Origin of the sequence: Patulibacter minatonensis DSM 18081, from assembly GCF_000519325.1 — a bacterium.
Taxonomy (GTDB): domain Bacteria; phylum Actinomycetota; class Thermoleophilia; order Solirubrobacterales; family Solirubrobacteraceae; genus Patulibacter; species Patulibacter minatonensis.
On record NZ_KI912613.1, the window covers coordinates 3853122 to 3966044 of the forward strand.

The 112923-nt window shown below is 73.5% G+C and carries 109 protein-coding genes, 3 tRNA genes, 1 pseudogene and 1 riboswitch (2 of these 114 running past the window's edge); of the genes and pseudogenes, 90 read left to right on the top strand and 23 right to left on the bottom strand.

What is annotated here, in order from left to right; translation table 11 throughout:
* The 7 genes from PATMI_RS0117940 to mutM all read left to right on the top strand — a co-directional run.
* Positions 1-496 carry the end of a CTP synthase gene (locus PATMI_RS0117940; protein ID WP_026911873.1) on the top strand. Its footprint begins 1169 nt before the window's first position, so 496 of the gene's 1665 nt are visible here — the last part of the coding sequence; its start codon lies off the left edge, out of view; it ends in the stop codon at positions 494-496.
* Between the two features lie 302 nt (positions 497-798).
* Entirely contained in the window at positions 799-1767 is a 969-nt protein-coding gene (locus PATMI_RS37635; RefSeq protein ID WP_026911874.1) for a M20/M25/M40 family metallo-hydrolase, read from the top strand.
* Between the two features lie 24 nt (positions 1768-1791).
* Complete coding sequence (locus tag PATMI_RS0117950; protein ID WP_026911875.1) at positions 1792-2343, top strand: NUDIX hydrolase; 552 nt, start codon at positions 1792-1794, stop codon at positions 2341-2343.
* A 95-nt stretch (positions 2344-2438) separates the two neighbouring features.
* Positions 2439-3410 carry a site-specific tyrosine recombinase XerD gene (gene xerD / locus PATMI_RS0117955; RefSeq protein ID WP_051471981.1) on the top strand — a complete coding sequence of 324 codons (972 nt, stop codon included), beginning with the start codon at positions 2439-2441 and terminating at the stop codon, positions 3408-3410.
* Positions 3411-3472: 62 nt separating this feature from the next.
* Positions 3473-4207: a hypothetical protein gene (locus tag PATMI_RS0117960; RefSeq protein WP_157260835.1), complete on the top strand. Its 735-nt coding sequence runs from the start codon at positions 3473-3475 to the stop codon at positions 4205-4207.
* Entirely contained in the window at positions 4204-5403 is a 1200-nt protein-coding gene (locus PATMI_RS0117965; protein WP_245604191.1) for a phosphopentomutase, read from the top strand. The genes PATMI_RS0117960 and PATMI_RS0117965 overlap by 4 nt, the downstream gene beginning before the upstream one ends.
* Before the next feature lie 140 nt (positions 5404-5543).
* Positions 5544-6413: a bifunctional DNA-formamidopyrimidine glycosylase/DNA-(apurinic or apyrimidinic site) lyase gene (gene mutM / locus PATMI_RS31315; RefSeq protein WP_051471983.1), complete on the top strand. Its 870-nt coding sequence runs from the start codon at positions 5544-5546 to the stop codon at positions 6411-6413.
* Here mutM and PATMI_RS0117975 read toward each other — a convergent pair.
* The gene (locus PATMI_RS0117975) at positions 6391-6645 is read right to left on the bottom strand and encodes a glutaredoxin family protein (protein ID WP_026913045.1); all 255 of its coding nucleotides are present in this window, start codon (positions 6643-6645) and stop codon (positions 6391-6393) included. The two genes, mutM and PATMI_RS0117975, sit on opposite strands and share 23 nt — an antisense overlap.
* A gap of 24 nt (positions 6646-6669) precedes the next feature.
* Between PATMI_RS0117975 and recO the strand changes: the two genes are divergently transcribed.
* The 9 genes from recO to PATMI_RS0118020 all read left to right on the top strand — a co-directional run bounded on the left by recO (position 6670) and on the right by PATMI_RS0118020 (position 16483).
* Positions 6670-7392: a DNA repair protein RecO gene (recO, locus tag PATMI_RS31320; protein WP_157260836.1), complete on the top strand. Its 723-nt coding sequence runs from the start codon at positions 6670-6672 to the stop codon at positions 7390-7392.
* A gap of 81 nt (positions 7393-7473) precedes the next feature.
* Positions 7474-8595 carry a dGTP triphosphohydrolase gene (dgt, locus tag PATMI_RS31325; protein WP_051471987.1) on the top strand — a complete coding sequence of 374 codons (1122 nt, stop codon included), beginning with the start codon at positions 7474-7476 and terminating at the stop codon, positions 8593-8595.
* 19 nt (positions 8596-8614) lie between these two features.
* Positions 8615-10615, top strand: coding sequence for a DNA primase (dnaG, locus tag PATMI_RS34970; RefSeq protein ID WP_026911879.1), 2001 nt, complete (start codon positions 8615-8617; stop codon positions 10613-10615).
* Positions 10616-10703: 88 nt separating this feature from the next.
* Complete coding sequence (locus PATMI_RS0117995; protein ID WP_026911880.1) at positions 10704-12764, top strand: hypothetical protein; 2061 nt, start codon at positions 10704-10706, stop codon at positions 12762-12764.
* A complete protein-coding gene (locus tag PATMI_RS0118000; RefSeq protein ID WP_026911881.1) occupies positions 12764-13129 on the top strand; it encodes a hypothetical protein in 366 nt (121 codons plus the stop codon). The genes PATMI_RS0117995 and PATMI_RS0118000 overlap by 1 nt, the downstream gene beginning before the upstream one ends.
* A gap of 10 nt (positions 13130-13139) precedes the next feature.
* Entirely contained in the window at positions 13140-13478 is a 339-nt protein-coding gene (locus tag PATMI_RS0118005; protein WP_026911882.1) for a hypothetical protein, read from the top strand.
* Positions 13479-13584: 106 nt separating this feature from the next.
* The gene (locus PATMI_RS31335) at positions 13585-15285 is read left to right on the top strand and encodes a vWA domain-containing protein (RefSeq protein ID WP_051471988.1); all 1701 of its coding nucleotides are present in this window, start codon (positions 13585-13587) and stop codon (positions 15283-15285) included.
* 4 nt (positions 15286-15289) lie between these two features.
* Positions 15290-16069: a hypothetical protein gene (locus tag PATMI_RS0118015; RefSeq protein ID WP_026911883.1), complete on the top strand. Its 780-nt coding sequence runs from the start codon at positions 15290-15292 to the stop codon at positions 16067-16069.
* Positions 16070-16213: 144 nt separating this feature from the next.
* Positions 16214-16483 (top strand): hypothetical protein, encoded by a 270-nt coding sequence (locus PATMI_RS0118020; RefSeq protein ID WP_157260837.1) that lies wholly within the window; start codon positions 16214-16216, stop codon positions 16481-16483.
* Between the two features lie 33 nt (positions 16484-16516).
* On the opposite strand, the gene PATMI_RS31340 is transcribed toward PATMI_RS0118020, so the two are convergent.
* Entirely contained in the window at positions 16517-16828 is a 312-nt protein-coding gene (locus PATMI_RS31340) for a hypothetical protein (protein ID WP_157260838.1), read from the bottom strand.
* A 202-nt stretch (positions 16829-17030) separates the two neighbouring features.
* Between PATMI_RS31340 and PATMI_RS0118030 the strand changes: the two genes are divergently transcribed.
* A complete protein-coding gene (locus PATMI_RS0118030; RefSeq protein ID WP_026911885.1) occupies positions 17031-17369 on the top strand; it encodes a hypothetical protein in 339 nt (112 codons plus the stop codon).
* A gap of 48 nt (positions 17370-17417) precedes the next feature.
* Here PATMI_RS0118030 and PATMI_RS0118035 read toward each other — a convergent pair.
* The 3 genes from PATMI_RS0118035 to PATMI_RS0118045 all read right to left on the bottom strand — a co-directional run bounded on the left by PATMI_RS0118035 (position 17418) and on the right by PATMI_RS0118045 (position 19920).
* Positions 17418-17489: transfer RNA gene (locus tag PATMI_RS0118035), tRNA-Asn, on the bottom strand.
* A 146-nt stretch (positions 17490-17635) separates the two neighbouring features.
* On the bottom strand, positions 17636-18673 hold the full coding sequence (locus tag PATMI_RS0118040) for a glycosyltransferase (RefSeq protein ID WP_245604192.1): 1038 nt from the start codon (positions 18671-18673) through the stop codon (positions 17636-17638).
* A gap of 203 nt (positions 18674-18876) precedes the next feature.
* Complete coding sequence (locus PATMI_RS0118045; RefSeq protein ID WP_026911887.1) at positions 18877-19920, bottom strand: LLM class F420-dependent oxidoreductase; 1044 nt, start codon at positions 19918-19920, stop codon at positions 18877-18879.
* A gap of 136 nt (positions 19921-20056) precedes the next feature.
* Here PATMI_RS0118045 and PATMI_RS0118050 point away from each other — a divergent pair, with 136 nt between their 5' ends.
* Positions 20057-20677 (top strand): hypothetical protein, encoded by a 621-nt coding sequence (locus PATMI_RS0118050; protein WP_026911888.1) that lies wholly within the window; start codon positions 20057-20059, stop codon positions 20675-20677.
* Between the two features lie 137 nt (positions 20678-20814).
* Complete coding sequence (locus PATMI_RS0118055) at positions 20815-21120, top strand: hypothetical protein (RefSeq protein ID WP_026911889.1); 306 nt, start codon at positions 20815-20817, stop codon at positions 21118-21120.
* Between the two features lie 25 nt (positions 21121-21145).
* Here the strand turns inward: PATMI_RS0118055 and PATMI_RS0118060 are convergent, their stop codons facing one another.
* Positions 21146-21415, bottom strand: a complete 270-nt coding sequence (locus tag PATMI_RS0118060; RefSeq protein WP_026911890.1) for a hypothetical protein — start codon at positions 21413-21415, stop codon at positions 21146-21148.
* Between the two features lie 213 nt (positions 21416-21628).
* Positions 21629-21701: transfer RNA gene (locus PATMI_RS0118065), tRNA-Ile, on the bottom strand.
* A gap of 136 nt (positions 21702-21837) precedes the next feature.
* Here PATMI_RS0118065 and PATMI_RS0118070 point away from each other — a divergent pair.
* The 4 genes from PATMI_RS0118070 (at position 21838) to pdxT (ending at position 24713) form a co-directional block, all read left to right on the top strand.
* The gene (locus tag PATMI_RS0118070) at positions 21838-22206 is read left to right on the top strand and encodes a hypothetical protein (RefSeq protein ID WP_026911891.1); all 369 of its coding nucleotides are present in this window, start codon (positions 21838-21840) and stop codon (positions 22204-22206) included.
* Positions 22207-22302: 96 nt separating this feature from the next.
* Positions 22303-23187, top strand: a complete 885-nt coding sequence (locus PATMI_RS0118075) for a MurR/RpiR family transcriptional regulator (RefSeq protein WP_026911892.1) — start codon at positions 22303-22305, stop codon at positions 23185-23187.
* Between the two features lie 84 nt (positions 23188-23271).
* Positions 23272-24156 carry a pyridoxal 5'-phosphate synthase lyase subunit PdxS gene (pdxS, locus tag PATMI_RS0118080; protein WP_036726081.1) on the top strand — a complete coding sequence of 295 codons (885 nt, stop codon included), beginning with the start codon at positions 23272-23274 and terminating at the stop codon, positions 24154-24156.
* Complete coding sequence (gene pdxT, locus PATMI_RS0118085) at positions 24150-24713, top strand: pyridoxal 5'-phosphate synthase glutaminase subunit PdxT (RefSeq protein WP_026911894.1); 564 nt, start codon at positions 24150-24152, stop codon at positions 24711-24713. Before pdxS ends, pdxT begins: the two co-directional genes overlap by 7 nt.
* A gap of 34 nt (positions 24714-24747) precedes the next feature.
* On the opposite strand, the gene PATMI_RS0118090 is transcribed toward pdxT, so the two are convergent.
* The 4 genes from PATMI_RS0118090 to PATMI_RS37990 form a co-directional block, all read right to left on the bottom strand.
* Complete coding sequence (locus PATMI_RS0118090; protein ID WP_026911895.1) at positions 24748-26310, bottom strand: zf-HC2 domain-containing protein; 1563 nt, start codon at positions 26308-26310, stop codon at positions 24748-24750.
* A 120-nt stretch (positions 26311-26430) separates the two neighbouring features.
* Positions 26431-27357, bottom strand: a complete 927-nt coding sequence (locus tag PATMI_RS31345; protein WP_051471992.1) for a glycosyltransferase family 2 protein — start codon at positions 27355-27357, stop codon at positions 26431-26433.
* 7 nt (positions 27358-27364) lie between these two features.
* Positions 27365-28750 (bottom strand): phosphomannomutase/phosphoglucomutase, encoded by a 1386-nt coding sequence (locus tag PATMI_RS0118100; RefSeq protein WP_026911896.1) that lies wholly within the window; start codon positions 28748-28750, stop codon positions 27365-27367.
* A gap of 113 nt (positions 28751-28863) precedes the next feature.
* Complete coding sequence (locus PATMI_RS37990) at positions 28864-30453, bottom strand: oligosaccharide flippase family protein (protein WP_026911897.1); 1590 nt, start codon at positions 30451-30453, stop codon at positions 28864-28866.
* Positions 30454-30604: 151 nt separating this feature from the next.
* Between PATMI_RS37990 and PATMI_RS34975 the strand changes: the two genes are divergently transcribed.
* The 3 genes from PATMI_RS34975 (at position 30605) to PATMI_RS0118120 (ending at position 33761) form a co-directional block, all read left to right on the top strand.
* Positions 30605-31279: a methyltransferase domain-containing protein gene (locus PATMI_RS34975; RefSeq protein WP_051471994.1), complete on the top strand. Its 675-nt coding sequence runs from the start codon at positions 30605-30607 to the stop codon at positions 31277-31279.
* Between the two features lie 147 nt (positions 31280-31426).
* Entirely contained in the window at positions 31427-32665 is a 1239-nt protein-coding gene (locus tag PATMI_RS0118115) for an NADH:flavin oxidoreductase/NADH oxidase family protein (RefSeq protein ID WP_026911898.1), read from the top strand.
* A gap of 370 nt (positions 32666-33035) precedes the next feature.
* The gene (locus PATMI_RS0118120) at positions 33036-33761 is read left to right on the top strand and encodes an SDR family oxidoreductase (RefSeq protein WP_026911899.1); all 726 of its coding nucleotides are present in this window, start codon (positions 33036-33038) and stop codon (positions 33759-33761) included.
* Positions 33762-33844: 83 nt separating this feature from the next.
* Here PATMI_RS0118120 and PATMI_RS0118125 read toward each other — a convergent pair whose 3' ends face one another.
* A complete protein-coding gene (locus PATMI_RS0118125; protein WP_026911900.1) occupies positions 33845-34558 on the bottom strand; it encodes a class I SAM-dependent methyltransferase in 714 nt (237 codons plus the stop codon).
* A 249-nt stretch (positions 34559-34807) separates the two neighbouring features.
* Between PATMI_RS0118125 and PATMI_RS0118130 the strand changes: the two genes are divergently transcribed.
* From PATMI_RS0118130 to PATMI_RS0118195, 14 genes are all read left to right on the top strand, one after another.
* Positions 34808-35569: a class I SAM-dependent methyltransferase gene (locus PATMI_RS0118130; protein WP_026911901.1), complete on the top strand. Its 762-nt coding sequence runs from the start codon at positions 34808-34810 to the stop codon at positions 35567-35569.
* Positions 35566-36336: a class I SAM-dependent methyltransferase gene (locus PATMI_RS34980; RefSeq protein ID WP_026911902.1), complete on the top strand. Its 771-nt coding sequence runs from the start codon at positions 35566-35568 to the stop codon at positions 36334-36336. The genes PATMI_RS0118130 and PATMI_RS34980 overlap by 4 nt, the downstream gene beginning before the upstream one ends.
* The gene (locus PATMI_RS0118140) at positions 36333-37313 is read left to right on the top strand and encodes a glycosyltransferase family 2 protein (protein WP_157260842.1); all 981 of its coding nucleotides are present in this window, start codon (positions 36333-36335) and stop codon (positions 37311-37313) included. Before PATMI_RS34980 ends, PATMI_RS0118140 begins: the two co-directional genes overlap by 4 nt.
* Positions 37310-38476, top strand: a complete 1167-nt coding sequence (locus tag PATMI_RS36860; protein WP_026911904.1) for a glycosyltransferase family 4 protein — start codon at positions 37310-37312, stop codon at positions 38474-38476. Before PATMI_RS0118140 ends, PATMI_RS36860 begins: the two co-directional genes overlap by 4 nt.
* A gap of 46 nt (positions 38477-38522) precedes the next feature.
* The gene (locus tag PATMI_RS0118150; protein ID WP_026911905.1) at positions 38523-39272 is read left to right on the top strand and encodes a YebC/PmpR family DNA-binding transcriptional regulator; all 750 of its coding nucleotides are present in this window, start codon (positions 38523-38525) and stop codon (positions 39270-39272) included.
* Positions 39273-39289: 17 nt separating this feature from the next.
* Positions 39290-40501, top strand: coding sequence for a glycosyltransferase (locus PATMI_RS34985; RefSeq protein ID WP_026911906.1), 1212 nt, complete (start codon positions 39290-39292; stop codon positions 40499-40501).
* 59 nt (positions 40502-40560) lie between these two features.
* A complete protein-coding gene (gene ruvC / locus PATMI_RS0118160) occupies positions 40561-41055 on the top strand; it encodes a crossover junction endodeoxyribonuclease RuvC (RefSeq protein ID WP_245604193.1) in 495 nt (164 codons plus the stop codon).
* A complete protein-coding gene (gene ruvA, locus PATMI_RS0118165; protein WP_026911908.1) occupies positions 41052-41648 on the top strand; it encodes a Holliday junction branch migration protein RuvA in 597 nt (198 codons plus the stop codon). The genes ruvC and ruvA overlap by 4 nt, the downstream gene beginning before the upstream one ends.
* 62 nt (positions 41649-41710) lie before the next feature.
* Entirely contained in the window at positions 41711-42739 is a 1029-nt protein-coding gene (ruvB, locus tag PATMI_RS0118170) for a Holliday junction branch migration DNA helicase RuvB (RefSeq protein WP_051472399.1), read from the top strand.
* Positions 42740-42862: 123 nt separating this feature from the next.
* The gene (locus PATMI_RS0118175; protein ID WP_026911910.1) at positions 42863-45835 is read left to right on the top strand and encodes a protein translocase subunit SecDF; all 2973 of its coding nucleotides are present in this window, start codon (positions 42863-42865) and stop codon (positions 45833-45835) included.
* Positions 45836-45886: 51 nt separating this feature from the next.
* Positions 45887-46159 carry a hypothetical protein gene (locus PATMI_RS0118180; RefSeq protein WP_026911911.1) on the top strand — a complete coding sequence of 91 codons (273 nt, stop codon included), beginning with the start codon at positions 45887-45889 and terminating at the stop codon, positions 46157-46159.
* A 97-nt stretch (positions 46160-46256) separates the two neighbouring features.
* A complete protein-coding gene (gene recJ / locus PATMI_RS34990; RefSeq protein WP_051471996.1) occupies positions 46257-48680 on the top strand; it encodes a single-stranded-DNA-specific exonuclease RecJ in 2424 nt (807 codons plus the stop codon).
* Positions 48638-51169, top strand: a complete 2532-nt coding sequence (locus PATMI_RS0118190) for a RelA/SpoT family protein (protein WP_084270382.1) — start codon at positions 48638-48640, stop codon at positions 51167-51169. Before recJ ends, PATMI_RS0118190 begins: the two co-directional genes overlap by 43 nt.
* Positions 51170-51372: 203 nt before the next feature.
* Positions 51373-52170, top strand: coding sequence for a class I SAM-dependent methyltransferase (locus tag PATMI_RS0118195; RefSeq protein WP_026911913.1), 798 nt, complete (start codon positions 51373-51375; stop codon positions 52168-52170).
* Positions 52171-52189: 19 nt separating this feature from the next.
* Here PATMI_RS0118195 and PATMI_RS34995 read toward each other — a convergent pair whose 3' ends face one another.
* Positions 52190-53176 (bottom strand): diacylglycerol/lipid kinase family protein, encoded by a 987-nt coding sequence (locus tag PATMI_RS34995; protein ID WP_169738392.1) that lies wholly within the window; start codon positions 53174-53176, stop codon positions 52190-52192.
* Between the two features lie 62 nt (positions 53177-53238).
* Between PATMI_RS34995 and PATMI_RS35000 the strand changes: the two genes are divergently transcribed.
* Complete coding sequence (locus PATMI_RS35000) at positions 53239-53937, top strand: class I SAM-dependent methyltransferase (protein WP_051472001.1); 699 nt, start codon at positions 53239-53241, stop codon at positions 53935-53937.
* Between the two features lie 143 nt (positions 53938-54080).
* Positions 54081-55523, top strand: a complete 1443-nt coding sequence (locus PATMI_RS0118210) for an alpha/beta hydrolase family protein (RefSeq protein ID WP_157260844.1) — start codon at positions 54081-54083, stop codon at positions 55521-55523.
* 8 nt (positions 55524-55531) lie between these two features.
* Here the strand turns inward: PATMI_RS0118210 and PATMI_RS0118215 are convergent, their stop codons facing one another.
* Positions 55532-56527, bottom strand: coding sequence for a glycosyltransferase family 2 protein (locus tag PATMI_RS0118215; RefSeq protein ID WP_026911915.1), 996 nt, complete (start codon positions 56525-56527; stop codon positions 55532-55534).
* On the bottom strand, positions 56524-57519 hold the full coding sequence (locus PATMI_RS0118220; RefSeq protein ID WP_026911916.1) for a magnesium transporter CorA family protein: 996 nt from the start codon (positions 57517-57519) through the stop codon (positions 56524-56526). Before PATMI_RS0118220 ends, PATMI_RS0118215 begins: the two co-directional genes overlap by 4 nt.
* Before the next feature lie 137 nt (positions 57520-57656).
* Here PATMI_RS0118220 and PATMI_RS0118225 point away from each other — a divergent pair, with 137 nt between their 5' ends.
* From PATMI_RS0118225 to PATMI_RS0118235, 3 genes are all read left to right on the top strand, one after another.
* A complete protein-coding gene (locus PATMI_RS0118225; RefSeq protein WP_026911917.1) occupies positions 57657-58517 on the top strand; it encodes a methyltransferase domain-containing protein in 861 nt (286 codons plus the stop codon).
* A 62-nt stretch (positions 58518-58579) separates the two neighbouring features.
* Positions 58580-58677: riboswitch (SAM riboswitch) on the top strand.
* A 62-nt stretch (positions 58678-58739) separates the two neighbouring features.
* Positions 58740-60026 (top strand): threonine synthase, encoded by a 1287-nt coding sequence (thrC, locus tag PATMI_RS31380; RefSeq protein ID WP_036726087.1) that lies wholly within the window; start codon positions 58740-58742, stop codon positions 60024-60026.
* Positions 60026-60307, top strand: coding sequence for a ubiquitin-like small modifier protein 1 (locus PATMI_RS0118235; RefSeq protein WP_026911918.1), 282 nt, complete (start codon positions 60026-60028; stop codon positions 60305-60307). Before thrC ends, PATMI_RS0118235 begins: the two co-directional genes overlap by 1 nt.
* Before the next feature lie 94 nt (positions 60308-60401).
* Here the strand turns inward: PATMI_RS0118235 and PATMI_RS0118240 are convergent, their stop codons facing one another.
* Positions 60402-61565 (bottom strand): acyltransferase family protein, encoded by a 1164-nt coding sequence (locus PATMI_RS0118240; protein ID WP_026911919.1) that lies wholly within the window; start codon positions 61563-61565, stop codon positions 60402-60404.
* A gap of 172 nt (positions 61566-61737) precedes the next feature.
* On the opposite strand from PATMI_RS0118240, the gene PATMI_RS38345 reads away from it, so the two are divergent.
* The 11 genes from PATMI_RS38345 to PATMI_RS0118295 all read left to right on the top strand — a co-directional run bounded on the left by PATMI_RS38345 (position 61738) and on the right by PATMI_RS0118295 (position 73016).
* The gene (locus PATMI_RS38345) at positions 61738-61953 is read left to right on the top strand and encodes an RNA-binding S4 domain-containing protein (RefSeq protein ID WP_026911920.1); all 216 of its coding nucleotides are present in this window, start codon (positions 61738-61740) and stop codon (positions 61951-61953) included.
* A gap of 36 nt (positions 61954-61989) precedes the next feature.
* Entirely contained in the window at positions 61990-62406 is a 417-nt protein-coding gene (locus tag PATMI_RS0118250) for a hypothetical protein (RefSeq protein WP_026911921.1), read from the top strand.
* A gap of 169 nt (positions 62407-62575) precedes the next feature.
* Positions 62576-63550 carry a hypothetical protein gene (locus tag PATMI_RS0118255; protein ID WP_026911922.1) on the top strand — a complete coding sequence of 325 codons (975 nt, stop codon included), beginning with the start codon at positions 62576-62578 and terminating at the stop codon, positions 63548-63550.
* 91 nt (positions 63551-63641) lie between these two features.
* Complete coding sequence (locus PATMI_RS37650; protein WP_051472003.1) at positions 63642-64577, top strand: GGDEF domain-containing protein; 936 nt, start codon at positions 63642-63644, stop codon at positions 64575-64577.
* Between the two features lie 182 nt (positions 64578-64759).
* The gene (locus PATMI_RS0118265; protein WP_026911923.1) at positions 64760-65740 is read left to right on the top strand and encodes a peptidoglycan DD-metalloendopeptidase family protein; all 981 of its coding nucleotides are present in this window, start codon (positions 64760-64762) and stop codon (positions 65738-65740) included.
* A 361-nt stretch (positions 65741-66101) separates the two neighbouring features.
* Positions 66102-66287 carry a hypothetical protein gene (locus PATMI_RS0118270; RefSeq protein ID WP_026911924.1) on the top strand — a complete coding sequence of 62 codons (186 nt, stop codon included), beginning with the start codon at positions 66102-66104 and terminating at the stop codon, positions 66285-66287.
* 249 nt (positions 66288-66536) lie between these two features.
* A complete protein-coding gene (locus PATMI_RS0118275; protein ID WP_026911925.1) occupies positions 66537-67511 on the top strand; it encodes a tyrosine-type recombinase/integrase in 975 nt (324 codons plus the stop codon).
* Between the two features lie 116 nt (positions 67512-67627).
* The gene (locus PATMI_RS0118280; RefSeq protein WP_051472005.1) at positions 67628-68554 is read left to right on the top strand and encodes a radical SAM protein; all 927 of its coding nucleotides are present in this window, start codon (positions 67628-67630) and stop codon (positions 68552-68554) included.
* Positions 68551-68967 carry a DUF6375 family protein gene (locus tag PATMI_RS0118285; protein ID WP_026911927.1) on the top strand — a complete coding sequence of 139 codons (417 nt, stop codon included), beginning with the start codon at positions 68551-68553 and terminating at the stop codon, positions 68965-68967. The genes PATMI_RS0118280 and PATMI_RS0118285 overlap by 4 nt, the downstream gene beginning before the upstream one ends.
* Positions 68968-68970: 3 nt before the next feature.
* Complete coding sequence (locus tag PATMI_RS0118290; RefSeq protein ID WP_026911928.1) at positions 68971-69702, top strand: hypothetical protein; 732 nt, start codon at positions 68971-68973, stop codon at positions 69700-69702.
* Positions 69585-73016, top strand: coding sequence for an NACHT domain-containing protein (locus PATMI_RS0118295; protein WP_157260845.1), 3432 nt, complete (start codon positions 69585-69587; stop codon positions 73014-73016). The genes PATMI_RS0118290 and PATMI_RS0118295 overlap by 118 nt, the downstream gene beginning before the upstream one ends.
* A gap of 408 nt (positions 73017-73424) precedes the next feature.
* Here PATMI_RS0118295 and PATMI_RS0118300 read toward each other — a convergent pair whose 3' ends face one another.
* Positions 73425-74549, bottom strand: a complete 1125-nt coding sequence (locus PATMI_RS0118300; protein WP_026911930.1) for an SIR2 family protein — start codon at positions 74547-74549, stop codon at positions 73425-73427.
* A 307-nt stretch (positions 74550-74856) separates the two neighbouring features.
* On the opposite strand from PATMI_RS0118300, the gene PATMI_RS0118305 reads away from it, so the two are divergent.
* Both PATMI_RS0118305 and PATMI_RS0118310 read left to right on the top strand, forming a co-directional pair.
* Positions 74857-75039, top strand: coding sequence for a hypothetical protein (locus PATMI_RS0118305; protein WP_026911931.1), 183 nt, complete (start codon positions 74857-74859; stop codon positions 75037-75039).
* 92 nt (positions 75040-75131) lie between these two features.
* On the top strand, positions 75132-76148 hold the full coding sequence (locus PATMI_RS0118310) for a hypothetical protein (protein ID WP_026911932.1): 1017 nt from the start codon (positions 75132-75134) through the stop codon (positions 76146-76148).
* Positions 76149-76168: 20 nt separating this feature from the next.
* Here PATMI_RS0118310 and PATMI_RS0118315 read toward each other — a convergent pair whose 3' ends face one another.
* Positions 76169-76549: a type II toxin-antitoxin system VapC family toxin gene (locus tag PATMI_RS0118315; protein WP_026911933.1), complete on the bottom strand. Its 381-nt coding sequence runs from the start codon at positions 76547-76549 to the stop codon at positions 76169-76171.
* Positions 76546-76788, bottom strand: a complete 243-nt coding sequence (locus tag PATMI_RS0118320; RefSeq protein WP_026911934.1) for an AbrB/MazE/SpoVT family DNA-binding domain-containing protein — start codon at positions 76786-76788, stop codon at positions 76546-76548. The genes PATMI_RS0118315 and PATMI_RS0118320 overlap by 4 nt, the downstream gene beginning before the upstream one ends.
* Positions 76789-77723: 935 nt before the next feature.
* Between PATMI_RS0118320 and PATMI_RS0118325 the strand changes: the two genes are divergently transcribed.
* On the top strand, positions 77724-77912 hold the full coding sequence (locus tag PATMI_RS0118325) for a helix-turn-helix domain-containing protein (RefSeq protein WP_026911935.1): 189 nt from the start codon (positions 77724-77726) through the stop codon (positions 77910-77912).
* Positions 77913-78078: 166 nt separating this feature from the next.
* Here the strand turns inward: PATMI_RS0118325 and PATMI_RS0118330 are convergent.
* Positions 78079-78151 (bottom strand) — tRNA-Arg (locus PATMI_RS0118330).
* Between the two features lie 80 nt (positions 78152-78231).
* Between PATMI_RS0118330 and PATMI_RS31390 the strand changes: the two genes are divergently transcribed.
* From PATMI_RS31390 to PATMI_RS31410, 13 genes are all read left to right on the top strand, one after another.
* The gene (locus PATMI_RS31390) at positions 78232-79392 is read left to right on the top strand and encodes a ribonuclease Z (RefSeq protein ID WP_211241749.1); all 1161 of its coding nucleotides are present in this window, start codon (positions 78232-78234) and stop codon (positions 79390-79392) included.
* Between the two features lie 33 nt (positions 79393-79425).
* Entirely contained in the window at positions 79426-80052 is a 627-nt protein-coding gene (gene pyrR, locus PATMI_RS31395) for a bifunctional pyr operon transcriptional regulator/uracil phosphoribosyltransferase PyrR (protein ID WP_051472006.1), read from the top strand.
* Complete coding sequence (locus PATMI_RS31400; RefSeq protein ID WP_036726092.1) at positions 80049-81038, top strand: aspartate carbamoyltransferase catalytic subunit; 990 nt, start codon at positions 80049-80051, stop codon at positions 81036-81038. The genes pyrR and PATMI_RS31400 overlap by 4 nt, the downstream gene beginning before the upstream one ends.
* Complete coding sequence (locus PATMI_RS0118350) at positions 81035-82378, top strand: dihydroorotase (RefSeq protein WP_026911936.1); 1344 nt, start codon at positions 81035-81037, stop codon at positions 82376-82378. The genes PATMI_RS31400 and PATMI_RS0118350 overlap by 4 nt, the downstream gene beginning before the upstream one ends.
* A complete protein-coding gene (locus PATMI_RS0118355; RefSeq protein WP_051472007.1) occupies positions 82375-82929 on the top strand; it encodes an isochorismatase family protein in 555 nt (184 codons plus the stop codon). Before PATMI_RS0118350 ends, PATMI_RS0118355 begins: the two co-directional genes overlap by 4 nt.
* The gene (gene carA, locus PATMI_RS31405; protein ID WP_084270060.1) at positions 82926-84251 is read left to right on the top strand and encodes a glutamine-hydrolyzing carbamoyl-phosphate synthase small subunit; all 1326 of its coding nucleotides are present in this window, start codon (positions 82926-82928) and stop codon (positions 84249-84251) included. The genes PATMI_RS0118355 and carA overlap by 4 nt, the downstream gene beginning before the upstream one ends.
* Positions 84251-87454 (top strand): carbamoyl-phosphate synthase large subunit, encoded by a 3204-nt coding sequence (gene carB / locus PATMI_RS0118365; protein ID WP_026911938.1) that lies wholly within the window; start codon positions 84251-84253, stop codon positions 87452-87454. The genes carA and carB overlap by 1 nt, the downstream gene beginning before the upstream one ends.
* Complete coding sequence (locus tag PATMI_RS0118370; protein ID WP_051472008.1) at positions 87451-88350, top strand: beta/alpha barrel domain-containing protein; 900 nt, start codon at positions 87451-87453, stop codon at positions 88348-88350. Before carB ends, PATMI_RS0118370 begins: the two co-directional genes overlap by 4 nt.
* A gap of 153 nt (positions 88351-88503) precedes the next feature.
* Positions 88504-88854 (top strand): integration host factor, actinobacterial type, encoded by a 351-nt coding sequence (gene mihF / locus PATMI_RS0118375; protein WP_026911940.1) that lies wholly within the window; start codon positions 88504-88506, stop codon positions 88852-88854.
* A 14-nt stretch (positions 88855-88868) separates the two neighbouring features.
* The gene (gene gmk, locus PATMI_RS0118380; protein ID WP_026911941.1) at positions 88869-89429 is read left to right on the top strand and encodes a guanylate kinase; all 561 of its coding nucleotides are present in this window, start codon (positions 88869-88871) and stop codon (positions 89427-89429) included.
* Between the two features lie 56 nt (positions 89430-89485).
* Positions 89486-89698, top strand: coding sequence for a DNA-directed RNA polymerase subunit omega (gene rpoZ / locus PATMI_RS0118385; protein ID WP_051472009.1), 213 nt, complete (start codon positions 89486-89488; stop codon positions 89696-89698).
* A 129-nt stretch (positions 89699-89827) separates the two neighbouring features.
* Positions 89828-91084, top strand: coding sequence for a bifunctional phosphopantothenoylcysteine decarboxylase/phosphopantothenate--cysteine ligase CoaBC (gene coaBC, locus PATMI_RS0118390; RefSeq protein WP_026911943.1), 1257 nt, complete (start codon positions 89828-89830; stop codon positions 91082-91084).
* Positions 91085-91157: 73 nt separating this feature from the next.
* The gene (locus tag PATMI_RS31410; protein ID WP_084270061.1) at positions 91158-91661 is read left to right on the top strand and encodes a tetratricopeptide repeat protein; all 504 of its coding nucleotides are present in this window, start codon (positions 91158-91160) and stop codon (positions 91659-91661) included.
* A 42-nt stretch (positions 91662-91703) separates the two neighbouring features.
* On the opposite strand, the gene PATMI_RS0118400 is transcribed toward PATMI_RS31410, so the two are convergent.
* Positions 91704-92108: a hypothetical protein gene (locus tag PATMI_RS0118400; protein WP_026911944.1), complete on the bottom strand. Its 405-nt coding sequence runs from the start codon at positions 92106-92108 to the stop codon at positions 91704-91706.
* Positions 92109-92208: 100 nt separating this feature from the next.
* Between PATMI_RS0118400 and PATMI_RS0118405 the strand changes: the two genes are divergently transcribed.
* The 11 genes and pseudogenes from PATMI_RS0118405 to PATMI_RS0118450 all read left to right on the top strand — a co-directional run bounded on the left by PATMI_RS0118405 (position 92209) and on the right by PATMI_RS0118450 (position 102547).
* Entirely contained in the window at positions 92209-92646 is a 438-nt protein-coding gene (locus tag PATMI_RS0118405) for a ribosome maturation factor RimP (protein WP_245604195.1), read from the top strand.
* 7 nt (positions 92647-92653) lie between these two features.
* On the top strand, positions 92654-94258 hold the full coding sequence (gene nusA, locus PATMI_RS0118410) for a transcription termination factor NusA (protein WP_026911946.1): 1605 nt from the start codon (positions 92654-92656) through the stop codon (positions 94256-94258).
* 29 nt (positions 94259-94287) lie between these two features.
* Positions 94288-94500 (top strand): annotated as a pseudogene (locus PATMI_RS38730) (DUF448 domain-containing protein); the annotation flags it as partial.
* Positions 94500-97814: a translation initiation factor IF-2 gene (infB, locus tag PATMI_RS36115; protein ID WP_036726095.1), complete on the top strand. Its 3315-nt coding sequence runs from the start codon at positions 94500-94502 to the stop codon at positions 97812-97814. The pseudogene PATMI_RS38730 and the gene infB, both read left to right, overlap by 1 nt.
* Positions 97815-98222 (top strand): 30S ribosome-binding factor RbfA, encoded by a 408-nt coding sequence (rbfA, locus tag PATMI_RS0118420; RefSeq protein WP_026911947.1) that lies wholly within the window; start codon positions 97815-97817, stop codon positions 98220-98222. It begins immediately after the preceding gene.
* Positions 98219-99229 (top strand): DHH family phosphoesterase, encoded by a 1011-nt coding sequence (locus tag PATMI_RS0118425; protein WP_026911948.1) that lies wholly within the window; start codon positions 98219-98221, stop codon positions 99227-99229. The genes rbfA and PATMI_RS0118425 overlap by 4 nt, the downstream gene beginning before the upstream one ends.
* The gene (gene truB, locus PATMI_RS31420) at positions 99226-100122 is read left to right on the top strand and encodes a tRNA pseudouridine(55) synthase TruB (RefSeq protein WP_084270062.1); all 897 of its coding nucleotides are present in this window, start codon (positions 99226-99228) and stop codon (positions 100120-100122) included. The genes PATMI_RS0118425 and truB overlap by 4 nt, the downstream gene beginning before the upstream one ends.
* The gene (locus tag PATMI_RS0118435; RefSeq protein ID WP_026911949.1) at positions 100119-101009 is read left to right on the top strand and encodes a bifunctional riboflavin kinase/FAD synthetase; all 891 of its coding nucleotides are present in this window, start codon (positions 100119-100121) and stop codon (positions 101007-101009) included. The genes truB and PATMI_RS0118435 overlap by 4 nt, the downstream gene beginning before the upstream one ends.
* A gap of 109 nt (positions 101010-101118) precedes the next feature.
* Positions 101119-101391 (top strand): 30S ribosomal protein S15, encoded by a 273-nt coding sequence (gene rpsO / locus PATMI_RS0118440; protein WP_026911950.1) that lies wholly within the window; start codon positions 101119-101121, stop codon positions 101389-101391.
* Positions 101392-101565: 174 nt separating this feature from the next.
* Positions 101566-102033, top strand: a complete 468-nt coding sequence (locus tag PATMI_RS0118445) for a redoxin domain-containing protein (RefSeq protein WP_026911951.1) — start codon at positions 101566-101568, stop codon at positions 102031-102033.
* A 16-nt stretch (positions 102034-102049) separates the two neighbouring features.
* Positions 102050-102547, top strand: coding sequence for a DsbA family protein (locus PATMI_RS0118450; RefSeq protein WP_026911952.1), 498 nt, complete (start codon positions 102050-102052; stop codon positions 102545-102547).
* Positions 102548-102846: 299 nt separating this feature from the next.
* Here PATMI_RS0118450 and PATMI_RS0118460 read toward each other — a convergent pair whose 3' ends face one another.
* Positions 102847-103974: a DUF2330 domain-containing protein gene (locus PATMI_RS0118460; RefSeq protein WP_026911953.1), complete on the bottom strand. Its 1128-nt coding sequence runs from the start codon at positions 103972-103974 to the stop codon at positions 102847-102849.
* Between the two features lie 125 nt (positions 103975-104099).
* Between PATMI_RS0118460 and PATMI_RS35010 the strand changes: the two genes are divergently transcribed.
* The 3 genes from PATMI_RS35010 (at position 104100) to PATMI_RS36120 (ending at position 108609) form a co-directional block, all read left to right on the top strand.
* Positions 104100-104855, top strand: a complete 756-nt coding sequence (locus tag PATMI_RS35010; RefSeq protein WP_026911954.1) for a collagen-like domain-containing protein — start codon at positions 104100-104102, stop codon at positions 104853-104855.
* A 126-nt stretch (positions 104856-104981) separates the two neighbouring features.
* The gene (locus tag PATMI_RS31430; RefSeq protein WP_051472010.1) at positions 104982-107276 is read left to right on the top strand and encodes a polyribonucleotide nucleotidyltransferase; all 2295 of its coding nucleotides are present in this window, start codon (positions 104982-104984) and stop codon (positions 107274-107276) included.
* A 13-nt stretch (positions 107277-107289) separates the two neighbouring features.
* Positions 107290-108609, top strand: a complete 1320-nt coding sequence (locus PATMI_RS36120) for a M16 family metallopeptidase (RefSeq protein WP_169738393.1) — start codon at positions 107290-107292, stop codon at positions 108607-108609.
* 82 nt (positions 108610-108691) lie between these two features.
* Here PATMI_RS36120 and PATMI_RS0118480 read toward each other — a convergent pair whose 3' ends face one another.
* Entirely contained in the window at positions 108692-110743 is a 2052-nt protein-coding gene (locus tag PATMI_RS0118480; RefSeq protein ID WP_026911955.1) for a thioesterase domain-containing protein, read from the bottom strand.
* Between the two features lie 207 nt (positions 110744-110950).
* Between PATMI_RS0118480 and PATMI_RS0118485 the strand changes: the two genes are divergently transcribed.
* From PATMI_RS0118485 to PATMI_RS37995, 4 genes are all read left to right on the top strand, one after another.
* Positions 110951-111622, top strand: a complete 672-nt coding sequence (locus tag PATMI_RS0118485) for a 4-hydroxy-tetrahydrodipicolinate reductase (RefSeq protein WP_026911956.1) — start codon at positions 110951-110953, stop codon at positions 111620-111622.
* 2 nt (positions 111623-111624) lie between these two features.
* Complete coding sequence (locus tag PATMI_RS35015) at positions 111625-112137, top strand: GNAT family N-acetyltransferase (protein WP_051472011.1); 513 nt, start codon at positions 111625-111627, stop codon at positions 112135-112137.
* Positions 112134-112724 carry a GNAT family N-acetyltransferase gene (locus PATMI_RS31445; protein WP_084270065.1) on the top strand — a complete coding sequence of 197 codons (591 nt, stop codon included), beginning with the start codon at positions 112134-112136 and terminating at the stop codon, positions 112722-112724. Before PATMI_RS35015 ends, PATMI_RS31445 begins: the two co-directional genes overlap by 4 nt.
* Before the next feature lie 190 nt (positions 112725-112914).
* Positions 112915-112923, top strand: partial view of a hypothetical protein gene (locus tag PATMI_RS37995; protein ID WP_026911957.1) — the beginning only. 1593 nt of this gene lie beyond the right edge of the window; only the first 9 of its 1602 coding nucleotides appear in the window; its start codon is at positions 112915-112917; its stop codon lies off the right edge, out of view.

Sequence of the window (112923 nt, forward strand, 5' to 3'; positions counted from 1 at the left end):
GCAGATCGCCGTCGCCGAGTTCGCACGCCACGTGGCCGGCATGCCGGGCGCCAACTCGACGGAGTTCGACCCCGAGACCGAGTGGCCCGTCATCGACCTCCTGCCCGAGCAGAAGGAGGTCCGCGACCTCGGCGGCACGATGCGCCTCGGCGCGGACCCGATCCGGCTGCAGCCCGGCACGCGGATCCGCGAGATGTACGCGGAGGAGACGATCTACGAGCGTCACCGCCACCGCTACGAGGTCTCGATCACGCTGCGCAAGAAGCTCGAGGGTGCGGGCCTCGTCGTCGGTGGCACCTCGCCGGACGGCCGCCTGGTCGAGGCGGTCGAGCTGCCCGAGCACCCGTTCTTCGTCGCGGCGCAGGCGCACCCGGAGTTCAAGAGCCGCCCGGAGCGCCCGTCCCCGATCTTCCAGGGCTTCGTCGCGACCGCGCACCGTCGCGCGATCGACCGCGCCGCAGAGCGCAAGAACGCCGTCTCCGAGGCCCGGTCGTAGCACCGGGGGGCCACGACGGCCCGGTACCGGGCTCGCTGTTCGACGTCGCCGGCGTCCCGTCGGGCGCCGACCACGAGCGACTTCGGGCGACGTTCGCCGCGCTGTGCGCCGTCCCGAGCCCGTCGGGCGCCGAGCGGGCGATCGTCGACCACGTCGCCGGGCGCCTGCGGGCGCTCGGCCTCCGTCCGACCGAGGACGGCGCCGGGGACGTCCTGGGCGGCAGCGCGGGGAACCTGCTCTGCCGGATCCCGGCCGCGGGCGGCACCGCCGAGGACCCCGACCGCGGCGGTCACGCGCCCTGGGTGCTGCTCTGCGGCCACGTCGACACCGTCCCCGTCGCGGCGACGATCCGTCCCGAGCTCGTGGACGGCACCTGGCGCGACGCGCTGGGCGGGGTGCTCGGGGCCGACAACAAGGCCACGGTCGCCGCGCTGCTCGTCCTGGCGGAGGTCCTCTCCGCCCGCCCGGTCGCGGTCGCGGTGGAGCTGCTCCTGACCGTGCAGGAGGAGCCGCAGCTGCGCGGCGCGACGGTGTTCGACCACACGGTGCTGCGCTCCACGACGGGCGTCGTCGTCGACCACCCGAGCCCGATGGGCGGGATCGTCGTCGGGGCGCCCGGGCACGTCCGCTTCGAGGCCCACCTGACGGGCCGGGCCGCGCACGCCGGGATCGCCCCCGAGCAGGGCCGCAGCGCCGTCCTGGCCGCCGCCCGCGCCGCCCTGGCGCTGCCCGCCGGCCGGCAGGAGGACGGCAGCACGGTGAACGTCGGGCTGCTCGAGGGCGGGGCGGGAACGCCGGCCCCGGGGCAGGACGTCGTCACGAACGTCGTGCCGCCGCGTGCCCGGCTCGTCGGTGAGGTCCGCTCGCCCGACGACGCAACGCTCCAGCGGACGGTCGATGTCGTCGAGGCCGCGCTGCACGACGCCGTCCACGACCCGGCGGGGCCCGTCGACCTCGACCTCACGCTCGAGACGCGCTTCCGGCCGTACGCCCACGCACCGACCGCCCCGGTGGTCCGCGCCGCGGAGGACGCCCTGCGCGCCGTCGGTCTGGCTCCCCGGCCGTTCCGGGACCCCGGCGGCAGCGACGCGAACGTCCTGAACGCCCGTGGCATCGCGACGGTCAACCTCGCCGGCGGCAACGCGGGGGCGCACGAGGCGGGGGAGCGGATCGCGGACGAGGACCTCGGGCGCACGCTGGACCTCCTCGCGGCCGTCGTCCGCGGGGCCGCGCGGCAGGGAGCGGCCGGCCGCACGCCGCCGGCGACCTGACCGGCGCCGCGCTAGGTTCCCCCGATGACCGAAGCCCGCGATCGGCAGTTCGAGCGGACCGGCGGGACGGTGCTCCACGACGGGCGGATCGTCCACCTCGTCGAGGACACCTTCCGCTTCGCGGACGGCAAGGAGGTCAAGCGGGAGATCATCCGCACCTCCGGGTCGGTCGGGATCCTCGTCCACGACGGCACCGACCTGCTGCTGACGCGGCAGCCGCGCGAGGCGATCGGCCAGCCCGACAGCCTGGAGATCCCCGCCGGCCGGCTCGACAAGCCCGGCGAGCCGCCGATCGAGTGCGGGAAGCGCGAGCTGACGGAGGAGATCGGCTTCGCCGCGTCGGGGTGGCAGCCGATCCTCACCTTCCAGCCGTCCGTCGGGATCCTCGACGAGACCTGCCACCTGTTCTGCGCGTGGGACCTGGAGCCCGAGTGGAACGACAGCGGCGAGGACGAGCGCATCGAGATCGTGCGCTGGCCGGTCGACGACCTCGACGGTGCGCTGGAGCGGGTCTCCGACGGCAAGACGGTGATCGCCCTGCTGTGGGCCAAGGCCAACGGGCTGCCCGGCCTCTGACCGCGCGCCCGGGACGCACGCCCGGTTGCACCGGGCGCACGGGCCGTTGCACCGCGCAGGGTCGCGGGCGGGGGAGGCGCATCAAGCCCCCGTCCATGACCCCACCGCCCGCTGCGTCCACCACGCTCCCGACCGTCGAGACCCTCGTCCTCGACTTCCTGGCGTACCTCGAGTTCGAGCGCGGCCTCTCGCGCAACACGCTGGACGCGTACCGCTCCGACCTCGGGCAGTACGTGGCGTTCATGGACGGCCGGGACCACGGGGTGTTGACCGCGACGTCGGAAGACGTGACCGCGTTCCTGGACGAGCTGGCGGCCGGCAGCACGGCCGCGGACGGCACCGAGCGGCGCCCGGCGGCCGCCGCGACCGTCCAGCGCAAGGCCGCGTGCCTGCGGTCGTTCTACCGCCACGTGCGCCGCGAGGGGATCCTCGAGGCCGACCCCACCGCCGACGTCCGCGGCCCGCGCAAGCGCGAGCAGCTGCCCAAGGTGCTGACCCGCGCAGAGGTGGCCAAGCTCCTCGCGATGCCCGGACGCGACGGGAGCGCCGAGCCGATCGTCCTGCGCGACAGTGCGATCCTCGAGCTGATGTACGCCTGCGGGCTGCGGGCCAGCGAGGCGACCGGCCTGGAGGTCGGCGACATCGACCTGGAGGACGCGATGCTCCGCGCCCGCGGCAAGGGCAGCAAGGAGCGGATGGTCCCCGTGGGCCGACGCGCGATCGACGCGCTGGTCCGCTATCTCCGCGACGCCCGGGGCGACCTCGTCGGCGGCGGCAGCGAGCGCGCCCTGTTCGTCAACGCCCGGGGGACGAAGCTCAGTCGGCAGGGGCTCTACAAGATCGTGCAGCGCCACGCCAAGAGCGCCGGGCTCGACGACCGCATGAGTCCGCACACGCTCCGGCACAGCTTCGCGACGCACCTGCTCGCCGGGGGTTGCGACCTCCGGACCCTGCAGGAGATGCTCGGCCACGCCGACATCGCCACCACGCAGATGTACACCCACCTCTCCGCGCAGCGCCTGCAGGACGTCTACCGCGATGCGCACCCACGGGCCCAGCACGCCTGACCGCGGCGGTCGCCCGGGGCGGCACTGCGCGCGCCGGGGGACGGGTGCGCCAGAATCGCCGCGTGGCCCCCGCACCCCGCACGCCTCGTCGTCTGCCACGACGTCCGATCACCGCACCCGGGACCCCGGTGCGTCGGCGGACGTGGTGGCGGGTCGGTCCGGCGGCCGTCGTCGTGTTCTGCGTCGTGATCCTGCTGGTGCCGCTGCTCGGCGGCGGGCGCGAGCGGACCCCCGCGCGGGAGATCGTCCGGCCGGCACCGCCCAGCGGCGGGTTCATCAAGAAGAACGTCGGGCTCGGCACGCTCATGGACCTGCCGCGCGACCCGTGGAGCATCCGCGGCTGCGACGACCGCGGCGTGCCGCCCGACAAGGCGCAGCCGGACCTCGTCTGCGTCGTCACGAGCGGCCCGGGCGTCCTGTCGGTCTGGATCTACCCGCGCGGACGGAAGGGCCCGCGCGGCGAGCAGGCGCTCGACCTCGCGCGGCGTCGGCTGCTCTCCGCGGCGCGACAGCGCGACCGGTCGTTCCGCCGGATCGCCGCCGTGGTCACGCGGTACGACGGTCTGCCCGCGATCCAGATCCGCGGCACCGCCAAGATCGGCGACCGGCCCCGCACGATCCGGTCGACGCACATCTTCGTCGGCGGCCGCGAGATCGTCGTCGACGCGTACGCGACGAACTCGTCGTTCCGCCGCGTCGACCAGACGGTGTTCCGCCCCGTCCTCCGCTCGCTGAGGATCGCCGACGACTGGCGCGTCGTCCGCGCCCAGGACGAGGTCCCGGGCCAGAGCCGGTGACGGCACCGTCCGGGTCGCCCGCCCAGGCGCACCGCCGGGCGTTCGTGGTGGTCCTCGACGCCTGCGGGGTCGGGGCGCTCCCGGACGCCGCGGACTACGGCGACGACGGCACGGACACCCTCGGCCACCTCGCGCGGATCGAGGGCGGGCTCGAGCTCCCGGTGCTCGGCGGGCTCGGCCTCGGGCGGCTCACGGACATCGCGGGGGTCCCGCCGTCCACGACGCCGGCGATCCACGGGCGCCTCGCCGCGATCGGTCCGGGCAAGGACTCGATCGCCGGGCACCGGGGCCTCATGGGCGTCGCGCTCCCCGCGGCGTCGCCGCAGTGGCCCGACGGGGTGCCCGCCGACGAGCTCGCGGCGATGGAGCGGGCCGCCGGCCACCGGCTCCTCGCCGGGGCCGTGACCGACGGGCTCCGGGCGCTCGACCGGTGGGGCACCGAGCACCTCCGGACCGGGCGCCCGATCCTCTACACGTCCGCGGTGGACTCCGTGCTCCAGATCGCCGCGCACGTCGACCGCGTCCCCGTCGACGAGCTCCACGCGCTCTGCCGCCGGCTGCACGCGGGGCTCCCCGCGGAGCTCCGGCCCGCCCGCGTGGTCGCCCGGCCGTTCCGCGGCCCGGAGGGCGCCTTCGTCCGCACCCCCGGCCGGATCGACGTCGCGACCCCGCCGACGACGCCGTCGCACCTCGACGTGCTCCGCGACCGCGGGACGCCGGTCCACGGGGTCGGCAAGGTGGTCGACGTCTTCGCCGGACGCGGCTTCGACACGACGAGGACGGCGACCACGAACGCCGGCGCGATCGACGCCCTCGACGAGCTGCTCGGCACCATGACGCGCGGGTTGGCGTTCGTGAACCTCGTGGAGACCGACGACCGCTTCGGGCACCGGAAGGACACCGCGGGGTTCCATGCGGCACTCCGCGACATCGATGCGGCGACGGGGCGCTGGCTGGAGCGCCTGGGGCCGGAGGACCTCCTCGTCCTCACCGCCGACCACGGGGTCGACCCTGCGGCGCCGCACGCCTTCCACACGCGCGAGCACGCGCCGTTGCTGGCGGTCGCCGCCGGCCCGGACGGCACCGCCGTCCGAGCCCGTCACGACGGCGTGCTCGCGGACGTCGGCGCCACGGTCGTGCGGTGGCTCACCGGCGCGGATGCGCCGGAGCTCCCCGGCCGGTCGTTCGTCGCCTGACGGAGGCCGGTCGACGGGCGCACGACGGGGTGCCGTGCACCGGACCGGCCGGCGCCGATGGTCGGCGGTGCCGCGCGGCCGGATCCGCGCACCGCGCGCCGGGCGCGGGTCGCACGGGCCGAGCCACTACCGTCGACGTCGTGCCCGAGCTGCCCGAGGTGGAGACGATCACGCGCCAGCTCCGTCCGCACCTGGAAGGGCGGGTCGTCGAGGGCGTCGAGATCCTCGACCCGCGCTGGTGCGCCCCGGACGACGCCGCCGGGACCGAGGAGGCGCTCACCGGCCGCCGCCTGCTCCGGCTGGACCGGCGCGGCAAGCACGTGGCCTGGCGGACCGACGGCGGCACGCTCCTGCTCCACCTGCGGATGACCGGGACCCTGCTCGTCGGGGCGGACGCCGACGTGCCGTACCAGCGCGTCGTGCTCGCCCTGGACGACGGCACCGTCGTCCGGTTCTGCGACCCGCGACGGTTCGGGACCGGCCGCTGGTTCGACGACGACGCCGCGGCGACCGCGTATCTCGACGACCGCCTGGGCCCGGAGCCGCTCGGCGACGCGTTCGACGGCGCGGCGCTCCACGAGGCGGTTCGCCGGCGACGGTCGCCGATCAAGGCGCTCCTCCTCGACCAGCTCGTCGTCGCCGGGGTCGGGAACATCTACGCCGACGAGGCGCTGTTCTTCGCGCGGATCCACCCGCAGCGGCCGGGCGACCGGCTCACCCGCGCGCAGTGCACCGCGTTGGCCGAGGGCGTCCGGGTCTCGCTGCAGCACGGCATCGCGTCGGGCGGCGCCACGATCGACGACTTCCGCCACGTCGACGGCGTCGAGGGCTGGTTCCAGAACGACTTCCAGGTCCACCGCCGCGCCGGGCTGCCGTGCCCGGCGTGCGGGGCACCCGTGATCAAACGCGTCGTCGCCGGACGCGGGACCTACAGCTGCGACCGCTGCCAGCCGCGCCCACGGGCACGGCGGACGACGGCGCCGGGGCTCAGGCCCCGACGAGCTCCTTGAGGCGTCCCGACTTGTCGGCGGCGGAGAGCTCGTCGAACCCGCCGACGAGCTGGTCGTCGATGAGGATCTGCGGGAAGGTCATCATCCCCGTCTTCTTCGCGAGGTTCGCGCGGTCCTCGGGGTCGCGCCCGAGGTGGATCTCCTCGTACGGGAGGCCGCGGGCGTCGAGCAGCGCCTTGGCGCGGACGCAGAAGGGGCAGGCGTTCGTGGTGTAGACCGTGATCGAACTCATGACTTCACAAAGTATAGTCACGCTGTGAGCGGCACTCGTGTGAGCACGGAGGCCGTCGTGCTCCGCTCCATGCGGTACGGCGAGGCCGACCGCATCATCCACGCGATCAGCCCCGAGCACGGCCGCGTCGGCGGCGTCGCCCGCGGCGCCCGCCGGCCGAAGAGCAAGCTCGGCGGCCGGCTCGAGCCGCTCGCGGTCGTCCGTCTCGAGCTGATCCGGGGACGCAGCGACCTCCACACCGTCGTCGGGGCGGACACCGTCGCCGTCCATCACCGGATCCTCACGAGCCACGCGGCGCTCACGCACGCCCAGCGGGCGTGCCACGTCGTCGACCGCACGGCCGCGCCGGACGAGCCCGCGGAGCGCGTGCACGGCCTGCTGCGCACCCTCCTGGCGTTGCTCGACGCCCGCCCGGACGCGGCGCACGAGGGGCTCCAGCTCGCGTTCCGGCTGAAGCTCCTCTACGCGCTCGGCGTCCCGCCGGCCCTCGGCGCCTGCGTCCGCTGCGGGCGCACCGAGCACCTCGTCGCGTTCGACGCCGCGGCCGGCGGCGTGGTGTGCGCGAGCTGCCAGGCCGGCGCGCCCGGGGTCGACGCCGACGCGCTGCGCTTCATGGTGCAGGCCCTCGGCGCGCCGCTGTCGGAGGCCCCGTCGATCGACGACCGCCCGGCCCGGCAGGTGGCCCGCGCCTTCGAGGGGGTCGCGGCCCACCACCTCGGCGTCGACCTGCGCCCGCGCGACGACTGACCCGCGCCGGACACCGGCCGCACCGTGCCGGCTTCGTGCCGCACCGGGGCCCGTCCCGTCCGGGTGCGATCATGGGTCCTGATGTCGGCCGTCGCCCCCACCCCGAGCCTCGGCGACCCGCACGCCCGGCGACGGGAGTTCGAGGCGTCGTTCCTCGCCCCGTCCGCCGCGCGCACGTGGCCCACGCGCCGGGCGGTCGAGGAGGCCGACGACCCGCTCCGCACACCGCTGCAGCGCGACCGCGACCGCATCGTCCACAGCAAGGCGTTCCGGCGCCTGAAGCACAAGACGCAGGTCTTCCTCGCGCCGGAGGGCGATCACTACCGGACCCGGCTGACCCACACGCTCGAGGTCACGGGCATCGCGCGCACGGTCGCGCGGGCGCTCGCGCTCAACGAGGACCTCGTCGAGGCGATCGGCCTCGGCCACGACCTCGGGCACGCGCCGTTCGGGCACATCGGCGAGGAGGCCCTCGACGCCTGCCTCCAGGAGCACGGCCGGCACTTCCGGCACTGGGAGCACTCGGTACGGATCGTCACGGCGCTCGAGGACGCCCCCAGCACGGTCCGCGAGGTCGGCGGTCGCGCGCTGAACCTCTGCGGCGACGTCGTCGACGGGATCGCCTGCCACTCCGGTCGCGCGCCGATGCCGCGCACGCTCGAGGGGCGGATCGTGCGGATCGTCGACCGCATCGCGTATCTCAACCACGACATCGACGACGCGATCCGCGCCGGGGTGCTGCGCGAGCGCGACCTCCCCACCGGCCCGATCGGCGAGCTCGGGCCGACGCCGTCACGGCGGATCGACCGCCTGGTGCAGGACCTCGTCGCCACCTCCGCCGAGCGGGGCGACATCGCGCAGGGCGACGCCGCCGGACAGGCGATGGACGAGCTCCGCACCTGGATGTTCAAGAACGTCTACCTCGCGCCGGACGCCCAGGACCAGCACCGCCGGGCCCACGACCTGGTGCGCCGGCTGTTCGACCACCACATCGAGACGCAGGCCCGCGACGACGACCCGGCCGCGGCGCGTCTGCCGCTCGGGATCGACGACGGCGGCTGGGACCAGTACCACGTCCAGCGCGAGGCCGATCCCGACGCCGACGCGCTGCAGCGCGCCACCGACTGGGTCGCGGGGATGACCGACCGCTACGCCCTGCGCGCGTACGCGGACCTCGTGATCCCCCGCGTCCACGCGGGCTGAGGCGGGGCGCACCACCGCCGTGCCCCGCTACGCCCGGGAGGACCTCGACCGGATCCGCGACGCGATCGACTTCGCGTCGCTGATCGAGGCGCGGGTCGAGCTGCGTCGTGCCGGCACGGGCCGCATGACGGGGCTCTGCCCGTTCCACGACGAGCGGACGCCGAGCTTCTCGGTCAACGTCGACGACAAGCTCTTCCACTGCTTCGGCTGCGGCGAGGGCGGCGACCTCTTCAAGTACGTCGAGCTGATCGAGGGCGTCGACTTCAACGGGGCCGTCGAGCTCCTGGCCGACAAGGCCGGGATCCAGCTGAAGACGGAGGAGGAGGATCCGGAGACCGCCGCCCGCCGGGCCCGGGAGCGCCGGCTGCTCGAGCTCCTGGACCGCACCAACCGCTTCTACGAGCGCCAGCTGTGGGACTCCGCCGAGGGCGCCCAGGCGCGGGCCGAGCTCCAGCGCCGCGGGCTCGATCCCGCGCTGCTGAAGGAGTTCCGCGTCGGCTACGCGCCGAGCCAGTGGGACAAGGTCCTGATCGGCTCGCGCCACGCGGGCTACACGGAGGACGAGATGGTCGCCGCTGGCGTCGTGCAGCGCAAGCACGACAACCCGCAGCGGATGTTCGACCGCTTCCGTCGGCGGATCATGTTCCCGCTCGCCGACCGCCGCGGCCGGATCCTCGGCTTCGGCGGCCGCGCACTGGGGCCGGACCAGAAGCCGAAGTACATCAACAGCTCCGACGGCGTCGTCTACCGCAAGGGCCGGCACCTGTTCGCCGCCCACCACGCCCGCAAGCAGGCCGCGCGCACGGGGGAGGTCATCCTCTGCGAGGGCTACACCGACGTCATCGCGCTGCACCAAGCGGGACTGACGAACGCCGTCGGCCTGATGGGCACGGCCCTGACGCCGGAGCAGGTCCAGGCGCTCGGCAAGCTCGCCCCGTCGGTGATCCTCGCCCTCGACGCCGACCGCGCCGGCCGCGAGGCGATGCTCCGCGCCGCGCAGCTCGCCGCCGGGTCGGGCCTGAAGCTGCGGGTCGTCCTGATGCCCGACGGCATGGATCCGGCCGACCTCCTCGTCAAGCGGGGAACCGAGGCCATCAAGCGCGCGTTCGAGGAGCCGATGGCGCTCGGCCGGTTCCACGTCGGCCACGTGCTCGCGCAGGCGGACCTCTCGTCGGCCGAGGGCAAGGACCGCGCGATCGAGGACCTGCGGCCGGTCTTCGCGCAGCAGGCGCCGGGTGTCCTGCGGATGGAGCTCATGCGCGAGGCCGCCGGCCGGCTCCGGCTGGACCCGGCCGCGTTCCAGTCGTTCCTCGAGAACGCGCCGCCCGCGACGGCGGGGCCGCGGACGGCTGCCGGTCCGGTCGGGGGGACGGGCGGCCGGCCGCCGGGCGGCGGCGCGCGTCCCGGGGACGGCAGCGGACCGGGGTCCCGCGGCGTGCACCCGGACGGTCGGGCGGAGCACGGGTCGTGGCAGGGCGACGGCGCGGGTCGGGGACCCCGGCAGGGTGGTCGCCCCGGGGCCGGGGCCGGGGCCGCGCCCCGTCCGCCGGCCCCGCGTCCGCCCGTGCCCTCGGGGCAGGCCGGCGGCGACCCGGTCATGCGCCTCGAGCTGTCGTTCCTCGCCGAGTGCTGGGCCGCCGGGACCGAGGCGGCGGAGCTCCTCGACGACCGGCGGATCCGGACCCAGATGCGCGGCGACGCCCACCGCGCGGCGGCGATCGCGCTCCGCGACGCCCTGCGCGCCGGAGCGGACCGGCCGCAGCCCACCGACGACTCCTCGCGGCTCGTGCTCGACGTCGTGCTGCAGAAGGCCGCGCTCGTCGAGCACCCGTCCTGCGCCGCCGCCGAGCTCTGCGGGCTCGAGCTCGAGCTCGGGATCGTCAACGAGGCCCTCCGCTCCGGTCGCGGGCTGGCGGAGGGCGGCTCCCAGCACGACCTCGTGATGCGCCGCCTCGAGCTCAAGCAGCGCATCGACCGCGGGGCGGGGGAGATCTGGAAGGGCCCGCGCCGCACCGCCTGAGGACGCCGGGGGGACCGGTCACCGGCCGCACCCGCAACGGGTAGGCTGCTCGCGCCCGTATTCCGTCCCGTCGTCCCCTGGGGAGCACGTGGGTCCTTCAGCGAAGCGCCACAGCGCGGCCCGGTCCGGCGGTTCCCCGGGCCCGGCGCAGCCGTTCCGCGACCCGACGCTCGTCGGTGCCCGGTCCGTGCGCGTCGTGGGCCTCGCCCTGGCGCTCGGGGTCGCGCCGCCCCTGGTCGACGGTGCCGTCGCGGCCCGGACCGCCTCGGGGTCCTTCGGCGTGCTGCAGGCCGGGACGGTCCACGCGACCGCGACGACCACCGGCGTCCCCGGCGGCGAGCGCATCGTGCTCGAGGGCCGGGCCGGGGGCGGGACCACGGCGATCCGGGCGCGGTCGGTCGTCCGCGGCGGCGGCGCGCGGCTCCGGTGGCGCTACCCGAGGACGACCCAGGCGCTGCACCTCCGGATCCGGGTGGTACGCGGGACGGGGTCCCGGACCCGCACGCTGGCCGCCTCGCCCTGGCGAGTGCTGTGGCTAGGCGGGCTGCGTCGCGCGCGCCGGCTCGCGCCCGTCGGTCCGGGCGCGGTGATCAGCGCGCCCGTCGCCGGCCGCCACGGGGACCTCGTCCTGCGCGGGACGCCGTCGGTCCGGGTCGGGGACGTCGTCGCGCTTCCCAGCAGATCCGCGACCCCCGACGGCCTGATCGTCCGGGTGGTGGGCGTCCGCACCGACGGCGGGCGCACGGTCGCCCGGGTCGTGCCCGCCCGGCTCCCGGACGTCCTGCCCGTCGCCGACCTCGCCGTCGCGGTCCGCGCCACCGACCCGCCCGCGCTCGGCGGCCGGTCGCGCGTCGGCGCGCTGCGCGCCACGCCGTCCTGCGACAACCCGTTCGCCGCGACGATCGCGGGGCGCGCGTCGATGTCCGCCGGGCTCCGCATGCACGCGGCCTGGCGGGCGAGCACGTCGCTGGAGCGGCCGAACGTGACGGCGGACATCCGCTCCGACGTCCGGACGTCCGTCGACGCCGGGATCTCGGTCTCCGGCGGCGGCAGCTGCGGGTTCAGCGCCCGGGCGCTCTTCCCGGCGCCCGTCGTGCTCAGCAGGACCGCCACGTCGCTCGGTCCCGTGCCGATCGTCGTGACCGTCGACGGTCAGGTGGTGCTCTCGGGGTCCACGTCGACGCTGGGCCGGGTCGCGTCCGCGGCCCGGGGCGGGGTGCGGGCACAGGTCCGCACGGTCTACGACGGGTTGCAGGCGACCCAGCGCGGACGCCTGACCACCCGGCTGCGTCCCCACGACGTGGCCATCGCGGCGTCGGGCGGTGCGCAGGTCGGGGTGACGCCGAACGTCGAGGTGCGCGTCAACGGGCTCGCCGGCCCGTCGATCGACTTCGGCACCGGTGCGCGGACGGTCGCCGACATCGGCCGGGCCCCGGCGCGCCCGTGGTGGACGACCACCGCGCCCGACGAGCTCGGGGCGAGCTTCGCGCTCCTCGCGCTCCGGCCGGACCTCGTCGAGCCGCGGACGACGCTCCAGACCCACGACGCGGAGATCGGGCGCGCTTCCGCCCTCCCGGGCGGGACGTCCGCCGATCCCGGAGCGGCGACGCCGGACCAGCTCCCGGAGGGCGTGGCGGCGCAGGTCACGTGGGACAGCGCGGCGAACGTCGCGCTCCACGCGTGGGACGCCGACGGGCACCACGCCAGCGCCGCCGCGCCCCGGGCGATCCCGGGGGTGACGCTCTCGTCCGGCTTCGTCGACGGCATCCCGACCGCCCGGGTCACGGGCGTCGATCCGGGCCGGCCCGTGACCCTCGGGCTCTGCCTCGACGACGGCACGGAGGCCGCGGCGCGGCTCGACGTGCGCGGTGCCGGCGGGACGACCCGTCACGCGGTGGTCCTGCGCGGCGAGCGGGCGGCGGCGATGGTCGCGGTGGCCCCGGAGGGCGGACCGGCCTCCCAGCCCGTGAGCGGCTGGTGCGGGTTGCCGTCGGGCGACCCGGTGCTGCTCGGTCAGCTGACCGACGGGATCCTGCCCACCGCCCGTCCGCGCTTCGTCCTGCGCTCCGCGGAGCCCGGGGGCGGCGCGCGCGGTGGCGCGGTGCGCAAGACTGGACGCGTGACGACTGGCACACAGGAGGACCGCTGATGCGACGCCGGACCACCACCCAGGTCGTCGTCCTCTGCGGCGGCGGCCCCGCCGACGGCGAGTCCCGCGAGGTCGAGGACGGCACGTCGACGCTCGTCGTGCACGACGGCCCGGTCGAGCCGGTCGACGACGACGCCGTCACGACCGCGCACCTCTACGTGCTCCGGGCGGACGGCCGGTTCCACCACGACGGCGTGTTCGTGGTCGACGACGCACCGGAGCTGCCCGCGGCCACGCACGAGGACCCGCGGGCGATGGGCCTGGCCGCGCTCGGGCACGACACGTACCCGAGCTGGACCGCCATTCTCAGCATGTGCGTCTTCATCGTCGTCGTGATGGCGTTCTACTACGAGTACACCCACTGATCGGCCGCGGATGACCGACTGGGGCGACATCGTGGGGGCCGCGGAGCTGTTCCCGCCGGTCGGGTGGCGGCACCGCCTGACGCTGACGACGGACCTCGTCCGCGCGGTCGACGAGCGCGGGCCGATGGTCCACATCGAGCTGCACAGTGACGACCTGCGGCTGATGCTGAGCGTCTACGTCCCCGTCGTCGACGGGGCGGAGTGGATCGCGGCGCTGACCTCGCTGCTCGACGTGCCCGAGGGACAGGTCCCGCACCCGGACCGCTGGCCGGAGATGACCGAGGAGCTCGTCGGCCATCGTCAGGCCCTCGGCGACCTCCCGACGCTGGACGAGAAGCGCCGCCGCTGATCCGCGCGATCCGGCCCTGTCGCGCCGCCAGTCGTCACCGTAAGCTCCCCGGTCCACGGTGCGTCCCGCACCCCGTCCCGCGCCCCGGCGCCCGACCGAGGACCCCATGAAGCGCAGCTACATCACCATCGGCCTGATCGCCGCCGTCGTCGTCGCGCTCGCGGCCGTCGTGTTCGGTGGTGGGGGCGGGGACGACGGACCATCCGGTTCCGGGACGACCGGCACCCCGGTGTCGCGGGCCCCGGCCGGCGCGCTGGAGGTCTCCTTCGCGTACTCGCCGGAGAAGGAGGCGCTGCTGAAGCCGCTGATCGACCGCTTCAACGCCGACCGGACGAAGGTCGGCGGGCGGCAGGTGTTCGTCAGCGGGCGCGTGATCGCGTCCGGCGACGCCGAGCGGCGCATCGCCGCGGGGTCGTTGAAGCCGACCGTCTGGTCGCCGGCGGGCTCGCTCTGGGGGCGGCTCCTGAACTTCGACGCCGACCGGGCGTACGTCGCGAAGACGAACCGGTCGATCGTCTCGACGCCGCTGGTGATCGCGATGTGGGAGCCGCTGGCCCGCGCGCTGGGCTGGCCGAAGAAGCAGGTCTCGTACGCCGACATCCTGAAGCTCGCGACCGCCAAGGGCGGCTGGGGCGCCGTCGGGCACCCCGAGTTCGGGGACTTCCGGCTCGTCCACACCAACCCGGAGTTCTCGACCGCCGGGCTCGAGGCCGTCGTCGCCGAGTACTACGCGGCGGTCGGCAAGAAGGAGGGCCTGACGACCGCGGACGTCAAGGCCGCGCGCGACAAGGTGCGGGCGATCGAGAACTCGATCGTCCACTACGGCGACACGACGCTCTTCATCGAGCAGCAGCTCCGCAAGGGCGGCCCGGGGTACGCGTCGGCGGTCGCGATGGAGGAGACCACGGTCGCCGGGTTCAACCGGGACCGCGGCGGCCAGCCGAAGCTGATCGCGCTGCACCCGAAGGAGGGAACGTTCTTCAGCGACAGCCCGTACGCGGTCCTCGACGCCCCGTGGGTGACGGCGGAGCAGAAGCAGGGCGCCGCGGCGTTCGACGCGTTCCTGAAGGTGAACGTCGACGCCGACGCGGCAGCACGGCGTGGCTTCCGGATCGGGACGACCCCGGTGGAGGAGCGCGGCACCCTGACCGCGGACAACGGGGTCGACGTCCAGCAGCAGCTCCGCACGCTGTCGCTCCCCGAGCCCCGGGTGATGGACGCCCTGAAGTCGGCGTGGCGGGCGGACCGCAAGCCCGCGAACGTCCTCCTGGTCACCGACGTGTCCGGGTCGATGAACGACGAGGGCCGGCTGCAGAACGCGAAGGACGGCCTGAAGGCGTTCTTCGCCCAGGTGTCGCCGCGCGATCGCGTCGGGCTCGTCGCGTTCTCGGACACGACGCGGCTGCAGCTGCCGCTCCAGGCGTTCTCGGCCGCCAGGCAGCGCCTGCTCGGCGCGGTGCAGACGCTGTCGGCCGACGGCGGGACGTCGGTCTACGACGCGACGATCGATGCACTGCGCACGGTGCGGAACGAGGCCGGGAAGGACGACCGCATCAACGCCGTCGTGCTGCTGACCGACGGCGAGGACACCGATTCGCGCCGCAGCCTGGAGGACGCGGTCCGGGCCGCCGGCGAGCAGCCCGACAGCGCGGGGGAGGTCCGGATCTTCACGATCGCCTACTCCGCCGGTGCGGCCGGGTCCGCGGACGCCCTGAAGCGCATCGCCGAGGCCTCCAACGGCAAGGCCTACACCGGCGACACGGACGACATCGACGGCGTCTACCGCAGCATCAGCTCGTTCTTCTAGGCCGATGAGCTCGCCGTCGAGACTGCGATCGCCGCAGGAGGTCCGGAGGGCGTACGCCCGTGCCCTGGGGGTCCGTGCCGCGACCCACCCGGCCGCCCTGGGCGTCCTGGTCGTCCTGCTGGTCGCGGGGTTCGCGCTCGGTCTGCCGCCCGTGGCGACGATCGCGCTCGCCGCCCTCGTCTACGTGGCCGCCGGCGGCGTCCTCCTCAGCAACGGGGAGTTCCGGGACGCGGTCGCGAAGGAGCTGCGCCCGTCGGAGCCCGCGGGCGCCCCGGCGCTCCCGTCCCGCGCGCTGGCGATGCCGGTGGCGCAGGCGTACGGCGGCGTGCGGGAGCACGCGATGAAGCTCCGCGAGCTCGCCGGGCCCGACCGGCTCGACCAGCCCGAGGTCGCCGCGGAGGTGGACCGCCTCGTCGAGCACCTGACCCGCGGTGCCGAGCGCGCGTCCGTCCTCGCCGACACGCTCGACGGGCTGGACGTCTCCGCGATCCGCCGGCAGATCGGCGAGGCCGAGCGCGGCGGGGACGCCGAGCTCCTGGAGGCCTACCGCCAGCAGCTGCGGAGCGCCGAGCGGTGCGAGGAGCAGCTGGGCCGCTACTACGGCGAGTGCCGCCGCGCGACGGTCGAGGTCGACACGATCCGCATGAACCTCGCCGCGGCGTCGTCGATGGAGTCCGGGGAGGACTCGCGCCAGGCCGCCGAGACGCTCCGCTCCGTCCGCGAGCACGCGGGGGCCCTGGTGGAGGGCATGGAGGAGGCCTACCGGGTGCGCCCGCCGGACTGACGCGCACTCCGACGCCGTCCGCTTTGTCCCGCTGTCCAGGCGGTTCCGCCGCGACGCCGGGCAAGATCCGGTGCGGTCCTGTCGCGGACCCGCGGCGACGTCGCGGGCCGGAGGCGGCCCTCGACGACCACCGGACGGATCTCGATGAGCACGACCATCACGAGCATGACCGACGACCAGTGCCTGGCGCTGTCGATGGTCGCGGAGCGCCCGCGTCGACACGAGCGCCTCGTCGCCGACCTCGCGGACGACCTCGTCGGGATCTCCGGGACCAGCCGGGGGCTCGAGGCGCTGACGTGGATCGCCGACCACGACCTGGCGCAGCCACCCGTCACGGAGCTCGACGTGTGGCGCCTGACGAGCACCGGCTACGCCCTGCTCGGGCAGGTGCAGTCCCGCGTCGGCGGGCAGTAGCGCCGGACCCGACGACGCGGTCCGGGCCGCGTCCTACTTGAGGTGGAGCCCGGTTCCGCGCTTCTCGATCAGGCCCTCGCCCTCGAGCCGGCGCACCACGGGGTAGAGCCCCGACGCCGCGACGCCGACCTGCTCGGCGGCCTTCGCGACGGTGATGCCGGGCTCGTTGGCGACCGCCGCGAACAGCGCCTCGTCGTACTTGCCGCCCCGGCCCTTGCGCTCCTCGGTGACGACGGACTCCGGCTCGCTCGTCGACGGCACCCGCAGCACGCCGAAGATGAGCTTCGCGACGCTGATCGGGAGCGTCACGACCGAACGGAGCAAACCGAGAGGAGACGATGCCATGCGCCGAAGGATGCCACGGTCCGCGTGCGGTGTCCTCTCTCGGTGGCCGCGGACCCGACGACGGTCCGGGAGGGTCTCCACCGGCGTCGGCGGGCCGCCTCACGCTCGCGGCGGACCGGCCGCCGCCGTTGCGCCGCGGACGCCGTGCCGCGCCCGGACGGCTACCGTTCGGGCATGCAGCGCGCCCAGGAGCCCCGGACCCGTGCGTGACGGCGCGTCCTGGACCATCGCCTTCCTGGCGCGCGGGGTCTCCCGTGCGGTGGTCGTGCTCTCCTGGCTCTGCCTCCTGGCGATCGTCTTCGTCTCGGTGCTCGAGGTGGTCGGCTCCTCGGGCAACCTCTACGCGCCCTTCGGGGCGGAGCCCGGCCCCGACCCGTACGGCACGTGGCTGTGGCAGTCCGCCGTCCTGACGGTCCTGATCTTCGTCGTCGGCACCGCGTTGGTGCGCCTCATGCGCTGGGCCGGCTTCGCCCTGCTGACGGAGGCGGGCCGCGAGAAGCTGCGCGCCGACGCGGCGGCGGCCGAGGCCGCGGGCGACTGACCCCGGAACGACGGAAGCCCAGCGGGCGCTGGGCTTCTTCGTCCTAGGCTCCGGGGGCGGGACTCGAACCCGCAACCCTTCGATTAACAGTCGAATGCTCTGCCATTGAGCTACCCCGGAACGCCCGGGGCATGGTACGCGATCGGGGCCGCGCGCGCCGTCCCGGGTCACCGGGTCCGGCGGAGACCCGGCGAGCGGCGGTGCGGGCCGGCCGTCGAACGACGACCGGTGGGTCAGGGACCGCCCGTGTGCAGGGAGAACGCCGGTCAGCCGCGCCCGCGTGCCGCGAGGGCCTCGACGAGGGGTGCGCCGCGATCCGTGCCGTCGCCCGCGGCGACCCAGGCGGCGATCTCTCCCGCGCGGGCGGCGTAGGACGGGTCGGTGATCGCCGTCAGGACCGCCGTCCGCAGCGCACGGGCGCCCGCCAGTCGCCGGGGCAGGCGGATGCCGGCACCGGACCACGCCAGGCGGGCGGCGTTCTCGTGCATGTCGCCGGTCGCCGGGATCGCCACGACGGGCTTGCCGGCGGCCAGGGCGCGGAGCAGCGTGCCGTGCCCGGCGTGGCAGACGACGACGTCGGCGGCGGGCATCGTCTGGCCGTAGGAGACCCAGGGGACCAGCAGAGCGTTGTCCGGGACGTCGATCGGCCCGAGGCGCGCGGCGTCCTCGGCGCTCACGCGGTTCTGGGCCGCGAGGACGCGGACGGGCGCGTCGGCGAGGCCGCGCAGCGCGGCCCGGAGCAGCAGGCCGCCCGGGTCCTGCGACGTCGACGGGGCCACGAGGACGAGGGGGGCGTCGCCGGGCGGCAGCTCCACGCGGTCGGCCGGCGGCTCCCAGACGAACGGTCCCACGGTGTGGGTGCCCGGGAGCGCCGGCCGCGGGTAGGCGAGCTGCGGCACGGATCCGACGAGCACGAGGTCCCGGCTGATGCCGCCGTGGTGGTGCGCCAGCGGGGGCAGCCCGACGGAGGCGCGCACCTCGTTGAGCTCGTCCCGCCCGTGGTCGAGCGCCCGGTCGACGAGCCGGCCGACACCACGCCAGCCGGCCCGGCCGAGCGGCGTGCGCGCGGGACGGGCGCCGGACGAGAACGGCGGCCACCCCGGCTCCGTGCGCGGGTCGACGTGCGGGATCAGCGTCGCGACCGGGACGCCGCGACGCTCGGCGGCCAGGGCCGGACCGAGCGTCAGGACGTCCGCGACGACGACGTCGGGCGCGAAGTCGTCGATCAGGGGCGTCGTGTCCTGCGCGGCGCGGGCCGCCGCCTCGTACGGCTTCAGCGGCTCCTGCCCGAGCTGCGGGAACACCGGGTACTCCGGGGCGGCGGCGAAGCGCAGGCCCGCGGCCTCGACGTCGACCTTCCACCGCAGCCACGTCTCGACGCAGACGTCGTGCCCGCGCTCCGACAGCCGGCGCGCGAGCGCGAGGACCGGGAACGCGTGCCCGGGATCCCCGAAGGCCCCCAGGAGGATGCGGCGCGGGACGTCGGTGCGTCCCGCGCCATCGGTGCTCAGATCGCCTCCATGGCGGAGGCGAGCTCGCGCAACTGGGCGATCCGGCCATCACGGGTGACGGTGGCCGGCGTGACCACGACCGTGTCGACCCCGGCGGAGGCGAAGACCCGCAGGCGCTCGGTGACCTCCTCACGCGTGCCGAAGAGGTTCAGCTCCTTCAGGAGCTCCATCGGGACCGCCTGCATGGCCTCGAGCTTCTTGCCCTCGAGGTAGAGGTCCTGGACCTCCTTGGCGGCCTCCTCGTACCCGTAGCGGCTGACGGCGGCGTTGTAGAAGTTCTTCTCCCGCGAGCCCATCCCGCCGACGTAGAGCGCCGACATCCCGCGCATCATGCCCTCCGCGGCCTGGTCCGGGTCGGGGCCGATGTGGAGCGTCGTCGACGGACAGACCTTGACGGCGGAGCGGTCGCGCCCGGCGGCGTCGAGGCCCTCCCACAGGGGCTGGAGCGCCGTCTCGAAGTGCTCGGGCGAGAACATCATCGGCAGCAGGCCGTCGGCGATCTCGCCGACGAGCTTCGTGTTGTTCGGCCCGATCGCGGCGATGTAGACCGGGATCTCGTCCTGGACCGGCGCGATGGTGAGCTTCAGCGCCTTGCCGGGGCCGTCGGGCAGCGGCAGGTCGATCGTCTTGCCGTGGTACTCGAGCCGCTCGCGGCGCAGGGCCTGGCGGACGACCTCGACGTACTCGCGGGTCCGCAGGAGCTGCTTGCCGAAGCGCTGCCCGTGCCAGCCCTCGGCGACCTGCGGGCCCGACGTGCCGAGCCCGAGGATGAACCGGCCGTCGCTGAGGTTGTCCAGCGTCGCGGCGGCCATCGCCGTCATCGCGGGTGACCGGGCGGGCATCTGCATGATCGCGGAGCCGATCTTGATCGTCGACGTCTGGCCCGCGAGCCAGCCGAGGATCGAGACCGTGTCCGACCCGTACGCCTCGGCGGCGAAGACGGAGTCGTACCCGAGGCGCTCGGCCTCCTGGACGATGTCGAGCTGGTCCTGGCCCGACAGGCCGAGCCCCCAGTAGCCGATCTGGATCCCGAGCTTCATCTGCAATCTCCCGTTCAGCAGGGCGTACGCCGTTGCTTCTTGACGCGGGCCGACCTACCTTGGATCGGCCGCCGCGGTGCCCTCGCACTCTATTCGAGGGCCACCCGCACGACCCGAAGCAAGGACCGCCGCCTCCATGTCCCGCAACACCCTGATCCAGGACCTCCGGAACACCATCGACTGCATGCCGATGCACACCCGCGTCGCGATGCTGCAGGGCGTCCGCGAGGAGAACATCATCGTCGGGGCCTACACCGACGGCACCGGCGGGGTCTGCCCGATGCTCGCCGCCCACCGTCGCGGCGGCCGCACGACCTTCATCCAGTTCGCCCGCACCTGGGACCGCTTCACCAAGGCGCCCCGCACGGGTTCACGGCCCGCCAAGACGCGCGAGCTGCAGATCCTGGCCCGCCACCTGGAGGCCTCGATCGAGGCCGAGTCCGAGGTCATCACGGCCTCCGAGATGGGCGCCGCGATCGCCGAGCACCGCGCGCTCGTCGAGCGTCGCAAGGTCGAGGAGACCGCGGCCGCCAAGCGCGCCCGCCGCCGCGAGCGCACCGCCGTCTCCGCCGCGCCGTCGCGCCTGCCGTCCTGGATGCGTCCCGTCGGCTCCGTCGAGGAGTACGAGCGCGCCCTCGAGGAGGTCGGCCGCCAGAAGGTGCGCCTCGGCCTCGTCGGCGACACCGCCGGCCCCGTCGACGTCGACGCCCCGCTGCCCCACGAGCAGGAGCAGCACGGCACGTACATCGCCGGCTGAGCGACGACGCGCGCCGGTCGGCGCGCGTCACGGCAGGACCCTGCGGCCCCCGGATCCCGGGGGCCGTCGTCGTTCCCGCGAGGCGTCCCGCGGCCGTCGGGCGCATCCCGTGGGGCGCCCGCGACGTAGGTCCTGACATGAGCTCCGCCCGGCGTCAGCTGCTCCGCCGGACGGCGATCGCGATCCTCCTCTTCGGGTCGGGCATCGCGGCGTTCGTCTACGTGATCGCCACGTCGCGCGACCTCGCGGACGGGAACCCGCAGCCCGGCGAGCGCTGCATCTACCGCGCCGCCAGCGGCGAGGAGCTCTGCGGCGAGCGGGCCCGCAGCTTCTGCGTCGCGACGAGGGACCGCCGTGCGTCGGACGACCGGACCGCCCGGGACGCGTGCGACACCGTGCTGCGGGCACCCACCACGACGCGGGAGACCGTCCCGGAGGGGTGAGGGTTCCGCGCGGGCGGTGCGTCCCTCAGCGCCTGACCGCGCCGAGCGCACCCGACGCCGCGTAGGCGTAGAAGTCGCCCGAACGCGTGCGCCGCAGGCGCAGCACGAACGTCATCGGGAGGTCGCCGGTGATCCGGACCCGGCAGGCGCGCGAGGTCTCGCCCCGCGGCCGGCACCGGTCGACGAAGACCTTCCCGTCGCTCGTCTCCGCGGCCTTGTCGTAGACCAGGTGCGCGACGTGCCGGACGTCCGCGACCGTCGGCACCGGGACCCTGATGGGGGCGTCGGCGTTCATGATCCCGTCTCCGTCGTCCGCGTCCGAGGACGTGTCCGGCCGGCCTCCGCCGGCCCCCGCTTCCGTGTGTCGATCATGCGCCGGTGATCGGCAGCGCCCTGCGCTTCATGAGGGTGGCTGGCCCCTTGGCCTGCGACGTGGGGACCGGCACGCCGCGGGTCGCGCCCCGTGATGGTGGCGGGGCAGGCGCCCCGTGCACAGGTTCCGCGCGGATGGGCCGGGCGGGACTCGAACCCGCATCGGACGAATTATGAGTTCGCTGCTCTGACCATTGAGCTACCGGCCCGACGGTCCCGGAGGAGCGCCGGGGACGAAGCCTGCCAGAGCAGGCCGACGGGGGCGGCGGCGCAGTGGTGCGGGAGCGGGACCGCGCCACGGTACGCTCCCGGTCTCGCCGGTCCCGGGACGCGGCGGTGCATCCCATGGCCGGCTACCTCCAACTCGCCCAAGCGGCTCGGGCGGCCCACGCGCGCATCCGCACGGCCCAGGAGCTCGAGGCACGCTGGAAGGCGCTCGACCCCGGCGCGCGGGAAGAGGCCCGGGCGGAGTGGGCGAGCCTCAAGACGGCGCTGGCCGCCGTCCGGAACCGCCTCACCGACGGGCCGAAGGGTTTCGTCCGCGGCTTCGGCGCCGGGTACCGCGGCGAGGAGGTCGACCCGGTCCCCGAGTCGCGACCGCTGATCGAGGTCGTCCGCGACCTCCACGCCGCGACGGACGCGCTGCGCACGAAGCTCGAGGCGCTCCCGGACCCCGGGGACGCTCCGAACGCTCTGGGTGGCGGCGACCCGTAGCCCGGCCGCGGCGGGCCGCTCCCGAGCCCCTCCCGCGGAAAAACCGGCCGGTGCGGGAAGGACTTCCACGGCCCACCGCCAATCAGGTCATCGCCCATGAAGCGCACGGCCTCCTCTTCCACGACCGCACTCGCGCCGATCGTCGATCACCAGACGCTCACCGAGTACATCCAGTCCCGATTCGACGAATTCTCCCGGTCGCAGAAGGACGTCGCGCAGTACATCGTCGACCATCTCGACGAGGTCGCGTTCCAGACCGCGGAGGAGCTCGCCCGGCGCGCGAACACGTCCAGCTCGACGGTCGTCCGCTTCAGCCAGGCGCTGGGCTTCCACGGCTTCCCGGACCTCCAGGACGCGGCCCGCGACGAGTACCGCCGCCGGGTCGAGGCCCGCGGGGTCGGCGGGTCCGGCGCCTCCGAGCCCGAGCCGCTCTTCGGCCTGGACCAGAGCCCGGGCGAGGCGTCGATCGCCGCCGACCACCTCGCCGTCGAGGAGACTGCGCGCCGGGTCTCGCGCAGCGTCCTGGACGCCGCGGTGGAGGAGATCGGCAAGGCCGACCGCGTGATCATCGTCGCGGCCGACCAGGTCGCCTACTTCGGCACGTACTTCCGCCACCTCCTGATGCTGCTGGGCATCCCGACGGACATCGTCGCCAGCCACGCCCAGGAGGGCCGGGCCCGCCTGGCGCGCCTGGACGAGAACGCGGTCCTCATCGGCATCACCGCCGGTCGGGCGCACCCACTGGTCGTCCGCTCGCTGCAGCTCGCCCGTCACCGCCGCGCCACGACGATCGCGATCACCGACGCGACGTTGTCCGAGGCCGCGAAGCTCGCGCAGCACAGCCTCTTCTACTCGAGCAACAGCCCGTCGTTCGTGCGCTCGCACGTCGCCCTGCTGTCGCTGCTGCAGGCGATGGCGCAGGGCGTCTACGCCAACGACGGCGCCCGCGCCGACCGCATCCGCGCCTACCGCCTGAAGTAGCGGGCGGTCCGTCGCGCGGACACCGTCGGCGCGCGACACCACGACGAGGGGCCCGAACGTCCGTTCCTGCCAGAATCCGGCGGGATGCGCGACGAATCCACACCCCGTGTCAAGACCGGCCTCGCGGAGATGCTCCGCGGCGGGGTGATCATGGACGTGATCGACGCCGAGCAGGCGAAGATCGCGGAGGCCGCCGGCGCGACCGCCGTGATGGCGCTGGAGCGCGTGCCTTCAGACATCCGTCGTGACGGCGGCGTCGCCCGCATGAGCGACCCGCAGATGATCAAGGAGATCCAGGAGGCCGTCTCCATCCCCGTGATGGCGAAGGCCCGGATCGGCCACTTCGTCGAGGCGCAGGTCCTCGAGGCCCTCGAGGTCGACTACATCGACGAGTCCGAGGTCCTCACCCCGGCCGACGAGGCCAACCACATCGACAAGTGGGCCTTCGAGGTCCCGTTCGTCTGCGGCGCCACCAACCTGGGCGAGGCCCTGCGCCGCATCGCCGAGGGTGCCTGCATGATCCGCTCCAAGGGCGAGGCCGGCACCGGCGACGTCGTCGAGGCCGTCCGCCACATCCGCGCGATCCGCGGCGACATCAAGCGCCTGTCGGGCATGGACGGCGGCGAGCTCGCCACGGCCGCCAAGAACCACCAGGCGCCGCTCGAGCTCGTCCGCTGGGTCGCGGCCAACGGCAAGCTGCCCGTCCCGCTGTTCTCCGCCGGCGGCATCGCGACCCCGGCCGACGCCGCGCTGATGATGCAGCTCGGCGCCGAGTCGGTGTTCGTCGGCTCGGGCATCTTCAAGTCCGAGGACCCGCAGCGCCGCGCCGAGCGCGTCGTGATGGCGACCACGCACTTCCAGGACCCCGCGAAGGTGATGGAGGCCTCGACGGGCCTCGGTCGCGCGATGGACTCGCTGGAGGCCCGCAAGCTCGGCGAGGACCAGGTCTTCGCCGGTCGCGGGTGGTAGCCCCGACGATCGGGATCCTCGCGCTGCAGGGGGGCGTGCAGGAGCACGCCGCCCACCTGCGCGCGCACGGCGCCGAGGTCCGTGAGGTCCGCACCCCCGAGGGCCTCGAGGGGCTGGACGCGCTCGTCCTGCCGGGTGGCGAGTCGACGACGATGACCCTCGGCATCGCCCGCGAGGGCCTCGGCGATCCGCTGCGGGCGTTCGCGGCATCGGGACGACCGCTCTTGGCCACGTGCGCCGGGCTGATCCTGCTGGACCGCGACCACCTCGGCGTCCTGCCGATCCGGTGCGAGCGCAACGCGTTCGGGCGGCAGATCCGCTCGTTCGAGGGCGACGTCGACGTCGCCGGCCTCGACGGCGGGCCGCACCACGGCGTCTTCATCCGGGCGCCCAAGGTCGTCGAGCACGACGACGACGTCGAGGTCCTCGCGCGCGTCGACGACGCGGTCGTCGGGGTGCGTCGCGGCCCGGTGGAGGGCTACGCGTTCCACCCGGAGCTGACCGACGACGGCCGCATCCACGCGGCGTTCGTCGCGCGGGTCCCCGCCGCCGGCTGAGCTCGGCGCGGCGCCACCGCGCGCCGCGGTCGTCCTACTTGAGCGGCGGGATCTGGTTCGGGTCGGAGGGAACCGTGGGGATCGTCGGGCGCGGCACGGGGGAGACCGATCCCTCGTCGCGCCCCGCGAACGCCCCGGCGGCGATCAGCGCCGCGATCAGGACGGCGAGGAGCAGGACGGCGGGGACGCCGAGCTGCCGGACGATCGGCACCTCGAGGATGCGCCGCCCGGTGGTCGACAGACCGCGTCGCGGGACGGTGGCGGGGACGACCGACGGCTCGACCTCGCGCGACGGTGCGGGCTCGGTGTCCTTCGAGACGGCGGCCGCGACGGGGACCTCGGTCGTCCGGCCGCGGTCTTCCCGGTTCGTGGCGTCCGGCCGATCGCCGACCTCGGCGCGGTGGTGGTCCTGCGCGTCCGTCTCCGTGTCGGCGGGGTCCGGGGCGCGCGCGGGCACGGGCACCGGGGCGACCGGCGCCTCGCTGGTCGCGTCCGGTCCGGGAGCGGACGGCGCGTCGCGACGGTCCGCGGCCGGCTCGGCCGACGCCGGGGCGCTGGTCTGGCCGCGCCGGCGTCGGCGGCGGACGCGGGGCCGGGCCGTCCGCTTCTCGGGGCGCGGGAGGCCACTGCGTGGGACGGCGTAGCCCAGCGCCTCGGGACCGAGCGGGTCCACGGGCTCGTCGGAGGACGGCGCGTCGCTCCCGGAGCGGGCCGGGGCGTCCCGCGGACCCGCCTCGTCGACGGGCGGAGCCGGGATGCTCGTCGGCGGGGCCGGGACGCCGGTCGGTGGGGCCGGAACGGCGGTCGGCGGAGTCGGGACGCTCGTCGGCGGTGCGGGGACGCCGGTCGGCGCCGACCCGGTCGGGCGCGACGTCCCGACGGTCGCCCCACCGCTGAGGTCGGGCAACGAGACGGGCGGCTCGGGGATGGCCGTGCGGCGCCCGATCGGCGGGGCCGGGGACGCCGCGTCCTCGTCGCCGGACGGCGGGGCGGGCAGGCTCGTGCGGCCGGCCCGTGCGGGGGCCGCGTCGTGCTCGCGGGGCTCGACTGTCGTCTCGGTGGTCGGGACCGCGAGCGCCATGGCGCTCGCGACCACGCCGACCTCGGTGCCGTCCAGCTCGACGGTCTCGCCGCCGCGGTAGCCGAGCTCCGCCCGGTCGAACGCGTCGCGGAGCGCGCGGCAGTCCGGGCACTCCTGCAGGTGGTGCACGAGCCGCTCGACGTCGCCGTCGGGCAGCCGGCCCTCGGTCCACGCGACGAGCAGGCGGGGCATCGCCTCGCACGCCTTCGTGCGCCGTGCGGGCCGCTCGCGGCCCTCGGGGCGGTACGGGTTCTCCGCGTGGGTGGTCGCCGCGCGCCGCGTGGCGCGCAGCAGCGCGGTCGCGGGGGCCTCGCCGTCGGGATCGGCGGCGCGGGCCAGCCGGAACGCGGCGAACGCCTCGCCCGTCCCGCGGAGCGCCCGGTCCGGGGTCGCCACGGCGTCGAGGTAGGCCAGGACGCGACCGGCGCGGCGGGAGACGAACGCGGCGAGCGCGATCGGGTCCGCGGTCGCCGAGGGGTCCTGGGCGTCCGGGGTCGTCTGTGCAGGGGCGGCCACCGGCGACAGGCTACCCCGTCCGCGCCGCGCGCACGGGTCGTGGGTGCCGCCTCCCAGACCGCAGGTGAACAGCGTGCGCCACGGACGGCGCCGCCGCGCGGCGATCCCCGGAGTCCCTGCTCAGCGCCGCTCCCCGCCCGACAGCCCGTCCCGGGCGCCGAGCAGGTGGTCGCGGGTCCAGGCCCGGTGCGCGGCCCGGCCCGGTGCCGCACCGAGGAGCGTCCGTCCGGCGGCGCCGGCCACGTTCAGCGCGGCGGTCGCGGCGGCGACCGCGGGAGAGCGCCGGTCGGCCTGCCAGCGGTACGTGGCGGCCATGTAGCGGCGGGCCCGTCCGTCACCGAACGCGGTGCCGGTGGCGGCGGCGATCTCGTGGTCGACGTGCGCGTCCGGGACGTACCGGGTCGCCCAGCCCGCCCGGTCCGCGCGCCAGCAGACGTCGAGGTCCTCCGCGTACATCCACATCAACGGGTCGAAGCCGTCGATGGCGTCCCACGTCGCGCGTCTGACGGCCAGGAACGCGCCGTGCGCCCAGGGCACGCGGCGCCCCTCGTCGGCGTCCCAGCTGCCCTCCAGGACGAACCGGCGCCGCAGGCCCGCGCTGCGCTCGACGAGCCCGGCGTTGAACGCGGCCGTGAACCGCAGGCCCGGGAACGGGTGCACGCTGTGCTGGGTCGAGCCGTCGGGGGCCAGCAGGCGCGGAGCGAGGATCCCGGCACCCGGGTCGGCGGCCCCCGCGCGCTCCAGCGCCTGCAGGGCGCCGGGACGGACGGCGACGTCCGCGTTGGCGGGGCAGATCCACCGGGCCGCGGACCCGCGTGCCCCGAGGTCGACCGCGGCGCCGAAGCCGAGGTTCGTCCCGGGCTCGACGAGCGCCACGCCCGGGTGCCGCTCGCGGACGAGCGCGGCAGAGCCGTCGCCGGGGGCGTTGTCGACGACCGCGACCGTCGCGCGCCCGGCGTCCTGCTCCGGGCGCAGCGAGGTCAGGCAGCGGTCCAGGAGCGCCGGCGTCCGGTACGAGACGACGACGACGTGGAACGGCGCGGTCACGGACGGGTCAGGAGCGGATGACGCCGAGGACGGCGTCGCGCTTCTCCTCCATGTCCTGCGGCGACACGAGCGACTCCAGGCACAGGCGCAGGAGCGGCTCGGTGTTCGACTTGCGGACGTTGAAGTGCCAGTCCTCGTAGTCGACCGACACGCCGTCGACGTGCGTGATCGTGGCGCCGGCCGCGCGGTGCTCCTCCTCGATCAGCGTCATCTTCGCGTCGGCGTCGTCGACGGTCGAGTTGATCTCGCCGGAGATGAAGTACTGCTCGTGGAAGCGGCCGACGAGCTCGGAGAGCTTCTGGCCGCGGACGGAGAGCAGCTCGAGGATCAGGAGCGCCGGGATCGTGCCGGAGTCCGCGTTCGAGAACTTCTCGAAGTAGTAGTGGCCCGAGACCTCGCCGCCGAAGATCGCGCCCTCCTTCGGCATCCGCGTCTTGAAGAACGCGTGGCCGACGCGGTTGATCAGCGCCGTGCCGCCGGCGGACTGCACGACGTCCGCGACGACGCGGGACGCGCGGCAGTCGTAGAGGATCGTCGCGCCGGGCTGCTTCTCGAGCAGCGACTCGGCGAGCAGCGCGGTGAGGAAGTCGCCGTCGATGAACCGGCCGAGGTCGTCGATGAAGAAGCAGCGGTCCGCGTCGCCGTCCCAGGCGATGCCGAGGTCCGCGCCGGTCTCCAGCACCTTGTCGATGATGAACTGGCGGTTCTCCGGCAGCAGCGGGTTGGGCTCGTGATCCGGGAAGTTGCCGTCCGGTGTCCAGTACGTCTCCACGAGGTCCAGCCCGAGGCGGTCCAGCACGGGGCCGACCATCGGCCCGGCCATGCCGTTGCCGCCGTCGACGACGACCTTCAGCGGCTTGATGCTCGACGCGTCGATGAACTCGAGCGACGCCTCCTGGAACGCGGCGTAGACGTCCTCCTCGACGACCGTTCCCGGCGTCACGCCCTGCGGCTCCTCGTCGAGCGCCGTGCCGATCGCGAGCTCCTTGATCTCGTTGATCCCGCGCTCGCCGGAGAGCGCGAGCGCGCCCTTCTCGACGAGCTTCGCGCCGGTGTAGGCCTTCGGGTTGTGCGAGGCGGTGCACATCAGCCCGCCGTCGAGCCCGCGCGTGCCGACGGTCCAGTAGAGCATCTCGGAGCCGACCTGCCCGAGGTCGACGACGCTCGCGCCCTCGAGCACGATGCCGTCGCGGTAGGCGCGCAGCAGCTCGGGGGCGGAGAGGCGCATGTCCCGGCCGACGGCGAGCGTGAGGTCGGTCGTCGGCTTGCCCGAGAGGTCCGAGATCACGCGGGCGAACGCGCGGCCGATCCGGTGCGCGGCGGCGGCGTCGATCTGCTCTCCGGCGATGCCCCGGACGTCGTAGGCCTTGAAGATCTCGGGAGGGACGCTCATCCGCCGCATCCTATGGGCCGTGCCACGACGCCGCGGGCGCCGTGGTGCAAGGTCACCGGACGGTCACGGGCGCCGGGTGCAGGCAGAACGCGGGCCACGGGGCCCGCACCGCCTCACCGGACGGCACCTCGCAGGTACCCGGCGATCTCGCGGACCAGGGCGCGCTCGAAGAGGTAGGTGCCGGCGGCCAGCAGGGCGGCGAACACCACGAGCTCGACGCCGAGGGGGACGTCCTGCGTCGTCAGGAAGACCCCGACCGCGGTGGCGGGCAGGACCGGGACGAGCGACCGGACGGTCAGCCCGAACGGCGACCACGTGCCGAACCGCCTGCGGATGTAGACGGTGCGGATCGCGAGCTGCCCGAGGGCCTGCAGGACGGTGCTGACGGCGAGCCCGTCGAGCCCCCAGATCAGGGTCGGCGGGATCTGCAGCAGGACGAACAGGACGACCGCCCCGAGGCTGTTGACGGCCACGGGCCGCGCGTCCCCGGCGACGATCTCGTACTGCCACCAGTTCGTCCCGAGGTGCGCGACGGCGACGGCGACGGCGAACCACTGGACGACGCCGACCGCCGACCGCCACTCGTCGCCGTAGACGGCCGGGAGCAGCTGCGGGGCGAAGATCACGAGACCGGCGGCGACCGGCACGGCCCACGCGAGTCCGACGCGGTTGGCCTTCCCGAACGTCTCGCGCAGGACGTCGGGGCGGTCCTGCGCGGCGGCGATCGCGGGGTAGATGACCTGCGAGACGGCCTGGTCCAGGCGCGCCGCGAAGAAGGTGATGTTCGAGGCCAGCGTGACGGCGGCCACGGCCCGCGCGTCGATCGACCGCTGCGCCAGCACCATCAGGCCGAGTCCGACGACGGCGCTCGAGACCGCCGCGACCCACAGGGACAGCGAGACCTTGCCGTAGCGGCGCAGGGCCGCCGCATCGAACCGCGGCCGCAGGCGGTACGGGCAGAGCACGACGGCGATCAGGGCCGTCGACCAGGCGCCCGCGAGGATCCCGAGGACGATCGCCCACGCGCCGAGCCCGGCGATCGCCAGGCCGACGGCGACGACCGTCCCGAGCACCGGGTCGACCGCCTGGATCACGCGCAGCCGCCCGAACTCCATCCGCCGGTTCAGGACCCACAGCGGCGCCTGCAGCGTCTGCGCGGGCCACGCCAGGGCGCTGGCGACCCCGAGCAGGAGCAGCTCGGAGTTGCCGTACATCGCGGCGAGCAGCGGCGCGGTCGCGATCGTGATCACGAAGAGGACGCTGTTGACCGTCACCTCGATCGAGAACACGCGCTGGAACGCGAGCTCCTGGTCGTCCTCGTCCTGGCCGACGAAGACCTCGTTCGTGCCGGTCGTCCGCAGCGCCGCCAGCAGGGCGCCGAAGGCCAGCAGGGCGCCCCAGATGCCGTACTCCTCGGGCCCGACGACGCCCGGGAGCACGAAGTTCCGGCCGGCCTGGACGACGCCCATGGCGGCCATCCAGATCCCGCTGATCAGGACACCGCGCGTGGCGTGCTCGCGGAGGGACCGCGACCCGAGGGCGATGCCGCGGCGCTGCACCGCGTCGGCGGAGCCGTCCGAGGCTCCGGGCGGCGGCGTCACGGGCGGGACCACGGGGGTGGCGCCGCCGGGCACGTCGACGGGCGGCTCCGGGGCGGGGCCCGCGGGCGGCTCGGGTGGGAGGTCTGCGGGTGGCTCGGGCAAGCGGGACCGTGGGTTCCGGGCGGTCGTCGAGCGGGCGCGGGCGGGGTGCGCGGGCGCCGGGACGCCGCGGCAGTCTAGTGCCCCGGGGCCGGCGTCCGGGCCGGGGCGGCCGGGGTCGGCGGGCGCCGCATCCTCCGTAGACTGCCCGGCCGTGGCCCAGCCGATCACCCGCGAGTTCCTGTCCGACGTCCTGGCCCTCGTCCCGGCACCCGATCCGGTGGTCGAGTTCGGGTCGCTGCAGGTCGAGGCGGAGCAGGACATCGACCTGCGGCGGTTCTTCCCGGGCCGGCCTTTCACGGGCACCGACTTCCGCGAGGGCCCGGGCGTCGACCGCGTCGAGGACCTCCGGGCGCTGACCTACGCCGACGGCGAGATCGGCACCGCGGTCTGCCTCGACACCCTGGAGCACTGCGCCGACCCCGTCACCGCGGTCCGCGAGATGCACCGCGCGCTCCGCCCCGACGGCGGCCTCTGCCTCATCAGCTCGGTGATGCTCTTCGGCATCCACGGCTACCCGAACGACTACTTCCGCTTCACGCCCGAGGGCTTCCGGCAGCTGCTCGAGCCGTTCGACGACGCGTGGGTCCTCGGGGTCGGCGACCAGGGCATCCCGCGCGAGGTCTTCGGGGTCGGGATCCGCGGCGGCTCGCTCGACGCGCTCGGGATCGAGGCGATGCCGCAGCTCGCCGCCCGGCAGCGCTGGTGGGACGACGCCGACGGGCTCGTCCGCCTCGGCCCGCTCCGCTACCCGCCGCGGCTGCTCGCGAAGGAGCTGGGCTGGGAGGCCCGGCGCCTCGTGAAGGCGAAGCTGCGCCGCGGACGCTGAGCGCATCGGGTCGATCGGCCCCCCGGGGTCCCGCATGCCGCGGACGGCGACGCCGGGAGCCAGAACCTACCGCGGGTAGCGTCGCTGGCTACGGTCCTGTAGCTTCCGCCTCCGGCGCGCCGTCCGGCCGCCCGACCGGAGGTTCCGATGCCCGACACCGCGACCACGCCGAAGGCGCTCGCCGCGCCGCTCACCCTTCCCGGGGGCCAGACGCTCCCCAACCGGCTGGCGAAGTCCGCGCTCTCCGAGCAGCTGGGCGACCGCCGCAACGCGCCGACCGAGGACCTGACCCGGCTCTACCGCCGCTGGTCCGCGGGCGGCTCGGGGCTGCTCGTCACGGGAAACGTGATGATCGACCGGCGGCAGCTCGGCGAGCCGCGGAACGTCGTCGTCGAGGACGACCGCGACCTCGCCGCGCTCACGTCGTGGGCCGACGCCGCGCGCTCGGGCGGAGGCGTCGCGTGGGCGCAGATCAACCACCCGGGCCGGCAGGCGCTGTGGCTCGCCGGGTCCGCCCGCCCGGTCGCGCCGAGCGCCGTCGCCCCGCGGATCCCGGGCTACGTCACGCCCCGCGCGCTGACGGGCGCGGAGGTCGAGGAGCTGATCGCCCGCTACGCGCGCACCGCCGCCGTCCTGGCGACCGCCGGCTTCACGGGGATCCAGCTGCACGGCGCCCACGGGTACCTGATCTCGCAGTTCCTCTCGCCCCTGGCGAACGTCCGCGACGACGCGTGGGGCGGCGACGCCGAGCGCCGGCGCCGGTTCGTCGTCGAGGTCGTCCGTGCCGTCCGCGCCGCGGTCCCGTCGGGCGTGGCGGTCGCGATCAAGCTGAACTCCGCGGACTTCCAGCGCGGCGGGTTCGACGAGGACGAGTCGATGGCGGTGCTCGAGGCGCTCGCCGCCGAGGACCTCGACCTGATCGAGATCAGCGGCGGGACCTACGAGCAGCCGACGATGATGGACGGCGACAAGCGGCCGAGCACGATCGCCCGCGAGGCGTACTTCCTCGAGTACGCGGAGCGGCTGCGCGAGCGCGTCCCGCACGTGCCGCTGATGGTCACGGGCGGCTTCCGCACCGCCGAGGCGATGGAGCGCGCTGTCGCGTCCGGCGCCTGCGACGTCGTCGGGCTCGGCCGGCCGCTCGCCGTCGCCCCCGACGCCCCGGCACGCCTGCTGGACGGGCGGATCACGTCCGTCGACGCGGGGGAGAAGCGCATCGGTGTCGCCAAGCTCGACAGCGCCGTGGACCTCTACTGGCACACCCGCCAGCTCCGGCACATGGGCGCCGGCCGCGACCCGCGGCCGGGCGAGAGCGCCTGGCTCGCCGCCGCCGGCCTGATCGTCGAGAACGGCTGGGGCGCGATGCGCCGCCGGCGCGGCGGCTGACCCGGCGGAGGACCGATCCGACGCGAGGCTCGGCCGGCGCGGCCGGGCGGCCGGCGCGGCACCACGCGGGAGGACGGATGCTGCGTTCGCGTCGCACGGCGACGACGACGCAGAACCGCATCGGCGGGCCCGGGTTGGGCGAGGCGACCTAGCAGTACGGATGCTGCGTTCGCGTCGCATGGCGACGACGACGCAGAACCGGACGGGCTCGCAGCCCGGCCCGGCCGCCCGGCGCCACGTCTCGGGCGCCCCGGCCCGCCCGGTCGGCCCCGTGCCGGGCGCGCCGGCTCGCCCACCGGCATCGCCTGCGATCCTCCCGGGCGCCGGGCCCGTCCGGCAGCCGTCCGACCCGACCCGAGGACCCCCGCCGATGCCGCAGCGCGCCGCGATCGTGACCGGAGCCACCAGCGGCATCGGGCTGGCCGTCTCGCGCGCGCTGGCCGAGGAGGGGCTCGCCGTCACGCTGACGGCCAGGCGCGCCGACCGGCTGGAGGCCGCCACCGCCGAGCTGCTCGAGGAGGGCTTCACGGTCCACGGGGTGCCGGCGGAGCTCCAGGAGGACGGCGCCGTCGCGCGCATCGTCGCCGAGCACCGCGAGCGCTGGGGGCGCCTCGACGTCGTCGTCAACAACGCCGGCGTCGGCCGCGGTGCGGGGGTGGCCGAGACGACCGACGAGGACCTCGACCTGCAGCTCGCGGTCAACCTCCGGACGCCGATCCTGCTCTACCGCGAGGCGATCCCCCTCCTGCGCACCGCCGCGCGGGAACATCGCAACGCGCTGGTGGTCAACGTCGCCTCCGTCACCGGGGTCTACGGCGAGCCGTGGCTCTCGGTCTACGCCGCGACGAAGGCCGGGCTCATCAACTGGACCGAGTCGATGCACCGCGAGCTCTCCGCCGAGGGCATCAAGTCCTCGGCGCTCTGCCCGGGCTTCGTCGATACGCCGACCCGTGATCCGGGCGGCGGCCCGCCGGACCCCACGGCGATGATGACCCCGGAGGACATCGCGCAGACCGTGAGGTTCCTGCTGCGCGTCTCACCCGCGTGCTGCGTGCCCCGGATCGAGCTCGTCCGCCCGGGCGAGCGCATGACCTGACCGGCCCGGGCGACGCGGGCCGGCCCGTCGGTCGCCGCCGACGGACCGGACCGGCGCCGCAGATCGTCCGGACGAGCGCCGGATCAGGTCGGCGTCGTCCCCACCAGCACGTGCTGGTAGGTGAGGAACGCGCGGACGCCGCGGGGCGCGATCCTCGGCAGCCGCCGGTCGATCCGGTGCGGCTTCCACGGGTGGACCTTCATGACGCGCAGGACGTCGCGGTCGACCGGCCCGATCGGGGCGCCGGCGTCCGCGAGGAGGTTCATCGCGTCGCCGAGCGTGAACCAGCGCAGGTGGGTGGCGTCGAAGATCCCGGCCTCGCGACGCGGCCAGGTGCCGTGCCGGGCGAGGGTCCAGAACGTCTCCCAGTACCGGACGTTCGGGAGCGAGACGACGACCGCGCCGCCGGGGCGGAGCAGCGCGACGGCGGAGGCCAGCGCGGTCCACGGCTCGCGCAGGTGCTCGAGGACGTCGGCGGCGATCACGCAGTCGTAGCCGTCGCCCACGAGCTCGCGGGCCGACGCCGGCGTGGCGAGCAGCGCCTCGAGGTCGGCGACCTCCACGCGGTCCAGCCGTGTCCGGGCGCGCTCGGCGTAGACCGGGTCGAGCTCCAGGCCGACGATCTCGCGACCGGGCACCGCGGCCTTCAGCCCGGCGCCGAGCGCGCCGGAGGAGCACCCCAGGTCGAGGATCCGGCGGGCGGACGCCGGGACCATCGACTGGACGTCGCTGCGCGGGTTCTCGTACGCGAACTGGCGCGCGTCGCGCAGCGCGTCGGTGGCTGGGGCCTCGGCCATGGGCGCGGAGTGTAGGCCCCGGTCGCGGCACCGGGACCCGCCGGGACCCGCCGGTTCCCGACGCCCATCAGGGAATCGACGGCTTCCGGTGCATTCCCCGACGGGCCGCGGAGGACGGATGCCCGCCCGTCGCACGGACGCCGCGGGGCGTCGGCCCGCCGTACACTGCGGCGCTGTGGTCGACCGCTCCCTCCTGACGTCCCCCGTCGCCGCGCCCGGGGTCTCCCGCGCCGCCGGGGGGACCCGCCGATGACCCTGCCCGTCGAGGAGCGCATCGCCGCCGCGCGCGCCGCGATCGCGGACAACCCGGTCTGGTACCACGCGATCGAGCTGGCGCCGGGCGTCGTCACGCCGGGGTTCGTCGACCACCGGCCCGTCACGCCGAAGATCCTGCCGCGCGACCTGACGGGCGTCCGCGCGCTCGAGGTCGGCACGTTCGACGGCCACTGGTCGTTCGCGATGGAGGAGCGCGGCGCGCAGGTCACCGCGCTCGACCTCCCCGCGTTCGAGGGTACGAACTTCCCGCCCATCCACCGCGAGCGCCTGCTGAAGGAGATGGCCGAGAAGGACATGGAGCTCGGCCGCGGCTTCAAGCTCGCGCACGAGATCCGCGGGTCGTCCGTCGAGCGGCTCGAGGTGGACGTCCAGAACTTCGCGCCGGAGGAGGTCCCCGGCGAGTACGACCTCGTCTTCGTCGGCGCGATCCTCCTGCACCTGCGAGACCCCGTCGGGGCGCTCGAGCGGCTCCACGGCTGCCTGCGGCCCGGCGGCCGCCTGATCGCGTTCGAGGCGTTCTCCGTCGCCGCGACGCTGCGCTCGCCGCGGAAGGCGATGGCGACGTTCGAGACCGTCGAGACCGCGTTCAACTGGTGGGTCCCGAACCTCGCCGCCCTGCGCGCGTGGTTCGTCACCGCCGGGTTCGTCGACGTGAAGCGCCACGCGATCATGCGCCCGCCGACGAACGCGGAGATGAAGGGCACGAACGTCCTCTTCACGGCCAAGCGCGCGTGAGGCCGGACGCCCGGCAGCGGATCGACGAGCTCGCGGACGACCTGGTCGTCCTCGACGTCGGCGGCTGGGCGGCGCCCCTGTGGCGCGCGGACTGGGTCGTCGACCTGCTCCCGTACGAGACCCGCGGCCTCTACGGCGCGGCGGACCCCGACCGCGAGCGGTTCTCGGCGGACACCTGGGTCCAGGCCGACATCTGCGGCCCCGATCCGTGGCCGTTCGAGGACGACCAGTTCGACGTCGTGATCTGCTCGCACACGCTGGAGGACGTCCGCGACCCGGTCTTCGTCTGCGCCGAGCTCCAGCGCGTCTCGCGCTCGGGGTACGTCGAGCTGCCGACGGCGGTCGAGGAGCTGACCTTCGGCGTCCAGGGGCCGTGGGTCGGCTGGTCGCACCACCGCTGGATCGGCGAGTGGGACGGCGGCGAGCTCGTCCTGACCCACAAGCCGCACCTCCTCGCCGCGCCGGGCCGGCACCTGCCGACGGGCACCCACGAGGCCGTGCCCGCCGACGACCGCACGATCGCGTTCTGGTGGGAGGACGAGGTCCGGGCCCGCGAGCGCGTGCTGGTCGACGCCGACGAGTTCGACGGCTGGCTCGGCGGGCTGCTCGCGGCGTGCGCCGCACAGGCCGGGATCGAGGCCCCGCAGCCGGACGCCCCCGGGACCGCGTCGGGCGGCCGGCTCGCCCTGCGACGCAAGGGCCGGCTGCGGCAGATGCGCGGCGCGCTCGGTCATCGCGCGTCCCGGTGGCGGGACGGGCGGCGGTGAGCGGCACGCCCGACGTCTCGGTCGTGATGGCGACCGCCGGGCGCCGCGTCGGACTCCTCTGGGCGCTCGACGCGCTCGCCGCCCAGGAGCTCCCGGACGGCCGGACCTTCGAGGTCGTCGTCGTCCACACCGAGGGCACCGTCGCGCCGCCGCTGGACGCCGCCGCCGAGCATCCGCTGGTCGCCGCCGGGATCGCCCGGATCGTGGCGGACCCGGCGCCGTTCGCCGCGGGCAAGCGCAACGCCGGCTGGCGGGCCTCGCGTGCCCCGCTCGTCGCGTTCACCGACGACGACTGCCGGCCCCGCCCGGACTGGCTGGCCGCGTTCCTTCTCGCCCACGAGGCCTCGCCGACGGCGTTCCTCCAGGGCGGTGCGGCGATCGACCCCGACCAGGAGCGCGTCGCGATGCGCGCGCCCCGGGTCCGTCTGCAGACGTTCGTGCCGCCGACGCCGTGGGCCGAGCTCTGCTCCGCGGCGATCCCGCGCGGGGCGCTCGAGCACGTCGGCGGGCTCGACGAGACGTTCGAGCGCGCGGGGGAGGACACCGACCTCGCCTGGCGGCTGCGCGACGCCGGCGCGCCGTGGGTCGCGGTCCCGGAGGCCGTCGTCGACCACGCCGTCGAGACGCCCGGGCTCCTCGGGGCGCTGCGCGTGGCGGCGCGGTTCGTCGACGGTCCGCGCCTCGTCCGCCGGCACCCCGGTCTGCGGCGGTTCTACCCGGCGGGCGTCTTCTGGTCCCCGGCCCACGCGTGGTGGCTGCTCGGCGCGCTCGGGATCGGGCACTCCGTGTGTCGCTGCCGACCCCTCGGCCTCGGCCTGACCGCCCCGTGGCTCGCGTGGCACCTGACGCGCTACGGCCGCTCCCCCCGCGGGATCGCCCGCAGCGCCGCGGAGCTCCCGGGCGACGCGCTGATCGACGGCGCCCAGATCGCCTCGTTCGCGCTGGCGTCGGTGCGGGAGAGGACGCCGCTCCTGTGACCGGGCCGCCGCTGCGCCCGACGCTCCTGAACCCGGTCTTCTGGCCGGAGGTCCGGCGCGGCAGCGAGCGCGCCGTCCGCTCCCTGGCCGACGGCCTGGTCGCGGCCGGGCACCGCGCGCAGCTCGTGACGTCGCACCCGGGCCGGCGGCCGACGTTCGAGCGCGAGGACGGCCTCGACGTCACGCGACTCCCGCGGGTCACGTCCCGTCGCCTGTGGCGCACGATCGCCGACGACCATGCCGCGCATCACGCCCTCGCGCTGCCGCTGCTGGCCGCCGACCCCGGCGACGTCCTCCACGCCTTCTACCCGACCGACGCGACGCTGGCCGTGCGTGCCGCGACCGCCCACCACGCGCTCGGCGTCGTCCGTCCCGCCGGCCGCGACCGTCGCGCCCGGGTCCCCGTCGTCGTCAGCGTCATGGGCCCGCCCGACCGCGCGTGGGCGGTCGCCGTCCGCGGCCGCCTGGAGGGGCTCGTCGACGCGGCCCGCGCCGCCGACGTCGTCACGACCCTGAGCCGCTTCGCGCAGCAGCGGGTCTGGCGGACGTTCGCCGTGCGGTCGGAGATCGTCCCGCCGCCCGTGGACCTCGACGCCTTCACGGTCGACCCGACGGCGGACCGCCACGAGGAGCCGACGATCCTCTTCGCGTCCGACCCGGCCAGTGGCGCGAAGCGCATCGAGCTGCTCCTGGGGGCGCTGCCGATCGTCCGCCGGTCCCGCCCGGGGACGCGCCTCCTGGTGAACCGCCCGGCCGACCCGGCGCTGGCCCGCGACCTGGCGGCGGTCGACGGCGTGACGCTCGTCGACCTCGACGACCGCCCCGCCCTGGTCGACGCCTACCGCCGCGCGTGGGCCACCGCCCTGCCGTCGGAGAACGAGGCGTTCGGGCTGGTCGTCGCCGAGAGCCTGGCGTGCGGGACGCCGGCGGTCGCGTTCGCGGGGGAGGGCCCCGCCGAGATCGTCACGTCCGACGACGTCGGACGGATCGCCCCGGAGCCGACGGCGGAGGCGCTCGCCACGGCGCTCCTCGGCGCCCTGGAGCTCGCGGACGACGACGGCGTCCGCGACCGCTGCCGCGGGGCGGTCGCCGGGCTGGGCGTCGGCCCCCACACCGCCCGGACGGTCGAGCTCTACCGCGCGGCGATCGCCCGCACGCGCTGACGCCGCCGGATCCTCCGATCCCGCGCCCCGCGCTAGGCTGGGACGCATGTCGGGGCACAGCAAATGGGCGAGCATCAAGCACAAGAAGGCGATCGTCGACTCGCGCCGCGGCAAGATGTTCACGAAGCTCAGCCGTCACATCACCATCGCCGCGAAGGACGGCGGCGGGGACATCATCGGCAACCCGTCGCTCGCGCTGGCCGTCCAGAAGGCCAAGGACGCGTCGATGCCCAAGGACAACATCCAGCGGGCCATCGACAAGGGCACCGGGGCCGGCGCGGACGCCGCGAGCTACGAGAACGTGATGTACGAGGGCTACGGCCCCGGCGGCGTCGCGGTGCTGGTCGAGGCCCTGACCGACAACCGCAACCGCACCGGCGCGGACATCCGGCACATGTTCACGAAGGCCGGCGGCAACCTCGGCGAGCCCGGCTCCGTCGCCTACCTCTTCGACCGCAAGGGCGTCATCGTCGTCGACGGCGCGCAGCACGACGAGGACGCGCTGATGGTCGCCATCGAGGCCGGCGCGGACGACATCGAGGACGAGGACGGCACGTTCGTCGTCGTCACCGAGCCCACGGCGCTGCCCGACGTGCAGAAGGCGCTGGACGAGAACGACATCGCCTACACGAGCGCCGAGCTCGTCTACCGCCCGCAGGTCCGCACGCCGCTGGACGAGGAGGGCGCCGAGAAGCTCGCCAAGCTCATCGACGCCCTGGACGACAACGACGACGTCTCCGAGGTCCACGCGAACTTCGACGTCGCCGACGACGTCCTCGAGCGCGTCTTCGGCTGACCGACCCCGAGGTCCCGATGCGCACCGGCCCGTCGGGGCCGACCCCACGGGTCCTGGCGATCTCCAGCCTGTACCCGCCGCACCATCTGGGCGGCTACGAGCTGGTCCACCGCGGGGTCGACGAGCGGCTCCGCGCCGCCGGGCACGCCGTCCGGGTGCTCGTCACCGACCACGCCGAGGCCGGGGCGGTGGAGCGCGGGCTGCCGGACGACCCCGACGTCCACCGCGAGCTCCGCTGGTACTGGCGCGACCACGCGTTCCCGGCGCTGACGGCGCGCGAGACCGTCCGGCTGGAGCGCCACAACCACCGCGTGCTCCGCCGGCACCTCGCCGAGCACCGCCCGGACGTCGTGGTCTTCTGGGCGATGGGCGGGATGAGCCTGTCCCTGATCGGCGCGGTGACGCGCGCCGGGATCCCGGCCGTCTTCGTCGTCCACGACCGCTGGCCGATCTACGGCCCCGTGTTCGACCGGTTCCGGCGGCTGCTCCGCCCGCTCCCGCGCGGCCGGGGCCCCGTCGCCCGCGCGCTCGGCGCCGACCGGCCGGGGATGCCGGGCGGCGTCGTCCTCCTGAACTCCCTGCGCCTCGCCGACGAGCTCGTCCGCACCCGGTCGATCCCGCCGGGCTGGCGGGTCCTGTCGCCCGGCGTCCCGCTCCCGGACGCCCCGGTGCCCGAGCGACCCTGGACCGGGCGACTGCTCTGCCTCGGCCGGCTGGACCACCGCAAGGGCGTCGACGTCGTCGTCGACGCGCTCGCGCGCCTGCCGCACGACGTCTCGCTGACGGTCGTCGGCGGCGGGGACGAGCGCGTCGCGGCCGACCTGCGCCGGCGGGCGGAGGACGCGGGGACCGGCGACCGGCTGGAGTTGCGCCCCGCCGTCGACCGCTCCGCCCTGCCGACGCTCTTCGCCGAGCACGACGCGCTCGTCTTCCCCGTCCGCTGGTCCGAGCCGTTCGGCCTGGTCCCGCTCGAGGCGATGTCCTTCGGCCTGCCGGTCGTGTCGACGGACGTCGGCGGGCAGGCCGAGTACCTGGACGACGGGGACAACGCGCTCGTCGTCCCCGTCGACGACCCCGCCGCGGTGGCGTCCGCCGTCGCGCGGCTCGCCGCCGACCCCGGGCTGGGGTCCCGACTGCGGTCCGGCGGACTCCGGACGGCGGCGGCGCACGACGAGCGCGACTTCCAGGCGGGCGTCGAGGCCGCGATCGTCCGCGCGGCCCGACGATGACCGGACGTACGAACAGCTGTTCGTGGGAAGGCGTCCGACCCTCCGCGCAGAATGGCGGTGTGGTGACCGTCCTCGGCATCGATCCCGGCCTCGCCAACACCGGCTACGGCGTCGTCCACCGCCGCGGGAGCGGCATGGTCGCCGTCGACGGCGGGGTGATCACGACCCGTTCAGGGACGGACCTCGGCGTCCGCCTCGAGCAGATCCACGACACCGTCTGCGCGCTGATCGACCACCACGCCCCGGTCGCGCTCTCGATGGAGAGCCTGTACTTCGGCAGGAACACCACGAGCGCCCTGGCCGTCGGTCAGGCGCGCGGGGTGGTGCTGCTGGCGGCCGCCCAGCGAGGGGTCCCCTGCATCGACTACACGCCGCAGCAGATCAAGGGCGCGGTCTGCGGCAGCGGCGCGGCCGACAAGGCCCAGGTCCAGCGGATGGTCCAGATGCTGCTCCGGCTCGACGCCCCGCCGTCGCCGGACCACGCCGCCGACGCCCTCGCCGCCGCGATCTGCCACGCCAACCACGCGCCGCTGCGCGCTGCGGTGGCCCGGTGATCGCGCTCCTGCGGGGCACGGTCCATGAGCGCCGTGCGGACAACGTCGTCCTCCTGACCCCCGGCGGCGTCGGCTACGTCCTGAACTGCTCCGGCACCACGCTGGCCGCCCTCCCGGCCGCCGGACAGGAGACGACGCTCCTCTGCCACCTGGCGGTGCGCGAGGACGCCCTCACCCTCTTCGGATTCGGCAGCGAGCCCGAGCGCGACCTCTTCCACCTGCTCCTCACCGTGCAGGCCGTCGGTCCCAAGCTGGCCCTGGCAGTGCTGTCCTCGGGCGGGCCGGACGAGGTCGCCACGAGCATCGCCTCGGGCGACGCCAAGCGCCTCCAGCAGGTCCCGGGGGTCGGCAAGCGGACGGCCGAGCGCATCGTCTCCGAGCTGCAGGACAAGCTCGCCGGCCGGGCTTCGGTCGGCACCGGTGCGGGCGGCGCGGCCCGGGGCGTCGTCACGGCGACCCCCGTGGACGAGGCCCGCGAGGGCCTGCTGGGCCTGGGCCTGTCGCCGGACGAGGTCGAGGCCCTCCTCGCGGTCTCGCACGGCACCACCGCCGCCGAGCTGATCGCCGACGCCCTGCGCAGGTCCCGCGCGTGAGCGGCCCCGGCGACCTCGGCCCCGGCGCGGGGCGTGGCGGCACGCCGCTGCCGGGGCAGGGCATCCGCACGCGCGACGCCGGCGGCGAGGACGTCCCGCGCCTGCCGGATCCCGAGCCGCTGCCGGGCGAGGAGGCCGAGGACCTCTCGCTCCGTCCGCGGAGCCTGGACGAGTTCGTCGGACAGACGCACGTCCGCGACCAGCTGAAGATCGCGATCGACGCCGCGCGGGCGCGGGGGGAGTCCCTCGACCACGTCCTGCTCGCCGGCCCGCCCGGCCTCGGCAAGACGTCGCTGGCCCGGATCCTGGCAGAGGAGATGGAGGCCCCGTTCGTCCCGACCGCCGGCCCGTCGCTGGAGCGCAAGGCCGACATCGCCGCGCTCCTGACCGCCCTGCAGCCGGGCAGCGTGTTCTTCGTCGACGAGCTCCACCGCCTGCCCAAGGCGCTCGAGGAGACCCTCTACCCGGCGATGGAGGACCGGCAGCTGCCGGTCACGATCGGCCAGGGCATCGGGGCCCGGGTGGTCACGCTCGACCTCCCGGCGTTCACGCTCGTCGGGGCGACCACCCGCGCGGGCCTCCTGACCCGGCCGCTCCGGGACCGCTTCGGCCTGCAGCAGCGCCTGGAGCCCTACGAGCACGCCGACCTCGTCTCGATCGTCCGCCGGTCGGCGGGCCTGCTGGGGATGGACGTCGACGACGAGGGCGCCGGGCTGATCGCCCTGCGGGCCCGCGGCACCCCGCGCGTGGCCAACCGCCTGCTGCGACGGGTCCGGGACTTCGTCGAGGTCCGCCACGGGGGGCGGGTCAGCGCCGACTCGGCGGCCGAGGCCCTGGATCTCCTCGGCGTCGACGCGCTCGGGCTGGACCGCCTGGACCGCGAGATCCTGCGCGGCATCTGCGTGATGTTCGCGGGCGGTCCCGTCGGCCTCTCGACGCTGTCGGCGGCGGTCGGCGAGGAGGCCGACACCATCGAGGACGTCTACGAGCCCTACCTGCTCCAGCAGGGGCTCCTGCAGCGCACCCCGAGGGGCCGGATCGTCACGCCGCTGGCGTTCGAGCACCTCGGTCTCGCGATCCCCGGATCCTGAAGATCTCCTGAAGATCCGGCGGGTCGGCGGTCGGTCGGGCGCGGGCCCGGTCGCGCCACCGCACGGGCGCTCCGCGACCGCGGCTCGGCGTTCCGTGGGGGTCGGTACGCTGGCCGCTGCGTTATGACCGATCGCCGCCGCCAGTCCCTCATTCTCGCGCTCGTCGCGCTGATGGTCGTCGCCGCGGCGGTCGTGCTCATCACGAAACCGACGAAGAAGGGCCTGGATCTGCAGGGCGGTGTCCAGCTCGTCTACCAGCTGACGCCCACGAAGGGCTCGAGCCTGAACGACGACTCGATCCAGCGCACGATCGACGTGATGCAGGACCGCATCAACGCGTTCGGTGTCGGCGAGTCGGAGATCCAGCGCTCCGGGAACGACCAGATCGTCGTCTCGCTCCCGGCGGTGTCGAACACCCAGGAGGCCGAGCGGCGCGTCGGCACGACCGCCCAGCTGCGGTTCTACGACTGGGAGGCGAACATCGTCGGCGCGGGCGGCGCCATCGATCCCACGAACCCGCAGATCACGGGCGCGAACGTCGGCGGCATCGGGGCCGGCGGCGCCGAGACGAACAACGCGGCGGCCCTGACCCAGTACGGGGCGGTCCTGCGGGCGTCGAAGTTCCAGCGCCAGACGAACCCGAAGGGCACGTTCCCGACGACGACGGGGGACCAGTGGTACCTCGTCAACGACCAGTTGAAGACGGTCTTCAACGCGGTCCCGGCCGCAACCGTCAAGGACCTCGTGGCGGACATCCGGTCGAATCCGAAGACCCGTGGGCTGGTCGACGCCCAGAACCAGCCCGTCGGCAAGCGCCGCTTCATCAAGGTGCCCGAGGGCTACCGCGTCATCCAGGCCGCCAACAACGTCAACGGCGACGGCAAGGTCCTGCCCGCCGGCAACCGCTGGTTCATCATCCGCGACCGCCCGGCGCTGCGCGGCCAGGACATCAAGAACCCCAGCCAGGGCGTCGACACCGGCCTCGGCGGCGGCAACAAGCCGAACGTCACCTTCGACTTCACCAGCACCGGCAAGAAGCGCTGGAAGGACGTCACGAAGGAGATCGCCAAGCGCGGCTCCGAGAACTGCGTCCCGCCCGCCGGCGTCACCGGGAAGACCGCCACCGGGCAGTACTGCAACCAGCACTTCACGATCGTCCTCGACCAGCAGGCGATCTCGTCCCCGGTCATCGACTTCCAGGACAACCCGGACGGCATCGGCGGCAACACCGGCTCGCAGATCTCCGGCTCGTTCACGTACGACCAGGCCAAGAGCCTCGCGAACCTCCTGAAGTCCGGCTCGCTGCCGCTGAACCTCAAGGTCATCTCGTCGCAGCAGGTCTCCGCGACCCTCGGCCAGGAGGCCCTCGACCAGGCCCTCGTCGCCGGTCTCGTCGGCTTCGGCGTGGTCGCGATCTTCCTGATCGCCTTCTATCGCGTCCTCGGCCTGATCGCCGTCGCCGGCCTCGCGGTCTACTCCGTCTTCTTCCTGGCGATCATCAAGCTCGTCCCGGTCGTCCTGACCCTCCCGGGCATCGCCGGTCTGATCCTCACGATCGCCGTGGCGGCCGACGCCAACGTCGTCATCTTCGAACGTGTGAAGGACGAGCTGCAGGACGGCAGATCGGTCCCACGGGCGATCAAGGACGGCTATCGCAAGGGCCTGTCGGCGATCATCGACGGCAACGTCATCACGTTCCTCGTCGCGTTCGTCCTCTTCCTCGTCGCCGTCGCCGGACCGAAGGGCTTCGCGTTCACGCTCGGCATCGGCGTGCTGCTGTCGATGATCACCGCGGTCCTCCTGACCCAGGCGATCCTCGGCATCCTCGGCCGCTCGAAGCTGATGTCGAACCCGAAGGCCCTCGGCGCGCGCTCCCGCAAGCCGATCTGGCACCGGTTCGACTTCAACGGCGCCGGCCGCTGGTTCTTCGCGATGTCGGGCGTCGTGCTCGCGATCGGCGCGATCGCCGTCGGCTCGCGCGGCCTGAACTTCGGCATCGACTTCGAGTCGGGCACCCAGATCACGGCCACGGTCCCGGCCGGCAAGACGTTCAACGAGGACCAGGTCCGCGACGCGCTGAAGCCGGTCGGCCAGCAGGACGCCAAGGTCCAGGAGATCGACGGCGGCAAGAAGTTCCAGGTCCAGACCGAGGACCTGACGCCGGCCCAGCAGCAGGCCGCACTGGACGCGATCCAGAAGGGCCTGCAGATCCAGCAGAAGGACGTGAGCACGAACTCGGTCGGCCCGACGTTCGGCGAGACCGTCGCGCGCACCGCCGTGATCGCGATCATCGCGTCGTTCGTCCTGATCGCGTTCGTGATCTGGTTCCGCTTCGGGCTCCGCTACACCGTCCCGATCCTCATCGCGGTCGTCCACGACCTCCTGATCACGGCGGGCATCTACGCCCTCACCGGTGCCGAGGTCACCGCCTCCACCGTCGCGGCGCTGCTGACCATCATCGGCTACTCGCTGTACGACACGATCATCGTGTTCGACCGCGTCAGGGAGAACCTCGCCCGATTGCCGTCGGCCGCGTTCTCGCAGATCGTCAACCGCTCGATGAGCGAGGTCCTCGGCCGGTCGCTGGTGACGTCGTTCTCGACCGGTCTGCCGACGCTCGCGCTGCTGCTGTTCGGCGGCGAGACGCTGCAGGACTTCGCGCTCGCGATGCTCATCGGCACGATCTCCGGCGCGTACTCGTCGGTCTTCATCGCCGCCCCGGTGCTCACCGAGTGGATGGAGCGCGTCCCGGCGTTCAAGGCCCGCCGAGCGCGCCTCGAGGCGGCCAACGACGGCAAGCTGCCGCCGTACCCGGAGAAGGGCTCCGCGAAGGAGATCGACCTCGACGCGGCCAAGAAGCGCCGCGCCGAGCGGGTCACGGCGCCCGACGAGGCCGGGCAGCCCGTGTCGTCGGCCGAGTTCAACCGGATGGTGGCCGACCTCGGGATCGACGACGCGCCGGCAGGCGCGAAGGCGGAACCCGAGGGGCCGCCGCCGCCCGTCCAGCGCGCGAAGGACCTCTCGCCCGAGGAGGTGACGTTCCGGGACGACCCGGCGCGTCGCGCGAAGCCGAACCGCGGGAAGAAGAAGCGCTGATGTCCGCACCCGTCCTCAACCCCGCCGTCCGCGGAACCACGGAGGTCTGACATGGCCGTGCTCGTCTGGGTGCTGATCGCCCTCGCCATCTGGCACTTCACCGTCTTCGTCCCCGACAAGTTCGCGGGCGGCATCGTCGGCGCCTTCGGCATCTCGATCGCCGGCGGCATCATCGGCGGCCTCGCGCTGTCCGGCTTCGACATGCCCTCGCGCGACGCCACCGACGTCGGCACCGTGATCCTCGGCGTGCCGGGCACCCTGATCGCCCTCGCGGTCCTGTGGCTCTGGGGCGCGCGCCGCGAGTCCGCGGCCGACGCCTCGTAGCGCCCCGCGCGGGACCTCCGGTCGCCGGCGCGCCGACGACCGGGGCGCCGCGGGCCGGCCGGGCGCCCTCGTCCGGGCCCGCCCGTACCCTCGACCGGTGCGCTTCGAGATCCCACCCGCGCCGGCCGGTCAGGTCGCGCGGCTCCAGGAGTCCCTCGGCGTCGGCCGGGTCTGCGCCGAGGTCCTGGTCCGTCGCGGGTTCGACGATCCCGCGGCCGCCGCGCACTTCCTCGCGGCCGACGAGCACCCGCCCCTGGACGCGTTCCAGGGCCTCGCGGAGGCCGCGGACGTCCTGCTGCGCCACGCCCGCTCGGGGTCCCCGATCGTCGTGCACGGCGACTACGACTGCGACGGCGTGTGCGCCACCGCCACCCTGGTCCGGGCCCTGCGCCAGGTCGGCGCGGACGCCCGGTGGTTCCTGCCGCACCGCGTCGAGGACGGCTACGGACTCAACGAGCGGACCGTCCGGCGGCTGGCCGCCGACGGTACCGGGCTGGTGGTCACGGTCGACTGCGGCATCACGTCGGTGGACGAGGCCGCCCTGGCGACGGAGCTCGGGCTCGACCTGGTGATCACCGACCACCACCGGCCGCGCGCCGACGGCCGCCTCCCCGACGTCCCGATCGTCCACCCGGGCGACGGCCGGTACCCGTACCCGCAGCTCTGCGGGGCCGCGGTCGCGTGGCGGCTCGCCGGGGCCCTGCTCGGGGCCGCGGGCCTGGACCCGGCGGACGCGGACGTCGATCTCGACATCGTGGCGCTCGCCACGGTCGCCGACGTCGTCCCGCTGACGGGCGAGAACCGCTGGATCGTCCGCCAGGGCCTCCGGGCGATCTCCGACTCCCGCCGCCCGGGCCTACGGGCGCTGCTCGACGTCTCGCACACCCCGCCGGAGGACATCGACGCCACCGCGGTCGCGTTCCGCCTGGCCCCGCGCGTCAACGCCGCGGGCCGCATCGGCCGCGCGGACGTCGGCGTGGAGCTCTTCCTGTCGGGGGACGAGACGGAGGCCAAGCGGCTCGCCGACCGCCTGGACCGCGCGAACCTCGACCGCCGGGAGGTCGAGCGACGGATCCTCGACGAGGCCGTCGCGCAGGCGACCGCCCAGGGGCCGCAGCCCGTCTACGTGCTGGCCGGCGAGCACTGGCACCCGGGCGTCGTCGGCATCGTCGCGTCCCGGATCGTCGAGCGGTTCGAGCGCCCCGCCGTGCTGCTCGGCACCAACGGCGACGAGCTGACCGGCTCGGCGCGGTCGGTCCCCGGGTTCGACCTGCTGGCCGGGCTCGACGCGTGCGCCGAGCACCTGCTGCGGCACGGCGGCCACCGGGCGGCCGCGGGGCTCGCCCTGCTCCCGGAGCACCTGGGCGCCTTCACCTCCGCGCTGCGCACCTACGCGGTGCGGCATCTCGACGAGGACGCGCTCGAGCCGGTCGAGACCGTCGACGCCGTGGTCGGCGGCACGGAGCTCGGGATGGGCCTCGCCGACGAGCTGCGGGCGCTCGGACCGTTCGGCGAGGGCAACCCCGAACCCGTCCTCCTGGTCCCCGCGGGCCGCGCCGAGGGCGTCCGGCCGCTCGGGGCCGCCGGGGCGCACGTCGCCTTCACGCTGAGCTCGGGGTCGTCCCGCGTCGCGGCGGTCGCGTTCGGACGGGACCGCCTGCCCGGCGCGACCGAGGGCGCCGCGTACGCCGGCGGGCCGCTGGCGGGCACCTACGTCCTGGAGCGCCACGCCTTCCGCGGACACGTCACGCCGAGGCTGCGGGTCCGCGAGCTGATGCAGCCGTCGCCCGACGCGATCGACCGCCTCGACGGCGAGACCGCGGACGCCGCGCTGGCCGTCCTCGAGTCGCCGACCGGGCTGCCGGACGTGCCCGCCGTCAGCGACACCGCGTGGTCGGGGCGGTTCAGCGACCGCTCGGCGTCCGGGGCGGCATCGGCGATCGCCTCCCTGGTGGGGACCGGCGAGTCCGTCACCGTCGTGGTCGCGGACGCCGGCCGGCGCGCCGCCGTGCTCGCGCAGGTCGTCGGCGGCTTCTCGCTGACGGACTGGTGGAGCGTCGCCCGGACGCCCCGGTCCCTGGACGGCACCGCCCACCTGGTCGCGCTCGACCCGCCGAGCGACCCGGCGCACGCCGCCGCGCTCGACCTCCTCCCCGACGTCACGCCCTGGAGGGCATGGGGAGACCCTGAGCTACGATTCACGGTGGATGCGATCGGACGCGAACACGACCTGCGGAGCGGGGCGACGGCGCTCTACCGCCGCGTGCGCCGCGACGGACCCACGCCGGTGGCCGCACTCGCCGACCCGGAGCTCTCCGGCTGGTGGCTCGGCCTGCTCCTCCGTGCGCTCGAGGAGTCGGGCGCCGTGGTCGTCGACCGCGTCGAGCGCGTCGTCGCGCTGGGCGACGGTCCGGTCCGCCCGCTCGACGACGGTCCGACCGCCCGTGCGTGGACCGCTCGCGGCCGGGAGCGTCACGCATGGCTGACCGGGACGCGCCCCGGTCCGGTGCCGGTGCGGTGACCGCGCCCGGCGACGACCCGACGGCCCGGAACGGCTCGGTCACGGAGACCGACGCCTCCGGCACCAGGACGGGCACGCGCGTGCCCGTGACCGACGAGCGCTCGCGCGACCGCGTCGGGCTCTCGGCGGCGGACCTCGCCTCCGGAGCGCCCGGCAACGGCCAGCAGATGCCTCCGGTGCACGCCGAGGACGTCGCCCACGCCGCTCAGGAGGGCGAGGTCCTGACGGCCGAGGAGCTCTCGCTGCGGGCCGACCTGCACGCCGTGATCGCCGAGCACGCCGAGGAGGACCGCGCGGCGATCGACGTCGAGCGCGTCGACGACGCGTTCGAGTTCTCGTGCGTGCACCACCGCGAGCAGCGCCGCAAGTCCGGCGAGCCGTTCATCGCCCACCCCGTCGAGGTCGCGAAGATCTGCGCGGGGATGCACCTGGACACCGAGGCCGTCGTCGCCGCGCTCCTGCACGACACCGTCGAGGACACCGCCGCGGAGCTCGAGGAGATCGAGTCCCGCTACGGCCGCACCGTCCGGCTGCTCGTCGACGGCGTCACGAAGCTCGACGGCATCCAGTTCACCTCGCGCGACGAGGCGCAGGCCGAGAACTACCGCAAGATGGTCGTGGCGATGGCCGCGGACGTCCGCGTCATCCTCATCAAGCTCGCCGATCGCCTCCACAACGCCCGCACGCTGGCGGCGCACAAGCGGCCGAAGCAGCTCGAGATCGCCAAGGAGACCCTCGAGGTCTACGCGCCGATCGCCCACCGCCTCGGCATCCACGCGATCAAGTGGGAGCTCGAGGACCTCGCCTTCGCGACGCTGCACCCGCGGAAGTACCAGGAGATCAAGGGCCTGGTCAACCAGCAGCGCGGCGAGCGCGAGACCTACGTCGCCGGCGCCGGCGCGTACCTGGCGCGCGAGCTCGAGGGCGTCGGGATCGAGGCCGAGATCTCCGGCCGGGCGAAGCACTTCTACTCGATCTACCAGAAGATGACCCGCAAGGGCCGGGAGTTCAACGAGATCTACGACCTCACGGCGATGCGCGTCGTGGTCGACTCGGTGAACGACTGCTACGGCGCGATCGGCGTCATCCACTCGTTGTGGAAGCCGCTGCCCCGGCGGTTCAAGGACTTCGTCGCGATGCCGAAGGCCAACATGTACCAGTCGTTGCACACGACGGTCGTGGGGCCCGAGGGGCAGCCGCTGGAGATCCAGATCCGCACGCAGGACATGCAGCGCACCGCCGAGTTCGGCGTCGCCGCGCACTGGATCTACAAGCAGCGCGCGCCGCAGGACACGAACACCGGCGCGACGACCACGACGTCGGGCGTCCCGTCGGTCGACGAGATCCGCTCCGACGGCGACCGCTTCACGTGGCTGCGGGCGATGCTCGACACCTCGCGGGACAACGACGACCCGCAGGAGTTCATGGACGACCTCAAGGTCGCCCTGTTCGAGGACGAGGTCTACGTCTTCACCCCGAAGGGCGACGTCAAGTCGCTCTCCCGCGGCGCCACCCCGGTCGACTTCGCCTACGAGGTCCACACCGACGTCGGCCACCGCTGCGTGGGCGCGAAGGTCAACGGCAAGATCGTCCCGCTGAGCTACACGCTGCGCTCGGGCGACATCGTCGACGTCCTCACCGCCAACCGCGAGCGCGGCCCGTCCCGCGACTGGCTGACGCTCGCGCAGACCAGCCGCGCGCGGTCGAAGATCAAGGCGTGGTTCAAGGCCGCCGGCCGCGAGGACTCCGAGCACCTCGGGCGCGAGCTCCTGCAGGAGCAGCTGCGCAAGGCCGGCCTGCCGGCCCAGCGCCTCGTCGGCTCGCCGCTGCTCGCCGACGTCATCAAGGAGATGGGCTACCGGAAGGGCGACGACTTCTACATCGCCCTCGGTGGCGGCAAGGTCTCCCCGCACGTCGTCGTCAACAAGGTCCTCAAGCACCTCAAGGAGGGCGAGGCCGCCGACGACGAGCCCGCCGGTCCCGTCGAGGCCCTGCTGCGCCCGGACGTCGTCCGCCGGCAGCCCACGGGCACGGCGAAGAGCTACGGCGTCTCCGTCGACGGCGTCGGCGACGTCATGCTGCGCATGGCCAAGTGCTGCCGCCCGGTCCCGGGCGACCCGATCGTCGGCTACGTCTCGCTCGGCCGCGGCATCACCATCCATCGCGACGACTGCCAGAACGCCCAGCAGCTGCGCAAGGACCCCGACCGCTTCGTCCCGGTCGACTGGGCCGGACAGCACCAGCAGTCGTTCAAGGTCGAGATCCAGGTCGACGGCTATGACCGCCATCGCCTGCTCGAGGACCTCACCCGCGTCTTCGCCGAGGCCGGCGTGAACATCGTCTCCGCCGTCTGCACGACGACGCCGCCGATGGTGCGCAACCGCTTCGTCGTCGAGGTGGGGGACACCAAGGTCCTGCGCACGACGGTCAACCGCCTGCGCAACACCGAGTCGGTCTTCGACGCGTTCCGCATCACGCCGTCGGTGTGAAGCCGACCGCGGTGCTGCCGATTCCTGCCGCGTGACGGCAGGAATCCGCAGCGGCCCGTCCGTGAGGACGAGGTGCCGCGGATCCCTGCCGCCCGACGGCAGGAATCCGCAGCGGTCCCGCCGCGGACGTGGATCGCGGAGCGCCCGTTCGCCCGCCCGACCCGCGCGGACAGGTCCCGCCGCCCCCGGCTACCCTCTTGGCCGTGCCGTCCTCCGACACCGCTGCCACCCCCGACATCGGGACCCAGGACCGGGAGGCCCTCCTCGCCGAGGCCCTCGGGCAGCCGTGGTACCACACGATCGAGGTCGCTCCCGGCCGCTTCACCGACGGCACGGTCGACCACCGGGCGATGACCCCGAAGCTCCTGCCCGCCGACCTGACGGGCAAGCGCTGCCTCGACGTCGGCACGTTCGACGGCTACTTCGCCTTCGCGATGGAGGAGCGGGGTGCGGCCGAGGTCGCCGCCGTCGACCTCGAGACGTTCGACCAGGCGCAGTGGCCGCCCCGCAACCGCCCCCGCCTGCTCGCCGACGGCGGCGACGCCGAGCCCGGCGTCCGCTTCAAGCTCGCCGCGAAGCTCCGCGGCTCGCAGGTCCGCCGGGCGCTGACCCCGATCGACGAGATCTCGCCCGACACCGTCGGCGGGCCGTTCGACCACGTCGTCCTGTCCGACCTCCTGCTCCACGTCCGGGACCCCGTCGGCGCGCTCGAGGCCGTGCGCACCGTGATCGCCCCGGGCGGGCGCCTGCTGGTGGCCGAGGAGATCAACATCCGCCTGTCCCTCGCGTCGCCCCGGCGCGCCGCGGCGAAGCTCCAGACCGGGTGGACCGACTACGGCTGGTGGCAGGCCAACGTCGCCGGCCTGTGGCAGTGGCTGCACCAGGCCGGGTTCCGCATCGAGAAGCGCGCGTTCTACACGCTGGACGCGAAGGGCGCGATGCGCCGCCTGCACGTCGCGTACGAGGTCACCCCGGACCCGACGGCGCCGCAGGCGGGCTGAGCCCGCGAGCCGCCTCCGGTCAGGCGACGACGAGCAGGCCGCCGGCCTGCACCGCGATCTCCGCGCGGTCGGTCTCGCCGACGTAGTCGCCGTCGACCTGGAACGGCAGCGCGCGGTCGTCCGTCGACCGCACCACCGCCTGCGTGAGCGGGTGCACCGCCTCGACGGCGCGGTGCCGGCCGAGGTCCAGCGACGGCACGAGGGCCCGGAGCGTCACACCGGGCATCACCGTCGGCCGGGAGTGGCGCAGGACCGCACCGGAGAGGTTCCCGGTGTGCAGCGACTGCCCGTGCAGGAGCCGCACGGGGCGGCTCGCGAAGTACGTGAACTCGGGGGCGTTCTGGAAGATCGCGGTGACCCCCGGGAGCTCCCGGCCGTCGGGGAGCTCGAGCACCATCTGCGGCGGGTGGCGCACGTACGTGCGATTGAACGTGCCCACGGCGGCCGCGGTGTAGAACCACGGGCCGAACCGCGCCTTGAGCTTCGGCCGCTGGTCGACCCGGTGCACGACGCTGGCGTCGAGCCCGACGCCGGCGGCGAACGTGAACCACCGGTCGCCGATCCGGCCGACGTCGACGGGCCGCGGGTCCCAGCGGTCGGCGAGGGAGAGGACGTGCTCGGTCGCGTCGACGATGTCGCCGGGCATCCCGATCAGCCGGTGGAAGACGTTCGTCGCCCCGCCCGGCAGCGGCACCAGCGGCACCCCGGTGCCGACGAGGCCGTTGGCCGCCTCGTTGACGGTCCCGTCGCCGCCGAGCGTGACGACGGCGTCCGCCCCGTTCTCGGCGGCGATCCGGGCGAGCTCCGTCGCGTGCCGGGGACCCTCGGTGTCCACGGGCTCGACGTCGAACCGGTGCGACAGCGCGTGCACGACGAGACTGCGCAGCCGGGGTGACGTGGTGGTCGCGTTCGGGTTGACGATCACCGCGAGCCGCCTGCGCCGGGACGAGGTGAGCGCAGAGGCGTCGGGGGCGGGCGCGGAGACGTTCACGAACCTGAGCAACACCGCTCCGCGCGCCACGTTACGCGCGACCGCAGGGTGGACACGCCGAAGTAGCATCGGCGACCGTGACCGCCGACGACGATCCCGAGCTCCACCGCATCGTCCGCTTCTGGGACGCCAGGGCGCGCGAGGACGCCGTGCGGTACTCGGTGCCCGGAGGGACGGCCATCGGGGACGACGCCTTCCGCGCGGCCGGCGAAGCCGTCCTCGACGCCCTCGAGCGCGACCTCGGCTGGTCCGCGCAGGGGGCGGGCCGGGTCCTCGACCTCGGCTGCGGCGCCGGGCGCCTGACCGGGGCCCTCGCGGACGTCGCCGACGAGGTCGTCGCCGTCGACGCCTCCTCGCGGATGATCGAGGCCGCGCGCACCCGCCTGGGGGAGCTCCCCGACGTCTCCTGGCAGACGACCGACGTCGGCGACCTCGTGCGGCTGCCGGACGACGTGGCGGACGCCGCGCTGTGCATCGGCGTGCTCCCGCACCTGCCGACGGCCAAGCACGTCGCCGCCGCGATCGCCGAGTTCGGCCGGGTCCTGCAGTCCGGGGGCGCGGTGGCGTTCGACGTCCGCTCCGGCGTCGCCCCGCTGCGGCTGCCGGGGGAGGACGACCTGCCGCCGCACGTGACCGGCCATCCGCTGTGGTCGGGCGTCGTCGTCGACCTCGAGACCGTCGCCGCGGTGGCCCACCAATCGGGGCTGGTCGTCGAGCGGATCGAAGGGTCCGGGACCGCACGGTCGCTCGTCCTGGCGCGCCGCGAGGAACGCTGAGCCGGGCCCGCGCCGGGGCCTGGACGGATGGTCGACGATCGAGGGAACCTCCTGCACGTCCGGCGGACGATCGACTGCGCCGGGACGCCGACGATCGTTGGTAGCCTCGCCGCAACACGCCGTCCCCCGGAGCAGTGCCCCACATGACCTCAGCAGCAGTCCCCCTTCGTTCATCGCGCGCCCGCAGGCTCCGCACGGCGCTGCTCGGGGGTGTCCTCGTCGTCGGTGCCGCCGCGGCGCTCCCGGCCGCCGCGCAGGCCGATCCGGTGACGTGGTCGGAGCTCAAGGCCAGCGCGAAGCCCCAGCCCGTGGAGGTCCACCCGGCCCAGGGCGAGCGGAAGATGATCGTCGCCGCGGTCCCGGGCGCCGGCTGGACGGGCGGCACCAACACGCTGCTCGAGCTCTTCAAGTACCTCGACTGGTGGACGCAGCTCATGCAGTCCAAGGGCATCGAGGTCCAGGTCATCACGCACCGCGCGGGTGGGTACTCCGGGGCGGTCCAGGACGAGCTCGCGGACCTCGGACTGCAGCTCCAGACGATCCGGGAGAAGAACCCGGGGGTGCCGATCTGCATCTACGGGCTCTCGTCCGGCGGCCACCTCGCCGCGATGCTGCAGATCATCCGCTCGGACATCTCCAAGTGCGTCGTCTCCGACGGCGGCCCCCTCGACATGGAGGCCTTCTTCCAGGACTCCGGCGAGCTGCGCGGCATCACGCTGGGGGACTTCTTCCAGGGCCAGATCGCGCAGACCGCGGTCCGGGACTGGTTCAACACGCCCGAGCACCCCGACAACGTCTCGCGCCTGTCGCCGTCCACCCAGACCAACCGCATCGGGAACCTCTTCGCGATCGAGGCCGGCCGCAACCCCGACGGCAGCTCGGCGGACCGCTCGGTGGGCGACCGCCAGGGGCAGTTGATCCACGACAAGATCCCCGACCGCACGACCGTCCGGTACGTCCACGCGACGGAGACGATGCCGACGCTCCCGACCGCGCACAACATCTACTCGAGCTTCCTCGACAGCTCCCCGGGCGGGGCGGAGGAGGTCGAGGCCCGCAAGATCTACGGCGAGGCCGCCGACTGGATGCTCAAGCAGGCCGACAAGGAGCGCGCGGCCGCGACGCCGACGACCCCGGTGGTCGTCACGCCGAACCCGCCGGTCGTCCCGGTCAAGCGGAAGCTCGTCCTCACGGTCCGCGGCTCGTCGGTGCGGCCCGACACGCGCAACCGCGTCCCGGTGCGGATCCGGTGCACCGGTGCCACCACCGTCTGCAGCGGCCGGGTGAAGACCACGTTCTCCGGCGTCAGCTCCGCGTCCGTGGTCTACAAGGTCACCGCCGCCCGCTCGACGTACGCGACGGTCCTCGTGCCGCTCTCCGCCCGCCAGGTCAAGGCGCTGACGCCGAAGGCGAGCGTCGTCGCGAAGGTCGCGATCACCGGCAACTCGCCCGAGGCGGCGGCGGTCGCGAAGAGCGCCAACGTCCGCGTCTTCCGCACCACGTCGATGGCCCGCAAGGACGCGGCGGCGAAGAAGGCGGCCAAGGCGAAGGCCGCGGCCGCGAAGAAGAAGAAGTCCGCGCGGTAGGACCGCGGTCAGAGCACCGGGGTCCGGTGCTGCACGCTGCCCACGGACAGCGACGCGGCACCGACCAGCTCGCCCGCCGCCCGCACGGCGGCGATCCGGACCCCGACCTCGCGGACGGCGAGGCCCTGACGCACCAGCCAGGGTACGGCCGCCGCGAGCGGTGCCCGTCGGCGCGTCACCGCGGCGAGCAGGACGCCCGCCAGCGCGGCGTTCGTCGTCGCCGTCGCGCCGTTCAGCACGACGCCGCCGGTCAGGAGCTCGCGCCGAAGTTCGGGGACCTGCCGCACCAGTCCCGGCATGTGGCGGAGGTCCCGGTACTGGGCGACCCACCCGCGGGCGTCGCGCGGGAACACGGCGTGCTCGACGAGCGCGTCGGGCGCCCACGCGGTGCGCGCCCCCGAGCGGATCGCCCGCCACGCGACGACGGTGTCCTCGCCGAACGGCCGCCGGGGCGCCTCGGTGGCGTCCGCGACCCAGTCGTCGAAGCCCCCGGCACGGTCGAGCACCGTGCGGCGGACCAGCAGGTTCGCGGTCGCCCAGAGCGGCGTGGGGGCGGGGTACTCCAGCGTGCGGTCCCACGTGCCACGGGGCACGGTCGGATCGGCGGCGACGGGGCCGGCGACGAGGTCCGAGCCGTGGGCGCCGTCCGCCGCCGACCAGAGCGCCGCGAGCCAGCCGGGGGTCGGGAAGCAGTCGGCGTCGGTGAAGGCGACGTGCGCCCCGCGTGCGGCGGCGACCCCCGCGTTCCGGGCGCGTCCCGGCCCGCCGGCGCGGTCGTCGAGCCGGACGACCCGCGCTCCGGCCTCCGCGGCGAGCCCGCCGGTGCCGTCGTGTGACGCGTTGTCGACGACGACGAGCTCGAACGGCGGGGCGTCCCGCTGGTCCAGCACCGCGCGGACGGCGCGCCCGATCGTCGCGGCGGCGTCGCGCGCGGGGATCACGACGCTCACCAAGGGCGCCGCGCTCACCGCCGCGGCGGCGTCCCCGGGCACCGCGGCGCTCACAGCAGGTCGTTCCGCCGGAACCACCAGATCATGCTCAGGAGGATCGTGATCATCACGCCCATCAGCACCCAGAACGCGCCGGCGTCGGCCTCGCCCGGGACCTTCACGTTCATGCCGAACACCGATGCGATCAGCGTCAGCGGCAGGACGATCACGGTGATCGCGGTCAGGACCTTCAGGGAGTCGCTCTGGTCGTGCGCGAGCACCGACTCGTTCGAGCCCTCGAGCGCCTCGGCGACCTCCTTGAAGTTCTCGAGCATGTCCCAGACGCGCTCGGAGGCGTCGTTGATGTCGTCGAAGTAGAGCTCCTCGTCCTCGACGAGGTACCGCCGCGCGGCGTTGAGGTCCTTCAGCGCCGTCCGCTGCGGGCGGACGATCTTGCGGAAGTTGATGATCTCCTGCTTCGCGTTCGAGATGTCGCGGACGATCTCCTTCGAGCGGCCCTCGAAGATGTCCTCCTCGAGGTTCTCGAGCTTGTTGCCGATCTTGCGCAGCATCGGGAACGAGGCGTCGACGCACTCGTCGACGATGCGGTAGAGCAGGTAGCCGGCGCCCCGGGAGAAGTGGCGCTCGCGCTCCTCCTCGCGGTCCTCCACGCGGGAGAACAGGTAGTCGATCGTCCGCAGCGGGCGGTTCGGGATCGTGATGACGAAGTCCGGCCCGATGAAGACGTCGAGCTCCAGCGCGTTCAGGCGGCCGATGTTCTTGTCGTAGTCCGGGAAGTGGAGGACGATGAACAGGTAGTCGTCGTACTTGTCGACCTTCGGCCGCTGGTTGCGGGACGAGACGTCCTCGTAGTCCAGCGCGTGGAAGTCGTAGTGCTCCTGGAGCCACGCCATCTCGACGCGGCTGGAGCGCCCGAGGTTGATCCATCGGAGGCCGTGGGCCTCGACGACGTCGATCTGGGGGGTGTCGGGCTCGCCCTGGCCCGACGAGGAACTCTCAGCGGACCGGGTACCGAACCCGAAGCGGGGACGAGGGAACGTCGGCATCGGGACTGAGGGGATCGTCGTCGACGGGGAGCACGGTCCCTGCAGTCTACTCCGCGTCCCCACGACGTCCCTCGCGGGTCGTCCGTCTCCCGGGGCACGAGCGATCGGCCCGGGGCTTCTCTGTACCGTGCACGCCCATGACCTCGCCGACCGCATCCGCGGCCGCGCCGTCCGCCGCCGAGGTGCGCGCGGCCGTCGACGCCGTTCCCCTCTGGTACCACACGATCGATCTCCCGCACGGGATCTCGACCCCCGGGTGGTTCGACCTGCGGCCGATCATCGACTCCATGCCGTGGCCGGACCTGCGCGGCAAGCGGTGCCTGGACGTCGGCACCTGGGACGGGCACCTCGCGTTCGAGATGGAGCGCCGCGGCGCGTCGGAGGTCGTCGCGATCGACCTCAAGGACCAGACGCAGTGGGACATCCCGGTCCGCGGCCGGCCGCTCGCGGCCCCGGTCCTCGAGGGCATGGTCGGCGAGGACAAGGCGGCCGGCTTCACGACCGCGCACCGCCTGCTGGGCTCGAAGGTCGACCGGCGCGCGATCTCCGTCTACGACCTCACCCGCGAGGCCGTCGGCGAGTTCGACTTCGCGATCTGCGGCAGCCTGATGCTGCACCTCCAGAACCCGGTGAAGGCGATGGAGGCGATCCGGAAGGTCACGACCGGGCACTTCCTCTCCGCCGAGATGCTGCGCGTCCGCGCGACGCTCCAGCACCCGCGCCGGGCGGTCGCGCTGCTCGAGGCCGACGAGGGCCTCGTCCAGTGGTGGCACCCGAACCTCGCCGCGCACCGCCGCATGGTCTGGGCGGCGGGCTTCGTCACCGAGAAGCAGAGCCGCCCGTACGTCATCCGCCTCGGCGAGGGGCACCCGACGAGCTACACGCTGAAGGAGCGCGCGTTCGCCCTGGGTCGCCGCGCGATCTTCGGCCACCACGGCCTGCCGCACATCTCGCTGCTCACGCGCGTCGACCACTCGGTCGACGCGGTCGCGCGCTGAGCGAACTCCCCGGTACGTCCGGGAACCCGGGGCGCTTGATACGCTCCGCAACGAGCACGATCAGCACATCCAGAGGGGGGGAGGGACTGGCCCTTTGAACCCCCGGCAACCACCGCGAAATCGCCGACGCGGAGAGGTGCCAATTCCAGAGAGATGTGTGGCTGGACCAGTACGGACCTCCGCCACACCCCTTCGGCGGAGGACCGACGAGGAGTTCAGCCCATGTCTGCCAGTTCCCTGACCTGTCGCGAGTGTGGCAGCGAGTACCCGCTCGAGGCCCACTTCGTCTGCTCGAAGTGCTTCGGGCCGCTCGAGGTGAAGTACGAGGAGCACCCGTCCGCGGGCGATCCCGACGCGATCCGCCGCCGCATCCAGGCCGGGCCGCCGAACATCTGGCGCTACGCCGACTTCCTGCCGCTCGACCGCGTCCCCACGCTCGCGGCCAGCGGCCCCGGCCAGACCCCCGGCCTCGAGGGGCTCCCCGCCGGCTCGACGCCGCTCGTCCGCGCCGACAACCTCGCCAAGGAGCTCGGGCTCCGCGAGGTCTGGGTCAAGAACGACGCCGCGAACCCGACGCACTCCTTCAAGGACCGCGTCGTCGCCGTCGCCGCCGCCCGCGCCAAGGAGCTCGGCTTCACGACGCTGGCGTGCGCCTCGACCGGCAACCTCGCCAACGCCGTCGCCGCCGCCGGCGCCGCGCTGGGGATGCCCGTCTACGTCTTCATCCCGGCCGACCTCGAGGAGCAGAAGATCCTCGCGACCGGCATCTACGGCGCCACGGTCGTCACCGTCCGGGGCAACTACGACGACGTCAACCGGCTCTGCACCGAGATCGCCGGCGAGCGCCCCGACTGGGCGTTCGTGAACGTGAACATGCGCCCGTACTACGCCGAGGGCTCGAAGACCCTGGCGTACGAGATCGCCGAGCAGCTCGGCTGGCAGACGCCGGACCGCATCGTCGCGCCGATCGCCTCCGGGTCGCTCTTCACGAAGATCGGCAAGGGCTTCCAGGAGTGGAAGGACCTCGGGCTGCTCGACGCCGACCAGGCGCTGCCGATCATGAGCGGCGCGCAGGCCGCCGGCTGCAACCCGGTCGCCCACGCCTTCGAGCAGGGTCACGACGTCTGCCGCCCGGTCAAGCCGGACACGATCGCCAAGTCGCTGGCCATCGGCAACCCCGCCGACGGCCCCTACGCGATCGAGCTCGCCCGGCAGACGGCCGGCACGATCGACCAGGTCACCGACGACGAGATCCGCGCGGGCATCGCGCTCCTCGCGCGGACGACCGGCATCTTCACCGAGACGGCCGGTGGCGTCACGACCGCCACCCTCAAGAAGCTCGCCGACAGCGGACGGATCGGCGCCGACGAGCGCGTCGTGATCGTCATCACCGGCGAGGGCCTCAAGACGTTGGATGCGGTCCGGGGCACGTTCGAGTGCCGCGAGATCGACCCCAACTTCGACCAGTTCGAAGCGACCGCGGAACACCGCACGGAGGTGTCGGTCTGATGGCCGAAGTCACGTTCAAGATCCCGACCCAGCTGCGCGCCGCCACCGGCGGCGAGGGCACGGTCAAGGCCGAGGGGACCACCGTCGGCACGGCGCTGGAGCACCTCTTCGGCAACCACCCGGAGCTCCGCTCGAGCCTGACGGACTCCGAGGGCGACCTGCGGCGGTTCGTGAACGTCTACCTCGACGGCGAGGACATCCGCTTCGGCGACGGCCTCGGCACCGCGGTCGCCGACCGGCAGGAGCTGCAGATCCTCCCCGCCGTCGCCGGCGGCCGGTAGGACCCGCCCCGGGCCGGCATCGGCCCGGCGCAGGACGGACGAGGGCCCCGCTCCGGCGGGGCCCTCGTCGTTCCCGGGTCCGTGTGCGGGACGGTCAGTCGCCGGATGCCCGTGCGATCGCGGGGCGCGGCACGCGGCGGGAGGGCATCCGCCGGTGCGCCCAGTCGATCACCGGCGACTCGACGAATCGCCAGGAGACGACGGCGAGCGCGATGCTGATCCCGATCACGACCACGACCGCCAGCAGCGGGTCCTTCGGGAACGCGTCCAGCGACCGCAGGACCTGGATCACGGGGTAGTGCACGAGGTAGAGGCCGTACGACGGGGCACCCAGCCGGAACAGCGGACCGCGCTCCATCACCACGGCGCCGGTCGGACGGCCGGTCGCGATCGCCCCGATGATCAGGGCGAACCCGATCGTGATCGGGGTGTCGATCAGCAGCTCGCGCGCCGACGCGGGGCCGAGCTCGTAGATGCGCGCCGCCACCTCGCCGACGATGAGGACCAGGCCGACCGCCGCCATCGCGGTCGCCCGTCCCGTCGGGATGCGCCGGTCGTGCGCGAGGACGGCGACGAGCATGCCCGCCGCGAACGACCCCATGCGGACCGGCAGCGTGTCGGTGACCGTCGGGTCCCAGCCGTGCAGGGTGCCCTGGCCGATCAGGTACGACCCCACGACCATCAGGACGAGGCACGCCGCGCCGAGCACCCGACGGCGGGCGACCGCGCTCCGCAGGCGTCCCGCGGTCGTCGCCGCGAGGAGTCCGAGGAGCGGGACGACCACGTAGAACGACACCTCGATCGTCACGCTCCAGGTCGGCGCGTCGATCGCCCCGTGCGTGCCCGGGCTGTAGTTCTGCAGGAACAGCAGGAACGCGGGCAGGTCGGTGACCGGCCGCGCCGCGGGGTGCGCGAGGACGCTCAGCGCCAGGAGCGCGAGGAGGATCACGAGCCAGTACGCGGGGATGATCCGTGCGCCGCGCCGCAACGCGTACGGCCAGAGCCGCGGCTGGGCACGACCGTCGAGCGCCGCCGCCGCGAAGGGCCGGAAGATGAGGTAGCCGGAGAGCACGAAGAACAGGGGCATGCCGATCCGGCCCTCGCCGATGAGGCCGTTGAGCAGCCTCCCGTCCGGGGCGGCACCGTCCCCGCGCACGAAGCGCCAGACGTGGGCGACCGCGACGCCGAGTGCAGCGACGCCGCGGAGCCCGTCGAGGGCACTGAGGTGGGGGACGGAGGACTGCGCCGGGGCTGACACGCCCGGCGTGACGTGCGCAGTGCGATCCGTGATGCGACGAAGTCGTAACAGAGGCGGAGCAGCGTACGTCGCACCCCTCGGGCGGTTCTTCGGTGCTCCTTCGGTTCGCGGCGGCGCCCGGGGCGGGGGGACGCGACGGCCTCCGGAGCCCCACTCCTGCGACCATCGTGCGGTGCGAGACGTCGAGATCCGCGGGGACATGGTCCGACTCGGGCAGCTGCTGAAGCTGTCCGGGGCCGTCGACTCGGGGGGCGAGGCGAAGGCGGCGCTCCAGGAGGGCCTCGTGACCGTCAACGGCGAGCCCGAGGAGCGGCGCGGCAGGCAGCTGCGGGACGGCGACGTCGTCGCGTTCCAGGACGAGGTCCTGCGCATCGTCGCTGCAAATTGAGGGATTCCGTCCGGGCGGCGGTCTACGTTCAGCGCCATGCTCACGCCTGCGGCCGCGGACCCGAACTGGGCCGCCGGTGACCTCCTGGAGCACGCCCGCCGTCTAGCGGCGATCGCCTCGGTCCCCGCCGCGTCGCGCAGGCCGGAGGACGACGTCGTCCTCGGTGTCAGAGAGCTCCACGCCCGGTGCGTCCGGCTCGAGGTCGACCCCGTCGTCGCCGACGTCCCCACGCGCCAGCGCGCCCGGCTGGCCGAGGCGCTCGACCGCCTGGCCTGCGCGTCGGACGACCTGGCGTCGATCGTGTTCCTCCGCTGCTCCGACGCGTCCGACCCGTCGGCGGACGACGTCGTCCCGGATCTGCCGGCGCTGCTCGCACGCGTCACCGAGCGTCACGACCAGGTGGTCCGGCTGCTCGGCCGAGCCGGGATCCGGCGGACGTTCCCGACCGCCTGACCGACGCCGGGAGCCCGGCCGGACCAGGACGTTCTCATGCGACTCTCACGGCGCGGCGCGTTTTCGGCGCGGATCCTGGGCTAGGGTCGATGGACCGCCCGGCGAGCACCTCGCCGGTCCCCCGACAGGTCGCCGCCAGCGGTCGGCCACCAAGTGCAGGAGCGTCTCCATGATCCGCATCTCCAGGGCCGTCGTCACCGGCCTCGTGGTCGTCGCCGCGGCCCCCGCCGCCGCCCAGGCCGCACCCGCGAAGGCCCCGGCCGTCACGAAGCCGTCGGTCGCCACCGGCCTCGCCGGCAGCATCACGCCGCAGAGCGCCACGGTCACCGGCCGGGTCGATCCCGGCGGCGCACCGACGAACTACCGCTTCGAGTACGGCACGTCGAAGAAGTACGGGGCCCGCACCGCCCGTGCGAGTGCCGGGTTCGGGATCTCCCCGGTCGCGGCCACCGCCGGCGTCTCCGGCCTCAAGTCCGCGACGGTCTACCACTACCGGATCATCGCGTCGAACAAGAAGGGCCTCGTCAAGGGCGCCGACCGCACGTTCAAGACCCCGAAGCAGCCGCTCGGGTTCGCGGTCGCGGCGAACCCGAGCATGGTGCCGTTCGGCGGGGCGACGACGATCGCCGGCACGCTGGGCGGGACGGGCAGCACCGACCGCGAGGTCCAGCTCCAGGCGAACCCGTGGCCGTACACCGCGGGCTTCCAGCGGATCGGCAACGTCCAGCTGACGTCGAAGGAGGGCACGTTCGCGTTCCCGCTCCTCGGCCTCGGGCTGAACACGCAGTACCGCGTCGCCACGACCGACAAGACCCCCGTCGTCTCCGACGTCGTGGGCACCCAGGTCGGCGTGTCCGTGACGACGAACGTCAAGCGGCTCGTCAAGAAGGGCAACGCGCTGCGGTTCTCCGGCCGCGTCCGCCCGGCCCGCGTCGGTGACGCGATCGGTGTCCAGCGACTCACGGGCAGCAAGTGGGTCACGCTGAAGGGTTCGCGGACGAAGGCCGGCACCGACCAGTACGCGTCGTACGCCACGCGCGTCCGGATCCGCAAGAGCGGCACCTACCGCGTGTTCGTGCAGGTCGCCGACGGCAGCCTCCAGTCGCTGCCGGGCTCGTCGATCCGGATCGACCTGAGTCGCTGACCCGGCGGGGCGCGGGCCCCGACGCCCGCGCCCCGCCAACCCGTCGAGCGGCGTTGCCGCCGTCCGTCGCGACCGGCAGACTCGGACGGACGTGCCCGAGGGACGAGACACCGACGCGACCCGCCCGACGCCGCTCCCGGGCGTCCCGGACGTCTACCGGCTGCTGGTCGCGTCGCTGACCGACTACGCGGTCATCGTCCTCGACGTCGACGGCATCGTCCGCAGCTGGAACCCCGGCGCCCAGCAGATCAAGGGCTACCGCGCGGACGAGATCATCGGCCGCAGCTTCGAGGCGTTCTACACCCCGGAGTCCCTGGCGGTCGGCCATCCCGCGCGCGAGCTCGAGCGTGCCGCCGCGACGGGGCGCTACGACGAGGAGGGGTGGCGCGTCCGCAAGGACGGCGGGCGGTTCTGGGCGCACATCGTGCTCACCGCCCTGTTCGACGCCGACGGCGACCTCGTCGGCTTCGGCAAGGTCACCCGCGACCTCACCGAGCGCAAGCACGCCGAGGAGCAGCTCGCCAACACGCTCGCCCTGCTGCGCGACACCGCGCTGACGGACGCCCTCACGGGCCTGGCGAACCGCCGGGCCTGGGACGACGGCCTGGCGCGCGAGATCGCCCGCGCCCGGCGCGCGGCGACACCGCTGTGCGTGGGGGCGATGGACCTCGACAACTTCAAGGCGATGAACGACACGCAGGGCCACGGCGCCGGTGACCGCTTCCTGCGCCGGACGAGCGCGGCTTGGCGCACTGCGCTCCGGGGCGGGGACCTCCTCGCGCGGATGGGTGGCGAGGAGTTCGCGGTCGCGCTCCCCGAGTGCGAGCTCGACGCCGCCGCCGCGGTCGGGGACCGCTTCAGGGTCCTGACCCCCGACGGCCAGTCGTGCTCGGTCGGGGTCGCCCAGTGGGACGGCCACGAGTCCGCCGACGACCTCCTCCAGCGTGCCGACCGGGCGCTCTACCGGGCGAAGAACGGCGGGCGGGACCGCACCGAGCGGGACGTCGCCGGCCCGGTCGGCGGCTGACGGCCCGGCGGCGCGCGAGTCGACGATCCCGGTCCGCGGCCGCCGGCGACACCGGCGACCGGAGCTCTCACGATCGTCTCACGGTGCCGATCGGATCCGCTGCCAGAATCGGTCCCACGAGCCCGGTCCGCGGGTTCGCCCGGACCTCACGGCCGGATCCCCCGCAGCACCCGGAGTCGGTCATGCAGAAGAAGCTCGCGGTCCTCGGCGTCGCCGGGTCCCTCCTCGGCGCCTCGGCGCTCGCGGTCCCATCGGCCCAGGCCGCGACCCGCGACGGCGTCTGCGATCCGGGCGAGTTCTGTTACTTCTTCAACAGCGGCCAGCAGGGGTCGGTCTCCGATTTCGCCGGCTCGCTCGACGTGTACGGCACGACGCAGCCCGGCTGCTACGAGTACCGCGGACCGGGCGCCGGCAAGGGGCAGTGCGTCAAGAACCAGGCGGCGTCCGTGTGGAACCGCAGCGCCGGGCCGGTGACCGTGTACTTCAACAGCGGCTACCAGGGCGCGAGCCAGACGTTCGCGGCCGGTGCGAAGGGCAACCTGAAGCCCGGCCTGAAGAACGAGAACGCGAGCCACCGCTTCCGTGCCGCCACGACGCCCGCCCCGGCGCCGACGCCCACACCGGCCCCGGTGCCTCCGACTCCGACGCCGGTGACCTCGACGCCCACTCCCACGCCGACGCCCGTCCCGCCGAAGAAGCGCACGCTGTCCTTCGGGCTCTACCTGAAGTCGGGCGGGAAGATCAGCTGCCCGTTCAACGGCTACTCGACCACCCCGGGCAAGCACGAGGGCATCGACATCGCGCGCGGACTCGGGTCGCCCGTCCATGCGCTCATCGAGGGCAAGGTCACCCGGATCTCGGCCGGCTTCGAGGGACGGAAGGGCCTGTCGACGATCGCGATCTACAACGCGACGTACAAGAAGACGATCGTCTACCTGCACTCGGCGCCCTCGAAGCGCCTGAAGGTCGACCAGACCGTCAAGCGCGGACAGCAGATCGCCACCGAGTCCTGGCGGGGCGTCTCGCGCAAGGAGAGCCGTCACACCCACGTCGAGATGCGCCCCGGGTACGCGACCTCCGCCGCCCCCAGCGTCGGCGACCCCAAGCTGACGAATCCGGACCCCACCGCGTTCTGGAAGGCGCGCGGCTACGAGATCAAGTAGCGCACCGTCGGACCCGGAGAACGAGAGAAGCCCCGCCGGAGCGGGGCCTCTTCGTCTCACGCGCCCGGCAGGATTCGAACTTGCGACTTTCTGCTCCGGAGGCCCCGCGGAAGGGTCTAGAACGCGGTTCCTAGCGCGATTCAGTCTGCCGGATCGTCAGTTTCCTAGGCTGATTCGGCGAGTTTGGTACCCGCAGTGGTACCCGCTGAGAAAGTGGTACCCGCGCCGAAATCGTTGGTACCCTGGCCCTACGGTCGCTCCGCGGAGCGCCTCCGCAGAGCCCCATTCGGCGGGGTCGTCGGCGGGAGCGCTTCGAGGCCCGGACCTGGACCTCGAGCGACGCAGACGGACAGGGATCGGCGTGGCGAGAACGAGCGAGACGGCACCCGTCGTCACGGTGCGGGCGGGCAAGGACGGCACCCCGTACTACGAGGCGAAGTGGCGGCACGACGGCCGCCAGGTCAAGCGTCGCCTCGGCCGCGCGTGGCTCGACCCCGACGGCCAGGGCGGCTGGCGCAAGCGCCGCGGCCGGACGCCCGAGGGCTGAATCGACGAGCGGACCGCGCACGTCGCGGCAGCCGAGGCGACACGGACGGTCGCCGACGAGGCCGCGAGGGCCGCGGCGGCGGAGGAGCACGCGAAACTCATCACGGTCCGCCGGCTCGCGTTCGAGTGGCTCGACTGGCTCGAGCACGTCCGCGGTGCGGCACCGTCGACGCTCCGCGACTACCGGCACCTCCTCCGCGAGCCCGGCGAGGCCCACAAGCGCGGGACCGGCACGACTCCCGGCCGGATCATGGCGGCGTTCGGCGACACCGTCGCCGAGGACCTGACCCCGAAGGCGGCCAGTGCCTGGCTTCGGCAGCTCGACGACGAGGGGCTGTCTCCGCGGAACGTCAATAAGCACCGCCAGACGATGCGGGCGATCTTCGCCTACGGCCAGCGCCCCGACACGCACGCCGTGCCGGTGAACCCGTTCGCGGCGACCGACAAGCGCCGCGAGGCCCCGCGAGCGACGCTGGACTTCTACGAGGCGGCCGAGGTCGAAGCGCTGGCGCGAGCGTGCGAAGCAGGGGCGCACCGAACGGTGCGGGGGAGGGCCAACCCCGACCACCGCGGTCCGGAGACGCCGGCCCCGCTGTCGCGCGCCCAGAAGGAGGCGCAGGCGGCCGAGCGAGACGCGCGAGCAGCAGAGGACCGCCAGGACGCCGATCTCTTCCGCGTCCTCTTCTACTCGGGGCTGCGGCTCGGCGAGGTCCTGGCGCTCCGCTGGGACGACGTCGCGTTCCTGGTCGACATGTCGGGCGCCTCGCTCCACGTCCGCCGCGCCGTCTCGGCCGGTGTCGAGAAGGAACCGAAGGGTCGCAAGGCCCGCCGGGTCCCACTCCCGCGAGCCGCCGCCGAGGCCCTGGCGCGCGTCGGCGCCCGAGGCGACTTCACGACCCCGGACGACTACGTCTTCTGCAACCGCTTCGGCCGCCGCCTGGACGGCGAGGCCCTCCGCTCGCGCTACAACCGCGCCGTCCAGGCAGCCGGGCTGCGCCACGTCAAGCTCCACGGCCTCCGCCACGCCGCCGGCTCGGTCCTCGCCCGCTCGATGCCCCTGGTCACCGTCCGCGACGTCCTCGGCCACTCCGACATCCAGACGACGAACCGCTACCTGCACTCGAAGATCGACGCGGCGGCGGTCGAGGCGGTGAATGCGGCGTTCGGGACGCCGATCGTCGAGGAGCGGGAATCCGGGACGACGAACGGGCCAGCGGGGGCATGACGGGAGCCGGGTCGCTAGTCGCGACACGCGACACCGTGGCCCCTCGGACGTTTGGTGCGCAAGATGGCAAGACTGTTCACTCCGGTTGCTCGTCTAGGCTCACGTCGCTGCTGACCATGGCCTCACCTGTCGCATTCCGCAGACTCAAGATCCGCCGCGACCGCGTCGGCGTACATGCGTTCGATCGTGCGACCGGGCTTAACCTTCTCGTTGACGAGGTCGCGGTTCCCGAGCGGGAGTGGGCCGCAGCCCCAAGGCATCTCGCTGTTGCGTTGACTAACGCCTGCGACTTGCACTGCCCCTTCTGCTATGCGAACAAGCACCGCGCCGCCCTCGACCCTGCCCGTGTGCTCGGCTGGCTACGGGAGGCCGATGCTGCTGGGTGCCTCGGTGTGGGTTTCGGGGGTGGGGAGCCCACGACGGTGCGGGGGTTCGCGGAGCTCTGTCGGGCCGTTGCGAACGAGACGGCGCTCGCCGTGTCGTTCACGACCCACGGCCACCGGCTCTCCGAGGATTTGCTCAGTCAGCTAGCCGGGAGCGTCCACATGGTGAGGGTGTCCATCGACGGGGTCGGAAAGACGTACGAGCGATTGCGCGGGCGGCCCTTTGATGCGCTCGTTGACCGCCTGAACATGCTGCGCCACGTCGCACCGTTCGGAGTGAACGTCGTGGTGAACGATCACACCATTGGCGAGCTCGATGCGGTCGCCGAGCTCGGCGCGCGCGTCGGCGCCGCAGAACTGCTGCTGTTGCCCGAGCTCCGCTTCGGCGCAGGAACGGGCGCGACGGCGCGGACCCTCGCGGCGTTGCGCGCCTGGGTCGATGCCTACAACGGCGAGGTGAGGCTCGCGATTTCGCAGGAGGGCGCCGACGGACTCCCGGTTGCTGAGCCCTTTCGCAGTCAGCCGCTGATTGAGCGGTACGCGCACATCGACGCCGACGGTGTTCTGCGCAGGTCGTCTTTTGCGGCCGGCGGCGTCGCTATCGGCGAGCGCACCTTCTTGGCGACCTACCAACTACTGGCAGGAGAGGAAGCCGAATGAAGGTCTGGATTGGGTACGGCTCCGAGCACTCCAGCAACCTGAAGTTGATTGGGCGCTTCCAGACTGAGGAAGCCGCGAAGGCTGCTGAGCAGCTGTTCGAGCGTCTCCGTGACCGCGTCTACGCGGACCTAGACGCCGAGACCTACGACGGCGACCAAGACTCGCCGCCGGACCTCTCCGACGAGATCGCGGAGCTCCTGCGCGAGTTGAAGCTCTACTCGGTGGGGCCCGCCGATGTGGAGAACTTCGCCTACGACCACTCGGTCCGACGCGAAGGCGCGGACTTTGTCTTGACGACCGACGAGAACAACATCGGAGGCTTCGTAAAGATCCTCGTCGACGTGGACGCGAAGATCGAGATCTTCTCATTGCACTCGCATACCGACAACGGGGAACGCAAGGACGAGAGCTAGCTGATGCCGGCGCTCGACTGGGACAAGTTTTCGGCGCTGCGCGGGGCGCCGGAGCACAACTTCGAGTTGCTGTGGCGCGGCGCCATCCGCCGGACGTATGCCTCCAAGGGGCAGTTCCTGTCGACGGCGCAGCAGCCCGGCGTCGAGTTCCATTTGCGTCTCACTGCCTCGTGCGACGCGCTGGGCGACCCGCCCCGCTGGTGGGGTTGGCAGTGCCGCTGGTACGACGTCGCGTCGGGCAGGCAGATCGGGGAGCGTCGAAGGGAGAAGATCGTCGAGGCCATACGAACGACGGAGAAGTGGCTGCCGGATCTCACCGACTGGGTCCTGTGCACCCGGCGCCCATTGACGCCAGCCGACCAGTCCTGGTTCAACGGCATCGAGACCGACATGAGCCTCCACCTGCTCACCGGCGACGATGACCTGCCCGATCTGTTGGAGGGCGACGCCGCGCCACTTCGCGAGGCCTACTTCGGCGAACTCGTTCTCACGCCTGAGCGGCTTGCACGCCTCCGTCGGGAGGGAGTCGCCGCGGTGAAACGACGCTATAACGCCAAGCTCCACATCAAGGTGGAGGCCGAGAAAGTCCTGGAGCAGGTCCTTGCCCGGCCAGAGGCGTGGCCGGTTCTTTCCCGGCGCGCCGCCGCACTTGGCAAAAAACCAAGCAGCTTGCGGAGGACCTCCGGCAGCTCGCTTCCGACCACGAGGCGCAAAACGCCATCGGTCGGCTGTTGACCGATGCCGCGCAGGTGGAGGAACGACTGCGCAAGGTTGTCACGGAGCTTCAAGCTCACGGACCTGAGCCGGCATCGAGCCTCGCGGCGGAGGCCTGTCTCACGCAAGTTGGCCGCCGCGAGGCCGACAGGGTGATGGCGCGGCTGCGCAAGGACCGCCAGCCGGCAGCGCTGAGCACTCACATGCTTGAAGCGGAGCTTCGGCGCGCCCGCCGGCTGCTGGCCGGCTTCGCGGAGCGCATTCGCCCCGAGATGTGGGCGGTGGTCGGTGATGCAGGTCGCGGCAAATCCAACCTGGCGATCGCGCTGACTGCCGAACGCGGCGAGGCTCCCGCCGGCATTTATTTGCAGGGCCGCAACCTCTCGCGGACCAGTGGGCTTGAAGACCTGTTGGTACCCCTCCTGTCCCGACCTCAAGGCTCATTCCGCGACCTTCTGGAGGCCGTTGACGCTGCTGGAGCGCGCGCCGGTCGGCGCGTGCCCATCGTCATCGACGGGCTCAACGAAGCCGAGGATCCGGCGCGGTTCAAGCCGTTGTTGAGCTCCCTTCAAGTAGCCGCCGCGGACTTCCCCAACGTTCTAGTGCTCCTCACGCTTCGCGAGTCAGCGTTGGGGTACGCCATGCCCGACGACGCACCCGCCCGGCTTGAGCTGCCTGGGTTCGTCGATGAGTTCGACGAAGCCGTCGACCGCTACTTCAACCACTACAAGATCCGACGCGGGGACGCACGACTTCCGCAGCGGCTGCTGCGCCAGCCGTTGCTGTTGTGGATGTTCTGCGAGGTCGCCAACCCCGGCCCTCCAGAGGAGCGGCGTCCAGTGCCGCTGTCCTCCCTCCCGGCGACCCCCGTGGCTCTGTTCGAGGCATTCCGCGACGAATCGGTTAGACGCATAGGCACCGAGCTACTTGGTTGCGGAATCCCTGACGTCGCGAGCGGTCTAGACAAGGTCGCGCTGGCCCTCTGGGAGCGGCGCGCCCGAGACCTTCCGTTCGAAGAAGTGCGCGCCATGATCGATCGCGGCGCAGACTGGAACCACAGCATCGCCCGCGCTCTGGAGGATGAGGGTGTTCTGATGCGCGAGCCCGCTTCGTCTTGGCAGCGCCAGCCCAGCGGGATCCTCTTCGACGCTTTCGCCGGGTTCCTCATCGCCGACGCAATCGTCCGACACGTCGGCGCGGGAGGCATCGAGGCGTGGTTGGCAGACACGAAGAACCTCGCCAAGCTCGACTCACAGGACGAGGCTGGACATCCGCTGGCTCCGGACATCCTGACCGCACTGGCCGGTGTCCTGCCGCGTCGGACCTACCGGCAGTTGTGGCCTCACCTCGATGGCCTGCGACGCGAACAGGCGCTGGTCGACGCGGCGGACCTTGATCGCGGTGCGGTTGACGTCGAGACCGCAGAGGCACTTGCGAACGTTCTGCGCAGCGGCTCAATGTGGGCGTTCAGGCAGATCGTGGATCGACTGACCGACGTGCGAAGCGATCCGCATCACCGTCTGAACGCCGACTACATCGACCGCGTCCTGCGGACCCTGCCGGTCGCCGATCGCGATCTGCGCTGGACCGAGTGGGTCCGCAAGACCAACGAACCCAGCTGGCCGCAGCGCGATGGGGCACTACAGCGCGACATCGAAGCGATTGGCAGCCGCTGGCGCGAGCGTCACGAGCGCGACGGGACTGACCGGCTGCGCGCGGTGTGGGTGTCTTGGCTGCTCACGAGCACCGACCGGCGGCTCCGCGACTGTGCGACCGAAGCTCTCTACCGTTTCGGTCGCGACGCACCAGGAGAGCTGTTCGAGATGACCACCGGCGCGCTGGACCTGGACGACCCATACGTGCCCGAGCGGCTGCTCGCTGCTTCCTACGGCGTGATCATGGCCAACCAACGGCCAGGAACTGACGACTTCGATGGCGTCTACGGCGAGTACCTACGACGGCTCGGGGAGACCTTCCGCGGAGACGCCGCGACCCAGCCGACCAGTCACTGGCTGATGCGCGCTTATGCGCAGGGAGCGTGGGACATGGCCTCCGCACTTCGGGGCAACGCGGCAGCTCCGGCGGAGTCCCTCTGGAAATCGCCGTTCGCGGCCGCGGCTGCGCCGCGCGGCGACAGCGAAAAGAGCAGTCGTGGTGAAGAAGTGCAACGCGCCTTCGGCATGGACTTCGAGAACTACACCGTTGGGGGCCTCTACGACGACCGGTCCAACTACGACAGCACGCACGAGGCGTACCGCGCGGGGCTCGCTGCGATACGGGGCAGGATTTGGGACCTCGGCTGGCGCGATGACCGACTCGGCGGAATCGATCGGAGCATCGCCGAAAGCCAATGGCGAGGCGGGCGCGCAGACCATCCTGACCGTGTCGACCGGTACGGCAAGAAATACGGCTGGATTGCCTACTACGAGCTCGCCGGCCGACTTGATGACGCCCGCGTGCTCACCAAAGACTCCGCCGAGCACATTGTCGACCTTGATCCCTCGTTCCCCGACAAGCCACCGCCCCTGCCGGTGGAGATTCCTCGATGGGCCCGAGCTACACCCGTAAGACTGTCTGACTGGGTCCGCCGCGGAATCGTCACCGTCCCGGACGAGTTGCTCGCGCCCGCGGAGCTCGCCGGCACCGACGGTCCGTGGGTCGCGGTGAACGTCGTCCTGCGCGACCTCAACAACATCGCTGGCCGTCGGGCCTGGGGCGTCGTCGAGGCGCTGCTCGTGACCCCCCAAGTGGCCACCCAGTTCGAGGCAGCAGTCGGCGCGTCGTCAGGGTGGTCCGGGACACGCTGGCCTGGGGACCCGAGCGACTACTACACGTACGCTGGCGAGATCCCGTGGTCTCCGAAATTTGCGGCCTCGGTCATGCGCTGGGAGGAAAATCCCTATCGCTATTGGCTGGAGCTCCCTGGTGTGGGGACGTGCGACGCGGAGATCGTCAGCCACCGCTTCGCCTGGGAGAGCCACCACAGCACAACCAATCAGCAAGGCGGGTTGCTCGTCCCCTCGCGGCGGCTGACCGAGGCGATGGGGCTGCTCAGGTCCCCGGACGGCCTGGACCACGTCGATAGTGACGGCCGCGTTGCCGCTCGCGTGTTCCTCTCGCCCCCGCACTTCGAGTCTGGCAACGCGCTCTACATCCGCCGAGATGTGTTGGAGGGCTACGCCAAAAGCCTTCAACGTGAGGTGGTCCTCGTGGTGCGTGGCGAGCGCCAGCCCGACTACGAACTCGTCAGAAGTCGGCCGCAGTGGTACCTGAACGCTGTCAGATCGAACGCCCATGAGTGGGCGTTCGGTCGTCGGCTTAGCGACCTCGGCTAGTTGAGTTGCCTACGGTCTCCGTGAACACGGGACCGCATTGCCCCAGAAGAGGCGACGGCAGTTTCTGGCGGTAGGAGTCGCACGGCGGAGCGCCTCGTGTCCGACCGGTGGCCTGTAATCGAAGGCCGAGCGCGGTCGCCCGTGGCTGTATCAACCGACAGATGCATCTCTGGCTGGAACAATTGTGTCCCGTTCGGAGCGGATGGTGGGCGGCGTTGCGAGAACGACGCGCCCGGTTGGTGCGATGGGCGCTGCACGGTGGTCGGTTTCGACCGAGACAGAGTGGACGTCGCCAGGGGGTCGCGAAGAGGCGGAAGGTCACTTCGCGACGGAGCTGATCGTCGAGGACGACCCCTGGCGTCGGCCCGGACCGATCGGCAGCGACCGCGGGAAAGTCCTCACCGGGCCTCACGGTATCGGCGGCGACTGCTCCGCGGGCCCGGTGTCGGAACCGAGAAGGTGTTGCAAACCGTCGCCGGCTCCCATCTCCAGATAGGTCATTCGGTTAGGTGGACGCTCCTGTCCTTCGGGGAGCCAGTCTGGGTTCAGCCGGGCCTTGAGACCGTCGCGATAGTCGGGCCCGGATCCGCGGCCGCCCCCAGAGGACCAGGACGGATCGATGACGACGATCCCACGCCGATGGTCGGCGGCTAGCCACTGCTCAATGATGTGGTTCACGTGATCGTCTCGGTAGGCGTAGCCGATTGAGATGAGCGTCAGCGCTCCGGCGAGTCGCTGTTCGAATTCGCTCAGCATCGAGCGGAAGGGCCCGCCGCCCTTCAGTTTGCCGCGCTTGCCGAATACCACCTGGGGGGCACCATGGTCGTCGATCCTGGCTACCGCGATCGCTTCCCGTGCGATGTGGCCTAGCTGCGCCTCGGAAGTGGCTGCTCTCCAGTCGATCGAACCGTGCAGTTTGAGGAGTCGTACGCCCTTCTCCGGGCCATCCCAGGAACGGTGCGACGTCCAGGATTCAATTCCGGTTGAGACGTCGATGCCTCGGGCGGCACCCTCCTGTTCGACGGCAAGATCGTAGTTCAGGGTGGTTACGTCCACTCGCTTGTCTCTTGCCATCTCAAGCAGCGGACCGAGGTACGCCGTCTGTCCCGGCGGGATAGCCACGAGCTGCTTCAGCTGTTGGACCATACGGTCCGCGAGCCCGCGGTAGACATCGCCTGTGCCTTGCCCTGTGGCAGATCTAATAAGGGCGACGACCTCATCGCGAGCGGTGTCGAAGCCCGGCTTCGCGAGGGCTTGAGCGAACCGCTTGTCCCAGAACGACGGCAGCCGGGGTCGGTCCCAGACGTCTACCGCAGGATGCCACGAAGCGACAAACGGGCTCACTTCGAGATCGCGTCGTTCGGCGAGGAGCTCGACCGCGGAATAAACGCGCTCTACGTCGAGGCTGCGGAGTGGGTCATGCCCAGCCGCGGCGTCATACGCGGCGATCGCTCCGCAGACAAAGTTCAGGGCTTGTCCCGCCTGGTCGAGATATCCGGCTTCGTTGAACGACGCGAGCAGCTTCTGGGTCATCTGCAGAGACGTTGGAGCTCCGGCTTCGACCGACGCGCCGGCACCCAAAAGAAACATGGGGCTTGAGATCAGCGGTCGACTGGGGTTTGTCGCATCGTTCACCTGGACATCGTAAGCCGCGAAATGCAACGCGCGTGGGCGGCTGTCACGAGGCCCCTACACCCGAGTCTCAAAGGACCGGCCCGTTCAGAGCGCGGTGCCTGTTGCGGTTGCAGTCGCCGACTTCACCGCCCTGCGTGGTCACCGTCGACGGGCGCACGTAGGCCCGTCGCTACTCCTGAGGCCGGCGTTTCCGAGGTTTGTCCGGATGGTGATGCGCGATGCGCTGGACCGCGTCCCGGTAGCGATCACGATCATCTACTTCGACCCTCGGGAGCGGGACCTCATGCCGAAGATTCTCGGTGTGAGCTTCGTGCTTCTGAAGTCCGATGGGATCTACAACAAGTTCAACGACAGATTTGGTGCCGGGCCCGGCAGCGGCGGTGCATAACCGACGCTGACTGGGCGCCGGGTGTCGCGTGGCATTGGACGCTGGCCCACGGCCCCGTAGCGTCGGCGGCCGAGAGTACGGTCGGTTGGTACATGACGGAGACAGGGGAGCGAGGAAAGGCGGGCGCGGGTAGCGACGTGCGCGACGAACACCTGGATTGCACTGGCCAGCGGCCCGAGCTGACCGAATCTACCGCGGGTGTCCGTCGGCGGTTCTGGCCGACGGCAAGCGCCGGCCTGATGGCTGTGGGAGGGAGCGCGATCGTCGCCGCATTTGCGCTGAACGCCGGCGCGAAGGCCGAGACGTGGTCGGCGATTGCCGCATGGCTGACTTTGCTGGTGGCGTTGGGTGCCGCTCTTGTCACTGTTCATCAAGTCGTCGAGGGGCGACGGCAGAGGGCCGAGGACGACGCGGCCGCGCACGATCGGCTTCGACAGCAGGCGAAGCAGGCATGGGACCTACACGGGAGCCAGCTCGAAGCCCAACGCGAGCTGGCCGAGCAGGCAGCTCAGCCTTACGTGGTGGTGTTCGCCGAGGCAAAGGTGATGGCGTCAGGCAACTACGCCGAACTCGTCGTTCGGAACGTCGGCAAGACACCGGCCTACGACGTGCGATTGACTTTTGATCAGACCGTTATGTCTGAGCTCGATCGTTCGGAGACCCACCCGCTGCGGATCCCCGACCGCTTTCCGGTCCTGGCTCCGGGCCAAGAATGGCGGACGCTCTGGGCGGATCTTCGCCGCGAGCTCGACGACGATTCAGCTTGGCCGCCACTCACTACCGCCGTAGCTGATTTCAGACGAGCTGGGGGTCTTGCACCCATCGGTGGGCCGTTCGAATATCAGCTGGATCTCCGATCGCTGGTGCACGGTCATATCGTCGAGTACGGGGCTCACGACGGCGCGAAAGCTCTGCGCGAGATTGAAAAGACGGTGAAGCGCTGGCGCGGTCTTTCGGGCCAGTCCGTTCAGGTCGTATCGCGTGACGGTGACGCACGAGACCGCCGGCGAGAGCGTGAGAAGCACGAACGCGGGCCTCGGCCGTTCGGCCCTTGGTCGCTACCACCGGCGCCAGTGACTTCTCCTCAGCCGGGCGACGCAGAAGTCTGACTCGACCCGCGCCGTCTGGGTCACCGCAGGAGACGAACAGTGACCGGAAGGTCGAGGTCGGCCCAGACACGGTCGGCGGTCAGCACCTCGGGTGGGCTGCTGCGAACCGTCAACGCGAGGCAGCATCGGTCGCCGAGGGAGAGCGATCTTCCGCCGTCGAGGGCACGCATGGCGCCGGCGAGTTCGGCGTCTTCTTCGGTGACCGGCTCGATTGTGACGCCCGCGGCGGCGAGGAGTTCGCGGACGCGGGCTACGTCCACGTCGACGTCGATCAGCTTGCCGACGACCTCGGCGAGGTTCGCCGCGCCGAGCTTCGCCGACTGCAGCGCCCCGGCGACCACCGCGGCCCCTGGCTCGTCATGGACGAGCGCGAGAACGGCAGAGGCGTCGAGGACGGTCATTCCGACGCGGCGGCCTGGCGGCGCTCGGCGAGTAGCTCGTCGACCAGTGACCGGGACTTCGGTACGCCCGCGGCGAGACCCCGGAGCTCGGACGCGGCGTCCTTCTGCGACTCGATCACGAGCCGGCGACCGGACAGCTGGAGGTGTAGGCGGTCGCCGGCCGCCAGACCCAGCTCGGCTCGCACGTCGGCGGGGATCACGAGGCGGCCCTGCTGCCCAAGTACAAGAGTGGCACCCATGCCGAAAGTGTGGCACGAGTGCGGGCATCGTGCCACTTCTGCTCGGGGCGGAGCGGGCCGGTGCCTGCCGTAGAGGTCTTCCCCGGGTCGAAAATGTCGAAAGGGACCAAGCTCGAGTGCGAAGCCGTTCGCCGTCCGCCGCGCTCGGGCTCCGGGACACGAGCAGACTGGGCGCGAAAGCCCAGTGGTAACAAGCGCCCACTGGTCACTCGGGGTGGTCGTCCGCGCGGTGATCACTCGTTAGCACCATCTCGGCCTGACGCCGACGGATGTCCGCAGACGTCCGGGCCGGAAGGTCGGGGGGCGTTGTCCCCGCCACGGCCGGGCGACGCCTGCCAGCCGAGGTCGAGCGCGGCGTTCGGTCCCTATGGAACGCGCCCCCCGCTCTCGTCGCACGACGCCCTAGTTCACTGCCGGTCGCGCCGGAATGCGCGTAGTCATGGGTGCCTGACCGATCCGGTTTTGGGTGGACGGGCCGGCCTCGCAATCCGGCGCGAGCCGTCGACGCCTGCCGGCGCCGGAAACGTAGAAGAAGGAGAGAGAGCCGGGTGGCGACTCGTTGCGCGGGTTCAGACGTGGTCGTCGTCCACGTCGATCTCCTAGACGGAGATCACCGAGGCCACCTCACCGCGAAATCGACTTCGTCGATCCGCGCACACAGTATCCACCCCTTGGAGAGGGCCGATTCGAGCTGGTCACTCAGGACGCGGGCCCCCGCACGGGCGACGCGTACAGGCCGGCGAACGGCCGGCGCCACGGCTGATAAGTGACTCGGTTGCCTCTTCGCCGTCCGACGTTTGAGTCCACGCGACGGGCCATCCCGCGCCCGGTGGTCACTAGTGCCCATTGCCGCGGCCGGTGCGCCGATCTAGAAATCGAGCATGGCTTCGGCCTTCCCCGATCCCCGGCCCCGTTCGCTCCCCGGAGCCGTAGGTGTGCGCGCTCGCCCGCTCACCCGCGACGAGGTCCTGACTGCCGCCGAGGTCGCCGATCTCCTGAAGCTGCCGAAGTCGACGGTCTACGAGCTCGCCCGTCGCGGGGTCCTGCCGGCGGCCCGCCTTGGGCGGACGCTGCGCTTCGTCCGGTCGGACGTCGAGCGGCGCGTCCGCGAGCCGCTCAACTGATCGCCGCGTCCATTGGCTCATCGGCGCGTTCCCGAGGCCCGACGCGGCCCCGCGGGTGCTCGGCCGCCGAAGTGGTACCCGCAGGTGGTACCCGCACCCGAACGACCCCCATGACGCCTCACCCCGGAAACTAAGAAACCCCCGCAAACGCGGGGGTTTCGTGGAGCGCGCCCGGCAAGATTCGAACTTGCGACTTTCTGCTCCGGAGGCAGACACTCTATCCACTGAGCTACGGGCGCCGGTGGACCCGACTCGGTCCGCGTCGGAGTGTAGCGAGCCGACCGGCTGACGCGGACACCGACCCACTACCCTCGGCCGCGTGAACCTGGAGGTCCTCTTCGTCGGCACCGGCGGCTCGGCGCCCACCGCGCGGCGCGGGCTGCCGGCCATGCTCGTCCGGCGCGGGGGAGAGGACGTCCTGGTCGACTGCGGCGAGGGAACGCAGCGGCAGCTGATGCGCTCGAGCGGACTCGTCGAGCTCGACCTCGTCCTGCTGACGCACCTGCACGCCGACCACTGGCTCGGGCTGCCCGGGCTGCTGAAGACGTTCGACCTGCGCGAGCGCGAGGCCCCGCTCCTGATCGCCGGCCCCGTCGGGACGACCGCGGCGGTCGAGGGGCTGCTGCGGATCACCGGCGGCGTGCGGTACCCGCTGACGGTGCAGGACGTGGAGCCCGGCGACGAGCTGCGCCGCGACGGCTGGACCGCGGAGGCGATCGGGGTCCAGCACCGGACGACGGCACTGGGGTGGGTCGTCGCCGAGGACGACCGGCCCGGCCGCTTCGACGTCGACGCCGCGCGCGCCCTCGGTGTCGGGCTGGACGATCCCCGCGAGTTCGGCCTGCTGCAGCGGGGCGAGACGGTGCGGGGCATCCGGCCGGAGCAGGTCACGGGGGAGAAGCGGTTCGGCCGACGGATCGTGTTCTCGGGCGACACGCGCCCGTGCGACGCGGTCCGCAAGGCGGCGTGGAGGTGCGACCTGCTCGTCCACGAGGCCACGTTCCTGACCGAGCACGAGGCGCGCGCGCGGAAGACCGGGCACAGCACCGCGGCGCAGGCTGCGGCGCTGGCGGAGGAGGCCGAGGTCGGCCTCCTGGCGCTCACCCACCTGTCTGCTCGGCATCGTCCGTCGGACGCCCTGGCAGAAGCCCGCGCGGCGTTCGAGCACACGGTGCTGCCACGGGACTTCGACGTCGTCGAGGTCCCGTTCCCGGAACGCGGCGACCCCGTCCTGCACCCCGGAGCCGGGCGCGCGCCGCGGGGTGGCGTCGCCCGCCCCGATGTCGGCCCCGCGCTCGACGATCCGGAGGACGACGCCGCCGAGGACGGTGCCACCGTGGGGGTTCCCGACGCCGTTCCCGCTGGCGCCGGCTCCGCACCCGACGCCGACGCGCCCGCGTCCGACGCCGCTCGCTCCGACCACCCCGGGGACGACCCCGGCCCCGCCGACGACGCTGCTAGCCTCCCGTCCGCTCGTTAAGCCGGTCCAGAGAGGCCGGGACGATCCCATCGCATGCCTTTTGAGACCACCGTCCTCGACGGATCCGACATGGCGCGCACGCTCGCGCGCATCGCCCACGAGATCGTGGAGGGTCATCCGGACCCCGCGAAGGTCGTGCTGGTCGGGATCCACACCCGCGGTGCCGTGCTCGCCGCCCGGCTGCAGGAGCGCCTGAGCGACCTGCTCGGCATCGAGGTCCCCCTCGGCGACCTCGACATCGCCTTCTACCGCGACGACCTCGGCGAGGTGGCCGACGTCGCGCCGCCCGAGCCCGACGCCGCCGGCCCGGTGATCCACGCCACGCACCTCGACGGGATCCCGCTCGAGGGCGGGTCCGTGGTGCTCGTCGACGACGTGCTCTTCACCGGACGTACGATCCGCGCGGCCATCGAAGCGATCTTCGACTACGGCCGCCCCGGCCGCGTCCAGCTCGCGGTCCTCGTCGACCGCGGCCACCGCGAGCTCCCGATCCGGGCGGACTACGTCGGCAAGAACCTGCCGACCGCCGTCGCCGAGCGGGTGAACGTGCGCGTGGCGGAGATCGACGGCCGCGACGAGGTCGCCATCGAGCGCCGCATGCCGCCCGCCGGCCCGGACGGCGACACCGACCCCACGCCACCGGAGGATCGCGCCGCATGAGGCACCTGCTGTCCATCGAGGACCTCGACCGCACCGGCATCGAGCGCCTGTGCGACCGGGCGGCGAGCTTCGCGGAGGTCGCCGACCGCCCGATCAAGAAGGTGCCCGCCCTCCGCGGTCGCACGGTCCTGAACCTCTTCTACGAGAGCTCCACGCGCACGCGCTCGAGCTTCGAGCTCGCGGCCAAGCGCCTGTCGGCCGACGTCGTGAACTTCGCGGCCTCGGGCTCCTCGGTCGAGAAGGGCGAGTCGCTGCGCGACACCGTCCAGACCCTCGCCGCCCACCGCCCGCACGCGATCGTCGTGCGCACGCCTTGGGCCGGCGCCTCGAAGCTCATCACGCAGTGGACCGACGCCGCGATCGTCAACGCCGGCGACGGCCAGCACGAGCACCCCACGCAGGCGCTGCTCGACATCTACACGCTGCGCTCGCGCCTGGGCTCGCTCGACGGCCTGAACGTCTGGGTCGTCGGCGACGTCCGCCACAGCCGCGTCGCCCGGTCGCTCGTCCTCGGACTGCAGACGATGGGCGCGAAGGTCACGGTCTGCGGTCCGCCGACCCTCGTGCCGTCCGACATCGCGGTCCTCGGCTGCGAGGTCCGCTACACGCTGGACGACCTGCCCGAGGCCGACGTCGTCTACGCCCTCAGGATGCAGAACGAGCGCATGAAGGAGGCCTACGTGCCCTCCCTGCGCGAATACGCCGCGGCGTACCAGATCAGCGCCCGACGTCTCGGGGCCCGCCAGCTGCTCATGCACCCCGGCCCGGTCAACCGCGGCGTCGAGCTCGCCGGCGACGTCGTCGACGGCCCGCAGTCCCTGATCCTCGACCAGGTCCGCGCCGGCGTCCTCGTCCGCATGGCCGTCCTCTACGAGGTCCTGGCCTCCGGCGGCGGACCGACCTCCCCACCCGACGGGCGCCGCGGCCGCGGCGGCCGGACGGGCGGCCCCGACTCGAACACCCCACAGGAGCTGCACCCCGCATGAGCCTCGAGCCCCTCGTCCGCGCGCCTGCCGCGGACGCCGACGTCCTGCTGCGCCGGGTCCACGTGCTCGATCCACGCGCCGGCATCGACGCGCCCCATGACGTGCTCGTCCGCGGCGGCGTCGTCGCCGAGATCGGGACCCCCGGCGGTCTCGAGGCCGCGGAGGGCGTCGAGGTCGTCGACGGTGAGGGCCTGCACCTCTTCCCCGGCTTCGTCGACCCGCACGTGCACCTGCGCACCCCGGGCCAGGAGTACAAGGAGGACCTCGAGACCGGCACGCGCTCCGCGGCCGCCGGCGGCTACTGCGCCGTCGTCGCGATGCCGAACACCTCGCCGGTCGTCGACTCCAGCTCGCTGCTGGGCTCGCTCCGCGACCTCGCCTCCCGGCTCGCCCGCATCCCCGTCGGCTTCACCGCGGCGATCACCCTCGGGCTCGAGGGCAAGCACCTGACCGAGATGAACGAGCTGCGGCAGGCCGGCGCCGTCGGGTTCACCGACGACGGCCGGCCGGTCACGGACGCCGGCGTCCTGCGCAAGGCCATCCAGTACCAGCGGCTCTGCGGCGGCGTCATCGCCCTGCACGAGGAGGACCCGTCGCTGTCGGCCGGTGGCTCGATGCGCGAGGGCACCGTGTCCGCGCGCCTGGGGATCGCCGGGGTGCCGTGGCTCTCGGAGTCCACCATGGTCGCGCGCGACGCCGCGCTCGCCGGCTACGAGGACGGCCGCCTGCACTTCCAGCACCTCTCGTGCGTCGCGTCGGTCGACGCCCTGCGCGCCGCGAAGGCCCAGGGCTTCAAGGTCTCCGGCGAGGCCTCGCCGCACCACCTCTGCCTGACGCACGAGGCCGTCCGCGACCTGAACACGTCGATGAAGATGAACCCGCCGCTGGGCTTCGAGGAGGACCGCAAGGCCCTCATTGAGGGCGTCCGCGACGGCACGATCGAGACGATCGCCACCGACCACGCGCCGCACGCGCGGGACGAGAAGGAGATGCCCTTCGAGCAGGCGCCGATGGGCACCACCGGCCTCGAGAGCGCCTTCGCGGCGGTCTACTCCGAGCTCGTGAAGCCCGGCATCCTGCCGCTGGCCACCGTCGTCGACCGGCTGATCGGCGGCGCCGCGCTGATGGAGCTGCCCACGCCCACGGTCGCGGTCGGCGCGCGGGCGAACCTCTGCCTCGTCGACCTGGAGCGCGAGTGGACCGTCGGCGCCGACGGCTACGAGAGCAAGTCCGGCAACTGCTGCTTCGACGGCCGCAGCTTCCACGGCCGCGTCCTGATGACCGTCGCCGACGGCGCCGTCGCCTACCGCGAGCGCAGCTTCGCGGTCCACGCTGCATGACCGACGCGTCCGCCCTCACCGGCCTGAACCCGGCCCGCACCGTCCTGGTCGTCGTCGACGTCCAGGAGGCCTTCCGCCCGTCGATCGACGGCTTCGACCGCGTCGTCGAGCGGTGCGCCCGCGCGATCCGCGGTGCCGTCGCGCTCGACCTCCCGGTCGTCGTCACCGAGCAGTACCCCAAGGGCCTCGGCGACACCGTCCCGGAGCTCCTCGCGGTGCTGCCCGACGACACCGCCCGCCTGCCGAAGACCGTGTTCTCCGCCACCCGCGCCCGTGGCTTCCACCTCAAGGGCCGCGACCAGGTCGTCCTCGTCGGCATCGAGGGCCACGTCTGCATCCAGGCCACCGCGCTGGACCTCCTGCGCCAAGGCCTCGCCGTGCACGTCGCCGGCGACGCCGTCGGCTCGCGGACCGCCGAGGACCGCGACGCCGGACTGACCCGCGTGGCCCGCGCCGGCGCCCTGGTCGGCACGACCGAGAGCATCCTCCTGGAGCTCCTCGGCGACGCCGCCTCCCCGCACTTCAAGACGATCCAGGAGCTGATCCGATGACCGCACCAGACGCTCCCGCCTACCTCCTCCTCGAGGACGGCACGCGCTTCGACGGGACCTCCGTCGGCGCCGCGCTCACCGACGCCGGGGCCGGCCCGCGGTCGACCGGCGAGGTCGTCTTCACGACGGGCATGTCCGGCTACCAGGAGTCGGTCACCGACCCGTCGTTCGCCGGGCAGCTGATCGTCTTCACGTACCCGCACATCGGCAACTACGGCGTGAACGCGTCGGCGATGGAGTCCGACCGCATCCACGCCCGCGCCGTGATCATGCGCGAGGCCGTCGACCGCGACGACGCGCCGCGCGCCGAGCAGGGCTGGCTCTCGTGGCTCGCCGGGAACGGGATCCCCGCGATCTCCGGCGTCGACACCCGCGCGCTCGTCCGGCACATCCGCGACAAGGGCGCCATGCGCGGCGGCCTGTTCGCCGGCGACGTGCCGCAGGACGAGGCCGCGGCCACCGTCGCGGCCGAGCCGTCGATGGCCGGCCAGGACCTCGCGTCGACGGTCACGCCGAAGGAGGCCGTCACGGTCTCGCGGTCCGGCCAGCTCCGCGGGACGGCCACCGGTGCCGAGGGCGACGGTCCGCTGATCGCGGCGATCGACACCGGCATCAAGTGGTCGATCGTCGAGGAGCTCGTCGCGCGCGGCGCGCGCGTGCGACTGCACCCGCTCTCCGACGGCCCGGAGGCGGTCCTCGCCGGCGACGTCGACGCGGTCTTCCTCGCCAACGGTCCCGGCGATCCCGGGGCGGTCGACCACGTCGTCGACACGATCCGCGGCGTGCTCGGCAAGAAGCCGGTCTTCGGCATCTGCATGGGCCACCAGCTGCTCTGCCGCGCCGTCGGCCTCACGACCTTCAAGATGGAGTTCGGCCACCGCGGCGCGAACCACCCGGTCAAGGACCTGACGACCGGGCGCGTCGAGATCACGAGCCAGAACCACGGCTTCGCCGTCCAGACCCCCGACGGCACCGGCCGCATCGAGGGCGACGAGCCCGTCCGCTGGGCGACCGACTTCGGCGAGGCCGAGCTCTCGCACCTGAACCTCTACGACCGCACGGTCGAGGGCCTGGTGCTCGCCGAGGCCAACGCCGCGACGGTGCAGTACCACCCCGAGGCCGCGCCGGGACCGAACGACGCGAGCTACCTCTTCGACCGCTTCCTCGACCGGATCCGCGAAGGCGGCTCGATCGCCGACGTGGGCCGCCAGACCGGCGACGCCGCCGCGGCGCAGGCCGGCATCGCCGCCGACGGGACGACCCCGGCCCAGGCCGCGATCGACGCCGACACCGACACCACCACCGACGGAGCCTCCGCCTGATGCCGCGCCGCACCGACATCCGCCGGATCATGATCCTGGGCTCCGGCCCGATCGTCATCGGACAGGCCGCCGAGTTCGACTACTCCGGCGCCCAGGCCTGCAAGGTCCTCCGCGAGGAGGGCTTCGAGATCGTCCTGGTCAACTCGAACCCGGCGACGATCATGACCGACCCGGAGTACGCCGAGAAGACGTACGTCGAGCCGCTGCTCCCGGGCCCCGTCGCGAAGATCATCGAGAAGGAGCGCCCCGACGCGCTGCTCCCGACCCTCGGCGGCCAGACCGCGCTGAACCTCGCCAAGGCGCTCCACGAGGACGGCACGCTCGAGCGGTTCGGCGTCGAGCTGATCGGCGCGAACTACGACGCGATCAACTGCGCCGAGGACCGCGACCTCTTCGCGCAGGCGATGGCGCGGGCCGGCCTGAAGATGCCCGCCTCGCTGATCGTCCGCGGCAAGGAGGGCGACTCCGCCGACGGCGCGCCGATCGCGACCGCCGAGGTCGACCGCCAGATCGACGAGGCCCTGACCATCACCGGCCTCCCAGCGATCGTCCGCCCGGCGTTCACGCTCGGCGGCCGCGGTGGCGGCATCGCGCGGTCGGAGGAGGAGTTCCGCCAGATCATCCGCGGCGGCATCGACGCGTCGCCGATCGGGCAGGTCCTCGTCGACCAGTCCGTGATCGGCTGGGGCGAGTACGAGCTCGAGGTCATGCGCGACAACGGCGACAACGTCGTGATCGTCTGCTCGATCGAGAACATCGACCCGATGGGCGTCCACACGGGCGACTCCGTGACGGTCGCACCGCAGCAGACGCTGACGGACCGCCTCTACCAGCAGCTCCGCGACCAGGCGATCCGCGTGATCCGCGCGGTCGGCGTCGAGACGGGCGGCTCGAACGTGCAGTTCGCGGTCAACCCGGACACGGAGGAGATCCTCATCATCGAGATGAACCCCCGCGTCTCCCGCTCCTCCGCCCTGGCGTCGAAGGCCACGGGCTTCCCGATCGCGAAGATCGCCGCACGCCTGGCCGTCGGCTACCGCCTCGACGAGATCACGAACGACATCACGAAGGCGACGCCCGCCGCCTTCGAGCCGACCATCGACTACGTCGTCGTGAAGTGGCCGCGGTTCGCGTTCGAGAAGTTCCCCGGCGTCGACGAGACGCTCTCGACGCACATGAAATCCGTCGGCGAGGCCATGTCGATCGGCCGCACGTTCGGCCAGGCGTTCGTCAAGGCGCTGCGCTCCCGCGAGCTCGACCGCAGGCCGTCGTACGCGGACTCCGACACCGCAGCGGACCTGGTCGAGCGGATCCGGCAGCCGCGCACGGAGCGCTACGACGTCCTGCTCGAGGCGATCCGCCGCGGCGCCACGGACGAGCAGCTCCACGAGTCCACCGGCATCGACCGCTGGTACCTCGACGAGTTCCGCCGCATCGCGCTGGGCGACGACCCGACCCCGACCGACGGCGCCGGCGGCTCCGCCACGCCGGGGGACGCGACCGGGCTCGTCCGCACGTTCAAGTCGGTCGACACCTGCGCGGCCGAGTTCGCCGCGCAGACGCCGTACTTCTACTCCGGCTGGGAGCGGCCCGACCAGGACGGCAACGCGCGCCACGAGGTCGAGCGCGGGGACAACCCGTCGGTCGTGATCCTCGGCTCGGGCCCCAACCGCATCGGGCAGGGCATCGAGTTCGACTACTGCTGCGTGCACGCCGCCGTCACGGTCAAGGAGTCCGGCCGGGACGCGGTGATGATCAACTGCAACCCCGAGACCGTGTCGACCGACTACGACACGTCGACGCGCCTGTACTTCGAGCCGCTGACGCTCGACGACGTCCTCGGCGTCCTGCAGGTCGAGCAGCCGGAGGGCGTCATCGTCCAGTTCGGCGGCCAGACGCCGCTGCGCCTCGCGCAGGGGCTCCAGGACGCCGGCATCCGGATCCTCGGCACGAGCGTCGAGGCGATCGACCGCGCCGAGGAGCGCACCGCGTTCGGCGACGTCCTCTCGAAGCTCGGCTTCAAAGCCCCGCCGTACGCCACCGCCCAGGGCCTCGACGGTGCGCTCGCCGCCGCGGAGGAGGTCGGCTTCCCGCTCCTCGTCCGCCCGAGCTACGTGCTCGGCGGCCGCGCGATGGAGATCGTCTACGGGCCCGAGGGCCTGACCTCGTACCTCGAGCGCGAGGCCGACATCACGGCCGGCAAGCCGATCTTCCTCGACCGCTTCCTCGAGAACGCGATCGAGGTCGACGTCGACGCCCTCTGCGACCGCGACACCGTCTGGGTCGGCGGCATCATGCAGCACGTCGAGGAGGCCGGCATCCACTCCGGCGACTCGGCCTGCGCGCTGCCGCCGTTCTCGCTGTCGGACGAGATCATCGAGGAGATCCGCCGGCAGACCCGCGGCATCGCCCTGGAGCTCGGCGTCTCGGGCCTCATCAACATCCAGTTCGCGGTGTACGGCGGCGAGGTCTACGTCATCGAGGCGAACCCCCGCGCGTCGCGCACGGTGCCGTTCGTCTCCAAGGCGATCGGCGTCCCGCTCGCGAAGATGGCGGTGCGGATCATGCTCGGCGAGTCGATCGCGGACCTCGGGCTGCCGGCCGAGGCCGGCGGTCAGGGCTCGCTCGGCCACGTCGCCGTGAAGGAGGCCGTCCTGCCGTTCGACCGCTTCGTCGGCTCGGACGGGCTGCTCGGTCCCGAGATGCGCTCGACCGGCGAGGTCATGGGCGTCGCCGCCGACTTCCCGCAGGCGTTCGCGAAGGCCTCGGCCGCCGCGGGCTCGCCGCTGCCCGACGGCGGCACGGTGTTCATCTCGGTCACGAACGCGGACAAGCCGCTCGCGCTCGAGGTCGCCCGGAAGTACCACGACCTCGGCTTCTCGCTCCTGGCGACGTCCGGCACGCGCGGCGCGCTGGTCGACGCCGGCATCCCGTGCGACGTCGTCTCGAAGCTCCAGGACGCGCGCCCGGACCAGAGCGACACCGCGGTGACCCGCATCGCGGCCGGTGAGGTCGCGATCGTCATCAACACCCCGACGGGCTCCGGTGCGCGGACCGACGGCTACGAGATCCGGCGCGCCGCGATCACCGCCGGGGTCCCGTGCCTGACCACCGTCTCCGCCGGGCACGCCGCGGCGCTGGCGATCGCGTCGGCGCGCGAGGGCGAGCCCGGGGTGGTCGCGCTGCAGGAGCTCCGGCGGTGAACACGCCGGCCCCGGACGCCACGACCACGAGCGTGGCCGGGGTCGCGCTCGAGCACCCCGTCCTCAACGCCGCGGGGACCGCCAAGTCGCTCGACGACGTCGCGCGGCTGGCGCGGTCCCCCGTCGCGGCCGTGACGGTCGGGTCGATCACGAAGGAGCCGCGCGACGGGAACGCGGGGGAGGTCTACGCCTCGCGCCCCGGGTACGCGGTCAACGCGCTCGGCATGCCGAACCGCGGCGCGACGTTCTACCGGGACGCCCTCCCCGAGCTCGCCGGGGCGGCCCACGCGGCCGGCAAGCCGCTGTTCGTGTCCGTGGCGGGGTTCTCCACCGACGAGTACGGCGAGCTGGCGCACCTCGCCGGGGGCGCCGGCGCGGACCTCGTCGAGCTGAACCTCGGGTGCCCGAACGTCTGGGACGACGGGCAGCAGAAGCGCATCATGTCGTTCGACCCGGAGCTCGTCTCCGGGGCGCTCAGGGCCGCCGCCGGGGCCGGCGCCCCCGTCGGCGTGAAGCTCTCGCCGCTGTCCGATCCGGTCCTCCTGGGCGAGGTCGCGGCGGCCGCCGTCGAGGCCGGCGTCGCGTACATCGTCAGCTGCAACACGTTTCCCAACGGCCTCGCGCTCCGCCCGGACGGTCGTCCGGCGGTGGACGTCGGCTACGGCGGCGTCTCCGGAGCGGCGATGAAACCGGTCGCGCTGGGACAGGTCGCCCAGCTCCGCGGACTGCTCCCGGACGACGTCGACGTCGTCGGCTGCGGCGGCGTGCGTACGGGTGACGACGTCAGGGACCTGCTGGCGGTGGGCGCCGCGGCCGTCGGCCTGGCGACGGCGTTCTGGGACGCCGGGGAGGATCCCGGGATCTTCGGCGATCTCCTCGCGGACTGGCTCGGATAGGCGTCCGGGAGGTCGCTGGACGGCGAGTTCTGCTAGCCACAACCGTCGCAACACTCGACGTCCTGGGCCACACCTGCACCTCGAGTCGAGGTCGAGGTGACTTGTCGTCCGGGGGCCGCGCGGGGGACGACGGCCGGGTAGACTCGCCCCGCGATGTCGACCGCCGCCAACGCCCCGTCCAAGTCCTCGTCCACACCGGAGCGGTCGCTCAACCAGCGCATGGATGCGCTGCAGCGTGCCAACGAGGTCCGGTCCCAGCGGGCGGCGCTCAAGCGTGACCTGAAGTCCGGCCGGCAGTCCATCGACCGCCTCCTGATGGACCCACCGGAGTGGCTCGAGACGGCGAAGGTCGTCGACATGCTCCTGGCGGTCCCGAAGTACGGTCGCGTCCGCGCGGGCAAGATCCTGCAGCAGTGCCGCATCTCCGCCTCGAAGACCATCGGCGGCCTCACGCCGCGCCAGCGCGCCGAGCTCGTGCAGTCGCTGCGCAGCCCGCGCGGCTGAGCGGCGGGCTCCCCGTGGCTCGCGTCTTCGTCATCACCGGCCCATCGGGGGTCGGCAAGGGCACGCTCATCCGTCGGCTCCGCGAGAGCCACCCCGAGCTCCGGCTCAGCGTCTCGGCGACCACCCGTCCCGTCCGCGAGGGCGAGGAGCACGGCCGCGACTACTGGTTCCTCGACGAGGACGAGTTCACGCGCCGGATCGACGAGGGCGACTTCGTCGAGCACGCCGAGTACGCCGGCCGCCGGTACGGCACGCTCCGCGAGGAACTCGACCGCCACCTCGGCGAGGGTGCTCCCGTGGTCCTCGAGATCGAGGTCCAGGGCGCCCGCCAGATCCGCGAGACGATGCCCGAGGCCGTGCAGGTCTTCGTCGTCCCGCCGTCGTTCGAGGTCCTCCGGCAGCGGCTCGAGGGTCGCGGCACCGACGGCGCCGACACGATCGCGCGACGCCTCGAGGTGTCGAGGACCGAGCTCGAGAGCCAGCACCAGTTCGACCACCGCATCATCAACGACGAGCTCGAGAAGACGGTCGCCGAGCTCGAGGCGATCGTCTCCTCGCAGCTCTCCGCCACCTGACCGCAGCCCGGGCCGCCGCACGGCGGCGCTACACTTCGTCTGTGATCTCTCCGCGCATGGACCAGCTGCTCGACAACGTCGACTCGAACTACGCGTCGGTCCTCGTGGCGGCGAAGCGGGCCCGGCAGATCAACGCCTACTACCACAACCTCGGTGAGGGCGCCTTCGACGAGTTCCCGCCGCCGATGGTCGAGACGGCGTCGAAGAACTACCTGACGATCGCCCTCGAAGAGGTCGCCGCCGGGAAGATCACCTACCGCTACCGGTAGTCCGACGGCCCGCCCGGGCCGTCACCCCGCAGTCCCTGGACGCCGCCACGAGCGGCGTTCGTCGTTCCCGGGGTCGCACGACGGCGTGCGTCCCGGCGCCCGGGGACGACGCTGCGACAGACTCCGCGCATGGCTCGGCTGCTCCTCGGCGTCACCGGCGGCATCGCCGCCTACAAGTCCGTGCTCCTCGTCCGGCTCGCCGTGAAGGCGGGCCATCAGGTGCGCGTGATCCAGACGCCGACGTCGCAGCGCTTCGTCGCGCCGGAGACGTTCCGCGCGATCACCGGCGCGCCCGTCCTCACCGACGAGTTCGAGCCCGACCCGCTGCGCGGCGGATTCCCGGGCGACCCGCTGCCGACGCACGCCGCGATCAGCCACCTGGCCCTCGTCGAGCACGCCGACGCGTACCTCATCGCGCCGGCCACGGCGAACACGATCGCGGGCCTCGCGACCGGCCGCGCCGACACGCTCGTCGGTTCGGCCTACCTCGCGGCCGACTGCCCGGTGCTCGTGGCCCCGGCGATGAACCACCGCATGTGGCACCACCCGGCCACGCGGCGCAACGTGGACGTCCTCCGGGCCGACGGCACGCGGATCGTCGACCCCGGCAGCGGGGACCTCGCGTCCAAGGGCGAGCACGGGGACGGCCGCGTCGCGGAGCCCGAGGAGCTGCTCGAGGTCCTCGAGGGCGTGCTCGCCGGCGGATCCTCCGCAGGCGGGCCCGGGGACCTCGCGGGGCTCCGCGTCCTCGTGTCGGCCGGGGGCACGCGGGAGCCGATCGACGCGGTCCGGTTCGTCGGCAACCGCTCGTCCGGCCGCATGGGCTACGCGGTCGCCGCGCGCGCCGCCGCGCGCGGCGCCGAGGTCACCGTCGTCGCGGCGAACGTCGGCCTGCCCGCCCCGGCGGGCTGCACGGTCGTGTCGGTCTCGACCGCCGAGGAGCTGCGCGTCGCGTGCGCGGCGGCCTTCGAGACCGCCGACGTGCTCGTGATGGCCGCCGCCGTCGCGGACTTCCGGCCCGTCGACCCCAGCGCCGGGAAGATCAAGAAGCAGGGCCGCACCGGCATGACGATCGAGCTCGAGGCGACCGCCGACGTGCTGATCGAGCTGTCCGGTCGCCGCCGGCCGGGACAGACGCTGGTCGGCTTCGCCGCCGAGCACGGGGACCAGGCGATCGTCCACGCCCGCGAGAAGCTCGTGCGCAAGGGCCTCGACGCCGTCGTCGTCAACGACGTCTCGCAGCCCGGCATCGCGTTCGACGCCACCGAGAACGCGGTGACGATCGTCACCGCCGGCGGCGACCGCGTCGTCGCGCGGGCGGAGAAGGAGCGGATCGCCGACGCGATCCTCGACGACGTCGTCGCCGCCCGCGCCACCGCGGCCTGACCCCGCGACGGGGTCGACCCGGCGGCACCGGATCGACGCCCTGGGCGGCCCGCCGGTTTGCCACACTCGGGGCATGTCCGAGGAGCCGACCGCGTACGAGCTCTATCGCTCCGGGGTGGGGCTGCTCGACCAGGGCGACCACCACGCCGCCGCGCTGCCGCTCCGCCGGGCCCGCGACCTCGAGCCGGACACCGCGATGGTCCGCGAGGCCCTCGGACGGGCGCTCTTCGGGTCCCAGCGCTACCGCGAGGCGGCCGAGGAGTTCTCCGCACTGGTCGAGCTCGAGCCCGTGAACCACTACGGGCAGTTCTGCCTCGGCCGGGCGCTCCAGCTCCAGGGCCTCCACGCCGAGGCCCGGCCGCCGCTGACCCTCGCCGCGCTGCTCCAGCCCGACCGCGCCGACTACCGCGTCTACCGCGACCGGACGATCGCGGCGATGGAGGGCGGCGCGGCGGACCACGTGCACGACGACGGGGGAGGCCTCGAGGGGCCGACGCCCGGGAGCCGGCGCAGCGGCGCGGGACCGTGGGGCGCCCCCGAGGGCGACCCGCCGGCGGCCGACGACGACGCCGGCTGAGCGACGCCGGCGGTCGTCGGGAGGGCCGCGCGGTCGCCCGCTTCAGGACCAGTCGGGCCACACCGCCACGGCCGCCGCGTCCTCGGCGGCGCCGACCAGGCGGGCGAGGACGTCGTCGACGCTCGCGGTGCTGACCGCCTCGAGCGCGAGGTCGCCGTGGACCCAGGTCGCGCCCTCCGCCGAGCACGCGTACCGCACGACCCGCACGTCACGCCGGTTGCGGTGCAGGAGCCACGCGGCGTCGATCGCCCCCGGTGGCGCGACCTCGGCCTGCAGCTCGAGCAGCCCGGCCACGACCCGGGCCCCGACGTGCAGCGGCCACTCGCCGGCGGTGAGCGCGAAGCCGCGCTCCAGCGGCGCCGGGCGGTGCACCGTCGCGCCGAGGTCCCGCAGCAGCGCATCGAGCACCGCGACCGCTGCGGCGGGGGAGACGGAAGCTTCCTGCATCCGCGGATGGTACGATCACTCCGTGGTGTCCCCGGACACCGCTCCGCAGCAACCTTTGGAAGTGGGCCCGGAGCCCGCTTTTTTTATGGCCGAACACTCCATGACCTCCTCCATCCAGGACACCGTCGAAACCCGCGTCGCGGCCGCAGAGCCCGACGTGGAGGTGCTGCTGGCCGAGGTCGTGGGCGGGGGGACGCTGCGCGTCCTGATCGACCATCCGGACGGCGTGAGCCTGGACCTCTGCGTCCGCGTCACGCACCTGATGGACGACCTGCGCGAGCAGTACGCGGTCGAGGTCTCCTCACCCGGGACCGACCGCCCGCTCGTCAAGCCCGAGCACTACCGGCGGTTCACCGGTCGCAAGGTCCGCGTGCGGACCACGCAGGCGATCACCGGCGGCGACTCGGGCGAGCCGCGGAAGTCCTTCACCGGGGAGCTCGTCGGGTCCGACGAGCAGGCAGTCACCCTGGCGGCCGACGGGGGCGTCGTGACGATCCCCTACGCCGAGATCCGTCGCAGCAACCTCGTCGAGGAGTAGGAGCGAGATGTCCCGCGAGATCGTAGACGCGATGCGTGCCCTGGCGCGCGAGAAGAACATCCCCGAGGAGCGGCTCATCGCCGCGCTCGAGGATGCGCTGCTCTCCGCGTACAAGAAGCAGCCCGGCGCGGCCAAGTACGCCCGGGTCGAGCTCGACTCCGAGAACGGCGAGTACCGCGTCATCGAGCTGCTCGTCCCCGAGATGCTCGAGGCCGGCCTGATCGTCGAGACCATCGACGAGCAGTCCTACGAGGACCCCGAGACCGGCGAGTGGATCGAGCCCACCGAGATCGAGATCCCGGGGGAGAAGCTCGCCGAGCACCGGGACGAGATCCCCGAGCAGGACGTCACGCCCGACGACTTCGGTCGCATCGCCGCGCAGACCGCCAAGCAGGTCATCCTGCAGCGGATCCGCGAGGCCGAGCGCGACATGATGTACGACGAGTTCGCGGACCGCGTCGGCGAGATGGTCACCGGCATCGTCCAGCAGTCGGACAACCGCTACACGCTCCTGCAGCTGCGGGACCGCGTCGAGGCCCTCCTTCCGCGCTCCGAGCAGGTCTTCGGCGAGCGCTACGACCACAACCAGCGCCTGAAGGCGGTGATCAAGGAGGTCTCGCAGTCCGCGAAGGGCCCGTCGATCATCGTCTCCCGCCGCGACCCCGAGGTCATCCGCGCGCTCTTCGAGCTCGAGGTCCCCGAGATCGCCGACGGCCTGGTCGAGATCACGGGCGTGGCCCGCGAGCCCGGCTACCGCTCGAAGATCGCGGTCGTCTCCCACGCCTCCGGCGTCGACCCCGTCGGCGCGTGCGTCGGCCCGCGCGGCTCCCGCGTGCGCATGGTCGTCTCGGAGCTCAAGGGCGAGAAGATCGACATCATCCCCTTCAACGACGAGCCCGGGCGCTTCATCGCCAAGGCCCTGTCGCCCGCGCAGGTGCGCGAGGTCTTCATCGACGACGAGCTCCGTCAGGCGACGGTGGTCGTGCCCGACGAGGACCTGACGAAGGCGATCGGCCGCGAGGGCCAGAACGTGCGGCTCGCCGCGCGCCTGACCGGGTGGCGGATCGACATCAAGAAGGCGAGCGACGCCCTGGCCCAGGCCGCGGCGCCGACCGGCGAGGTCGAGGAGGGCGAGGAGGAGATCATCGGCGATGGCCGCTGCTCCGCCGTGCTCACCAGCGGCCGCCGGTGCCCGAACGCCTCGCTGCCGGGCTCCACCTTCTGCGGTCTCCCGATGCACCAGGCGCTGGTGCGCTTCGGTGCCGTCGAGGTCGCCCTGCTGGAGGACCTGCCGGAGGACGAGCTCGACGCGCTCTCCGACCCGGACAAGTCCCAGGAGGACGTCCAGGACATCGTCACGCGGGCCGAGGAGGCGTACGCCGAGCGCGTCGCCGCCGAGGGTCCCGTGGAGCAGGTCGACGATGCCGGCGAGCCGCTGGAGCTCGAGGAGCAGATCGTCGGCGAGGCCGAGGGCGACTTCGCGGCCGAGGAGGGCACCGACGTCGAGGACGTCGACGGTGCCGGGACCGAGCTCGACGCCGTGGACGGCGCCGAGACGGAGGACGGTGCCGTGACCGGCGCCGAAGACGCGGAGGACGTCCCGTCGACGTAGACGGGCGACAGCCGGAGCGGCGCTGTGTCGGTTGCGACCGACGCAGGCCCCAGGCGGAGCTCCTCCGCCTCGCCGCCGTCGAGGACCACGTGGTCCGCGACGACGAGCGCCGGCTCCCAGGACGAGGGGCGTACGTGTGCGATCGCACGTGCGCCGAGGAGGCCGTGAGGCGACGCGCGTTCAACCGCGCGTTCCGACGGCCCATCAGCAACGACCCGGACTTTCTACACTCTTTCATTTGATGGCGAAGAAGCGCGTTCACGAGATCGCCAAGGCCCATGGCCTCCCGAGCAAGACGGTGCTCGATGCCCTCCAGAAGGACGGGCACGACATCGCAACGGCGTCGTCCTCGGTCGACGAGGGCGTCGCGAACCGTCTGATCCAGGCCCATGGCTCCGAGCTGAAGAGCTCGAAGACGGCGGACGAGGCTCCCGGAACCCCGGCGAAGCCCGAGAAGCAGGCGGCTCCGGCCGCCCCGACGACCGGTGCCGCGGGCGGAGGTGCACCCGCGCGGCCGCAGGCGGCCCGCCCGGTGCGGCCCCCCGCACCCGGGGAGGCACGACCCGTGAAGCCCCAGGCCCCGGGCGGTCAGCGCCCGGTGCGCCCCGCCGCGCCCGGCGCAGCGGGCCAGCGGCCCGTGCGCCCGGCCCAGCCCGGGCAGCGCCCGGTGCGCCCCGCCGCGCCGGGCCAGCGTCCCGCCGCGGCCGCGCCCCAGCGCCCGGCGGCGGGCGGCCAGCCCGCCCCGCAGCGTCCGGCGGCCGGCACGCCGCAGCGCCCGGCGGCCCGTCCGGCGGCCGGTGGCCCCGTGGCCCCGCAGCGCCCGGCCGGCGGCCAGGCGCCGCAGCGTCCCGGTGCCCCGGCCCGCCCGGTCCGCCCGGGCGAGGGCGGACGGCCCCAGCGCCCGGCACCCGCCGGTGGCGCGCCCCAGCGCCCCGTGCGCCCGGGTGAGCCCCAGCGCCCGGCGCGTCCCGCGCCGCGGCAGGAGCCGCCGCGTCGTGCCCCGGGCGGTCTGACCCCCGGTGCCGGCCCGCGCGTGATCGCGACGGCCGCCCCGGCCGCCCCGAAGCCGAAGCCCCAGGCGCCGGCCCAGCCGCAGCGCCAGAACCCCGTCGGCCAGCGCCCCGCGCCGGCCCGGTGGTGGTGCCGGTCCCCGCACGCCGCAGCGTCCCGCAGCAGGGCCAGGGCCAGCGCCCGGGCGGTCCGCAGGCGTCCCGGCGGCCAGGGTGGTCGTCCGCAGCAGGGCGGGCGTCCCGGTGGTCCCGGTGGCCAGCGCCCCGGTGGTCCGCAGCGTCCCGGTCAGGGTGGTGGCGGCCAGCGGCCGCAGCGTCCCCAGCCGCAGGGCGAGCGTGCCGCTCCCCAGCCCATCGCGCGTCCGTCGGCGCGGCTCCCCGAGCCCGCCAGCGGCCCCGGCTCCGGTCGCGGCACCCCGCCGCCCGGTCTCGTCCGTCGCCTGCCCAAGCGGGCGCCGAAGGAGACCACGCCGGCTCCCGAGCTGAAGGACCTCCGCGCCAAGAAGCCCGCGCTGCCCAAGGGTCCCCCGACCCTGGGCGAGAAGCCCGCGGCCGGTGCCGGCCCGAAGATCATCGCGCTGCCCGATCCGGCGTCGACGCGTCCGAAGGCCCCCGGCGCCGCCGGCGGTCCCGGCAAGCGCCGCGTCGTCATCGACCAGCCCGGCGGCCCGCGTCGTCCGGGCGTCGGTGGTGGACCCCCGAACCGCCGCCCGCGTCGTCGCCGTCGCCGTCAGTCGATCGAGGAGGCCCTGGCCCCGCTGAACCGCGGCGAGCAGGGCCGCACGGTCGACGTCCCCCGGATCAACTCCGGGTCGACCGTCAAGGACGTCGCCGAGTACCTCGGCGTGCCCGTGCCGGAGATGATCAAGAAGCTCATGCTCATGGGCGAGATGGCCACGCTCACGCAGACGCTGGCCGACGAGACCATCGAGCTGCTCGCCGCCGAGTTCGAGCGCGAGATCGTGATCGTCAAGGCCAGCGACGAGGAGGACGAGGCCCCGGTCTTCGACGACTCGGACGCCGAGCTGGTCCAGCGGCCCCCGGTCGTCACGATCATGGGTCACGTCGACCACGGCAAGACGTCGCTGCTCGACAAGCTCCGCGAGGCCGAGGTGGCCTCCGGCGAGGCCGGTGGCATCACGCAGCACATCGGCGCCTACCAGGTGCACCACGGCGAGGACACGATCACGTTCCTCGACACCCCGGGCCACGCGGCGTTCACCGCCATGCGTGCCCGCGGTGCCCGTCTCACCGACATCGCGGTCATCGTGGTGGCGGCGGACGACGGCGTGAAGCCGCAGACGCAGGAGGCCATCGACCACGCGAAGGCGGCCGACGTGCCGATCATCGTGGCGGTCAACAAGATCGACAAGCCCGGCGCCGACCCGGTGCGCGTGCGCACCGAGATGGCGACGATCGGCCTGAACCCGGCCGAGTGGGGCGGCGACACCGAGTTCGTCGACGTCTCCGCGAAGACCGGCGACGGCCTCGAGGACCTGCTCGACACGATCAACGTCGTGGCCGAGATCCAGGAGCTGACGGCGAACCCCGACACCGAGGCCTCCGGCGTCGTCGTCGAGGCCAAGCTCGACGTCGGCCGCGGCCCCGTGGCGACCGTGCTGATTCAGCGCGGCACGCTCGAGGTCGGCGACCCGATCGTCTCCGGCGCCCAGTGGGGCAAGGTCCGCGCGCTCATCGACTACACCGGTGAGCGGATCGAGGTCGCCGGCGTCGGCGATCCGGTCCTCGTCCTGGGGTTCAACGGCGTGCCGAACGCCGGTGACCTGGCCATGGTCGTCGACTCCGAGAAGACGGCGCGCGTCCGGGCCGAGGAGCGCGAGACGCGCCTCAAGGCCGAGGCGATCGCCCGTCGGTCGGGCCGCAAGTTCTCGCTCGAGGACGTCTTCAAGCGCTCCGTCGCGTCCGAGGACCAGAAGGGCCTGCAGCTCGTGCTCAAGGCCGACGTCGCGGGTTCGCTCGAGGCGTTCGAGGACGAGATCTCGAAGCTCCCGCAGAGCGAGGTCTTCGTCGACATCGTGCTGTCGGGCGTCGGTGGCATCACCGAGTCCGACGTGATGCTCGCGTCCGCGTCGCAGGCGGTGATCATCGGCTTCAACACCGACACCGTCGGCAACGCCCAGCGCGTCGCCGATCACGAGGGCGTCGAGATCCGCACCTACGACATCATCTACCGGGCCCTCGACGACCTCCGGGACGTCATGGAGGGGATGCTCGACAAGGACGAGATCGAGGAGACCGTCGGCACCGCCGAGGTCCGCGCGATCTTCCGGGCGTCGAAGGTCGGCACCATCGCCGGCTCGTACGTCACGGACGGCCGCATGAAGCGCAACGGCCTGGCGCGCGTGCTGCGCGACGGGGACGTCGTGGCGACCACGAAGATCGAGAGCCTGAAGCGCTTCTCGGAGGACGCCCGCGAGGTCGCGACCGGCTACGAGTGCGGCATCGTCCTGCGCGACTTCGAGCCGCGGGAGGGCGACGTCATCGAGACCTACGAGAAGCGCCGCGTCGCCCGCGAGCTGAAGTAGATGAAGCCCGATCGCATGCGGCGCGTCGACGAGGCGGTCCGCGAGGTCCTCGGCGACGTGCTGCAGCGCGGCGAGCTGAAGGACCCGCGGATCGGCTTCGCGACGATCACCGGCGTCCGCACGAGCAGCGACCTCAGCCACGCGACCGTCCTCGTCTCGGTGCTCAGCATCGGTGACGAGGCGGCCGCGCCGGAGGAGACGATCGAGGGCCTCCGGTCCGCGGTCGGCTTCCTCCAGCGCAGGGTCGGACAGGAGCTCGGGCTGAAGTCGACGCCCGTGCTGAAGTTCGAGCTCGACGAGACGATCGACCGCGCCATGCGGATCCAGGAGATCCTCGACGACCCGCCGCCGCCCGCGGTGGAGACCGAGGACGAGCACACCGCGATCCCGGACGACGCACAGCGGTGAGCACGGCCGACGTCGCCAGGGACGCGCGTCTGGCCGTCCTGCAGCACCTGCGCTCCGAGGAGCGCTTCGTGACGGTGACGCACGAGCACCCCGACGGCGACGCCATCGGGTCGCTCGTGGCGGCCACGCGCATGCTGCAGGCGATGGGCAAGGACGTGGTGGCCGTCGTCGCGCCCGGCGACCTGCCGCTGTCGCGCGAGTACGCGGCCCTGGCGACCGTCGACCTGGTCACCGCCGTCCCCGACGACCTCGGCGAGCGCACCGCGCTGTTCCTCGACTGCGGCACGCTGGACCGCATGCCGGTCGGACCGATCCGCACCGACTCCCGGCAGATCCTGAACGTCGACCACCACCACGACAACACGCGCTTCGGCGACGTCGACCTCGTCGACGACGACGCGTCGTCGACCGTCGAGATCCTCTGGGAGCTCATGCGCGAGCTCGAGGTCCCGATCGACCTCGACACCGCCAAGGCGCTGTACGTCGGCCTCGTCACGGACACCGGCCAGTTCATGTGGGAGAACACCGGCGAGCGCGCCCACAGCATGGCTGCGGACCTCATCCGGCACGGCGTCGACCCGTTCGCGATCTACCGGACGCTGTACGAGGGCGCCCCGTGGGCGAAGCTCGCGCTGCTCGGACGGGCGCTGGAGCGCACCCGCCGGGAGGAGCACGGCCAGCTCACGTTCTCGCTGCTGCGTCGCGAGGACTACGTCTCCACGGGCGCCGAGGACACCGACTCCGAAGGCATCATCGACCACCTGCGCACCGTCGCCGGCACGCGGCTCGCCGCGGTCGGCCGTCAGGTGGTCTTCGACGACGCCGCCGCGGACGGGGTGGTGCGGACGAAGGTGTCGCTGCGGTCCTCGGGTCCCGGGATCGACGTCTCCGTGATCGCCCGCGCCGGCGGTGGCGGCGGGCATCCGCAGGCCGCCGGGTTCACGACGGACCTGGGGGAGGAGGAGCTCGTGCGCTTCCTCTGCACCCAGCTCCGCGAGCTGCAGTGACCGTCCCGGACGGGCCGGGGGCGCCGCCCGAGGACCCGCAGCCCACGGAGGCCGCGCCGTTCCCCGACGGCGCCCTCCTGATCGACAAGCCTGCGGGCCTCACGAGCCACGACGTCGTCGCCCGCGTCCGTCGCCGGGTGGGGGGTCGCAAGGCCGGGCGCGTCGGGCACACGGGGACGCTCGACCCGTTCGCGACGGGGCTCCTGATCGTCCTGCTGGGTCGTGCCACGCGCCTGCAGGACCGCCTGATGGGGCAGGACAAGACGTACGAGACCGTGGCCCGCCTCGGAGCCACGTCGACCACCGGCGACCCGGAGGGCGAGATCGCGGTCACGGGACGCGTGCCCACGGACCCACCGGAGCTCCCGACCGGCCTGGTGCGGCAGCGCCCGCCCGCCTACTCCGCGATCCGCGTCGACGGGGAACGAGCCTACAAGCGCGCCCGCCGCGGCGAGGACGTCGTCGTCCCCGAGCGCGAGGTGACGGTCCACGCGTTCGAGCAGCTCGCCCGCGACGGCGACCGCGCGTCCTTCCGGATCCGCTGCTCGTCCGGGACGTACGTCCGGACCCTGGTGGCCGACCTCGGCGACGCCTACTGCCTCGAGCTCCGTCGCACGGCGATCGGCGACCTGTCGGTGGACGACGCGCAGTCGCCCGACACCGAGCGCGAGGACTGGCGGCTGATCCCGCTCCACACCCTCCTCCAGACGGTGATCCCGACCGTCGAGCTCGACGCCGAGGACGCCCGCCGAGCGGGCTTCGGGCAGCGGATCGCGGTGCCGGAGCGCCCCGACCTGCAGGAGGTCGGGCTGTGCCATCGCGGCGAGGCGATCGCCATCGGCCGGCGGGAGCCGGACGGCCGGGTCCATCCCGTCGTAGGCTTCCGGGCGTGACCGCGCGCATCACGACCCTGGAGGACGCCCCTCGCCGTCCCCGGACGATCGCCCTCGGGACGTTCGACGGCGTGCACCTCGGGCACCGCGAGGTGATCGCGGGCGCCGACGCCGTCGTCACCTTCCACCCGCACCCGATGGCGGTCCTCGCGCCCGGGCGGGTCCCGCCGCAGCTGACCACCGTGGAGCGCCGCGCGGAGCTCGTGGGGCGTCTCGGCGTCGACGAGCTGATCCTCGTGCCGTTCGACGCGCACACCGCCACGCAGGACGCCCGGGCGTTCGTCGACGAGGTGCTCGTCGACCGCCTGCAGGTCGACGGGGTGCGGGTCGGGGAGAACTTCCGGTTCGGCCGGGACGCCGGGGGGACGCCGGCGCTGCTGGCGGACGACCCGCGGTTCTCCACCGTGGTCGTGCCGGTCCTGCGACGCGACGGCGAATCGGTCAGCTCCACCCGGATCCGGGAGCTCGTCGCCCGCGGAGCCGTGGCGGACGCCGCCGACCTGCTCGGCTCCCCGTTCGCGCTCAGCGGCCCGGTCGAGCACGGGGAGAAGCGCGGCCGGGAGCTCGGGTACCCGACGGCCAACCTCGTGCCGCCCGTCGGGCACGCGCTGCCCGCCCACGGCGTCTACGCGTGCCGCGCGGCGCTGGAGGACGGCAGGGTCCTGCCTGCCGCCGTCTCGATCGGCATCCGACCGCAGTTCGAGACCCAGCTCGGCGTCCTCGTCGAGGCGTACGTCCTCGACTTCTCCGGCGACCTGTACGGGCAGCGGCTCGAGCTCGAGTTCGTCGCGCGGCTGCGGGGCGAGGAGCGCTTCGACGGCGTCGACGCGCTGCTGGTCCAGATGGAGCAGGACGTCGTCGACACCCGCCGGCTCACCACCGCGTGACGCCGGCCGCGGGACCCGTCCCGGGCCGCTCCGGGCGGGTGGCTCGCTCGCCCGCCACCCGCAGGCGGGACGCGGGTTTGCGGGTGGTCCTGCTACCTTCTCCGGTCGAATGACGTCGCTCACGCAGGAACGCAAGCAGGAGATCGTCGCCCGTTTCGGCGCGTCGGAGTCGGACACGGGTTCGACGAACGTGCAGGTCGCCCTGCTCACCGAGCGGATCAACGACCTCACGCAGCACCTCCGCGAGCACCAGAAGGACCACCACTCGCGTCGTGGCCTGCTCATGCTCGTCGGCCAGCGCCGTCGCCTGCTCGACTACATGCGTCGCAACGACCTCGACGGCTACCGCGCGCTGATCAAGGAGCTCGGGCTCCGCAAGTAGCCCGGCCCGCGCTCCGGCGCGGCTCCGCAGGACCCGTTCGACCGGCCACTGGCCGGTCGTCGTCGTTCCGGGCCGGCCCGGGCGTCGTCCGCGCGGACCTGCGACCCCCACCCGATCGCGCGGGAGATCGCGACCGTTCCGGGATCCGGCTCCCGTGGCCCGTAGGATCGCGCCATGGCCATCATCACCGCCGGAAGCGCGGTCCCGCCGATCACCCTCAAGAACGAGGACGGCAGCGACTTCACGCAGGAGGACCTCAAGGGCCGGACGACCGTCCTCGTCTTCTACCCCTTCGCGTTCTCGCCGGTCTGCACCGACCAGCTCCAGGTCTACGAGGAGCTGCTGCCGGAGCTCGAGCAGCAGAACGCCGTGATGTACGCGGTGTCGACCGACGCGTCGTTCTCGCAGATCGCGTTCAAGGAGAAGCTCGGCGTCACGATCGGGCAGCTCTCCGACTTCGAGCCGAAGGGCGACGCGTCCCGTGCGCTCGGCGCGTACTTCGAGCCGGCCGGCATGACGAACCGCGCGCTGGTCGTCGTCGGGCCCGACGGTGCGGTCGCGTGGAGCCACCTCGCGTCGTCGCCGGGCGAGCTGCCGGGCGTCGACAAGGTCCGCGAGGGCCTCGCGGCCGTCGCGGGCTGAGCAGCCCGTCCCCTCGATGGCCGGCGCCCCCGACCCCGATCCACCCGGGCCGCACGTCTGCGGCCCGCAGGACGCACCGCCGGTGCTGCTCTTCGGGGACGCGACGTGCCCCCGGTGCCAGCAGGCGGTGCTCCGGCTCCGGTCGGCCCCTGTCCGCCTGACCTGGCGCCACCTGGTGCTGCGGGCGCGCGGGCCGCGGCCGCGGGCGCTCGCCGGCGCGCTGGAGGCCGCGGGGCGGCAGGACGCGTTCTGGCCGTTCCTCGACGCCGTCGTCGCCGCGCCGGGGCGGACGGACGACCCGGACCTCTGGGAGCTCGCCCGGACGCTCGAGATCGACGTCGCGCGCTTCGACGTCGACCGCCGGGACGAGCGGGCGGCCGCGGTGATCGCGGCCGACCTCGCGGACGGGCTCCGGGCCGGCGCCGTGGGGACCCCGGCGATCGTGCTGGACGGCGTCGTCGAGCACGGCGTGCCCGACGACGCCTGGATCGCGGCGCTGCTGCAGCGCGCCTGAGCGGCGCCCCGGGTCCACGGCGGGACGGGGGCCGGGTCGGCGCCCGTCGGTGCGGCGCCGGGCAACGCGAACGGCTCACGCTCCAGAGCGTCGGCGCCACGATCCGCCCGACCGCCGGGCAGCAGGTCCACGCCTCCGTGGGGCAGAGCTCGGGCGTGCCGCTCACCGTCGTCGGGCCGCTCGGCACGGTGCTGTTCTCCGTCGCCCACGTCGACCCGTAGGCCGCAAGCGTCCTCGGCGTCCGGCGCAGGGGACACCTGCAGGGCGCGGGCCGCCACGACGTTGCGGTCCGCGCCCGGTCAGCCGCGCCGCAGGCGCTCGCGCAGCCGCAGCACGCCGAAGACCAACAGCACGGCGAGCGCGATGCCCGGGAAGAGCAGGAGCCACGCCGCGCCGCCCGGCGCGTCCTCCAGGGTGCTGTCGCCGGTCTTCGCCGTCACGAGGGCGCTCGGAAGCGGGCCGCGGGCGAAGTTCTCCACCGTCTCGTACGGGTAGTCCGTCGACGCGCGGAAGAGCCGGTCGCTCACGCCCTCGCGGAAGTGCACGTCGGAGGTGATCGCCTTCGGGTCGCTGCTGGCGATGCCCAGCCGCGTGAGGTACCGGCCGCGGACCAGCGACCGCACCTCCGCGGGCGGCGCCGGGCGCAGGGCGGAGACGAAGCCCGCGAAGTACGTGTTGAACCCCGTCGCGACGACCCGGTGCTCACCGGCGACGTAGAGCTGGACGTCGACCGGGCGCTGCGACACCGCGCTCAGCCGCAGCGGGTAGACCAGCGAGCGGGCCGCGAACGACACGCGGAGCGGGCTCAGGGTTCCCGTGTCGCCCCGCACGCGGTCGGCGAGACGGATCGCGACGAACGCCCAGCCGCGGGCGACGTAGTCCCGCAGCACCGGCTCGGCGGCGGCCGGCGTCGCGTAGCCGCCGCGGTTCAGCCAGCGCCGCAACGCGCCGGCGTCCCCGGCCCGCAGGCGGGACACGTCGTAGTCGCCGATCCGCTCCCGCGAGAGGACCGACACGCCGCCCCGCGGAGCCCCTGCGGTCGCGCCGTCGCCGTCCCCGGAGCGCTGGACGACGATCGGGCGGGTGGCGAGCTCCAGGTCCTGGAAGACCGACTTCTGGTCCTCCGCGACCGCCGAGACGGTCGGGGTCGCCGGCACCGGCAGCAGCACCGCCGGCCGCCGGGGGCCGGAGGACGGGTCGTCCGGCGCCGCGAGGTCGAGGCCCAGGACGATCTCCTCGCGGCCGTCCTGCAGCGAGAGCAGCGCCCGCTCGGTGCCGACCTTGGAGCCGTAGGCGATCCCGCACGCACACGCGCCGGCGGGGCGTGCCGCGGCCAGCACGGCGGTCAGCGCGAGCGCGAGCAGGAGCACGCCCAGCGCTCCCGTCACGGACCGACGGCGAGCTGGTGCGGGGAACGAGCGGAGCACGGGCGGCGATCGTACCCGCGGCACCCCGGGCGGGGGAGCTCCCCGATGCGGGGTCCGCCGCGGGACCGCAGAGTGGCCGTGACGGCTCCGCCATCCGGGCGGCCGCGCCGACCCCGAGGACCCCGATGCCGCTCCGCACGAAGCTCCGCCGTCCGACGCCCGCCATGGTCGTCGCCTGCGTCGCGCTCTCCGTCGCCCTCGGCGGGACGAGCTACGCCGCCGTCGCGCTGCCGAGGAACAGCGTCGGCACCGCGCAGCTGCGCCCGTCGGCCGTGTCGGTCGCGAAGGTGAAGGACGGGGCGATCACGACGGCGAAGGTCAAGGACGGGTCGCTCCTGCGACGCGACTTCAAGGCGGGCGAGCTGCCCGCGGGCGGCGTCGGTCCGGCCGGGCCGACGGGACCGCAGGGCCCGGCGGGCACGGGGGCGGCGGGCGCGCCCGGTGCACGCGGACCGGCGGGGGAGGCCGGAGCGGCGGGCCCGCCCGGTGCTCCTGGCGCGGCGGGGCCGCGCGGCGAGGCGGGCCCCGCGGGCGACCCCGGTGCGACGGGCGAGAAGGGCGACCGCGGGCCCACCGGGGCGCTGGGCGCGGTGACCGTCCGCTACTCCCGCGCGACGGCGGACCTGCCCGACGGCCAGCGACAGGCGTACGACGCGACGTGCCCCGCAGGCCAGCAGGGGGTCGCCGGCGGCTTCCGGGGTGACCTGAACGTCCCGGAGGCCACCGTCGTCGTCTCCTCCCGGCCCGCGGGGCCGAACACCGTGGACGTCGTCGACGGAGAGCGCTTCGTCGGGTGGCGCGTCAGCGTCTATAACCCGCCCGGTGGTGTCACGACCGGCGTCCGCCCCGAGGTCTGGGTCGCCTGCGCCACCGCGCCGTAGCGGGCGGGGCGGCCCCGGGGCCATCGCCCGTGCACGCCGCACGTTCCGTTAGGCTCGATCCGTTCGGAACGACGAGAATCAAGAGGCGCGCCAGATCCGATGGGGCGCGCAGACGAGGAACGACATATGAGTCACGACGACGTGACGACGGTGTCCGTGGAGATCTCCGGCCAGGAGATCACCTTCGAGACCGGCAAGCTCGCCAAGCAGGCTTCCGGCGCGGTCACCGTCAGGCAGGGCGACACCGTCGTCCTCTGCACGGCCTCCATGGGCCGCCTGAAGGACTTCGACTTCCTGCCCCTGACGGTCGACGTCGAGGAGCGCTCCTACGCCGCGGGCAAGATCCCCGGCTCGTTCTTCAAGCGCGAGGGCAAGGCCGGCGAGAAGGCGACGCTGACGGCGCGCATGATCGACCGCCCGATCCGGCCGCTGCTGCCGAAGAACTGGCGCTTCGAGACGCAGGTCGTCGCGCTCCCGATCTCGGTGGACCACGTCCACCCGTACGACATCCTCGCGATGAACGGCGCGTCCGCCGCGCTGACGCTGTCCTCGATCCCGCTGCCGGAGCCGATCGGCGCCGTCCGCATCGGCAAGATCGACGGCACGATCGTCGTCAACCCGCCCGAGGAGTCGCTGCTCGAGAGCGGCAACAGCGACCTCGACCTCATCGTCGCCGGCACCGCCGACGCGATCCTCATGGTCGAGGCCGGCGCGAACGTCATCCCCGAGGCCGAGATCCTCGACGCGCTGGACATCGCCCACGGCGAGATCCAGAAGCTCGTCGCCGCCCAGCTCGAGCTGCGCAAGAAGGCCGGCAAGGACAAGGTCGCGCACGAGGCCCCGAGCCTCGACACCAAGCTGCTGGCGAAGGTCAAGCGCGCCCACGGCAAGAAGATCGAGAAGGCGACCCAGGTCACCGACAAGCTCGAGCGCCAGGACGCGACGGAGGCCGCCAAGCAGGCCGCCTACGACGCGTACGTCGACGAGGACACCCCCGCGGACGAGGCGAAGGCCGTCAAGGCCGTCGTCGACGCGCTCGAGAAGGCCGCGATCCGCGACCGCATCGCCGTCCAGAAGGTCCGCCCCGACGGCCGCGCCTCGACCGAGATCCGCCAGATCACGATCGAGACCGGCACCGCGCCGCGCACCCACGGCTCCGCCCTCTTCACCCGCGGCGAGACGCAGGCCCTGTCGGTCGTCTCCCTCGGCACGCTGAAGGAGGAGATGCGGCTCGACACCCTCGGGCTCGAGACCAACCGCTACTACTGGCACCACTACAACTTCCCGCCGTTCTCCGTCGGCGAGGCGGGTCGCCTGGGCGGCCCGAAGCGTCGCGACATCGGTCACGGCGCCCTGGCCGAGCGCGCGCTCGTGCCGGTGGTCCCCTCCATCGAGGACTTCCCGTACACGATCCGCGTCGTGTCGGACATCCTCGAGTCCAACGGCTCCTCGTCGATGGCGTCGGTCTGCGGCTCGTCGCTGTCCCTGATGGCCGCCGGCGTGCCGATCGAGGCCCCGGTCGCGGGCATCGCCATGGGCCTGATCAAGGAGGGCGACGACTACATCGTCCTCACCGACATCGCCGGCGTCGAGGACCACCTCGGCGACATGGACTTCAAGGTCGCGGGCACCGAGGAGGGCATCACCGCCCTCCAGATGGACATCAAGATCACGGGCGTCACGTTCGAGATCCTGCGCGACGCCCTGGCCCAGGCCAAGGAGGCGCGCCTCGAGATCCTCGGCAAGATGAAGGACGTCATCGACGGCCCGAACGCCGAGCTCTCGCTGTACGCGCCGCGCATCCTGTCGCTGAAGATCGATCCCGAGAAGATCGGCATGGTCATCGGCAAGGGCGGCGAGACGATCCGCGGCCTGCAGGAGGAGTTCGAGGCCCAGATCGACATCTCCGACGACGGCACGATCAACGTCTACTCGTCCTCGGGCGAGAAGGGCGACGCCCTCGTGGCCCGCCTGTCGGCGATGACCCGCGACGTGGCGCTCGGCGACGAGTTCGACGGCAAGGTCGTCAAGACGACGACGTTCGGCGCGTTCGTCGAGCTCATCAAGGGCACCGACGGCCTGCTGCACATCTCCAACGTGTCGCCGGGCAAGCGCGTCGACACGGTCGAGGAGGTCCTCTCGCAGGGCGACGTCATCAAGGTGCGCGTCGCCGAGCTCGACCGCGAGCGCGGCCGCGTCGGCCTGCGCCTGTCGGACGACCCGGAGATCGCCGGCAAGACCGCCGAGGAGCTCAAGGACCTGAAGAAGTCCGGCGGCCCGCGTGGTGGTGGCGGCGGTGGCGATCGCCCGCCCCGCCGCGACGGCGAGGGCGGCGGCCGTCCGCCGCGCCGCGACCGCGACCCGGAGGCCAGCGACCGCCCGCCGCGTCGTCGCCGCGAGCGCTCCGGCGGCCGGGACTAGTCCCATCGCCTCCGTGCCGGACCAGCACGCCGAGGGCGACCCGACGGAGCCGCGCGTCACGCGGCTCCCGTCGGGCGTCACGGTGGTCTCCGAGACGATCCCGTCCGCCCTCTCGGTCGCGACGGGGGTCTGGATCGGCACGGGCGCCCGCCACGAGCGGGACGCGGAGGCCGGGCGCGCGCACCTCCTGGAGCACATGCTGTTCCGGGGGACGCGGTCCTACACGTCCGCCGAGGTCGACCAGCGCTTCGACGCGCTGGGCGGCGACCTGAACGCGGCGACGAGCCGCGACGAGACCGCGGTCGTCGCCCGCGTCCTCGCCGACGAGCTGCCGGGCGCGTTCCCGATGCTCGGCGAGATGGTCGCCGCACCGCTGCTCCGCGACGACGACCTGGCGCTCGAGCGCAAGATCGTCCTCGAGGAGATCTCGATGATCGACGACGACCCGGAGGAGCTCGTCTTCGAGCTGCTGCCGACCGCCGTCTTCGGGGAGCACGCCCTCGGGCGCCCCGTCATCGGCACCCCGGAGGTCGTCGCCGGCACCGACGGCGACACGCTGCGGGACTTCTACGCCGGCCGGTACCGGCCGGGACGCATCGTCGTCGCCGCGGCCGGCGCCGTCGATCACGGCCGGCTCTGCGAGCTCGCGAGCGTCGCCGTCCCGACCGACCCCGGGCCGGACCGTCCCGAGGACGACAACGACCCCGGCGTCGCCCCGCCGACCGCGCCCCGCGTGATCTTCCGGCGGCGCGACACCGAGCAGGTCCAGGTCGCGATCGCCGGTCGCGGGCCGGGCATGGGCGACGACCGCCGCTACACGCTGCGGGTCCTCGACACGATCCTCGGCGGCACGCCGTCGTCCCGGCTGTTCCGCGCCGTCCGCGAGGACCGCGGTCTCGCCTACGCGGTGGCGACGTTCGACGACCAGCACCGCGGCGGCGGGATGGCCGGGGTCTACCTCGGCACCCGTGCGGAGAACCTCGCGGAGGCCCTGACGATCGTCGCCGAGGAGCTCGCGCGGATCGCACGGGAGCCCGTCGACGAGGACGAGCTGACCCGGGCCAAGCAGAACGCGCGTGCCCGGCTGCTCCTGGGGCTCGAGTCGACGCAGGCCCGCATGCACGTGCTGGGCCGCGCGGTCCTCCACGGGCTGGAGCTGCGCTCGCCGCACGACGTCGCCGAACGGATCGACGCCGTCACCGCCGAGGACGTCCGCGCGCTCGCCGCCGACCTCTACGCGCCGGAGGGCCTCGCGGCCGCCGGCGTCGGGCCCGACGAGGACGCGTTCCGCGCGGCGCTCGCCCCGGTCGCCGGGCACCTGCCCGGGGCCTGACACGAGCGGACCCTGCCCGCGCCTGCAGGGTCGCCCCTCGGCTGAGGCGTCCGGCGCTCCCGGCCCGCGCCGGCGCGGGGGCTCAGCGGCCGGAGCCGGGCTGCAGGCGCGAGACCGTGATGAGGTCCGTGGTCGTGTCGTGCGACCGCGGGGCGCCGCCCACGCGGTGGTCGATCTGCGTGATCGGCAACTCGACGGTGCCGACGCTCACGGGCAGCACGTCCTTCGGGTCCGACGCGATCCCGAACTGCGGCACGTTCGACGTCACGAGGTACACGGGGCGCCGTCGCGCCACCCGGCCGAGCCACCGCGAGAGCCGCGGGTCGTCGAGCGTCGCCACGCGCTCCTGCCCCGCGCGCCGGGCCGTCGCGAGCATCAGCACCTGCCGGTCCTGACGGAGTGCGAGCGCCGGGCCGAGCATGCCCCAGGCGGTGTACCCCGGCCCCATGATCACGAGCGGATCCCGCCCTCGCAGCAGGGCGTCGATGCGTTGCACCCGGGCGGGGACGCCGTCGAACTCGGTCGTCGTGACCGCCTGCCGGGCGTCGGAGAGCGACAGGCCGAGCGCGAGGACGGCGACGAGCGGGGCGGCCACCGCGGCCGCGCGCCCGGGACGCCCGGCGCCGCGGAGCCCCCACGCGACGGCGACGGCGACGCCCGCGAGCGCCGCCGTGACGGGCAGCGCGACGGGCAGGTAGCGCCGGGCCGTCCAGTACTCGTCGGGCAGGAGGACCTGCGGGTCGCGGGCGACGAGCGCGAGCGCGACGCCCGCGAGCGCGAGGAGCGGGACGACGGGGACGAGCCTGCGCCGGTCCGCGGGCGGCGCCAGGAGCAGCGCCCCGAGCCCGACACCGGCGAGGAGCACGCCCGGTCGCGTGGCGTAGCGCCCGAAGATCTCGAGGCCGAGGGACGGCGGATGGACGACCATCACGACGGTCCCGAGCCCGACGACCACGGCCGCCGCGCGGAGCACCACCGGGCGGTCGACGACGCGGCCGAGCACCACGGCGCCCCGTGCCTGCCAGGCGGCGGGGACGGCGGTGCCGAGCGCCGAGGCCCCGACGGCCAGGACCGCGAGGCCGATCACGATCGCGGTGGGGGAGACGCCCCCGAGCACGTAGCCGATGGTCTCCTTCGTGTACGCCTCGGACGCCGTCAGCGCCCGCAGCGCGGCAACGACGACCAGCGGTCCGAGCCCGGCGACGAACGCCCGGGCGGCGCGGCGGTCGACCGACGCGAGGAGCAAGGTGACGAGCGGGGCGACGACGAGCAGCGGCCAGGCGTCCGGACGCGCCAGCGGCGCGGCCCCGAGGGCGGCGCCGGCGAGGACCGCGACCCGGGGCCCGGCCCCACGCAACGCGGCCGCGGCGGCGAGCCCGGCCGTCAGCAGCACGACGCCCGACGGGACCTCGGTCATCGGATAGCGGGAGAAGTAGATCAGCGCCGCGTTGCCGGCCAGGAGGGCCCCGGCGGCGAGCGATGCGGCGGCGCGGAGTCCCGGACGGACGAGCAGGGCCGCCGCCCCGGCCGCCAGGAGCACCAGCACGGCGCCCAGCAGCGTGATCACCCACTGCCCGGCGCCGCCGGTCACCGTGCCGCCGCCGGCCATCGCCGCCGGGGTCAGGTGGTAGCCGTGCGGCACGACGCTCGTCGTCGCGCCGTGGTGGGTGTCTCGCACGAAGAACCCCGGCAGCGGACGCCGCTCGTCGGCGCCGATCTGCTCCGGGGCCAGGCGGGCGGTCGCCTCGCGGGCGTCGCGGTCGAGCGTCAGCTCCAGGCCGCCGTCCCGCTGGAGGTGCTCCGACGTCATCACGTAGAAGCCGGCGTCCCGACCGCCGAGGTCGAACGCGTACGCCGGGATCGAGGCCGCCGCGGCGCCGGCGAGCGCGAGCAGGACCACCGGGAGCGCGGCGACGCGTCGCGCCCGACCACCACCGGCGGACGCGACGACGGTCAGGAGCAGACCGACCGCCGCGACCCCCACCGTGCCGAACAGGTCCGCGTCGGCGAGCGCGAGCAGCGGCACGGCGGCCACGAGGAACCCGGTGCCGACGGCCACCCCGCCGCGCGCGGGCCACGGCAGGCGACCGGTCGCCGCCCCGACCAGACCGTGCCCCGCGACGCCGAGGAGCACCGCGACGGCGGCCGCGCCGAGCGGGCGGACCGGCCCGAGCGCCGAGAGCGCCGCGACCAGGAGGGCCGCGACCGCGACGGCCCAGGTCGGCCGGGAGACGCCCGCGAGTCGGCGGGCGGAGTCGATGAGAGGGCGCTCCGCGATGGCGGAAGTGAATCAGGAGCACGGGGCGGCGGGGCGCGGACCCGAAGTGCGACGATGATCGGCATGAGCAGCGAGATCCGCGTGGCGGTCGCCGGGGCCGCCGGCCGCATGGGCAGCACGGTGTGCGACGCGGTGGAGGCCGCCGACGGTCTGGTCCTCACCGGCCGCGCCGACCCGTCGCTCGGCACCACCCTGGCGGAGGTCCTGCCGGACGCCGACGTCGTCGTCGACTTCACCCAGCCCACGCAGGTCGTGGACAACGCGCTGGAGTGCATCGCGGCCGGGGTCCACGTCGTCATCGGGACGTCCGGCTGGGACCTCGCGGCGCTGGAGGGGAAGACCGGCGCGAACGTCTTCTTCGGCCCGAACTTCGCGATCGGGGCGGTGCTGATGATGCGCTTCGCGACCGAGGCCGCCCGGCACATGCAGAAGGCCGAGATCATCGAGCTGCACCACGACAAGAAGCTCGACGCACCGTCCGGGACCGCGGCCCACACCGCTCGGCTGATCGAGGACGCCACCGGCGTCGCACCGCCGGTCCACTCCGTGCGTCTGCCCGGTCTGGTCGCGCACCAGGAGGTCCTCCTCGGCGGCCTCGGGGAGACCCTGACGATCCGCCACGACTCGCTGGACCGCTCGTCGTTCATGCCGGGCGTCGTGCTCGCCGTCCGTCGCGTGGGCACGCTGTCCTCGCCGCTGACGGTGGGCCTCGACCGCCTCCTGTTCGAGGACTGACCGTGGAGGTCCGCGCCGCCACCGCGGAGGACGCCGCGGACATCGCGGTGACGCGGATCGCGGCGTGGCACCACGCGTACGAGGAGCTCGTCGACCCGCGGCTCCTGATGGACCTCGACGTCGAGGAGGAGACCGCGACGTGGCGGCGGCGCCTCGACGGACCGAGCGGGCCCGACGGGCTGCGCACGCTCGTCGCCGTCCAGGGCCACCGGGCGATCGGCTTCGCCGCCGTCCTGCCGCGCCGACGCGAGCACGACCTGCCCGCGAGCACCGCCGAGCTGACCGCGCTCTACGTCCATCCGACCGCCCAGGGGGCCGGCGTCGGAAGCCTGCTGCTGCCGGCCGCGGAGGACCTGATGCGGGGGACGGGCGCCTCGGGCGCGGTGCTCCGGGTGCTGGCCGGCAACTGGTGGGCCCGCGACTTCTACGCCGCCCGGGGCTGGTCCCACGAGCAGGGCGCCCCGGCGGTCGACGCCGGCGGTACCGCGACCGAGCGCTGGGAGCGGGCGCTGTGACCGGCGGGACGCGGCCGGCGCCCGCGGCGGCCGGCGGGCGGACCGCGCCCCCCGGTGCCGACACCGCGCACGTCGCCCGGATCGCCGGGATCGCGGAACTCCCGCGACTGCTGCAGCTCGTGCATGCGGCCTACCGGGGGACCGCCAGCCGCGCGGGGTGGACGACCGAGGCGGATCTGCTGGAGGGCGGACGGATCGACGCGGGCATGCTCCGGGAGCTGCTGGTCAGCCTTCACGACGTCGTCCTCCGCACCGGCCCGCACGGCACCCCGGGCGCGTGCTGCGCGGTCGGTCGACGCGAGGACCGCGTCGCCTTCGGGATGTTCGCCGTCGCGCCGTCCGAGCAGGGACGTGGCACCGGACGCGAGCTCCTCTCCGCGGCCGAGCGGTACGCCGTGCAGCGCTGGGACGCGACGGCGCTCCACCTCTCCGTGATCCGGCAGCGCACGGAGCTGATCGCCTGGTACGAGCGCCGCGGCTACGTCCGCACGGGGGAGACCGAGCCCTTCCCGTACGGCGACGAGCGCTACGGCCGGCCGCTGCGGGACGACCTCGAGCTCGTCGTCCTGCGCCGCGCCCTGGCCTGATCGAGCGCCGGGCCGCCAGGAGCGTGCGCGGGCGCCGACCGGCGTGAACATCCTGTGGTTTCGGGCCCGTCCGCGCGTGCGGCGCCGGGCAGCGGGAGAGCGGTCCCGTGCCGACGCGTGCTCCGCGCGGCGGCACCTCCCGCGAGCACGGCCCGGCCGTGCCCGATCCCCCCTGAGCAAGGAGTCTCCTGTGTCTCGG

What these genes read in the sequence shown, in the direction of transcription:
- PATMI_RS0117950 (WP_026911875.1), top strand. Translation starts at nt 1,792, where the DNA reads ATGACCGAAGCCCGCGATCGGCAGTTCGAGCGGACCGGCGGGACGGTG.
- xerD (WP_051471981.1), top strand. Translation starts at nt 2,439, where the DNA reads ATGACCCCACCGCCCGCTGCGTCCACCACGCTCCCGACCGTCGAGACC.
- PATMI_RS0117975 (WP_026913045.1), bottom strand. Translation starts at nt 6,645, where the DNA reads ATGAGTTCGATCACGGTCTACACCACGAACGCCTGCCCCTTCTGCGTC.
- dgt (WP_051471987.1), top strand. Translation starts at nt 7,474, where the DNA reads ATGTCGGCCGTCGCCCCCACCCCGAGCCTCGGCGACCCGCACGCCCGG.
- PATMI_RS0118000 (WP_026911881.1), top strand. Translation starts at nt 12,764, where the DNA reads ATGCGACGCCGGACCACCACCCAGGTCGTCGTCCTCTGCGGCGGCGGC.
- PATMI_RS0118005 (WP_026911882.1), top strand. Translation starts at nt 13,140, where the DNA reads ATGACCGACTGGGGCGACATCGTGGGGGCCGCGGAGCTGTTCCCGCCG.
- PATMI_RS31335 (WP_051471988.1), top strand. Translation starts at nt 13,585, where the DNA reads ATGAAGCGCAGCTACATCACCATCGGCCTGATCGCCGCCGTCGTCGTC.
- PATMI_RS0118015 (WP_026911883.1), top strand. Translation starts at nt 15,290, where the DNA reads ATGAGCTCGCCGTCGAGACTGCGATCGCCGCAGGAGGTCCGGAGGGCG.
- PATMI_RS0118020 (WP_157260837.1), top strand. Translation starts at nt 16,214, where the DNA reads ATGAGCACGACCATCACGAGCATGACCGACGACCAGTGCCTGGCGCTG.
- PATMI_RS31340 (WP_157260838.1), bottom strand. Translation starts at nt 16,828, where the DNA reads ATGGCATCGTCTCCTCTCGGTTTGCTCCGTTCGGTCGTGACGCTCCCG.
- PATMI_RS0118045 (WP_026911887.1), bottom strand. Translation starts at nt 19,920, where the DNA reads ATGAAGCTCGGGATCCAGATCGGCTACTGGGGGCTCGGCCTGTCGGGC.
- PATMI_RS0118050 (WP_026911888.1), top strand. Translation starts at nt 20,057, where the DNA reads ATGTCCCGCAACACCCTGATCCAGGACCTCCGGAACACCATCGACTGC.
- PATMI_RS0118055 (WP_026911889.1), top strand. Translation starts at nt 20,815, where the DNA reads ATGAGCTCCGCCCGGCGTCAGCTGCTCCGCCGGACGGCGATCGCGATC.
- PATMI_RS0118060 (WP_026911890.1), bottom strand. Translation starts at nt 21,415, where the DNA reads ATGAACGCCGACGCCCCCATCAGGGTCCCGGTGCCGACGGTCGCGGAC.
- PATMI_RS0118070 (WP_026911891.1), top strand. Translation starts at nt 21,838, where the DNA reads ATGGCCGGCTACCTCCAACTCGCCCAAGCGGCTCGGGCGGCCCACGCG.
- PATMI_RS0118075 (WP_026911892.1), top strand. Translation starts at nt 22,303, where the DNA reads ATGAAGCGCACGGCCTCCTCTTCCACGACCGCACTCGCGCCGATCGTC.
- pdxS (WP_036726081.1), top strand. Translation starts at nt 23,272, where the DNA reads ATGCGCGACGAATCCACACCCCGTGTCAAGACCGGCCTCGCGGAGATG.
- PATMI_RS0118100 (WP_026911896.1), bottom strand. Translation starts at nt 28,750, where the DNA reads ATGAGCGTCCCTCCCGAGATCTTCAAGGCCTACGACGTCCGGGGCATC.
- PATMI_RS0118115 (WP_026911898.1), top strand. Translation starts at nt 31,427, where the DNA reads ATGCCCGACACCGCGACCACGCCGAAGGCGCTCGCCGCGCCGCTCACC.
- PATMI_RS0118120 (WP_026911899.1), top strand. Translation starts at nt 33,036, where the DNA reads ATGCCGCAGCGCGCCGCGATCGTGACCGGAGCCACCAGCGGCATCGGG.
- PATMI_RS0118125 (WP_026911900.1), bottom strand. Translation starts at nt 34,558, where the DNA reads ATGGCCGAGGCCCCAGCCACCGACGCGCTGCGCGACGCGCGCCAGTTC.
- PATMI_RS0118130 (WP_026911901.1), top strand. Translation starts at nt 34,808, where the DNA reads ATGACCCTGCCCGTCGAGGAGCGCATCGCCGCCGCGCGCGCCGCGATC.
- PATMI_RS0118150 (WP_026911905.1), top strand. Translation starts at nt 38,523, where the DNA reads ATGTCGGGGCACAGCAAATGGGCGAGCATCAAGCACAAGAAGGCGATC.
- PATMI_RS34985 (WP_026911906.1), top strand. Translation starts at nt 39,290, where the DNA reads ATGCGCACCGGCCCGTCGGGGCCGACCCCACGGGTCCTGGCGATCTCC.
- PATMI_RS0118175 (WP_026911910.1), top strand. Translation starts at nt 42,863, where the DNA reads ATGACCGATCGCCGCCGCCAGTCCCTCATTCTCGCGCTCGTCGCGCTG.
- PATMI_RS0118180 (WP_026911911.1), top strand. Translation starts at nt 45,887, where the DNA reads ATGGCCGTGCTCGTCTGGGTGCTGATCGCCCTCGCCATCTGGCACTTC.
- PATMI_RS0118190 (WP_084270382.1), top strand. Translation starts at nt 48,638, where the DNA reads ATGGCTGACCGGGACGCGCCCCGGTCCGGTGCCGGTGCGGTGACCGCG.
- PATMI_RS0118210 (WP_157260844.1), top strand. Translation starts at nt 54,081, where the DNA reads ATGACCTCAGCAGCAGTCCCCCTTCGTTCATCGCGCGCCCGCAGGCTC.
- PATMI_RS0118220 (WP_026911916.1), bottom strand. Translation starts at nt 57,519, where the DNA reads ATGCCGACGTTCCCTCGTCCCCGCTTCGGGTTCGGTACCCGGTCCGCT.
- PATMI_RS0118225 (WP_026911917.1), top strand. Translation starts at nt 57,657, where the DNA reads ATGACCTCGCCGACCGCATCCGCGGCCGCGCCGTCCGCCGCCGAGGTG.
- thrC (WP_036726087.1), top strand. Translation starts at nt 58,740, where the DNA reads ATGTCTGCCAGTTCCCTGACCTGTCGCGAGTGTGGCAGCGAGTACCCG.
- PATMI_RS0118235 (WP_026911918.1), top strand. Translation starts at nt 60,026, where the DNA reads ATGGCCGAAGTCACGTTCAAGATCCCGACCCAGCTGCGCGCCGCCACC.
- PATMI_RS0118250 (WP_026911921.1), top strand. Translation starts at nt 61,990, where the DNA reads ATGCTCACGCCTGCGGCCGCGGACCCGAACTGGGCCGCCGGTGACCTC.
- PATMI_RS0118255 (WP_026911922.1), top strand. Translation starts at nt 62,576, where the DNA reads ATGATCCGCATCTCCAGGGCCGTCGTCACCGGCCTCGTGGTCGTCGCC.
- PATMI_RS0118265 (WP_026911923.1), top strand. Translation starts at nt 64,760, where the DNA reads ATGCAGAAGAAGCTCGCGGTCCTCGGCGTCGCCGGGTCCCTCCTCGGC.
- PATMI_RS0118275 (WP_026911925.1), top strand. Translation starts at nt 66,537, where the DNA reads ATGGCGGCGTTCGGCGACACCGTCGCCGAGGACCTGACCCCGAAGGCG.
- PATMI_RS0118280 (WP_051472005.1), top strand. Translation starts at nt 67,628, where the DNA reads ATGGCCTCACCTGTCGCATTCCGCAGACTCAAGATCCGCCGCGACCGC.
- PATMI_RS0118285 (WP_026911927.1), top strand. Translation starts at nt 68,551, where the DNA reads ATGAAGGTCTGGATTGGGTACGGCTCCGAGCACTCCAGCAACCTGAAG.
- PATMI_RS0118290 (WP_026911928.1), top strand. Translation starts at nt 68,971, where the DNA reads ATGCCGGCGCTCGACTGGGACAAGTTTTCGGCGCTGCGCGGGGCGCCG.
- PATMI_RS0118300 (WP_026911930.1), bottom strand. Translation starts at nt 74,549, where the DNA reads ATGACCCAGAAGCTGCTCGCGTCGTTCAACGAAGCCGGATATCTCGAC.
- PATMI_RS0118305 (WP_026911931.1), top strand. Translation starts at nt 74,857, where the DNA reads ATGGTGATGCGCGATGCGCTGGACCGCGTCCCGGTAGCGATCACGATC.
- PATMI_RS0118310 (WP_026911932.1), top strand. Translation starts at nt 75,132, where the DNA reads ATGACGGAGACAGGGGAGCGAGGAAAGGCGGGCGCGGGTAGCGACGTG.
- PATMI_RS0118315 (WP_026911933.1), bottom strand. Translation starts at nt 76,549, where the DNA reads ATGACCGTCCTCGACGCCTCTGCCGTTCTCGCGCTCGTCCATGACGAG.
- PATMI_RS0118320 (WP_026911934.1), bottom strand. Translation starts at nt 76,788, where the DNA reads ATGGGTGCCACTCTTGTACTTGGGCAGCAGGGCCGCCTCGTGATCCCC.
- pyrR (WP_051472006.1), top strand. Translation starts at nt 79,426, where the DNA reads ATGCCTTTTGAGACCACCGTCCTCGACGGATCCGACATGGCGCGCACG.
- PATMI_RS31400 (WP_036726092.1), top strand. Translation starts at nt 80,049, where the DNA reads ATGAGGCACCTGCTGTCCATCGAGGACCTCGACCGCACCGGCATCGAG.
- PATMI_RS0118350 (WP_026911936.1), top strand. Translation starts at nt 81,035, where the DNA reads ATGAGCCTCGAGCCCCTCGTCCGCGCGCCTGCCGCGGACGCCGACGTC.
- PATMI_RS0118355 (WP_051472007.1), top strand. Translation starts at nt 82,375, where the DNA reads ATGACCGACGCGTCCGCCCTCACCGGCCTGAACCCGGCCCGCACCGTC.
- carA (WP_084270060.1), top strand. Translation starts at nt 82,926, where the DNA reads ATGACCGCACCAGACGCTCCCGCCTACCTCCTCCTCGAGGACGGCACG.
- carB (WP_026911938.1), top strand. Translation starts at nt 84,251, where the DNA reads ATGCCGCGCCGCACCGACATCCGCCGGATCATGATCCTGGGCTCCGGC.
- mihF (WP_026911940.1), top strand. Translation starts at nt 88,504, where the DNA reads ATGTCGACCGCCGCCAACGCCCCGTCCAAGTCCTCGTCCACACCGGAG.
- rpoZ (WP_051472009.1), top strand. Translation starts at nt 89,486, where the DNA reads ATGGACCAGCTGCTCGACAACGTCGACTCGAACTACGCGTCGGTCCTC.
- coaBC (WP_026911943.1), top strand. Translation starts at nt 89,828, where the DNA reads ATGGCTCGGCTGCTCCTCGGCGTCACCGGCGGCATCGCCGCCTACAAG.
- PATMI_RS31410 (WP_084270061.1), top strand. Translation starts at nt 91,158, where the DNA reads ATGTCCGAGGAGCCGACCGCGTACGAGCTCTATCGCTCCGGGGTGGGG.
- PATMI_RS0118400 (WP_026911944.1), bottom strand. Translation starts at nt 92,108, where the DNA reads ATGCAGGAAGCTTCCGTCTCCCCCGCCGCAGCGGTCGCGGTGCTCGAT.
- PATMI_RS0118405 (WP_245604195.1), top strand. Translation starts at nt 92,209, where the DNA reads ATGACCTCCTCCATCCAGGACACCGTCGAAACCCGCGTCGCGGCCGCA.
- nusA (WP_026911946.1), top strand. Translation starts at nt 92,654, where the DNA reads ATGTCCCGCGAGATCGTAGACGCGATGCGTGCCCTGGCGCGCGAGAAG.
- infB (WP_036726095.1), top strand. Translation starts at nt 94,500, where the DNA reads ATGGCGAAGAAGCGCGTTCACGAGATCGCCAAGGCCCATGGCCTCCCG.
- rbfA (WP_026911947.1), top strand. Translation starts at nt 97,815, where the DNA reads ATGAAGCCCGATCGCATGCGGCGCGTCGACGAGGCGGTCCGCGAGGTC.
- rpsO (WP_026911950.1), top strand. Translation starts at nt 101,119, where the DNA reads ATGACGTCGCTCACGCAGGAACGCAAGCAGGAGATCGTCGCCCGTTTC.
- PATMI_RS0118445 (WP_026911951.1), top strand. Translation starts at nt 101,566, where the DNA reads ATGGCCATCATCACCGCCGGAAGCGCGGTCCCGCCGATCACCCTCAAG.
- PATMI_RS0118450 (WP_026911952.1), top strand. Translation starts at nt 102,050, where the DNA reads ATGGCCGGCGCCCCCGACCCCGATCCACCCGGGCCGCACGTCTGCGGC.
- PATMI_RS35010 (WP_026911954.1), top strand. Translation starts at nt 104,100, where the DNA reads ATGCCGCTCCGCACGAAGCTCCGCCGTCCGACGCCCGCCATGGTCGTC.
- PATMI_RS31430 (WP_051472010.1), top strand. Translation starts at nt 104,982, where the DNA reads ATGAGTCACGACGACGTGACGACGGTGTCCGTGGAGATCTCCGGCCAG.
- PATMI_RS0118485 (WP_026911956.1), top strand. Translation starts at nt 110,951, where the DNA reads ATGAGCAGCGAGATCCGCGTGGCGGTCGCCGGGGCCGCCGGCCGCATG.